Annotated in this window: 107 protein-coding genes, 1 tRNA gene and 1 riboswitch (1 of these 109 cut by a window edge); of the genes, 54 read left to right on the top strand and 54 right to left on the bottom strand. The window is 74.7% G+C overall.

Features of this window, described 5'->3' with window-relative positions; translation table 11 throughout:
- Nucleotides 1-42 precede the first annotated feature (42 nt).
- The 7 genes from BM158_RS03590 (at nt 43) to BM158_RS03560 (ending at nt 6,914) form a co-directional block, all read left to right on the top strand.
- Nucleotides 43-1,212, top strand: coding sequence for a Gfo/Idh/MocA family protein (locus BM158_RS03590; protein ID WP_091554757.1), 1,170 nt, complete (start codon nt 43-45; stop codon nt 1,210-1,212).
- A gap of 13 nt (nt 1,213-1,225) precedes the next feature.
- Nucleotides 1,226-2,230: a sugar phosphate isomerase/epimerase family protein gene (locus BM158_RS03585; protein WP_091554755.1), complete on the top strand. Its 1,005-nt coding sequence runs from the start codon at nt 1,226-1,228 to the stop codon at nt 2,228-2,230.
- Nucleotides 2,231-2,274: 44 nt separating this feature from the next.
- Complete coding sequence (locus tag BM158_RS03580; RefSeq protein ID WP_091554752.1) at nt 2,275-3,561, top strand: MFS transporter; 1,287 nt, start codon at nt 2,275-2,277, stop codon at nt 3,559-3,561.
- Nucleotides 3,562-3,636: 75 nt separating this feature from the next.
- Nucleotides 3,637-4,203, top strand: a complete 567-nt coding sequence (locus tag BM158_RS03575; protein WP_091554750.1) for a PAS domain-containing protein — start codon at nt 3,637-3,639, stop codon at nt 4,201-4,203.
- A 1-nt stretch (nt 4,204) separates the two neighbouring features.
- Nucleotides 4,205-5,158: a methyl-accepting chemotaxis protein gene (locus BM158_RS22235; RefSeq protein ID WP_229827468.1), complete on the top strand. Its 954-nt coding sequence runs from the start codon at nt 4,205-4,207 to the stop codon at nt 5,156-5,158.
- Between the two features lie 135 nt (nt 5,159-5,293).
- Nucleotides 5,294-6,478: a phosphotransferase gene (locus BM158_RS03565; protein WP_165628826.1), complete on the top strand. Its 1,185-nt coding sequence runs from the start codon at nt 5,294-5,296 to the stop codon at nt 6,476-6,478.
- A 91-nt stretch (nt 6,479-6,569) separates the two neighbouring features.
- The gene (locus BM158_RS03560) at nt 6,570-6,914 is read left to right on the top strand and encodes a hypothetical protein (RefSeq protein WP_091554745.1); all 345 of its coding nucleotides are present in this window, start codon (nt 6,570-6,572) and stop codon (nt 6,912-6,914) included.
- A gap of 108 nt (nt 6,915-7,022) precedes the next feature.
- On the opposite strand, the gene BM158_RS03555 is transcribed toward BM158_RS03560, so the two are convergent.
- Genes BM158_RS03555 through BM158_RS03545 form a run of 3 tightly spaced genes read right to left on the bottom strand, consistent with a single transcriptional unit; the run spans nt 7,023 to nt 9,500 of the window.
- Nucleotides 7,023-7,670 (bottom strand): response regulator transcription factor, encoded by a 648-nt coding sequence (locus BM158_RS03555; RefSeq protein ID WP_278247557.1) that lies wholly within the window; start codon nt 7,668-7,670, stop codon nt 7,023-7,025.
- Nucleotides 7,671-7,678: 8 nt separating this feature from the next.
- The gene (locus BM158_RS03550) at nt 7,679-9,202 is read right to left on the bottom strand and encodes a sensor histidine kinase (protein WP_229827470.1); all 1,524 of its coding nucleotides are present in this window, start codon (nt 9,200-9,202) and stop codon (nt 7,679-7,681) included.
- Nucleotides 9,192-9,500 (bottom strand): hypothetical protein, encoded by a 309-nt coding sequence (locus BM158_RS03545; protein ID WP_091554740.1) that lies wholly within the window; start codon nt 9,498-9,500, stop codon nt 9,192-9,194. Before BM158_RS03545 ends, BM158_RS03550 begins: the two co-directional genes overlap by 11 nt.
- Before the next feature lie 147 nt (nt 9,501-9,647).
- Between BM158_RS03545 and BM158_RS03540 the strand changes: the two genes are divergently transcribed.
- Nucleotides 9,648-12,308 (top strand): S8 family serine peptidase, encoded by a 2,661-nt coding sequence (locus BM158_RS03540; protein ID WP_165628825.1) that lies wholly within the window; start codon nt 9,648-9,650, stop codon nt 12,306-12,308.
- Here the strand turns inward: BM158_RS03540 and BM158_RS03535 are convergent.
- Nucleotides 12,305-12,928 carry a methyltransferase domain-containing protein gene (locus BM158_RS03535; protein WP_091554737.1) on the bottom strand — a complete coding sequence of 208 codons (624 nt, stop codon included), beginning with the start codon at nt 12,926-12,928 and terminating at the stop codon, nt 12,305-12,307. The genes BM158_RS03540 and BM158_RS03535 overlap by 4 nt on opposite strands.
- Nucleotides 12,929-13,001: 73 nt before the next feature.
- Between BM158_RS03535 and BM158_RS03530 the strand changes: the two genes are divergently transcribed.
- A tRNA-Gly gene (locus tag BM158_RS03530) sits at nt 13,002-13,075 on the top strand.
- A 1,231-nt stretch (nt 13,076-14,306) separates the two neighbouring features.
- On the opposite strand, the gene BM158_RS03525 is transcribed toward BM158_RS03530, so the two are convergent.
- The 4 genes from BM158_RS03525 to BM158_RS03510 all read right to left on the bottom strand — a co-directional run bounded on the left by BM158_RS03525 (nt 14,307) and on the right by BM158_RS03510 (nt 18,514).
- Nucleotides 14,307-16,439, bottom strand: a complete 2,133-nt coding sequence (locus BM158_RS03525; RefSeq protein WP_131801963.1) for a BbrUII/HgiDII family restriction enzyme — start codon at nt 16,437-16,439, stop codon at nt 14,307-14,309.
- The gene (locus BM158_RS03520; RefSeq protein WP_091554733.1) at nt 16,436-17,509 is read right to left on the bottom strand and encodes a DNA cytosine methyltransferase; all 1,074 of its coding nucleotides are present in this window, start codon (nt 17,507-17,509) and stop codon (nt 16,436-16,438) included. The genes BM158_RS03525 and BM158_RS03520 overlap by 4 nt, the downstream gene beginning before the upstream one ends.
- Complete coding sequence (locus BM158_RS03515) at nt 17,506-18,036, bottom strand: very short patch repair endonuclease (protein WP_091554731.1); 531 nt, start codon at nt 18,034-18,036, stop codon at nt 17,506-17,508. Before BM158_RS03515 ends, BM158_RS03520 begins: the two co-directional genes overlap by 4 nt.
- Before the next feature lie 265 nt (nt 18,037-18,301).
- The gene (locus BM158_RS03510; RefSeq protein WP_091554728.1) at nt 18,302-18,514 is read right to left on the bottom strand and encodes an Lsr2 family DNA-binding protein; all 213 of its coding nucleotides are present in this window, start codon (nt 18,512-18,514) and stop codon (nt 18,302-18,304) included.
- Between the two features lie 27 nt (nt 18,515-18,541).
- Here BM158_RS03510 and BM158_RS03505 point away from each other — a divergent pair, with 27 nt between their 5' ends.
- The gene (locus BM158_RS03505; protein WP_091554727.1) at nt 18,542-18,769 is read left to right on the top strand and encodes a hypothetical protein; all 228 of its coding nucleotides are present in this window, start codon (nt 18,542-18,544) and stop codon (nt 18,767-18,769) included.
- A gap of 194 nt (nt 18,770-18,963) precedes the next feature.
- Here the strand turns inward: BM158_RS03505 and BM158_RS03500 are convergent, their stop codons facing one another.
- Nucleotides 18,964-19,245 (bottom strand): hypothetical protein, encoded by a 282-nt coding sequence (locus tag BM158_RS03500; protein WP_091554726.1) that lies wholly within the window; start codon nt 19,243-19,245, stop codon nt 18,964-18,966.
- A gap of 1,255 nt (nt 19,246-20,500) precedes the next feature.
- Here BM158_RS03500 and BM158_RS03495 point away from each other — a divergent pair.
- Together BM158_RS03495 and BM158_RS03490 are read left to right on the top strand one after the other, a co-directional pair.
- Nucleotides 20,501-20,722: an excisionase family DNA-binding protein gene (locus tag BM158_RS03495; protein WP_207506140.1), complete on the top strand. Its 222-nt coding sequence runs from the start codon at nt 20,501-20,503 to the stop codon at nt 20,720-20,722.
- Between the two features lie 12 nt (nt 20,723-20,734).
- Nucleotides 20,735-21,895, top strand: coding sequence for a site-specific integrase (locus BM158_RS03490; RefSeq protein ID WP_091554723.1), 1,161 nt, complete (start codon nt 20,735-20,737; stop codon nt 21,893-21,895).
- Nucleotides 21,896-22,065: 170 nt separating this feature from the next.
- Here the strand turns inward: BM158_RS03490 and BM158_RS03485 are convergent, their stop codons facing one another.
- Nucleotides 22,066-22,590: an MATE family efflux transporter gene (locus tag BM158_RS03485; RefSeq protein ID WP_131801962.1), complete on the bottom strand. Its 525-nt coding sequence runs from the start codon at nt 22,588-22,590 to the stop codon at nt 22,066-22,068.
- A 521-nt stretch (nt 22,591-23,111) separates the two neighbouring features.
- On the opposite strand from BM158_RS03485, the gene BM158_RS21660 reads away from it, so the two are divergent.
- Nucleotides 23,112-23,681 (top strand): TetR/AcrR family transcriptional regulator, encoded by a 570-nt coding sequence (locus BM158_RS21660; RefSeq protein ID WP_165628824.1) that lies wholly within the window; start codon nt 23,112-23,114, stop codon nt 23,679-23,681.
- A gap of 13 nt (nt 23,682-23,694) precedes the next feature.
- Here the strand turns inward: BM158_RS21660 and BM158_RS21975 are convergent, their stop codons facing one another.
- Nucleotides 23,695-24,630: a helix-turn-helix transcriptional regulator gene (locus tag BM158_RS21975; protein WP_207506138.1), complete on the bottom strand. Its 936-nt coding sequence runs from the start codon at nt 24,628-24,630 to the stop codon at nt 23,695-23,697.
- A 158-nt stretch (nt 24,631-24,788) separates the two neighbouring features.
- Between BM158_RS21975 and BM158_RS03470 the strand changes: the two genes are divergently transcribed.
- Both BM158_RS03470 and BM158_RS03465 read left to right on the top strand, forming a co-directional pair.
- Nucleotides 24,789-25,358 carry an NADPH-dependent FMN reductase gene (locus BM158_RS03470; RefSeq protein WP_091554717.1) on the top strand — a complete coding sequence of 190 codons (570 nt, stop codon included), beginning with the start codon at nt 24,789-24,791 and terminating at the stop codon, nt 25,356-25,358.
- A 5-nt stretch (nt 25,359-25,363) separates the two neighbouring features.
- Nucleotides 25,364-25,894 (top strand): GNAT family N-acetyltransferase, encoded by a 531-nt coding sequence (locus BM158_RS03465; RefSeq protein ID WP_207506136.1) that lies wholly within the window; start codon nt 25,364-25,366, stop codon nt 25,892-25,894.
- Between the two features lie 176 nt (nt 25,895-26,070).
- Here the strand turns inward: BM158_RS03465 and BM158_RS03460 are convergent, their stop codons facing one another.
- From BM158_RS03460 to BM158_RS03450, 3 genes are read right to left on the bottom strand one after another with little or no spacing between them, the layout of a single operon-like run.
- Complete coding sequence (locus tag BM158_RS03460; protein WP_091554714.1) at nt 26,071-27,099, bottom strand: type III polyketide synthase; 1,029 nt, start codon at nt 27,097-27,099, stop codon at nt 26,071-26,073.
- Nucleotides 27,100-27,152: 53 nt separating this feature from the next.
- Nucleotides 27,153-27,851 carry a methyltransferase domain-containing protein gene (locus BM158_RS03455; protein WP_091554712.1) on the bottom strand — a complete coding sequence of 233 codons (699 nt, stop codon included), beginning with the start codon at nt 27,849-27,851 and terminating at the stop codon, nt 27,153-27,155.
- 10 nt (nt 27,852-27,861) lie between these two features.
- Complete coding sequence (locus BM158_RS03450; protein WP_229827473.1) at nt 27,862-28,203, bottom strand: DUF3140 domain-containing protein; 342 nt, start codon at nt 28,201-28,203, stop codon at nt 27,862-27,864.
- A gap of 22 nt (nt 28,204-28,225) precedes the next feature.
- Between BM158_RS03450 and BM158_RS03445 the strand changes: the two genes are divergently transcribed.
- The 3 genes from BM158_RS03445 to BM158_RS21655 all read left to right on the top strand — a co-directional run bounded on the left by BM158_RS03445 (nt 28,226) and on the right by BM158_RS21655 (nt 30,029).
- Entirely contained in the window at nt 28,226-28,744 is a 519-nt protein-coding gene (locus BM158_RS03445) for a DUF6328 family protein (protein WP_341349803.1), read from the top strand.
- Nucleotides 28,741-29,667, top strand: coding sequence for a ribokinase (locus BM158_RS03440; protein WP_091554705.1), 927 nt, complete (start codon nt 28,741-28,743; stop codon nt 29,665-29,667). The genes BM158_RS03445 and BM158_RS03440 overlap by 4 nt, the downstream gene beginning before the upstream one ends.
- Nucleotides 29,668-29,867: 200 nt before the next feature.
- Nucleotides 29,868-30,029: a hypothetical protein gene (locus BM158_RS21655; protein ID WP_165628823.1), complete on the top strand. Its 162-nt coding sequence runs from the start codon at nt 29,868-29,870 to the stop codon at nt 30,027-30,029.
- On the opposite strand, the gene BM158_RS03435 is transcribed toward BM158_RS21655, so the two are convergent.
- From BM158_RS03435 to BM158_RS03415, 5 genes are read right to left on the bottom strand one after another with little or no spacing between them, the layout of a single operon-like run.
- On the bottom strand, nt 30,026-31,207 hold the full coding sequence (locus tag BM158_RS03435) for an acyl-CoA dehydrogenase family protein (protein WP_091554703.1): 1,182 nt from the start codon (nt 31,205-31,207) through the stop codon (nt 30,026-30,028). The genes BM158_RS21655 and BM158_RS03435 overlap by 4 nt on opposite strands.
- Complete coding sequence (locus BM158_RS03430) at nt 31,204-33,144, bottom strand: ATP-binding protein (protein ID WP_091554700.1); 1,941 nt, start codon at nt 33,142-33,144, stop codon at nt 31,204-31,206. Before BM158_RS03430 ends, BM158_RS03435 begins: the two co-directional genes overlap by 4 nt.
- Nucleotides 33,141-34,754 carry an acyl-CoA carboxylase subunit beta gene (locus tag BM158_RS03425; protein ID WP_091554698.1) on the bottom strand — a complete coding sequence of 538 codons (1,614 nt, stop codon included), beginning with the start codon at nt 34,752-34,754 and terminating at the stop codon, nt 33,141-33,143. Before BM158_RS03425 ends, BM158_RS03430 begins: the two co-directional genes overlap by 4 nt.
- A complete protein-coding gene (locus BM158_RS03420) occupies nt 34,751-36,448 on the bottom strand; it encodes an acyclic terpene utilization AtuA family protein (protein WP_091554696.1) in 1,698 nt (565 codons plus the stop codon). The genes BM158_RS03425 and BM158_RS03420 overlap by 4 nt, the downstream gene beginning before the upstream one ends.
- Complete coding sequence (locus BM158_RS03415) at nt 36,445-37,197, bottom strand: TIGR03084 family metal-binding protein (protein ID WP_229827475.1); 753 nt, start codon at nt 37,195-37,197, stop codon at nt 36,445-36,447. Before BM158_RS03415 ends, BM158_RS03420 begins: the two co-directional genes overlap by 4 nt.
- A 162-nt stretch (nt 37,198-37,359) precedes the next feature.
- Here BM158_RS03415 and BM158_RS03410 point away from each other — a divergent pair, with 162 nt between their 5' ends.
- The 11 genes from BM158_RS03410 to BM158_RS21650 all read left to right on the top strand — a co-directional run bounded on the left by BM158_RS03410 (nt 37,360) and on the right by BM158_RS21650 (nt 46,626).
- Nucleotides 37,360-38,889, top strand: a complete 1,530-nt coding sequence (locus tag BM158_RS03410; RefSeq protein ID WP_091554695.1) for an acyl-CoA synthetase — start codon at nt 37,360-37,362, stop codon at nt 38,887-38,889.
- A complete protein-coding gene (locus BM158_RS03405; protein WP_091554693.1) occupies nt 38,889-39,899 on the top strand; it encodes a TIGR03617 family F420-dependent LLM class oxidoreductase in 1,011 nt (336 codons plus the stop codon). The genes BM158_RS03410 and BM158_RS03405 overlap by 1 nt, the downstream gene beginning before the upstream one ends.
- A gap of 76 nt (nt 39,900-39,975) precedes the next feature.
- The gene (locus tag BM158_RS03400; RefSeq protein WP_207506133.1) at nt 39,976-40,986 is read left to right on the top strand and encodes a metal ABC transporter solute-binding protein, Zn/Mn family; all 1,011 of its coding nucleotides are present in this window, start codon (nt 39,976-39,978) and stop codon (nt 40,984-40,986) included.
- A complete protein-coding gene (locus BM158_RS03395) occupies nt 40,983-41,768 on the top strand; it encodes a metal ABC transporter ATP-binding protein (RefSeq protein WP_091554692.1) in 786 nt (261 codons plus the stop codon). The genes BM158_RS03400 and BM158_RS03395 overlap by 4 nt, the downstream gene beginning before the upstream one ends.
- 9 nt (nt 41,769-41,777) lie before the next feature.
- A complete protein-coding gene (locus tag BM158_RS03390; protein WP_091554691.1) occupies nt 41,778-42,665 on the top strand; it encodes a metal ABC transporter permease in 888 nt (295 codons plus the stop codon).
- A 66-nt stretch (nt 42,666-42,731) separates the two neighbouring features.
- A complete protein-coding gene (locus BM158_RS22615) occupies nt 42,732-42,857 on the top strand; it encodes a hypothetical protein (RefSeq protein ID WP_268247901.1) in 126 nt (41 codons plus the stop codon).
- A 161-nt stretch (nt 42,858-43,018) separates the two neighbouring features.
- A complete protein-coding gene (locus BM158_RS03385) occupies nt 43,019-43,672 on the top strand; it encodes a TetR/AcrR family transcriptional regulator (protein WP_229827476.1) in 654 nt (217 codons plus the stop codon).
- A gap of 44 nt (nt 43,673-43,716) precedes the next feature.
- Nucleotides 43,717-44,151, top strand: a complete 435-nt coding sequence (locus BM158_RS03380; protein ID WP_091554689.1) for a hypothetical protein — start codon at nt 43,717-43,719, stop codon at nt 44,149-44,151.
- 36 nt (nt 44,152-44,187) lie between these two features.
- Nucleotides 44,188-44,475, top strand: a complete 288-nt coding sequence (locus BM158_RS03375; RefSeq protein ID WP_091554688.1) for a lipopolysaccharide assembly protein LapA domain-containing protein — start codon at nt 44,188-44,190, stop codon at nt 44,473-44,475.
- A gap of 104 nt (nt 44,476-44,579) precedes the next feature.
- Nucleotides 44,580-46,424, top strand: coding sequence for an acyl-CoA dehydrogenase (locus BM158_RS03370; protein WP_091554686.1), 1,845 nt, complete (start codon nt 44,580-44,582; stop codon nt 46,422-46,424).
- A gap of 37 nt (nt 46,425-46,461) precedes the next feature.
- Nucleotides 46,462-46,626: a hypothetical protein gene (locus BM158_RS21650; protein ID WP_165628822.1), complete on the top strand. Its 165-nt coding sequence runs from the start codon at nt 46,462-46,464 to the stop codon at nt 46,624-46,626.
- On the opposite strand, the gene BM158_RS03365 is transcribed toward BM158_RS21650, so the two are convergent.
- The 5 genes from BM158_RS03365 to BM158_RS03345 all read right to left on the bottom strand — a co-directional run bounded on the left by BM158_RS03365 (nt 46,623) and on the right by BM158_RS03345 (nt 51,664).
- Entirely contained in the window at nt 46,623-47,228 is a 606-nt protein-coding gene (locus tag BM158_RS03365; RefSeq protein ID WP_091554684.1) for a response regulator transcription factor, read from the bottom strand. The genes BM158_RS21650 and BM158_RS03365 overlap by 4 nt on opposite strands.
- Complete coding sequence (locus BM158_RS03360) at nt 47,225-48,415, bottom strand: sensor histidine kinase (protein WP_091556252.1); 1,191 nt, start codon at nt 48,413-48,415, stop codon at nt 47,225-47,227. Before BM158_RS03360 ends, BM158_RS03365 begins: the two co-directional genes overlap by 4 nt.
- A gap of 32 nt (nt 48,416-48,447) precedes the next feature.
- Nucleotides 48,448-49,257, bottom strand: coding sequence for an ABC transporter permease (locus BM158_RS03355; RefSeq protein WP_091554682.1), 810 nt, complete (start codon nt 49,255-49,257; stop codon nt 48,448-48,450).
- Entirely contained in the window at nt 49,254-50,213 is a 960-nt protein-coding gene (locus BM158_RS03350) for an ABC transporter ATP-binding protein (protein ID WP_091554680.1), read from the bottom strand. The genes BM158_RS03355 and BM158_RS03350 overlap by 4 nt, the downstream gene beginning before the upstream one ends.
- Nucleotides 50,214-50,332: 119 nt before the next feature.
- On the bottom strand, nt 50,333-51,664 hold the full coding sequence (locus BM158_RS03345) for an MFS transporter (RefSeq protein ID WP_229827477.1): 1,332 nt from the start codon (nt 51,662-51,664) through the stop codon (nt 50,333-50,335).
- A 40-nt stretch (nt 51,665-51,704) separates the two neighbouring features.
- On the opposite strand from BM158_RS03345, the gene BM158_RS03340 reads away from it, so the two are divergent.
- Nucleotides 51,705-52,526, top strand: a complete 822-nt coding sequence (locus BM158_RS03340) for a tyrosine-protein phosphatase (protein WP_091554678.1) — start codon at nt 51,705-51,707, stop codon at nt 52,524-52,526.
- A gap of 58 nt (nt 52,527-52,584) precedes the next feature.
- On the opposite strand, the gene BM158_RS21645 is transcribed toward BM158_RS03340, so the two are convergent.
- Together BM158_RS21645 and BM158_RS03330 are read right to left on the bottom strand one after the other, a co-directional pair.
- Entirely contained in the window at nt 52,585-52,737 is a 153-nt protein-coding gene (locus BM158_RS21645; protein ID WP_165628821.1) for a hypothetical protein, read from the bottom strand.
- Between the two features lie 215 nt (nt 52,738-52,952).
- A complete protein-coding gene (locus BM158_RS03330; RefSeq protein ID WP_091554674.1) occupies nt 52,953-54,662 on the bottom strand; it encodes a phosphoenolpyruvate--protein phosphotransferase in 1,710 nt (569 codons plus the stop codon).
- Between the two features lie 221 nt (nt 54,663-54,883).
- Here BM158_RS03330 and BM158_RS03325 point away from each other — a divergent pair, with 221 nt between their 5' ends.
- The 4 genes from BM158_RS03325 to BM158_RS03310 all read left to right on the top strand — a co-directional run bounded on the left by BM158_RS03325 (nt 54,884) and on the right by BM158_RS03310 (nt 59,129).
- Nucleotides 54,884-55,678 (top strand): DeoR/GlpR family DNA-binding transcription regulator, encoded by a 795-nt coding sequence (locus BM158_RS03325; protein ID WP_242657450.1) that lies wholly within the window; start codon nt 54,884-54,886, stop codon nt 55,676-55,678.
- Entirely contained in the window at nt 55,675-56,652 is a 978-nt protein-coding gene (locus BM158_RS03320; RefSeq protein ID WP_091554672.1) for a 1-phosphofructokinase family hexose kinase, read from the top strand. The genes BM158_RS03325 and BM158_RS03320 overlap by 4 nt, the downstream gene beginning before the upstream one ends.
- Before the next feature lie 29 nt (nt 56,653-56,681).
- Complete coding sequence (locus BM158_RS03315) at nt 56,682-58,781, top strand: PTS fructose transporter subunit IIABC (protein ID WP_091554671.1); 2,100 nt, start codon at nt 56,682-56,684, stop codon at nt 58,779-58,781.
- A gap of 87 nt (nt 58,782-58,868) precedes the next feature.
- A complete protein-coding gene (locus BM158_RS03310) occupies nt 58,869-59,129 on the top strand; it encodes an HPr family phosphocarrier protein (RefSeq protein ID WP_091060375.1) in 261 nt (86 codons plus the stop codon).
- A gap of 188 nt (nt 59,130-59,317) precedes the next feature.
- Here BM158_RS03310 and BM158_RS03305 read toward each other — a convergent pair whose 3' ends face one another.
- Genes BM158_RS03305 through pdhA form a run of 3 tightly spaced genes read right to left on the bottom strand, consistent with a single transcriptional unit; the run spans nt 59,318 to nt 62,896 of the window.
- Complete coding sequence (locus BM158_RS03305) at nt 59,318-60,802, bottom strand: dihydrolipoamide acetyltransferase family protein (protein ID WP_091554669.1); 1,485 nt, start codon at nt 60,800-60,802, stop codon at nt 59,318-59,320.
- Nucleotide 60,803: 1 nt separating this feature from the next.
- Nucleotides 60,804-61,778, bottom strand: coding sequence for an alpha-ketoacid dehydrogenase subunit beta (locus tag BM158_RS03300; protein WP_165628820.1), 975 nt, complete (start codon nt 61,776-61,778; stop codon nt 60,804-60,806).
- Nucleotides 61,775-62,896 carry a pyruvate dehydrogenase (acetyl-transferring) E1 component subunit alpha gene (pdhA, locus tag BM158_RS03295; protein ID WP_229827478.1) on the bottom strand — a complete coding sequence of 374 codons (1,122 nt, stop codon included), beginning with the start codon at nt 62,894-62,896 and terminating at the stop codon, nt 61,775-61,777. Before pdhA ends, BM158_RS03300 begins: the two co-directional genes overlap by 4 nt.
- Before the next feature lie 130 nt (nt 62,897-63,026).
- Here pdhA and BM158_RS03290 point away from each other — a divergent pair, with 130 nt between their 5' ends.
- Genes BM158_RS03290 through BM158_RS03280 form a run of 3 tightly spaced genes read left to right on the top strand, consistent with a single transcriptional unit; the run spans nt 63,027 to nt 65,547 of the window.
- Complete coding sequence (locus tag BM158_RS03290; protein ID WP_091554668.1) at nt 63,027-63,497, top strand: Lrp/AsnC family transcriptional regulator; 471 nt, start codon at nt 63,027-63,029, stop codon at nt 63,495-63,497.
- 28 nt (nt 63,498-63,525) lie between these two features.
- Nucleotides 63,526-64,989: an alpha/beta fold hydrolase gene (locus BM158_RS03285; RefSeq protein ID WP_109504818.1), complete on the top strand. Its 1,464-nt coding sequence runs from the start codon at nt 63,526-63,528 to the stop codon at nt 64,987-64,989.
- Between the two features lie 57 nt (nt 64,990-65,046).
- Nucleotides 65,047-65,547, top strand: a complete 501-nt coding sequence (locus BM158_RS03280) for a hypothetical protein (protein WP_229827479.1) — start codon at nt 65,047-65,049, stop codon at nt 65,545-65,547.
- Nucleotides 65,548-65,553: 6 nt separating this feature from the next.
- On the opposite strand, the gene BM158_RS03275 is transcribed toward BM158_RS03280, so the two are convergent.
- The 3 genes from BM158_RS03275 to BM158_RS03265 all read right to left on the bottom strand — a co-directional run bounded on the left by BM158_RS03275 (nt 65,554) and on the right by BM158_RS03265 (nt 68,352).
- On the bottom strand, nt 65,554-66,882 hold the full coding sequence (locus BM158_RS03275; protein ID WP_091554662.1) for a serine hydrolase domain-containing protein: 1,329 nt from the start codon (nt 66,880-66,882) through the stop codon (nt 65,554-65,556).
- Between the two features lie 10 nt (nt 66,883-66,892).
- The gene (locus BM158_RS03270) at nt 66,893-67,231 is read right to left on the bottom strand and encodes a DUF3817 domain-containing protein (protein ID WP_409359871.1); all 339 of its coding nucleotides are present in this window, start codon (nt 67,229-67,231) and stop codon (nt 66,893-66,895) included.
- 113 nt (nt 67,232-67,344) lie between these two features.
- Nucleotides 67,345-68,352: a C40 family peptidase gene (locus tag BM158_RS03265; RefSeq protein WP_229827480.1), complete on the bottom strand. Its 1,008-nt coding sequence runs from the start codon at nt 68,350-68,352 to the stop codon at nt 67,345-67,347.
- Nucleotides 68,353-68,457: 105 nt separating this feature from the next.
- A riboswitch (cyclic di-AMP (ydaO/yuaA leader) is annotated at nt 68,458-68,603 on the bottom strand.
- 216 nt (nt 68,604-68,819) lie between these two features.
- Here BM158_RS03265 and BM158_RS03260 point away from each other — a divergent pair.
- Together BM158_RS03260 and BM158_RS03255 are read left to right on the top strand one after the other, a co-directional pair.
- A complete protein-coding gene (locus BM158_RS03260; protein ID WP_091554656.1) occupies nt 68,820-70,355 on the top strand; it encodes a phytoene desaturase family protein in 1,536 nt (511 codons plus the stop codon).
- 4 nt (nt 70,356-70,359) lie between these two features.
- Complete coding sequence (locus BM158_RS03255; RefSeq protein WP_091554654.1) at nt 70,360-71,475, top strand: NDMA-dependent alcohol dehydrogenase; 1,116 nt, start codon at nt 70,360-70,362, stop codon at nt 71,473-71,475.
- Here the strand turns inward: BM158_RS03255 and BM158_RS03250 are convergent.
- From BM158_RS03250 to BM158_RS03235, 4 genes are read right to left on the bottom strand one after another with little or no spacing between them, the layout of a single operon-like run.
- Nucleotides 71,472-72,356, bottom strand: a complete 885-nt coding sequence (locus tag BM158_RS03250) for a carbohydrate ABC transporter permease (RefSeq protein WP_091554652.1) — start codon at nt 72,354-72,356, stop codon at nt 71,472-71,474. The two genes, BM158_RS03255 and BM158_RS03250, sit on opposite strands and share 4 nt — an antisense overlap.
- Nucleotides 72,357-72,363: 7 nt before the next feature.
- Nucleotides 72,364-73,512 (bottom strand): carbohydrate ABC transporter permease, encoded by a 1,149-nt coding sequence (locus tag BM158_RS03245; protein ID WP_091554651.1) that lies wholly within the window; start codon nt 73,510-73,512, stop codon nt 72,364-72,366.
- Complete coding sequence (locus BM158_RS03240; protein ID WP_091554648.1) at nt 73,509-74,747, bottom strand: extracellular solute-binding protein; 1,239 nt, start codon at nt 74,745-74,747, stop codon at nt 73,509-73,511. Before BM158_RS03240 ends, BM158_RS03245 begins: the two co-directional genes overlap by 4 nt.
- A gap of 53 nt (nt 74,748-74,800) precedes the next feature.
- Complete coding sequence (locus BM158_RS03235; RefSeq protein ID WP_091554646.1) at nt 74,801-75,871, bottom strand: LacI family DNA-binding transcriptional regulator; 1,071 nt, start codon at nt 75,869-75,871, stop codon at nt 74,801-74,803.
- A gap of 126 nt (nt 75,872-75,997) precedes the next feature.
- Between BM158_RS03235 and BM158_RS03230 the strand changes: the two genes are divergently transcribed.
- On the top strand, nt 75,998-78,028 hold the full coding sequence (locus tag BM158_RS03230) for a glycogen debranching N-terminal domain-containing protein (protein ID WP_091554645.1): 2,031 nt from the start codon (nt 75,998-76,000) through the stop codon (nt 78,026-78,028).
- 38 nt (nt 78,029-78,066) lie between these two features.
- Complete coding sequence (locus tag BM158_RS03225; RefSeq protein ID WP_091556244.1) at nt 78,067-78,945, top strand: YihY/virulence factor BrkB family protein; 879 nt, start codon at nt 78,067-78,069, stop codon at nt 78,943-78,945.
- Here BM158_RS03225 and BM158_RS03220 read toward each other — a convergent pair.
- Nucleotides 78,848-80,014 carry a GAF domain-containing protein gene (locus BM158_RS03220; RefSeq protein ID WP_229827481.1) on the bottom strand — a complete coding sequence of 389 codons (1,167 nt, stop codon included), beginning with the start codon at nt 80,012-80,014 and terminating at the stop codon, nt 78,848-78,850. The two genes, BM158_RS03225 and BM158_RS03220, sit on opposite strands and share 98 nt — an antisense overlap.
- A 125-nt stretch (nt 80,015-80,139) precedes the next feature.
- On the opposite strand from BM158_RS03220, the gene BM158_RS03215 reads away from it, so the two are divergent.
- A complete protein-coding gene (locus BM158_RS03215) occupies nt 80,140-81,954 on the top strand; it encodes an NAD(P)/FAD-dependent oxidoreductase (protein WP_091554641.1) in 1,815 nt (604 codons plus the stop codon).
- Here the strand turns inward: BM158_RS03215 and BM158_RS03210 are convergent.
- Nucleotides 81,951-84,275, bottom strand: a complete 2,325-nt coding sequence (locus tag BM158_RS03210; protein ID WP_091554639.1) for a penicillin-binding protein — start codon at nt 84,273-84,275, stop codon at nt 81,951-81,953. The two genes, BM158_RS03215 and BM158_RS03210, sit on opposite strands and share 4 nt — an antisense overlap.
- A gap of 141 nt (nt 84,276-84,416) precedes the next feature.
- Here BM158_RS03210 and BM158_RS03205 point away from each other — a divergent pair, with 141 nt between their 5' ends.
- Genes BM158_RS03205 through BM158_RS03190 form a run of 4 tightly spaced genes read left to right on the top strand, consistent with a single transcriptional unit; the run spans nt 84,417 to nt 90,278 of the window.
- The gene (locus tag BM158_RS03205) at nt 84,417-85,829 is read left to right on the top strand and encodes a xanthine dehydrogenase small subunit (protein WP_091554637.1); all 1,413 of its coding nucleotides are present in this window, start codon (nt 84,417-84,419) and stop codon (nt 85,827-85,829) included.
- A complete protein-coding gene (gene xdhB / locus BM158_RS03200) occupies nt 85,826-88,240 on the top strand; it encodes a xanthine dehydrogenase molybdopterin binding subunit (RefSeq protein WP_091554635.1) in 2,415 nt (804 codons plus the stop codon). Before BM158_RS03205 ends, xdhB begins: the two co-directional genes overlap by 4 nt.
- On the top strand, nt 88,240-89,037 hold the full coding sequence (gene xdhC / locus BM158_RS03195; protein WP_091554633.1) for a xanthine dehydrogenase accessory protein XdhC: 798 nt from the start codon (nt 88,240-88,242) through the stop codon (nt 89,035-89,037). The genes xdhB and xdhC overlap by 1 nt, the downstream gene beginning before the upstream one ends.
- Entirely contained in the window at nt 89,034-90,278 is a 1,245-nt protein-coding gene (locus tag BM158_RS03190; RefSeq protein ID WP_091554631.1) for a guanine deaminase, read from the top strand. The genes xdhC and BM158_RS03190 overlap by 4 nt, the downstream gene beginning before the upstream one ends.
- Here BM158_RS03190 and BM158_RS03185 read toward each other — a convergent pair whose 3' ends face one another.
- Nucleotides 90,279-90,851, bottom strand: coding sequence for a helix-turn-helix domain-containing protein (locus BM158_RS03185; protein ID WP_207506128.1), 573 nt, complete (start codon nt 90,849-90,851; stop codon nt 90,279-90,281).
- A 69-nt stretch (nt 90,852-90,920) separates the two neighbouring features.
- Here BM158_RS03185 and BM158_RS03180 point away from each other — a divergent pair, with 69 nt between their 5' ends.
- Nucleotides 90,921-92,162 carry an MFS transporter gene (locus BM158_RS03180; RefSeq protein ID WP_091554629.1) on the top strand — a complete coding sequence of 414 codons (1,242 nt, stop codon included), beginning with the start codon at nt 90,921-90,923 and terminating at the stop codon, nt 92,160-92,162.
- Between the two features lie 27 nt (nt 92,163-92,189).
- Here the strand turns inward: BM158_RS03180 and BM158_RS03175 are convergent, their stop codons facing one another.
- The 4 genes from BM158_RS03175 to BM158_RS03160 all read right to left on the bottom strand — a co-directional run bounded on the left by BM158_RS03175 (nt 92,190) and on the right by BM158_RS03160 (nt 97,266).
- Nucleotides 92,190-93,458: an HNH endonuclease signature motif containing protein gene (locus tag BM158_RS03175; protein WP_229827482.1), complete on the bottom strand. Its 1,269-nt coding sequence runs from the start codon at nt 93,456-93,458 to the stop codon at nt 92,190-92,192.
- A gap of 349 nt (nt 93,459-93,807) precedes the next feature.
- A complete protein-coding gene (locus BM158_RS03170) occupies nt 93,808-94,662 on the bottom strand; it encodes a PPK2 family polyphosphate kinase (RefSeq protein WP_091554627.1) in 855 nt (284 codons plus the stop codon).
- A gap of 21 nt (nt 94,663-94,683) precedes the next feature.
- Entirely contained in the window at nt 94,684-96,639 is a 1,956-nt protein-coding gene (locus BM158_RS03165; RefSeq protein WP_229827483.1) for a HelD family protein, read from the bottom strand.
- A gap of 12 nt (nt 96,640-96,651) precedes the next feature.
- Nucleotides 96,652-97,266 (bottom strand): TetR/AcrR family transcriptional regulator, encoded by a 615-nt coding sequence (locus tag BM158_RS03160; protein ID WP_091554625.1) that lies wholly within the window; start codon nt 97,264-97,266, stop codon nt 96,652-96,654.
- A 180-nt stretch (nt 97,267-97,446) separates the two neighbouring features.
- On the opposite strand from BM158_RS03160, the gene BM158_RS03155 reads away from it, so the two are divergent.
- Nucleotides 97,447-99,159 carry a chorismate-binding protein gene (locus BM158_RS03155; protein ID WP_091554623.1) on the top strand — a complete coding sequence of 571 codons (1,713 nt, stop codon included), beginning with the start codon at nt 97,447-97,449 and terminating at the stop codon, nt 99,157-99,159.
- On the opposite strand, the gene BM158_RS03150 is transcribed toward BM158_RS03155, so the two are convergent.
- Entirely contained in the window at nt 99,147-99,998 is an 852-nt protein-coding gene (locus BM158_RS03150) for a 3-hydroxybutyryl-CoA dehydrogenase (RefSeq protein ID WP_229827484.1), read from the bottom strand. The genes BM158_RS03155 and BM158_RS03150 overlap by 13 nt on opposite strands.
- Before the next feature lie 287 nt (nt 99,999-100,285).
- Here BM158_RS03150 and BM158_RS03145 point away from each other — a divergent pair, with 287 nt between their 5' ends.
- The 4 genes from BM158_RS03145 (at nt 100,286) to BM158_RS03130 (ending at nt 105,374) form a co-directional block, all read left to right on the top strand.
- Entirely contained in the window at nt 100,286-100,792 is a 507-nt protein-coding gene (locus BM158_RS03145; RefSeq protein WP_091554620.1) for an FBP domain-containing protein, read from the top strand.
- A 70-nt stretch (nt 100,793-100,862) separates the two neighbouring features.
- Entirely contained in the window at nt 100,863-104,075 is a 3,213-nt protein-coding gene (gene icmF / locus BM158_RS03140; RefSeq protein WP_091554618.1) for a fused isobutyryl-CoA mutase/GTPase IcmF, read from the top strand.
- Between the two features lies 1 nt (nt 104,076).
- Entirely contained in the window at nt 104,077-104,562 is a 486-nt protein-coding gene (locus BM158_RS03135) for a MarR family winged helix-turn-helix transcriptional regulator (protein ID WP_229827485.1), read from the top strand.
- Nucleotides 104,563-104,615: 53 nt separating this feature from the next.
- A complete protein-coding gene (locus tag BM158_RS03130) occupies nt 104,616-105,374 on the top strand; it encodes a helical backbone metal receptor (RefSeq protein WP_091554616.1) in 759 nt (252 codons plus the stop codon).
- Here BM158_RS03130 and BM158_RS03125 read toward each other — a convergent pair.
- The 5 genes from BM158_RS03125 to BM158_RS03105 form a co-directional block, all read right to left on the bottom strand.
- On the bottom strand, nt 105,350-105,976 hold the full coding sequence (locus tag BM158_RS03125) for a response regulator (RefSeq protein ID WP_268247902.1): 627 nt from the start codon (nt 105,974-105,976) through the stop codon (nt 105,350-105,352). The genes BM158_RS03130 and BM158_RS03125 overlap by 25 nt on opposite strands.
- Nucleotides 105,969-107,213 (bottom strand): sensor histidine kinase, encoded by a 1,245-nt coding sequence (locus tag BM158_RS03120; RefSeq protein ID WP_207506127.1) that lies wholly within the window; start codon nt 107,211-107,213, stop codon nt 105,969-105,971. The genes BM158_RS03125 and BM158_RS03120 overlap by 8 nt, the downstream gene beginning before the upstream one ends.
- A gap of 16 nt (nt 107,214-107,229) precedes the next feature.
- Nucleotides 107,230-107,994, bottom strand: coding sequence for an ABC transporter permease (locus BM158_RS03115; protein ID WP_091554614.1), 765 nt, complete (start codon nt 107,992-107,994; stop codon nt 107,230-107,232).
- Entirely contained in the window at nt 107,991-108,905 is a 915-nt protein-coding gene (locus BM158_RS03110; RefSeq protein ID WP_091554612.1) for an ABC transporter ATP-binding protein, read from the bottom strand. The genes BM158_RS03115 and BM158_RS03110 overlap by 4 nt, the downstream gene beginning before the upstream one ends.
- Before the next feature lie 79 nt (nt 108,906-108,984).
- Nucleotides 108,985-109,431, bottom strand: a complete 447-nt coding sequence (locus BM158_RS03105; protein ID WP_091554611.1) for a DUF4396 domain-containing protein — start codon at nt 109,429-109,431, stop codon at nt 108,985-108,987.
- 144 nt (nt 109,432-109,575) lie between these two features.
- On the opposite strand from BM158_RS03105, the gene qcrB reads away from it, so the two are divergent.
- Both qcrB and BM158_RS03095 read left to right on the top strand, forming a co-directional pair.
- The gene (qcrB, locus tag BM158_RS03100) at nt 109,576-111,219 is read left to right on the top strand and encodes a cytochrome bc1 complex cytochrome b subunit (RefSeq protein ID WP_091554609.1); all 1,644 of its coding nucleotides are present in this window, start codon (nt 109,576-109,578) and stop codon (nt 111,217-111,219) included.
- A 50-nt stretch (nt 111,220-111,269) separates the two neighbouring features.
- Nucleotides 111,270-112,412, top strand: coding sequence for a thiolase family protein (locus tag BM158_RS03095; protein WP_091554608.1), 1,143 nt, complete (start codon nt 111,270-111,272; stop codon nt 112,410-112,412).
- A gap of 16 nt (nt 112,413-112,428) precedes the next feature.
- Here the strand turns inward: BM158_RS03095 and BM158_RS03090 are convergent, their stop codons facing one another.
- From BM158_RS03090 to BM158_RS03070, 5 genes are all read right to left on the bottom strand, one after another.
- On the bottom strand, nt 112,429-113,094 hold the full coding sequence (locus tag BM158_RS03090) for an acVLRF1 family peptidyl-tRNA hydrolase (RefSeq protein ID WP_091554606.1): 666 nt from the start codon (nt 113,092-113,094) through the stop codon (nt 112,429-112,431).
- A gap of 19 nt (nt 113,095-113,113) precedes the next feature.
- Nucleotides 113,114-113,929, bottom strand: coding sequence for an EAL domain-containing protein (locus BM158_RS03085; protein WP_165628819.1), 816 nt, complete (start codon nt 113,927-113,929; stop codon nt 113,114-113,116).
- 85 nt (nt 113,930-114,014) lie between these two features.
- Complete coding sequence (locus BM158_RS03080; protein ID WP_191328567.1) at nt 114,015-114,449, bottom strand: rhodanese-like domain-containing protein; 435 nt, start codon at nt 114,447-114,449, stop codon at nt 114,015-114,017.
- Nucleotides 114,446-115,006: a cysteine dioxygenase gene (locus tag BM158_RS03075; RefSeq protein ID WP_268247903.1), complete on the bottom strand. Its 561-nt coding sequence runs from the start codon at nt 115,004-115,006 to the stop codon at nt 114,446-114,448. The genes BM158_RS03080 and BM158_RS03075 overlap by 4 nt, the downstream gene beginning before the upstream one ends.
- 225 nt (nt 115,007-115,231) lie before the next feature.
- Nucleotides 115,232-115,343, bottom strand: the 3' end of a protein-coding gene (locus BM158_RS03070) for an MFS transporter (RefSeq protein WP_091554602.1). It continues 1,103 nt past the right edge of the window; the window shows 112 of its 1,215 coding nt (coding positions 1,104-1,215); its start codon lies off the right edge, out of view; it ends in the stop codon at nt 115,232-115,234.

Genomic DNA, 115,343 nt, shown 5'->3' with positions numbered 1-115,343 from the left:
CCGCGCACGGGCGCGGCCCCGGCCCACCCCTGGAGGACCCGCATGACCACCCCGCTCCGGGTCGCGATGGTCGGGCACGCGTTCATGGGCGCCGCCCACTCGCACGCCTGGCGTACCGCACCCCGATTCTTCGACCTGCCCCTGGCCCCCGAGCTGGCCGTCGTCGTCGGCCGGGACGCCGACCGCGCCGCGGCCGCCGCCGACCGGCTCGGCTGGGCCGCCAGCGCCACCGACTGGCGCGAGGTGATCACCCGGGACGACGTCGACCTGGTCGACGTCTGCACCCCGGGCGACACCCACGCCGAGATCGCGATCGCCGCGCTCGAGGCCGGCAAGCACGTGCTGTGCGAGAAGCCGCTGGCCAACTCCGTCGCCGAGGCCGAGGCCATGGCCGACGCCGCCGCCCGCGCCGCGGAGCGCGGCGTGTTCGCCATGGTCGGGTTCACCTACCGCCGGGTGCCGGCGATCGCGCTGGCCCGCCAGCTGGTCGCCGACGGCCGCATCGGGCAGGTGCGGCACGTCCGCGCGGCCTACCTGCAGGACTGGATCGCCGACCCGCAGGCCCCCATGTCCTGGCGGCTGGAGGCCGACAAGGCCGGCTCGGGCGCGCTGGGCGACATCGGCGCGCACGTGGTCGACCTGACCCAGCACATCCTCGGCGAGCAGATCACCGGGGTCGCCGCGACCCTGGAGACCTTCGTCAAGGAGCGCCCGCTGCCCTCGGCCGCCGGGTCGCTGTCCGGCACCGCCGGCGAGGGCACCGGCACGGTCACCGTGGACGACGCCGCGCTGTTCCTGGCCCGCTTCTCCGGCGGCGCGCTGGCCACCTTCGAGGCCACCCGGTTCGCCCTCGGCCGCAAGAACGCCATCCGGATCGAGGTCAACGGCTCGGCCGGCAGCCTCGCGTTCGACTTCGAGGACATGAACACCCTGCACTTCTTCGACGGCGCCGACCCCGACGAGACCGCCGGCTTCCGGCGGATCGTGGTCACCGAGCCCGGGCACCCCTACGTCGGGCACTGGTGGCCGGCCGGGCACGGGCTGGGCTACGAGCACGGCTTCACCCACCAGGTCGTCGACCTCGTCGGCGCGCTGGCCGCGGGCGAGCAGCCCACGCCGTCCTTCGCCGACGGCCTGGCCGTGCAGCGCGTGCTGGACACCGTGCAGCGCAGCTCCGCCGCCGGCTCCGCCTGGACCCCCGTCACCCTGTAGAGAGCGAGACCCGATGCCCCGCCCCGTCACCCTGTTCACCGGCCAGTGGGCCGACCTGCCGTTCGAGGAGGTGTGCCGGCTGGCCTCCGGGTGGGGCTACGACGGCCTGGAGATCGCCTGCTGGGGCGACCACCTCGACGTCGTCCGCGCCACCGAGGACGACGGCTACGTCCGCGCCAAGAAGGACCTGCTGGAGCAGCACGGCCTGCAGGTCTGGGCCATCTCCAACCACCTCAACGGCCAGGCCGTCTGCGACGACCCGATCGACGCCCGGCACCAGAACATGGTCGACCCGCGGGTGTGGGGCGACGGCGACCCCGAGGGCGTGCGCCGCCGCGCCGCGGAGGAGATGAAGGCCACCGCGCACGCCGCGAAGGCCCTCGGCGTCTCCACCGTCGTCGGGTTCACCGGGTCCTCGATCTGGAAGACCGTGGCGATGTTCCCGCCGGTCCCCGAGTCGATGGTGGCCGCCGGCTACCAGGACTTCGCCGACCGGTGGAACCCGATCCTCGACGAGTTCGACGCCGCCGGCGCCCGGTTCGCCCACGAGGTGCACCCCTCGGAGATCGCCTACGACTACTGGACGACGGTCGCCACCCTGGAGGCGATCGGCCACCGCGAGGCCTTCGGGCTGAACTGGGACCCGTCGCACTTCGTGTGGCAGGACCTCGACCCGGTCGGGTTCCTCTGGGACTTCAAGGACCGGATCTACCACGTGGACTGCAAGGACGCGAAGAAGCAGGTCGGCAACGGCCGCAACGGCCGGATGGGCTCGCACCTGCCCTGGGCCGACCCGCGCCGCGGCTGGGACTTCGTCTCCACCGGGCACGGCGACGTCCCGTGGGAGGCCTGCTTCCGGATGCTGAACACGATCGGCTACGACGGCCCCATCTCGGTGGAGTGGGAGGACGCCGGCATGGACCGCCTGGTCGGTGCCCCCGAGGCGCTGGACTTCGTGCGGAAGCTGGCCTTCGACCCGCCGTCCGCGGCCTTCGACGCGGCCTTCTCCCGCAGCTGACCCGCCCTCCCCGGGCCGCGCGCCCGGGTGGACCATGGGTTCTCGTGACCGCCCCGCCAGCCCCCGCCGGATCCTCCCGACGGGGGCTGGCGCTCGTCGCGACCGCCGTCGTGCTCACCGGGTTCAACCTGCGGACGGCGGTCAACAGCATCGGGCCGGTGCTGCAGGAGATCGAGCAGGGCCTGGGCATCTCCTCCGGTGCGGCCGGGCTGATCACCACCATGCCGCTGCTGTGCTTCGCCGCGATCGGGTTCGCCGGCCCGCCGCTGGCCGCCCGGTTCCGCGACGGCCACGTGCTGGCCGCGGCGCTGGTCGTGATGGCGCTCGGCGTGGTCGGCCGGGCGGTCGCGCCGTCGTTCTGGGTCTTCCTGCTCGGCACCGTGGCCACGATGGTCGGCGGCGCGCTGGGCAACGTGCTGCTGCCGGGCATCGTCAAGCACTGGTTCCCCGGCCGCACCGGTCTGCTGGTCGGCGCGTACAGCACCGCGATGGCCGTCGGCGGCGCGGTGGCCAGCGTCTCCACCGCCCCGGTCGCCGCGGCCGTGGGCGCCGACGGGTGGCGGTGGGCGCTGGGCGTGTGGGCGGTGTTCGCCGTCCTCGCGGTGCTGCCCTGGCTCGCCGTCCCGAAGCGGTCGGGCGGGTCCGGCGGGCCGGCCCGGGCGGTGCGGCTGCGGGCGCTGGTGCGCAGCTCGCTGGCCTGGCAGCTCGCGGTGTTCTTCGGCCTGCAGGCGATGCAGGCCTACGTGATCGTCGGCTGGACGGCGCAGTACCTGCGCGACGAGGGCATGTCCGCCGCCGCGGCCGGCGCGCTGGTCGGCGTCAACGCGCTCATCGTGATCCCGCTCAACGCGCTGGTGCCGATGGGCACGGTCCGGCAGGCCTGGCAGCGGCCGATGCTGGTGGCCTTCATGGCCTGCTACCTGGCCGGCTGGACCGGCCTGCTGCTGGCCCCGCTGACCCTGACCTGGCTGTGGATGTCGCTGCTGGGCTGCGGCATGGGCACCTTCGCGATGGTGCTGGCGCTGCTGGGCATGCGGGCCCGCACGCCGGAGACGGTGAACGCGCTGTCGACGGTGGTGCAGGGCTGGGGCTACGCGATCTCGGCGGCCGGCCCGGTGCTGGTGGGCCTGCTGCGTGGCTGGACCGGCGGCTACACGGGCATGTTCGTGCTGGTCTACGCCGGGGTCGCCGGGCTGTTCGTCACCGGCTGGCTGGTCTGCGCGCCCCGCCAGGTGGACGACGAGGTGCCCGGGCTGACCGGCTCGGCCGACGACGGTCCCACGGTGGAGGCCGCCGGCGCCGAGCCCCCGGTGGTCGTCGACCGGGGCTGACCTCCGGTCCGGCTCAACTCGGAACCCCTCCGTCCGATGACGGAGGCGACTCCCCACCCGAGACGAGGCGGACGCATGACCACGCTGGAGGCACCGGCCCGCGGCCGGACCCCCGTACGACCCACCGGCGTCGAGCGCAGCTTCGGCGCCGACGAGCTGATCGTCTCCAAGACCGACCGCCGCGGCGTCATCACCTACGCCAACGACGTGTTCTGCCGCGTGGGCGCCTACGCCCTCGACGAGGTCATCGGCCAGCCGCACAACCTCATCCGGCACCCCGACATGCCGCGCGCGGTGTTCGCGCTGCTGTGGGACACCATCTCCGCCGGCCAGGAGCTGTTCGCCTACATCAACAACCTGGCCAAGGACGGCGCGAACTACTGGGTGCTCGCCCACGTCACGCCCTCCTTCGACGAGCGCGGCCAGATCGTGGGCTACCACTCCAACCGCCGCCGCCCCTCCCCCGGCGCGCTGGCCCAGGTGCGCCCGCTCTACACCGCACTGCTGGACGAGGAGCGCCGCCACCCCACCGCCCGCGCGGCCGTGGCCGCCTCGTCGGAGCTGCTCACCCGGCTGGTGGCCGAGCGGGCCGCCAGCTACGAGGACCTGATCTGGTCGATCATCGGCGCCGAGGAGAACTGACGTGTCCCTGCTGTCCCGCGGCGGGTCCTCCGCCGACGCCGCCGAGCTCGCCGTCTACCGCGCCTTCGTGCGCCAGCTGACCCAGGACCTGGCCGCAGCCGCCCGCGGCGACCTCGAGGCCCGCGCCGTCCCCGTGCCCGGCTCGGCCGACGTCCCCGAACTGGTCGCGCTGCGCGACGAGGTCAACCGGGTCCTCGACGTCTCCGACGCCTTCGTCCGCGAGGCCAGCGCCTCGCTGACCTCGGCCTCGGAGGGCCGCTACCACCGCAAGGTGCTCCTCACCGGCCTGCCCGGCTCCTTCCGCCGCAGCGCGGCCACCATCAACGACGCCCGCGACGCGATGAAGGCCTCCGCCGGCCGGGTCGACGCCGCCGCGGCCTCCCGCCTGGAGCTGGCCGACGAGTTCGAGTCGGTCGTGCTCTCCACGTCCGAGGGCGTGGCCACCGCCGCCACCGAGCTGTCGGCCACCGCCGCAGGCCTCACCGGCGCGGCCGGGGCCGCCAGCACCGAGGTCGACGCCGCCCGCGGCACCATCGACTCCCTCACCCGCTCCTCCCAGGAGATCGCCCAGGTCATCGCGCTCATCGAGAGCGTCGCCGGGCAGACCCGGCTGCTCGCCCTCAACGCCACCATCGAGGCCGCCCGCGCCGGAGAGGCCGGCCGCGGCTTCGCCGTGGTGGCCAGCGAGGTCAAGGACCTGGCCGACCAGACCGGCCGGGCCACCGAGAAGGTCACCGAGCAGGTCGCGGCCATCCAGGCCTCCTGCGACGACGTGGCCGCGGTGATGAGCTCGGTCGGCGACACCGTGCTGGCCATGACCGGGCTGGTCGAGGGCATCGCGGCCGCCGTCGACGGCTCCGCCTCCCTCGCCGGGGCCGACCAGACCGGCCTGTCGCGGCTGGCCGAGCAGCTCAGCTCCGAGATGACCGGCTTCCTGGCGGCCATGCGCCAGTGACCGGTGACCCCGGGTATCGGAAGCTCCACCCCGCCGATCCGGCCCGATGGGTCGGGTGAAGCTTCCGATACCTGGATGAGGGATCCCTCATCCAGCGCTCACCGGGTCGTCATCGCGCCGGCGCAGGGTCGCGCGGTGACCTCCCTGCTCGCCCCCGCCGCCGGTCCCGCCCTCGCCGAGCGCTGGCCGCCGTCCCTGCAGCTGCTGCTCGGCGAGCCCGCGGTCGACCTCTGGACGGCGGCGCTGGCGCCCTCGGGTGCCTCGTTGCGCGCGCTGCGGGCGACGTCGGTGTCGCTGCGGGCCGACGGCGCGGCCACCGTGCAGTACGCCGCGCAGCTGGTCGACGCCGCGGGCCGGCCGCTCGGGGACACCCTGGCCGCCACCACCGGCAGCCGGATCCCGGCCGGTGCGGCGGTGCTGTCCGACGGCGCCGGCACCGACGTCGGGCTGTGGCGCTGGCCGCACGACCCCGCCCTGCCGGCGCTGGCCCGGGCGACGTCGGCGGCCGCCGTCCGCTCGTGGCTGCCCTCGCTCGGCGTGCCCGCGCAGGGCGCCCGGCTGCGGCTGCGCGCCTACCGGCCCAGCCGGCGCGCGGTGGTGGAGGTGCAGGCCCCGGGCGGGCGGTGGTTCGTCAAGGTGGTCCGCCCGGCCGAGGTCGACGGGCTCGTGGGGCGGCACCGGCTGCTGGCCGGGCTGCCGGTGCCCGAGGTGCTCGCCGCGGCCGACGACGGCGTGGTGGTGCTGGCCGAGCGGCCCGGGACGCCGGTGCGCGCCGTCCTCGACGACCCGCAGGCCCGCCCGTCGGCCGCCGTCCTCACCGACCTGCTGGACCGGCTGCCGGCCGCGCTGGCCGACCGGGCGCCGGTGCGCGGCCCGCTGGAGCGGGCCGCCGGGCACGCGGCCGTGCTGGGCCTGGTGGTGCCGCACCTGCGCCCCCGGCTGACCGCGCTGGCCAACGCCCTGGCTGCGGCCGACCCGGGCGAGCACCCGCTCGTGCCGGTGCACGGCGACCTGTACGAGGCCCAGCTGCTGCTGGCCGACGGCCAGGTCAGCGGCCTGCTCGACGTCGACGGCGCCGGTGCCGGGCACCGGGTCGACGACCTGGCGAACCTGCTGGGCCACCTGGCCGTGCTGGGCGCGCACGGCTACCGGCGGGAGCTCGCCGCTGCGCTGCCCTGGCCCCCGGAGCAGCTCGCCCCGCGGGTGGCCGCCGTGGTGCTGGGCCTGGCCACCGGCCCGTTCCGGGTGCAGGGCCGGGGGTGGCCGCAGGCGACCGAGGCCCGGCTCGCGCTGGCCGAGGAGCTGCTCGCGGGCGGATGAGAGAGCGCTCACCGAGCTCTCCTCGGCACCTCACCGGGCGTGGCGATGGTGGTCCCTGTCAGCAGATGAGCCCGACCGAGGAGGACCCGAGATGAACCGCCCCGCCACCTGGAAGACCGTCACCTTCGGCATCGCCCTGACCGGCCTGGGCATCGCCGGCGCCGGTGTCGCCGCCGCGGACGACGACGTCCCCGCCGGCCAGCAGACCGCCGTCACCGACGTCGCCGGCGACGACACCCCCGACGGCACGCCCGACGACGCAACCCCCGACACCCAGACCCCCGACGACGCGACCCCGGACAACACGCCCGACGACGCCACCCCGGACGACGCGACCCCGGACGACGCGACGCCCGACACGGCGACGCCCGACACCACCCCGGACGACGCCACTCCGGACATCGCGACCCCGGACGACACCACGCCCGACGACTGATCCCTGCTCCCCGAGCGGGAGTTGATCATCGTCATCCGCAGCTGGGACGCGCCGATCGCCGGCGTGTCCCAGCTGCGCGTTCCGATGATCGACAACGGGGAGGCGGGCTCAGACCAGCCGGTAGCCCATCCCCCGCACCGTCTCGATCCGCGCCGCACCCAGCTTCTTGCGCAGGTACCGCACGTAGACGTCCACCACGTTGGAGCCGGGGTCGAAGTCGTAGCCCCACACGTGCGAGAGCAGCTGCTCGCGGGCCAGCACCTGGCCGGGGTGCCGCAGGAAGGTCTCGGCCAGGGCGAACTCCCGGGCCGAGAGGTCCACGGTGCGGCCGTCGACGTGGGCGCGGCGGGTGCGCAGGTCCAGCGACAGGTCGCCGGCGGTGAGCACGGTCAGCTCGCCGCCGGACCGGTCGGGGGCCAGCCGCAGCCGCACGCGGGCCAGCAGCTCCTCGAACCGGAAGGGCTTGGCCATGTAGTCGTCGGCGCCGCCCTCGAGCCCGGCGACGGTGTCGGTGACGGAGTCGCGCGCGGTGAGGACGACGACCGGGATGGTGCACCGCTCGGCGCGCAGGGCCCTGAGCACCGCGAACCCGTCCAGCACCGGCAGGCCGATGTCGAGCACCATCAGGTCGTGCTCGCCGCTGCGGGCGGCGTCGCGGGCGGCCAGGCCGTCGCCGACGACGGTCACGGTGAACCCGTTGGCCCTGAGGCCCTTCTCCACGAACGAGGCGATGCGCGGCTCGTCCTCGGCGACCAGGATCCGGCTCAGGGGGTGCCTCCAGCGGGGTGCGGGTCCTCGGCGGTGGCCGAGGCGTCGTCGACGGTGCCGTCTGCGGTGTCGGCGGGCGGCGCGAGGTGGGCGGGGAGCACGAGGGAGAAGGTGGCGCCGCGGCCGGGCACGGAGTCCAGCGCGACCCGGCCCCCGTGCGCGGCGGCGATGGCGCTGACGATGGCCAGGCCCAGCCCGGCGCCGTCGCTGCGCCGCTGCCCGGCCTGCCCGCGGCCGAAGCGCTCGAAGACCCGTTCCCGGTCCTCGGGGGCCACGCCGGGTCCGCTGTCGGCGACCCAGAGGCGCAGCTCGCCGTCGACGAGGCGGCTGCCCAGGCCGATGCGGTCGCCGGGGCCGGTCACGTGGACGGCGTTGTCGGCCAGCGCGACGACGGCCTGGGTGACCCGCTGCGGGTCGAGGACGGCGTCGACGTCGGCGGCGGACTCCAGCACCCACTCGCGGTCGCCGAGGCGCTGCACCTTGCGGGCGACCTCGGCGGTGAGGGCGGCGACGTCGACCGGGTGCGGGCGCACGAACGCGGGCTGCTCGGCGCGGGCGAGCAGGAGCAGGTCGCTGACGATGCGGTTCATCCGGTCGAGCTCGTCGTCGACGAGGGCCACGGTGCCGCGGACGTCGTCGGGGTCGGCCGGGTCGAGCACCTCGAGGTGGCCGCGGACGATGGTGATCGGCGTCCGCAGCTCGTGGCCGGCGTCGTCCAGGAACCGGCGCTGGGCGGCCACCCCGGACTCCACCCGGTCGAGCATCGCGTTCACCGACCGGCCGAGGTCGGCGAGCTCGTCGCCGGGGCCGTCGGCGACCTCGATCCGGCCGGACAGGTCGGTCTCGGTGATGCTGTGCGCGGTCGCCGCGACGTCGCGGACCGGCCGCAGGATCCGGCCCGCCACCACCCAGGCGCCACCGGCCGCGGCCAGCGACGTCAGGCCGCCGACCAGCAGCATCAGCCGGGCGGTGGAGTCGGCGGCCTCGCGCTCGAGGTCGGCGAAGAACGCCGCGACGACGACGCCGCTGCCCGGGGCGCCGGCCAGGGAGACCGGGACGGCGACGTAGAGCACCTCGCCGGCCCCCGAGGCGTAGCTGCCCGAGCGGGACTCCGTCACCGACCCGACCAGCGCGGTGAACCGGGCGTCGTCGGACAGCCGCACCGGCGCCTCGACCCGGCTCTGGTAGCGGTAGGCGCCGTCGACGTAGGCCAGGAACTTCTCGTTGGGCCGCGCCTGGTTGTAGGTCAGCACGGCGGAGAGGACGTCGTCGACTGAGGCGAACGCGGCGCCGGTGCGCGGGTCGATGCCGGTGTCGACCAGCTGCCGGAACTCGACGACCTCGGCCTGCAGGGAGGCCGCCATCCGCTCGTCGGTCTCGGCGACCAGCAACCGCCAGGTCACCACCACGACCGCGGCGAGGGAGAGCAGGACCAGCAGCAGGACCCAGCCGATGATCCGGGTGCGGGCAGCACGGGGCGCCCACCGTCGCCGGCCCCGGCTGCTGCGCTCAGTCCTCACCGTCGTCGTCAACGTCGTCCGGGTCGTCGGTGTCCCCGTCGTCGTCGGAGTCGTCGTCATCGTCGTCGTCCTCGGGCGGGGCCGGGGGGACGACGTCGGTGGGGCCGGGCTGCGGCGCCGGCGGCGACGGGACGGCGGACGACGGCGGCGGCACCGCGGTGGGCACCGGGACGCTGATCGGCGCCGGCACCTCCCCCACGCCGGTGGCGGCCGGGCGCAGCGCCGTCCAGCCCAGCACAACGACGGTGACCGCCACGACGGTGGCGAGCACCGCGAGCAGGGCGGACCGGGGGCGCACGGCACCAGCGTCGCGGCGCGCGGTGGCCGGCCGGTGAGACGCGGATGAGAGCTCTCTCATCCGGACGGGTGGGACCGCTCCGGTCCGGGCCCCCCGCGGTCGATGACCTGCCCGAGGTGTGCACCGGCACACCGTGGGAGGACACCCGTGGGCACCAGCTGGACCGCCGACCGCCGGCTCGTCGCGGTGGGCATGGCCGCGACCGTGGTGGTCGGGTTCGCCGCCGCGGCGGTGGCCGACACCCTCCGCCTGCCCGACGTCCCCGTCGCCGTCGCCGACGACTACGGCCCCGGGGACGGGCTGAGCCGCTGGGTGCTGGGCACCGCCGACCCCGCCGCGCTGGTCACCGCCGCGACGGCGACGCCCGGCGTGGTCAACGCCCAACCGCTGTTCGACGGCGGAGTGCTCGTCGCCACCGACACGGCCGGGCCGTCGGTGCTCGCCGCCATCCCCGGGGTGACCTCGGTGGAGCCGTCGGTGTCCGTGCCGGTGATGGCCGACCCCACCGACCCGTACTGGTCGAGCTACGGCTGGAACCTGGAGAACACGGGCAGCAACTTCTACAACCAGAGCGGTGTCCGGGACGCCGACGTCGACGCCACGGCGGGGTGGGCCGCCACGACCGGGAGCGGCACCGTCATCGCCGTCGTCGACACCGGGTTCGACTCCGACCACCCCGACCTGGTCGGGTCGCTGTGGTCCAACCCCAACGAGCCCTGCGGGTCGGTCGACACCGACGGGAACGGCAAGGCCGGCGACTGCCACGGCTGGAACTTCACGACGGGGACCGCCGACGTCGACAACGGCGCGAACGGCACCCACGGCACCAACGTGGCCGGGGTGGCCGCCGCGCGGGCCGGGAACGCCGAGGGCTCGGCCGGGGTGGCACCGGACGCCCAGATCATGCCCCTGGTCATCGGCAGCGGGCAGAACGTCGACGTCAACCTGGGCGTCCAGGCGATCCGGTACGCGGTGGACCACGGGGCGGACGTCATCAACGCGTCCTGGGGCGGCGCCTTCTCCGGTTCGGCGCTGGCCGCCCTGCAGTCGGCCATCGACTACGCCGGGGACAACGGCGTCCTCGTGGTGGCCGCGGCCGGCAACGACTCGGGCGACCGGGACAGCAACGCCCTCTACCCCGCGTCGCTCGCCGACCCGGCGCTCGTCACCGTCGGGAGCTCGACGGCGTCGGACACGCTGTCGTCCTCGTCGGCCTACGGGGCGACCTCCGTCGACCTCGTGGCACCGGGCAACCTGGTCTTCACCACGTGGAACGACGGCGGGTACCGGCTCGTGGGCGGCACCTCGATCGCCGCCCCCGAGGTGGCCGCGGCCGTGGCGATGTACCGCAGCCTCATGCCCACGGCCACTGCCGCGGAAATCAAGCAGGCGCTGCTGGACGACGTCGACCCGGTGCCGGCGCTGACCGGCCGGTCGGTGACCGGCGGCCGGCTGAGCCTGGACGGCCTCGCCGCGCTGGGCAGCCAGCAGGTGGGTTGGACCTTCACCGGCATGACCGGCGCGCCCGGCCCGCTGAGCCCGTCGCTGGCCAGCAGCACCGACCTGCCGGCCGGTGACTACACGGCCGTCCTCGGGTTGGGCATGCGGCTGGGCCAGGTGTACGCGGTGTCCGGCCAGCAGCTCGTCGTGGGCGGCAGCACGCTGACCACGGACGACACCGGCACCGTCGCCGTCCCGCTGGGCACCCGCGGGCCGGGCTCGGGGACGCTGGTCCTGGCTCCCTCGACCACGTTGACCGAGGGCCGGTACGTGCTCACCGTCCAGCTCCTGCAGGACGGCACCCCGCTCGGCCGGGCCTCGGCCGCGCCGCTGACCGTCGCTACGGCGCCGGCACCGACCCCCGCGCCCACCACGGGTGCGGGCCCGACGTCCGCCCCGACCACCGGTGCGGCACCGACCTCGGGTGCGGCCCCGACCGGCACCGGGACGGCGGCCCCCACCACGGCGGGGCCGACGGGCGCCGGGCCCACGGGTGCCGGGCCGACCGGTGCGGCGCCGACGTCCTCCGTCCCGACCGCCGGGCCGACCGGCGCGGGCCCGACCGGGTCCGGACCGACCGGCGCGGCACCCACCTCGGCCACCCCCACCACGGCCGGGCCCAGCACCGCCCCGACCGCCGGACCCACCGGGTCCGGCCCGACCGGCGCTGCCCCGACCACGGGCTCCGCGCCCACGACGGCCGCCCCGACCACCGCCCGCCCCGTGCCCACGGGTGCGGCGCCGACGACCACGACGCCCCGGGCCACCGCCTCCCCGACCGGTGCGTCACCGGTGCCGACGGTGCCGCCGGGCGGGTCCACGGTCTACCCCGGGGTCGGCGACTTCCGGGTGACCTCGGTCAGCCCCAACCGGGTCGACGCCGCCGGCGGTGCCGCGGTGACCGTGCGCGGGACGTTCACCGCGGAGCCGCGGGTGCTGGTCGGTGACTCGGGCGTGGGAACCGTCCTGTCCTGGTCGTCGACCCAGGTGGTGTTCAGCGCCCCGGCTCGGGTGCCCGGGGTCTACGACCTGGTGCTCTCCACCCCCGGTGGTGGTCTGCGCTCGGAGCTGTCCAGGGCGCTGACGTACGTGTCCTCGAGCGGCTCGGCCGGCCCGACGTCGGCGCCCAGCACCACGGCGGCGCCGTCGACCGCACCGGTGCCCAGCGGCCCTCCGGCGCCGTCCGGCCCGGTAGTCATCACCGGACCCGGCGGCCAGAAGCTGGTGGTGACGGCGTTCTTCAGCGGGCTGCCGGCGTCACTGTGGTCGGTGGACTGCTCGTCGTCCTGCGCGGGGACGCTCGTCTAGCGGCGGCGGGCGGTGACCGCCCACAGGGGGTCACCGGGCCCGGGCGGGGTGCGCAGCTCCACCCGGGGCTCGTCGAACCCGCCGGCCCGGCGCAGCAGCTCGGCCACCAGCGGCCCGTGCTGCTCGTCGGAGGTGGCCAGCCACCCGTGCACGGCCTTGGTCGGGAAGCAGCGGTTGGAGAAGGTGATCGCGACGACGCCGCCGGGGTGCAGCACCCGCGCGGCCTCGGCCAGCACCTCGATCGGCCGGGTCAGGTAGTCCACCGAGACGCAGCAGACGACCGCGTCGACGTCGGCGTCCGGCAGCGGGATCCGCGGGTCGGCGTTCAGGTCGTGCACGATGCGCTGCGTGGCGGCCGGGTTCGCGTCGAGCTCGGCGGCGTTCATGCCGAGGACGACGAGCTCGGCGGGCGGGGTCTCGAAGTGGGAGACCCACGACGACATCAGGTCCAGCGCGCGGCCGGTGATGCCCAGCTCGGTGTACAGCGCACCGACGGCGGCGATCGCCCGGTCGTCGATGTGGGTGACCAGCCGTTCAGGGGCGTAGAAGACGTCGTCCGGGCGGTCGTCGTCCCGGGCGAAGAAGCCGGGCGGGAAGCCGTCGTAGAGGTCGCTCGTCACCCGCTGATCCTGCGGTGGTGCAGGGGGCCCCGCCAGGCGTGGCGGGCGCTGCGGTAGTGTTCGGGCGCACCTCGCGGGTGTAGTTCAATGGTAGAACATCAGCTTCCCAAGCTGACAGTGCGAGTTCGATTCTCGTCACCCGCTCCATACAAAACCGCAGGTCAGAGCCTTATTCCGAAGATCATTCCGGGCTGCTGAGCATGGTCATTCATGACCTACGACCCCCTCTGTGACCTAACTTCGCTCCCACTTAGGTCATGACTAGGTCACGCCGGGCCCGTCGATGGCACCGCCGACGTCACCCCTGTCCGGTGCGGCCGGTGGGTCCTGCGCCCGTCTGCTCACCTGCGGCACCCGAGCAGCACCCGCTCCGGCGCGTCTCGTCGAAGCTTCGGCCCGACACGGGCGGGCGGCGGCGACGCCTCCAACACCCGGGCGGCCTGTCACCCCATGGAGGAGCGATCAGGTGTCGATTCCGACGTGGCCGTACGTCAGGGTGGTGGCAGCGGCCTCAACGCATGCCTCGGCGAACTATGTGACCAACGCACCGACTACGGACACGGAATCTGGCTCGTAAAGCGCCCTGTGAGCTGCGCAGATGCCGGAGGCGGAGGGGTGACAGATCCATGCGAGGCCCCGCATTGGGGACCGGACAGAGATAACAGTGTCCGTCGTCCGGCCCGTCGACGCCGGTCCGACGTCACCACATGCCAGGACGTCACCCCGACAAGCAGCCCTCAAGACAGCCAATTGCGGACGGACGCCTCTGCCGATCCCGCCGGGCCTGGTCCCCAGCTAGTCCGAGTTTATTGGGCGGTGAGCACGACGGTGTCGAGCCGTGCGCTGGCCAGGGCGGCATCGTCGTTCACCTACCAGCACGCCGCCGAGCGCCGCGACGCCGAGGTGGCTGCCCGACTCGGTCGCCTGGCAGCCACCTGGCACCGCCCGCCTGCGGCAGCCGGGCGGCCCCGCGAAGGCGTGAAGCTCAGGGCACGACCACGCTCAGTCCGTCCAGGACGCATGCAGGCTTGCTGCCGTCCTCGATCTCCACGGTCGTCCGGGCCAGCACCCGCTGCCCCACGCCGGTCGGGGTGACCGACACCAGCTCGACCCCGGCCCGTACACGACCCGATCTGCACGCAACGCCGCCCGCCAACGACGCTCACCCCGCTAGACCGGAGGAAGCCAGAGATCTGCATGGCCGCCCCGGCCGGGCCATCTATAGCAGGAGGCGTGCTTGCGCTCCCGACTCCCCTGGTCGCGGGTCGGCCGTCTAGGGCGTGCTGTCCGACGTCGGCTGAACCCCTTGTGGATTGATCGTCAACGTTGTCGAGCGGGCGGGGGTTGCCTGAGGCGTGCGGCCCGACGGGAAGGCGGTCTACTCGCTTTCGGCCTGATCGAGGCTGGCCATTAGCTTGTCGAGGTCCCGCGCTTTGTCGCTGGCTTCGAGGTATTCCTGGTACTGGTGCTCGGCGTTGTTGATGAGTGCCTCGTACAGGACGTACCGCCCGTTCATGCCCTTGAGCATGTCGTGGATGTGCTCATCAGCCGTCTGCCGGGAGGTCTTGGTCGGCGTCCTGGGTGGGGTCCCCAGGACGAAGATCACCTCGATGTCCCGGTCGGGACGCTGCCTCTGCTCGAGGATGCTGTCGAGGGCGTTGAAGTACTTCAGGCCCTGGGTCTGCAGGTCGGTCACGGTGGGGCGGGCGCTACTGCGCTTGAGTTCCACGATGACGTGTCGGCCGCTGCTGGTGGCGTACCTGATGTCGATGCGGCCGGTGATCTCGTCCCCCTGCTCGCCGCGGGCGAACAAGCCGGGATGGATGTCTCGGAGGTTCTCCTCCATCTTGCCGCCCACCGATGCCCGTTCCCAGGAGGCGTCAAGCAGCCACAGGTTGTCGAACAGGTGCTTGTGGACGACCTTCTCCTTCTCGTCGCTGCGTGTGATGGAGCGGAAGGTGGAGATGGCCTCGACCCGGGAGCGCAGGATGTCAACCCACAGGCCGGCTTCGTATGCCTCCTGGCTGCCCAATAACGGCAACAAATCAGCGGCCTGCAGCCCGCCGAGCTCTTCCAGGCGACCCAGCTGGGCGGCGGTGTCCCGCAGCCCGATCCGCTCGAACGCCAGTACACCTGACCGGAAAAGTGTGGCCCGGTCAGCGGCTTCGGTCTTCTTCTCTAGTGCCAGGGCAGCGATGGTCCCAATCATGGTCTTGGCCGCTTCCTGCTGGCCGGTGGGGCGCGCCTCGACCCAGTCCTTGAGGGCAGGGAAGCGCCCGAGGACGTCCTGGGCCTCTTTCTTGGGCCGGTGCTCGCTCCACTGGTCCGAGGCCTTCACGAAGGCTTCGCGGAGGAACTTCTGGAGGGCGATAACCCGTTCGTCGTCCTCGATGAGACGCTGCCGGTCACTGGTGGCGATGTCGCCGTAGTCGCCGTCGAGGTCAAGGAAGTCCGCCTCGACCTGACCGGTGACGTAGTTGCCGAAGATCCGACTGAAGTCCAGCTTCTCGATGATGCCTTCCTGGATGGGGCGCCCCCGGGCCAGGACGATGATGTTCTTCAGCGAGCCGGCTTCCTCGTCGTCGGTGAGGTCGGTGGGCCTGCGTGCGGTGCCGATCCAGCCGCGTACCTTCCAGCCTTCCGAGGAGGAGACGGTGTCGGGCAGATCGAACCTGGTGATGCCGGTCGGCAGCACCTCACCAGGCATCCGGTCCTCACCGAACTCCCAGACGAACTCCAGCTTCTTGAGCTCCTGCCGGTCGGCGTAGGTGATGTTCTTGGCGTCGATGGCGATGTAGAACCCCCCCTCCTCGGGCGGGGTCTGGTGCAGCACGTCGAACCTGCGTGCCAGCCGCTTGCGTAGGGCCGTTGCGGTCAGGTCGGCGCGCTTGTGCTTGAGGTCCTCGAGCACGATGACCGTCCCCCGGCGTGCGTACTCCTTGGGGACGTTGACGGGCAGTGGGTGGTAGGGCTCGCCCGCACGGATGGCCTCCTCCAGGGCCGGGACCTTGATCTGGAGGCCGTTGCTCGTCTGGTCCTTGGTCGAATAGACCGTGACGGTCTCGGCGATGGAGAAGACCGATAGCTTGCCGATGCCCTTGCGGCCCATGTAGGGGCGCTCCCACCGCGGGGAGACCAGGCCCTCGGTAAGGCGCTTCTTGTATCCGACCTTGAGGAACCTGTCGTTGAGTTCCTGCCTGGTCATGCCGGCGCCGTCGTCGGCCACGACGACCTTGCTGCCGTGGTTCTTCCAATCGATGGCCACCAGCGTGGAGTCGGCGTCGTAGGCGTTGGCCACCAGCTCGGAGAGCACTGCGGCGGCGTTGCTGTACAGGTTGATGCCCAGCGCCTCCAGGACGGAGAGGTCCACGGTCATCGAGTACAGGTGACCGTCGTCGTCCGGGAGCAGCTCCGCCGACGGGGCCGCTGCGGCGGGGGGCTCGGGGGCTGCGGATGCGGCGGGCTTCTGGCGGGCGGCGACGTTCCGGCCTCGTCCACGGCGGGGGGTCACGGGGCGTCTGCCTGGCGGCCCGCGGTGTGCAGCGCGACGTGCTCGACGATCGCGGCGCCGACGGCGGCCGCGATCGGCGGGGGGACGGCGTTGCCGATGAGCCGGCCCAGGTGATTGAACCGGGCATCGCCGCCCTCGCGGACGAACTGGTAGTCCTGCGGGAACCCCTGCAACATCGCGGCCTCCCGGAGTGTGAGGGCCCGGTCCTGGTCGGGGTGACCGAATCGTCCTGTCCCGTAGTTGTAGGCCATCGTGGTGATGGTCGGGGAGGGCTTGTCCCACTCCATGCGCGCGTACACGTTGCGGAAGGTGGACCCGCTGGCCTTGCGGTGACAGGGCGCACGCAGCTCCTCGGGCCAGTCTTGCCACGAGCCGCCGGGCTTGGACGCCTGCAGCCGGCGGATGTTCACCTCGGTGAGCGCCCGGGCCTTGTGCAGCGGGTCAGCAGCGTCGACGCCGCCGGCGACGACTGCCGGAAGCTCGCCGATGGTGTCGCGCACCGTGCGGGGTGCACGATGGCGCAGCGGCCCGTCGGGGACCTTGAGCGGGCCGAGCAGGGAGGCGAGCAGGACCAGTCGCCGCCGGCCCTGGGGCAGCCCGTAGTGCAGCCCGTTGCAGCTGCGCCAGTCCACGGAGTACCCGGCGGCCCGCAGCCCCTCGACGAACTCGGTGAACACCCCGGCGTTGCCGATCCGCGGTACGTTTTCCATCGTCACGACCTCGGGGCGAGTGTCGGCCACCAGGCGCCCGAACTCAGCCAGCAGCGGCCACTGCTCCTCGGAGGTGGTGTCGACGCCGCGGCGGTAGGGCGAGAAGGGCTGGCAAGGCGCACAGCCGGCGAGCACCCGCACCGCGCCTGGCTGCCAGATGCGGTTGAGTTGGGCTGCGGTGACGTCGCGGACATCCTGTTCGAGGAACGGGGCCTCGATGTTGACTTCGAAGGGGTAGCTGCATGCCGGGTCGACGTCAATGCCCCCGGCGACCGGGATTCCGGCCTGCCGCAGGCCCTCGGACAGTCCTCCTGCCCCGCAGAACAGGTCGATTGCTGTGATGGATTGCCCGGCGCTCACGCCGCCCCCTCGTTCGATGCCCGGTCACTCGATATTCTGTCGCCGCGCCTTGCTATGACTACTTTCCTCACGCGGTCAGCTACATCCTGGGGGTCTTCGTGCTCCCAGGCCCGCAACACCACCCAGCCGGCCTGTGTGAGGCGTTGATTAGTGTCTGCGTCCCGTCGCCGGTTGGCTTCTAGCTTGCTGTCCCACCAATCGGCGTTGCTGGCCGGCCGGGTGCCGTGCTGTGGACAGCTGTGCCAGAAGCAGCCGTCGATGTAAACCGCCACCCGAGCTGGCCCGAAGACCAGGTCAGCCCGGCGACGCATCCCCTTCAGCGGGGCCCGGTCGACGCGGTAGCGCAGCCCGACTGCGTGCAGCAGACGACGGACGGCGAGCTCGGGACCGGTGTCTCGGGCCCGCTGGGCTTGCATGCGGGAACGGACCGCCGGCGTACTCGCCGTCGAGGTGTCAGCAGTGGTCGTCCTCGGGGTCCTCCGCACGCTGCGCGGGCGTCCCGTCGCCTTCTGCCCGACGCTACCCATCTCGTCGTCAGCTTTGCAGACCCGGTAACCGCTTGGACAGCCCCTTTCCCGCCAGGCGGGCGGCGGCCGCGGTCCGCTCGGCCCTCCACCAGACCATGCGGGCGTTGTCCCGGGCCGCGAAGGCCCGCCACCACTCGGGCGCTGCAGCGTTCACTCAACTACAGCGGAACGCTGGCCTAGCTGGCGAGCTGACCGCCGAGCGTCAGACCGCCTCGGTGTCGGCGGCCCGCCTCGTGCAGTAGCCAACCCGCACCGGCCTACGAGGTCACGGGTGGGGACGGGGGGCGCGCTTGGATATCGCGCGCAGGACGTCGGGTGCCACCGCGACCGCCACGCCGCCGACGCGGCGCAGGCGGCTGATCATCTGCGCCCGGCGGTAGGCGTTGTAGAGCTCGGCGGCGATGGCGCCGCGGGAGCCGACGGGCTTACCCACCGCCCGTGCCCACGCGCGGATCGTCGCAGCGTCTGGACCTGCCATCGGGGTACTCCTGGAGGGGATGCGGGGGTGGCCTCGGCGACGCTACCGGGATTCGCGATGCAGGTGCTCGAGCGCGGTGTCGCACCGGGCGCGCAGGTCCTCGTTGACGTCGTCGAGGGCGGCCAGCCGCGCCAGGTCTCTCAGCGCCGGGTCACGCAGGTTCGGGGTGAGCAGGCAGCAGCGGCCGTGCGGGAGCCGGGCGAGGCCGGCATCGGCGGCGAGCTCGCGGGTTTGGGCACGGAGCAGCCGGCTTAGAGGTCAGCCAGCTGCTGGTGGGTGTCCATGCGGTCGGTCTCGTTGCGGATGCACGTCAGCCGCTCTTCGGTGAGGGCGATGACCTCGCGCATCTCGGGTGGTCAGCGTCGCCACCTGCATACCTGACCGCACTCCCCTACTCGACCTCGTCCGGCTGTCCAGTGTGGCCATCGGCGGGGCTGCGCTGCGCGGTCTTAAGCGCAGGGCTGGGGGGATCGGGCCTTCGACGTGCTCGACGGCGCCCTGAATACCCAGCAGCGCAGCCGCTCCTCCCCCACCTCGAGCTCGACGCCGACCGCGTCGGCGGTCCAGCGCTTGACCACCACGGTGGCGCGGATGTCGGTGTGCCCGAACTGCAGCCAGGCCAGCGCCCACATCGACCGACGCTCGGGCGTGATCGTCACCGGGCGGGTGCCCAGCTGCAGCTGCTCATCGGCCAGGGTCCGCAGCGGACCACGGCCGCGGGCCTGGGCCACCCGGCGCTCGTGGGCACGCCGCGCGCCGGCCTCTGGGCAGCGGCGATTAGTAACTCCCCCCCCCCCAGACTCGCACACGTGTTCGATGAAATGTGTTGGACTCGCACCCGCACCTGCCCGTCCTCGGTGCGGACGCCGACGATCGGGACGAGCACGCCGTGCTCGGCCACGCTGGCGACCAGGTCGGCGTCGACGGCGGCGGTATGCCGGACGTTCAGGTCGACCAGCAGCGTGCGCGGGTTGACCTCACACAGAGCTCCTGGCTGCCGATGGTCGGGGTGACGTGGGGGCGTTCGGTGGTGGTCATGACGGGCTCCTGTGGGGAGGCCAGGACGGGCTCAATCAAGATCAATTCTCTTGTGGTGGGCCCTCCGCTGGCACTCCCGGCCGCTACTTTTGGACGCTTAGGACCACACCCCCGCCTGTGGACGAGCACCTCCGCCAACGCCACTCCAGCTCATGCAAACCTCGCCGTCACCCGACCACCGATCCCGAACAGACAAAGCCGACACACCTCTTGCATCTTGGGTGTCGGCGACTTGTCGTGACACCTGCTTCTGATGCGCGACGCCTTTGCATCACATGCCAAGCCAACAAGCCCGCCGCGACCAGGAACGCCGACGTGAGCGCGAGCGCCGACGTCGAGCCGCCGTCGATCAGCATCAGGCGAGCGCAGCTGATGCCTCTGTGACGCCAGCTGGACCCGCCCCCGCAGAGGACCGCCGTCGGGCCGCCGTGAGCTGCGGATGGTGCCGTGGCCCCATCACCCCGAAGCCTCGGGGGCCGGTGCCGAAGTGGTGTTCAGCCTCCTGCCGGCAACGGGCTTGGGAGCAACGACGCGCCGCCTCGTCCGGTCTGAGCGCGGTCGAGGTCGTCGAACGCATCGTCCGCGTCCCCGCCACCCCACCCCGGCCGCAGCCACGCCGGGAGCCGAGGAACCGCGAGTGGAAAGGGCTGATCCGCGAGCTGACCCGTCAGGTCTCGGGACACCACGTCGACACCCCGTACCTGATCGGCATCGCCTACGAGCTCCGGTCCCTCATCGAGGCACTCGAGGACAGGGATGCGTGGAGCACCATCCGCTGGCGCGACCAACAGCGGCCCAGGTTCACCCGCGCCGACCCATACGACCCCGACCACCTACGTCACCCCGGCCGGGATGACACCTGGTGAACGGTCACGCCACCTGCTGAGCGCGACAGGCCACCGCACCCGCGATCCCGCACGGGTGAGCACCAGCGCCAGGAGGCAGCCCGTGACGACCGCCAGCAACCGCGCCGCCGACCGCCTGCACGACATCGACAGCGCGGCCGCCTACCTCCGGTGCGGGCGCCGCCTGGTCTACCGGCTCGTCGCTGAGCGCCGGCTCACCCACACCAAGGCCGGCCGCTCGCTGCGGTTCTGGCAGTCGGACCTCGACGCCTACCTCGACGCCGGGACCGTGCGCTCGACGGGCCCCTCCCCCACCGCGGTCTGACGGCCGGCCGCCATGGCGTCCCGGGCCTCGTTCGGGGCCATCGACAAAATGGCCTCGGGCAAGTGGCGAGCTCGCTGCACCGGACCGGACGGCAAGCGCCGGTCGGCCACCTTCCCCACCAAGGCCGATGCGCGGGTCTGGCTGGCCACCCAGCAGACCGACGCCGTCCGCCGCATGTGGCGGGCACCCGAGGGCGCCCGCCGCACGGTCGACGAGTTCGCAGCCGACTACCTGAAGCGTCAGGACCTCCGCGACTCGACCCGGGTCCTCTACGCCAACCTCTGGCGGCTGCACCTCGCTGACCGATGGACCGGTGTCGAGGTCGGCGACGTCACCCCGGCGATGGTGCGAAGCTGGCACGCCACCGCGGCCGCGACGACGGGGCCGGCGGTGCTCGCGCAGAGCTACCGCCTGCTGCGCGCCGTCCTGGGTGTTGCTGTCGCCGACGACGCCATCCCGGCCAACCCGTGCAAGCTGCGCGGGGCGTCCACCCCCAAGGCGGCCCGGCCGTCCCGGGCGCTGACCGCCACCGAGGCCACCGCCGTCGCCAATCACCTCGGACAGTCGACCCGCACCGAGCGGTACAGCGCGCTGGTCATGGTCCTCACCTTCGCCGGGCTCCGGTTCGGCGAAGCAGCCGCACTCCGCCGGTCCGACGTCCTGGACGAAGGGGAACGGCTGCGGATCGAGCGGGCCGTGCGCTACTACGACGGCCGCTGGGTAGTCGGTGAGCCCAAGACGGAGGCCGGCCACCGCACGGTCGCGCTACCCACCAGCGTCCGCATCGCGTTGCTCAAGCACATGGACCGGCACGTGCCGGACACCCCGGACGCTCTCGTGTTCGGCACCCGCAGCGGTGGCTTCCTCAGCGTCGCCAACTTCGGCAAGACCTTCCGCCGGGCGGCCGACGCCGTCGGGCTCGGTCCAGTCCGACTGCACGAGCTGCGGCACACCGGTGCCACCCTCGCCGCCGCGGCCGGGGCGAGCACGAAGGAGCTGATGCGCCGGCTCGGCCATGCCAGCCCGGACGCCGCACTGATCTACCAGCACGCCAACGACGACCGCGACGCCGAGATCGCCCGGGCCCTCGAGGCGCGGATCCGGCCACCGCAGCCACCGCCGCCGACGTCGCGTCGACCCCGCCCCACGCACCGTCCTGGGCCCAGGCGGTAGGTCATTCCTAGGTCATGAGCGGGGTGACAACGCGAAACAGGGCCTCTGAGCAGGGCTTTTGCGTGCCGCACTGGTCCTTCCCAAGCTGACACTGCGAGTTCGGTTTGCGCCACCCGCTCACGCAGCTGCGCCGCGAGCCCCATGCGGGGGCGTGAGGCCCGCTGCAGCAGTCAGAGTGCGGAGTTGCCGGTCACTCGCCGTGCCTCGTGCCAGTCGTCGTCGCCCTCGGGCTCCTTGGCCAACAGGCCGGCTCCGATCGACCACACGATCCCGCCGACCAGGCCGATCCACGGCCCGGCCTCGGCCTCGAGGTCCGCACCCCGCTCGAAGGCGCCCGGGGCGTCGAAGACGTAGCTCAGCGCGATCCCGACGGCCGCGATGCCGACCGCCATGGTGACCAGGGACAGGCCGCGGTGCTGGCGCCCCCGGGCGCGGGAGATGGCGTAGAGCAGCGCCACGGCCAGCCCGATCCCCAGGTAGGCGAGCAGCGGGATGACGGTGTCCGTCTCGTACCCGGACCCCGACGTGGGGTCCTCCGGGTCGGTGGTGGACACCCAGGACAGGAAGGTGGCGATGGTGAAGATGACGATGCCGGTGATCGCCGCATAGGCGCCCACGGGGTTGGCGCGGCGGTCCCGGTCGACGCGGGTGCTGTCACGGGGGTCGTTGATCGGGGGGTGTGGTTGCTGAGTCATGACCAGTCGCTGCCCCTGGATGGTGCCAGCCCAATCGGGCCTTCCGAGTCTCGCTGTTCCGTTGCTGATCGAATGCGCGGACGGAGCAGCGCAAATGCCGAGGTGAAAAAAGTCAGAATGGTGCCACCGATTCATTGCCGTTTCGGACGCGCAGTCACGGAATGCGCGCAAGAATTGCTGCGGGGATCAACGGACACTGGCGAATAGCACCATCTCAGCCCGACAGCTCGCCGCCGCGGTGGGCGGCGCCGGCGAGGTCCGCTCAGCCGGCCGACTGCCCGGCGACCCGGTCGATCTGGTCGTGCAGGGATCCTGACCGTCGATCTACGATCCTCATCACCGGTGCGGCCGGGCGTCGACGAGCGAGCGCCGGGCCGCGTGGAGCCGGCCCGACGACGACGTCGGGCGTCGGCGCACAGGAGCGCAGCATGGTCTCCCCCACCGCGGACCCGTCACCGAAGGGCAGGGCACCGTCCCCACGGGCGCGGCCCGAGCGCCGTCCACCGTCCGACCCCGGCCCGGTGCGCGGCGGCCGGCCGCGGGACGAGGAGCTGACGACCCGCCTGCTGGCCGTGGCGGTCGACGTCCTCGCCGAGGGTGGCCTCTCGCTGCTCACCATCGAGCGTGTCGCCTCCCGGGCCGGCGCCGGCCGGGCCGGGGTCTACCGGCGCTGGCCCGACATGCCACACCTCGCCGCCGACGCGGTCCGCACCTGCAGCCTGGTCCCGCGCGCGCCGAGCACCGCATCCCTGGCCGGCGACCTGGCCACGGTGCTGCACCCCTGGACGCGGGACCTCGACCGCGGTGAACGGGCCGCAGCCGCCCTGCTCGGCGAGGCCCGGACCAGCCTCGTGGTGCAGGGCGCCCTGGACGAGGTCGTCCGCTGGCCGCTGAGCGGCGTCCTGGCCCGCGTCGTCGGGGCCGAACGCGCTCGGGGCCGGGCCGTGCCCACCCGGCGCGAGGGGACCGCGGACCGGGTGCTGCGGGCGCTGTGGTGGTCCCGCTACGTCGACCAGCCCGACCCCCTGTCCGGGCGCGAGGTCGAGGCGCTGGTCGGGCAGGTGTTCGTCCCGCTCCTCGACGTGCGCTGACGGCGAGGAGCGGTCAGGACAGCAGCGTGGTGCTCGGGGAGCGGCCGTAGACGTCCCGGTACCGCCGCGCGAAGCGGCCCGCGTCGGCGAACCCCCACCGGGCGGCGATCGCGCCCACGGTGGCGCGGCCGGGGTCGGCGGCGAGCAGGTCGGCGTGCGCCCGCTCCAGGCGGACCCGGCGCAGGTGCGCCATCGGCGTGGTGCCCAGGTGCTTGCGGAAGGCCAGCTGCAGGGCGCGGGGCGTGACGTGCGCGGCCTCCGCGACGTCGGCGACCGTCAGGTCCCGGTCGGGGTGGCTCTCGATGAAGGCCACGGCCTGCGCCACGATGCGGGGCCGGGCGTCCCGGCGGTCCCGGGCGGCGGGCTCCACCGCGGCATCGGTCGGGAAGGCGGCCAGGGTCGCCGCCGCCATCAACCGCGCCGTCGCCCCGGCCACCAGCGGCGGGACGGCGGGCCCGGCCGCGGTCCGCTGCACGAACTCCAGGGTGTCCAGCCACTGCCGGGCGGCCGCGCCCGACACCGGCGTCCAGCCGGTGAGCGCGGGCGCCCCGCCGTCGGCGGTCTGCGCCACCGCCGCGAAGGTCGACGGGTCGATGACCACGTAGTCGGCCTCGCAGTCGTGCACCTCGGCCTCGAACACCGCGCCGGCGGGCGCGGCGAGGTACACGTCGCCGGCGGCCCACCGGTGCTGCTGCCCGGCCGACCGGTAGCCGACCGACCCGCCGCGCAGCCGGGCCACGCAGGTGCCCGCCCGCGGTTCCTGGGCGGTGATCACGGCGTCCACGCCGTACCGGATCCGCGAGACCTCGACGCCGGCGACGGTGTCCTGCACCAGCCGCAGGCCCGGGCGGGGACCGGCCGCACCGACCGCCACCCGGTACCGCTCGGCCAGGGCCGCAGCGACCTCGTCCACCCCGTCGACCTCCATCGACAGGTGCGCCACCGCCACCTCCCCACCCGACCCGGACCCCCGGCCGGGCCCGTTCCGCGCCAGCGTCCCACCCCACCGGGCGGGACGGAACGGTCCCGGACCTCGCCCCCGCTCGTCGTCGCCCGTCGACCGGCGTAGTTTGAAGGCTCAACCACTTCGACCCGAGGAGCCCCGCCGTGCCCCGTCCCGTCCTGCAGGTCATCGCCGGCAGCACCCGCCCCGGCCGCAAGGGCATCGCCGTGGCCCGCTGGGTCGCCGAGCAGGCACAGGCGCACGGCGGGTTCGACGTCGAGCTGGTCGACCTGGCCGACGCCGGGCTGCCGGTGTTCGACGAGCCCAACCACCCGCGGCTGGGCCAGTACACGAAGGACCACACCAAGGCCTGGTCGGCCACGATCTCCCGGGCCGACGCCTTCGTCTTCGTCTTCCCCGAGTACAACCACTCGATCCCCGGCGGGCTGAAGAACGCCATCGACTTCCTCTTCCACGAGTGGGCCGACAAGGCCGCCGGCCTGGTCTCCTACGGCGGCGTCTCCGCCGGCACCCGCTCGGCCGCCGCGCTCAAGCCGGTGCTCGGCGCGCTGCGCGTCGTGCCGGTCGTCGAGGCCGCCACCATCCCGTTCTTCACCCAGTTCATCGACGACGACGGCGTCTTCACCGGCAACGCCGAGCTGCAGGCCGGCGCCACCGCGATGCTCGACGAGATCGCCCGGCTGACCACGAAGCTGCGGGGACCGCGAGACTGAGCGGCGTGGAGCTGCGCACCCTGCCGACCGCGGACCTGACCCCCGCCGAGCGGCAAGAACTGCGCGCCCTGCTCGACGGCGCCTTCGCCGACGACGACGAGCACTTCTCCGACGAGGACTGGGGCCACGCCCTGGGCGGGCTGCACGTGCTCGCCCGCCGCGACGGCGAGCTGGTCGGGCACGCCGCCGTCGTCGGCCGGCAGCTGATCGCCGGGGAGCGCACGCTGCGCACCGGCTACGTCGAGGCGGTCGCGGTCGCCGCGCACGCCCGCCGCCAGGGCATCGCCGGGGCGCTCATGGCCGAGGTCGAGCGGCTGGTGCGGGGCGGGTTCGAGCTCGGCGCGCTGGCCGCCAGCGAGGACGGCGCGGCGCTCTACGACGCCCGCGGCTGGACCCGCTGGACCGGTCCGCTGCGCTGCCTCACCCCCGACGGCGTGGTGGACGGCGACGACTCCTGGGTCTACGTGCTGCCGGTGGAGCCGGTCGACCCCACCGAGGTGCTCGTGTGCGACTGGCGGCGCGGCAGTCTCTGGTGAGTCCGCGGTCGCTCAGCGTGCCGACCCGCCGCCCCGCCCGACCGGATCGCGTACCACGGGTCCCACCAGCTGCGCGGCGGTTGGCCGGGCCTCCCGGGACCCCCCAGGATCGGAGCAGCTGACCGGAACAGCTCCGTTCAGCTACCGGGCCCTGCCCCCGCCCGGTCCCCCTCTGCTCAGGCCGGCAGCAGCAGCGTGGCGTAGAGCGTCAGCCCGGGCCCGAAGGCCATCGCGACGACCGGGCCGTCGACGTCCCCGAGCTCGTCCAGCACCAGCAGCACCGTGGCCGACGAGCAGTTGCCGTGCTCGGCCAGCACCCGCCGCGAGGGCGCCATCTGCTCCTCGGTGAGGCCGAGCTGGTCGCGGGCGACGTCCAGGATCCGGGGGCCACCGGGGTGCACCGCCCAGCCGGCCACGTCGCCGACCTGCAGGCCGGCGGTGTCCAGCAGCTCCTGCACCACGTCGCCGACGTGCCGGGCCAGCACGTCGGGCACCCGCGGCGACAGGCCCATCTTGAAGCCCAGGTCGGTGACGTCCCAGGTCATGTGGTCGGCGGTCGAGGAGTCGGTGCGGGCCACCGTCGCGGCCACCCGCAGACCGCGACGGGCGCCGGGCTCGAGGACGACGGCGGACGCGGCGTCGCTGAACAGCGCGTGCGCCACCACCTGCGACAGGTCGTGCCGGGCCGGCTGCACGTGCAGGCTGGTCAGCTCGACGCACAGCATCACCGCGGGGCGGGACCGGGCCACCACGTAGTCACCGACCGCGCCCAGGCCCGGCAGCGCCGCGTAGCAGCCCATGTGGCCGACCAGCAGCCGCTGCACCCCGGCGGGCATGCCCAGGTCGCTGGCCAGCCGGATGTCCAGGCCCGGGGTGGCGTAGCCGGTGCAGGTGACCACGGAGAACAGCCCGACGTCGCCGGGCGCGAGGCCCGCGGAGTCCAGCGCGGCGGCGACCGCCTGCTTGCCCAGCGGCATGGCCTCGTCGACGTAGCGGGCCATCCGGGCGCCGGTGCCCCACTGCGAGATGTCCTCGTGCACCGGGTTGACCACCGCGTGCCGGGTGCTGACCCCCGACGCGGAGAACACCCGCCGCGCCGAGCGCAGCCCGGCGTAGTGCTCGGCGAAGAAGCCCTCCCACACGTCGTCCTGCGTGTAGGTGGCCGGCAGCGCCCGGCCGGAGCCGGTGATCACGGCGGCGGTCATCGGGACCGGCCCGGGAGAAGCGTCACTTCTCCGACGGTACGGGCGGTCGGGGCTCAGCGCTTGCGGCCGTAGCCGGCGAAGAGGATGCCGCTCCACCGCATCGGCCGCATGCGGACGCCGTCCCGCCGTCCCCGCCTCCACGCGACCACGTCGCGGACCGAGGGCCGCAGGCCGACCAGCCGCAGCTCCAGGCCCAGCCGGTCGGCGGCGGCCAGCAGCCGGCGGCGGTCGACGAACAGCGCGGGGTCGTGGATGCCCGGCGGGGGCCCGCCCGGGATCCGCTCGGCCAGGGTGACCGCGACCGGGCCGGCCAGCCGGGAGTCCGCGATCGCGTCGACGACCAGCGCCCCGCCGGGCCTCAGCAGCCGCGCGCACTCGGCGAGCACGGCGACGTCGTCCTCGACGTGCTCGAGCACCTCGCCGCAGACCACGACGTCGGCGCACCCGTCGGCCAGCGGGACGGCGAGCACCGACCCGCGGACCGCGCCCACCCCGTGCTCGCGGGCCACCGCCAGCCCCGCCGCGCCGAGGTCGACCCCGACGTGGCGGTAGCCCAGCCGCTGCACGTGCGGCGCCATGAGCCCGCCGCCGCAGGCCAGGTCGACCAGGACGGCGTCCGGCGAGGCGGCGGGCGGGATGTGCTCGGCGCGGGAGGCCGCCAGCCAGTGCAGCATCGCGAACCCGCCCGAGGGCTGCCACCACTGGTCGGCGAGCTCGTCGTACTGGGCGGGGTCGTTGCGGGCCAGCGGCACGCCCGCGACGCTACTTGTCCTTGAGCGGGTCGTGGCCCCAGTTCATCAGGGAGTACCGCCACTTGGAGTCCTCGACGTCGTTCTTGGACGGGCCCTGCGCCAGGTGCCGCTTCACGTAGCCGGTCACCTTCTTCATGTGCTGGTGGTCGTCGTCGGTGAGGTCGGCGACCTTGGTGCCCAGCAGCTCGACGATCCGGCGGCCGGACTCGTGGCCGGTGGACTCCCCCGACCCGCCGGACTTCTGCCCCACCTCCTTCGACTCGTCGGTCTCCAGGAACTTCTCCAGCTCCTTCGCGGTCATGTTCACCGCGTCGTGGAAGTCGTCCCGGATCTGCTTGTCGTCGTCGGCCACGTCGGTCCTCCAGGTTCGTCGGGTGTCCGCGTCGGGGTACCGCTGCGCCGTGGGCGGGAAACCGGGACCGGAGCGGGCAGCACGCGCGCGGGACGAGACACCCGACGAGGTGCTCGACCGCAACACCGGGGAGCTGCTGCAGGAGCTTCGGGTCACCATCACCGGCGTCCAGGTGCTCTTCGGGTTCCTGCTGACGCTGCCGTTCAGCTCCCGCTTCGGCGACCTCGACGCCTTCGCGACCACGCTCTACGTCATCACCCTGATGGCCACCGCGTTGTCGGCGGTGCTGCTCATCGCGCCGGTCTCCTACCACCGCGTGGTGTTCCGCCACCGGGCCCGGGAGGCGCTGGTGCGCGACGGCAACCGGCTGCTGGTGGTGGGCCTGGCGCTGCTGCTGCTCGCCGTGGTCAGCGCCGTCCTGCTGGTGCTGCACGTGGTGCTCGGCACCGGCGCGGCGGTCGCGGGCGGCGCGGTCGTCGGCGTGGTGGGCCTGACGACCTGGTACCTGCTGCCCCGGCGCGCCCTAGGCTCCCGCGGGTGAGCGTGGTGGTGGCCGGCAGCCTCAACGAGGACCTCGTGGTCACGGTCGGGCGGCTGCCCGGCCGTGGCGAGACGGTGATCGGGTCGGCGGTGGAGCTGCTGCCCGGCGGGAAGGGCGCCAACCAGGCCGCCGCCGCGGGCCGGCTCGGCGACGGCGTCGCGATGGTGGGCCGGGTCGGGGACGACGACGCCGGCGCCCGCCAGCTGGCCGCCCTGCGCGAGGCGGGCGTGGACACCGCGCTGGTGCAGGCCACCCCGGGCGTGCCCACCGGCAGCGCCACCATCCCGGTCGAGGCCGAGGGCGGGGAGAACCTCATCGTCGTGGTGCCCGGGGCGAACGGCGAGGTCACCCCGGCCGACGTCGACGTGCCCGCCGTGCGCGGGGCCGGCGTCCTGCTGCTGCAGCTGGAGACCCCGGTGCCCACGGTGGTCGCCGCCGCCCGCGCGTGCACCGGCACCGTCGTCCTCAACCCCGCCCCCGCGCAGCCGCTGCCCGCCGAGCTGCTGGCCGAGGTCGACGTCCTGGTGCCCAACGAGCACGAGCTGGCCGACCTGGCCGGTGCCGGTGCCGACGACCTCGCCGGGCTCGCCGGGCTGGCCCGCGGGCTGGCCGCGCGGTCGGTGGTGGTCACCCTGGGCGGCAACGGGGTGCTGGTCGTCCCGGCCGAGGGCCCGGCGCTGCACCAGCCGCCGCTGCCGGTGTCGCCGGTGGACACCACCGGGGCCGGCGACTGCTTCTGCGGGGCGCTGTGCACGGCGCTGGACCGGGGTTCCGCGCTGGCGGAGGCCGTCCGCTACGCCGCGGTGGCCGCCGCGCTGTCCACCACCGGCCCGGGCGCCCGCGGCGGCCTGCCCGACGACGCCGCCGTCCGCGCCGCCCTCGCCGACCTCCCCCGGGCCCGCAGCGTCGATCAGGGGGGTTGATCGATGTCCGTCCCCCCTCGCCAGATCTGGTGCAGGAGGACGGACTTCCGTGCAGGAAGACGACGACGCGGCCGTGTGGTTCCGGCGGGGCGTCGACCACCACCCGGGCGCCCGGGCGCCCGGCATCCGGGATGCCCTGCGGGCACACGAGCTCACCCCACGACGGTTGGTGCGCGCACCGAGCGGGCAGGCCAGGGGGCATGACGACACCGACCCACTCCGAGGACCCCGCCGAGGGCGCCGACACCGCCACCACCGACGACGCCGGCCGCACCCCGCACCCCGACCAGCCCGCCGAGGGCGCGGACACCGCCGACGCCGAGACCGGCCTCGACCCGGAGAACCGGATCACCGGGGCCTAGTAGGAGCGCGGCAGCTGCAGGTCGTGCTGGGCGACGAAGTTCAGCACCATCTCGCGGCTGACCGGCGCGATCCGGGAGAACCGGGACGCCGTCACCAGCGCCCCGATGCCGTTCTCCTGGGACAGGCCCGACCCGCCGTGGGTCTGCACCGCGGCGTCCACGGCGTGCACCACGGCCTCCGCGGCGGCGTACTTCGCGCTGTTGGCGGCGGTACCGGCGTCCAGGCCGTGGTCGATCAGCCAGGCCGCCTTGAGCATCATCAGCCGGGCCAGTTCCACCTCGACCTGGGCGGCGGCCAGCGGGTGCGAGACGCCTTGGTGCGCGCCGATCGGGGTGCCCCAGACCCGGCGGTCGCGGGCGTAGGCCGCGGCGCGGTCCAGCGCCAGCCGGGCGGTGCCCAGCGAGTACGCCGCGCCCATGACCCGCTCCGGGTTGAGCCCGGCGAACAGCTGCGCGATGCCGGCGTCGGGCGAGCCCACCAGCGCGTCGGCGGGCAGCCGGACGTCGTCGAGGAACAGCTGGAACTGGTTGTCCGGGCTGACCAGCTCCATGGGGATCTGCGTCCGCGACAGGCCCGGGGCGCCGGTGGGGACGACGAACAGCGCCGGCCGCAGCGTCCGCCTGCCGGACCCGGGCAGAGTGCTGTCGCCCGCGTCGGCGAGCTTGGCGACCACCAGGACGGCGTCGGCGACGTCCACCCCGCTGATCCAGATCTTCTGCCCCGACAGCACCCACTCGTCGCCGTCGCGGCGGGCGGTGGTGGTGATCTCGTGGCTGTTGGACCCGGCGTCGGGCTCGGTGATGGCGAAGGCCATGGTCAGCGTGCCGTCGGCGATGCCGGGGATCCACCGGTCGCGCTGCTCCGGGGTGCCGTAGCGGGCGATGACCGTGCCGCAGATGGCCGGGCTGACCACCATCATCAGCAGCGGGCAGCCGGCCGCGCCGAGCTCCTCGAGCACCACCGCGAGCTCGACCATGCCGCCGCCCCCGCCGCCGTGCTCCTCGGGCAGGTTGACGCCGAGGAACCCGGCCTTGCCGGCCTCGGCCCACAGCTCCTGCACGGTGCCGCCGGTGCGGGCCTGCTCCAGGAACCAGCGGTGGCCGTAGCGGCCGGCCAGGTCGGCGACCGCGGCGCGCAGGTCGCGCAGCTCGTCGCCCTCGTCGAAGTCCAGCGTCATGCGGGGTCCCCCTCCAGGACGGTGAGGACCGCGCCGGCCTCCACCTGGTCGCCGACGGCCACGTCCACGCTGGTCACGACGCCGTCGGCGGGTGCCGTGACCGGGTGCTGCATCTTCATCGCCTCGAGCACCAGCAGCCGCTGGCCGGCGCCGACCCGCTCCCCGGGGGCCACGTGGACCGCGACGACGGACCCCGGCATCGGGGCGACCAGCGAGCCCGCGGCGACGGCGGCCGACGGGTCGGGGAACCGGGGCAGCAGCCGCAGCGCCACCGACCAGCCGTCGCCGTCCACCCGCACGTCGTCGTCGTAGGCGGCGACCCGCAGCCGGCGCTCGACGCCGTCGACGGCCAGCACCACCGCCTTCGGGGTCGCGGAGACCAGCGCGGTGCCGGGGACGCCGGCCAGGCCGTCGCGGGTGAGCCGGTAGCCGACCTCGACGGTCTCCTCGCCGTGCGCGAAGGCGGCGCGCTGCAGCTGCGAGGGCACGTTGCGCCACCCGCTCGGCAGGTCGCCGAGCACCGCGGACCGCCGCCGCCCGGCGGCCAGCGCGAGCGCGGCGGCGACGGCGGCGAGCCGGACGTCGTCCGGGCCGGCCAGCGGTGCGGCCAGGGTGTCCAGGCCGTGCCGGTCGAAGAAGGCGGTGTCGGTGTCCCCGGCCAGGAAGGCGGGGTGGCGCAGGGTGCGGACCAGCAGGTCGCGGTTGGTGGTGGGCCCGTGCAGCCGGGCGCCGGCGAGGGCGGCGGCGAGCCGGGCGGCGGCCTCGTCGCGGGTCGGCGCCCAGGCCACCACCTTGGCCAGCATCGGGTCGTAGTGCGTGGAGACCACGCTGCCGTCGACCACGCCGGCGTCCACCCGGGTGCCGGGGGCCGGCGGCACGGCGAACGCCGTCCCCGGGACGTCGAACCGGTGCACCGGGCCGCTGACCGGTCGCCAGTCGTGCGCGGGGTCCTCGGCGTAGAGCCGCACCTCGATCGCGTGGCCGGTGGGCGCCGGGGGCTCCGCGGGCAGCCGCTCGCCGGCGGCGATGCGCAGCTGCCAGGCGACCAGGTCCAGGCCGGTGACGCACTCGGTGACCGGGTGCTCCACCTGCAGCCGGGTGTTGGTCTCCAGGAAGGAGAACGCGCCGTCGGGGCGCACCAGGAACTCCACGGTCCCCGCACCCACGTAGTCGATGGCCCGGGCCGCGGTCACCGCGGCCGCCGACAGCCGCTCCCGCAGCTCGCCGTCCACGAACGGGGACGGCGTCTCCTCGACCACCTTCTGGTGCCGGCGCTGCAGCGAGCACTCCCGCTCGCCGAGGGACCACACCGTGCCGTGGGCGTCGGCGAGCACCTGCACCTCGACGTGCCGGCCGGCCTCGACGTAGGGCTCGACGAAGACCGTCGGGTCGCCGAACGCCGACGCCGCCTCGGCGCGGGCGGCCGCCAGCTCGCCGTCCAGGTCCTCGAGCCGGCGGACGACGCGCATGCCTCGGCCACCACCGCCGGCCGAGGCCTTGACCAGCACCGGGAGGTCGGCCGCGGTGACCTCGTCGAGCTGCAGCACCGGCACCCCGGCGGCGGCCATCAGCGCCTTGGCATCGACCTTGGAGCCCATCGCGTCGATCGAGGACGGCGGCGGGCCGATCCAGGTCAGACCCGCGGCGACGACCGCCCGGGCGAAGTCGGCGTTCTCGGACAGGAAGCCGTAGCCCGGGTGCACCGCGTCGGCCCCGGCGGCCAGCGCCGCGGCGACCAGCAGGTCGGCCCGCAGGTAGGTCTGCGCCGGGGTCGCCCCGGGCAGCCGGACGGCGCGGTCGGCCTCGGCGCGGTGCGGGCTGCCGGCGTCCGGGTCGCTGTACACCGCCACGGTGCCGACGCCCAGGTCGCGGCAGGTGCGGAACACCCGGCGGGCGATCTCGCCGCGGTTGGCCACGAGCACGCGGGTGAGGCTCACGGGCGGAACACCCCGTAGGCCGGGGTGCCGTGGCCGGCGCCGGTGCCGGCCACCTCGCCGCTGGCGATCGCGCTCAGGCACAGGCCGAGCACGGTGCGGGTGTCGCGCGGGTCGATGATGCCGTCGTCGTACACCCGGCCCGACAGGAACCGGGGCATCGACTCCGCCTCGATCTGGGCCTCGACGGCGGCGCGCATCGCGGCGTCGCCGTCCTCGTCGAACGGGGTGCCGCGGGACTCGGCCGACGCACGGGCGACGATCGAGAGCACCCCGGCGAGCTGGGCCGGGCCCATGACGGCGGACTTCGCCGTCGGCCAGGCGAACAGGAACCGCGGGTCGTAGGCCCGCCCGCACATGCCGTAGTGCCCGGCGCCGTAGGAGGCGCCCAGCAGCACCGACAGGTGCGGCACCCGGCTGTTGGAGACGGCGTTGATCATCATCGCGCCGTGCTTGATGATCCCGCCCTGCTCGTACTCCTTGCCCACCATGTAGCCGGTGGTGTTGTGCAGGAACAGCAGCGGGGTGTCGGCGGCGTTGGCCAGCTGGATGAACTGGGTGGCCTTCTGCGCCTCGGCGCTGAACAGGACCCCCTGCGCGTTGGCCAGCACGCCGACCGGGTGGCCGTGGATGCGCGCCCAGGCGGTGACCAGCGACGGGCCGTAGCGCGGCTTGACCTCGTCGACGTCGCTGTCGTCGACGACCCGGGCGAGCACCTCGCGGGGGTCGAAGGGCTGGGAGAGGTCGGGGCCGACGACGCCGAGCAGGTCGTCCTCGGCGTACCGCGGGGGGACGACGGCCGCCGGCGCCGGTCCGCGCTTGCGCCAGTTGAGCCGGGCCACCACCCGCCGGCCGATGCGCAGCGCGTCGACCTCGTCGACGGCGACGTGGTCGGCCAGCCCGGAGACCCGCCCGTGCATGGCGGCGCCGCCCAGGGACTCCTCGTCGGAGACCTCGCCGGTGGCCATCCGCACCAGCGGCGGGCCGCCCAGGAACACCTTCGCACCGCCGTCGACCATCACCACGTGGTCGCTCGTGCCGGGCACGTAGGCCCCGCCGGCGGTGGAGTTGCCGAACACGATCGCGATGGTCGGGATGCCCGCGGCCGACAGGCGGGTGAGGTCGCGGAACAGCTGTCCGCCGGGGATGAAGATGTCCTTCTGGGTGGGCAGGTCGGCGCCGCCGGACTCGACCAGGGTGATCAGCGGCAGCCGGTTCTCCCGGGCGACCTGCATGGCGCGCAGCGTCTTCTTCAGCGTCCACGGGTTGCTCGCCCCGCCGCGCACGGTCGGGTCGTGGGCGACGACGACGCACTCGACGTCCTCGACGACGCCGACGCCGGTGACCACGCTGGCGCCGACGGCGAACTCCGTGCCCCAGGCCGCCAGCGGCGAGAGCTCCAGGAACGGGCTGTCCGGGTCGACCAGCAGCTCGACGCGCTCCCGGGCGGTCAGCTTGCCGCGGGCCCGGTGCCGGGCGACGGCCTTCTCCCCGCCGCCGGCGACGGCACGGGCGTGGTCGTCGTCCAGGTCGCGCAGCGCGGCGAGCACCGCGTCGCGGTTGGCGGCGAACGCGGCGCCGGCGGTGTCCAGCGTCGAGCGGAGGACGGTCACAGGAGGGACTCCGGGATCTGCAGGGTGCGGCCGCGCAGCCACTCGCCGACGGCCTTGCCCTGCGGGTCGAAGCGGGTGCTGGCGGCCACGCCCTGGCCGAGCAGGCCCTCGACCACGACGTCGACGGCGCGCAGGGCGGGCAGCGGGTGCACGGTCACCGGCAGGCCGGCGGCCTCGGGCAGCAGCTCGCGCACGACGTCGGGGGTGATCGCGGCGGCCAGCCACCCGGCGCCCTCGTCGGTGGTGGCCCACAGGCCGATGTTCGCCGTCCCGCCCTTGTCGCCGCTGCGGGCCCGGGCGACCGCGCCCAGCGGTGCCCGCCGGGTCGGGCCGGGCACCACCGGCGGTGCCGGGGGCGCGGGCAGGTCGGCGAGCGGGGCGGTGACCGACGGCGGGGGGACGTCGACGCGCCGCCCGTCGGGCAGGACGGCGACGTGCGGGACGGCGCCCTGCGGGACGAAGGCCGGCGTGCAGACCCCGTACGCCGAGCCGGTACCGGGCGGGGCGGTGAGGTGGAAGCCGGGGTAGGAGGCCAGCGCCAGCTCGACCGCGGCGCCGGAGAAGGCCCGGCCCACCACCTCGGCGCGGGGGTCGGTGGCCTGGGCGCGCAGCAGCACGCTGGCGCCGGCCTCGGTGTCGGCGTCCGGGTTCTCCGCCCCGACGGTCGACCAGACGAGCTCGGCCGGGCGGGGGTCCAGCGCGGCCTCGAACTGGGCCCGGGCCAGCGCGGCCTTGGCCTGGACCCGGTCGCCGGTGAGCACGAAGGTGACCTCGTTGCGGTGCCCGCCCAGGGCGTTCAGGCAGACCTTCACCTCCGGCGGCGGCGCCTCGCCGCGCGTCCCCGAGAGCAGCACCCGGTCGGGGCCGTCGGGCGTGAGCTGCACGGTGTCGAACCGGGCGACCGCGTCGGGCCCGGCGTAGCGGGCGCCGGTGATCTCGTAGAGCAGCTGGGCGGTGACGGTGTCGACGTCGACCACGCCGCCGGTGCCCGGGTGCTTGGTGATGACCGCCGACCCGTCGGCGCGCAGCTCGGCCAGCGGGAAGCCGGGGTGCAGCAGCTGCTCGAGCGGGTGCTCGTCGAAGCTGGACAGGTTGCCGCCGGTGGCCTGGGTGCCGCACTCCAGCACGTGGCCCACGGCCATCGCCCCGGCGATCGCGTCGAGGTCGTCGCGGCCCCAGCCGAAGTGCGCGATGCCCGGCCCGACGACCAGCGAGGCGTCGGTGACCCGGCCGGTGACCACGACGTCGGCGCCGGCCCGCACGCACTCGGCGATGCCGAAGGCGCCCAGGTAGGCGTTGGCGGTGATCGGCTCGCCGAACCCCAGCTCGGCGGCGCGGGGCAGCAGGTCGTCGCCCTCGACGTGGGCGACCGCGGTGGGCACGCCCAGCCGGTCGGCCAGCGCGCGCACCGCGTCGGCCAGCCCGGCCGGGTTGGTGCCGCCGGCGTTGACCACGAACCGCACCCCGCGGTCGCGGGCCAGGCCCAGGCACTCCTCGAGCTGGGCCAGGAAGGTGCGGGCGTACCCGCGGGCGGGGTCCTTCGCCCGGTCCCGGCCGAGGATGAGCATGGTCAGCTCGGCCAGGTAGTCCCCGGTCAGGACGTCGAGCGGCCCGCCCTCGAGCATCTCCCGGACGGCGGCCCGCCGGTCGCCGTAGAAGCCCGACGCGTTGCCGATCCGCAGCGGGAACGTCACCCGTGGCTCCCGGCGCCGGGCGCCCCGGCGAAGGCCTGGGCGACGTCCAGCCAGCGGTCGGCGACCGGCCCGGTCGCGGTGAGCGCGAGCGCGGAGCGGGGGCGGCGCTGGGTGGCCCGCAGGCAGAAGTCCAGCGCCGGGCCGGTGACCCGGTCGGCCGCGGAGGCCTCGCCCCACGTCCACACCGCGCCCGACGGCGCGACCAGCTCGACCCGGACGTCCTCGACGGGGGCGGGCAGGCCGTGCTGGCCGAAGGCGAACCCGCGGGTCACCACACCGAGGTGGGCGACGGCCCGCAACCGGTCCGTCGCCGAGACCGGCAGGCCCAGCGCGTCGGTGACGTCGACGCCGTGCGCCCAGGTCTCCATCAACCGGGCGGTGGCCATCGAGGCCGCGCCCATCGGCGGGCCGTACCAGGGCAGCTTGGCCCCGGCCCGGACGGCGGCCAGCGCCTGCGCGAGCGCCGCGCGGGAGGCCCGCCACCGGGCGAGCAGCTCCGCCGGGGGGCCGGCGGCGCCGGCCGCGGCGGCCGCGTCCACGGACTCGTCGGGCAGCACCGGGGCGGGCACGGTCGCGGCGAGCACGGACGCCTCGTCGGTCCAGGCCAGGTGGGCGACCTGGTGGGCGACGGTCCAGCCGGCCGCGGGGGTGGGGGTGGCCCATCCGGCGTCGTCGAGACCGGCGACCACGGCGTCCAGCGCGGCTCCCTCGGCCTCGAGGTCGGCCAGCAGGCCGTCCAGCAGTGCCACGCGACCTCCTCGTCGGCGAGCAGTCAGCCCTGACCGCTCCCGGTCAGCCTGCGGGGCGGGGGTCCCGGCGTCAAGGGTCCGCGCCGTGACAGTCAGGGTTGACCGTGCGCCAGGTCACGCCACAGGATCCCGGGGACGCCCCGCCGACCCCTGGGAGCAGCCGTGTACCCCGGCACCTACGCCGACCGCACCCCCGACAAGCCGGCCGTCGTCGTCGCCGAGACCGGCCGGGTGCTGACCTACGCCCAGCTCGACGAGCGCTCCACCCGGCTGGCCGACGTGCTCCGCCGGCAGGGCCTGGGCCCCGGCGACCACGTCGCGTTCGTCGCGGACAACACCCCGGAGGTGTTCGAGGTCTACTGGGCCGCGCTGCGCTCGGGCCTCTACGTCACCGGGGTGAACAACCACCTCACCGCCGACGAGGCGGCCTACATCGTGCGCGACTGCGGCGCCCGGGTGCTGGTCGCCTCCGCCGGGGCCGCCGCGCTCGCCCGGGAGACCGCGCAGCGCTGCCCCGACCTGGCGCTGCGGCTGGCCTGGGGCGGCCCGGTGGAGGGCTACGAGGACTACGAGGCCGCCCTGGCCGCCGCCAGCCCCGAGCGCCCGGCCGTGCAGCCGGCCGGCACCGACATGCTCTACAGCTCGGGCACCACCGGCCGGCCCAAGGGCGTGCTGCCGAAGCTGCCCACGCACCTCATCGACCAGCCCGGCGACGTGTTCACCGCGGTCTTCGGCCCGCTGTACGGCTTCGACACCGAGACCGTCTACTACTCCGCCGCCCCGCTCTACCACGCCGCGCCGCTGCGCTTCGGCGGCATGCAGCACCGCTCCGGCGGCACCGTCGTCATGGCGGCGAGGTTCGACGCCGAGACCGCCCTGGCGCACATCGAGCGGTACGGCATCACGCACAGCCAGTGGGTGCCGACGATGTTCGTCCGGATGCTCAAGCTGCCCGCCGAGGTCCGCGAGCGTTACGACGTGTCCAGCCAGCGGGTGGTCATCCACGCCGCCGCGCCGTGCCCGGTCGAGGTCAAGCAGCAGATGATGGAGTGGTGGGGGCCGATCCTGCACGAGTACTACTCCTCCACCGAGGGCAACGGCGTCACGATCGTCGGCCCGCAGGACTGGCTGGCCCACCCCGGCACCGTCGGCAAGGCCGCCCTCGGCGTGCTGCACATCTGCGACGAGGAGGGCCGGGAGCTGCCCGCCGGCGAGGTCGGCACGGTCTGGGTCGAGCGCGACGCGATGCCCTTCAGCTACCACGGCGACCCGGAGAAGACCGCCGCCGCGCAGCACCCCGAGCACCCGACCTGGTCGGCGATCGGCGACGTCGGCCGGGTCGACGACGAGGGCTACCTCTACCTCACCGACCGCAAGGCGTTCATGATCATCTCCGGCGGGGTGAACGTGTACCCGCAGGAGGCCGAGGACGTGCTGGTCATGCACCCGGCCGTCGCCGACGTCGCCGTCATCGGGGTGCCCGACGAGGACCTCGGCGAGGCCGTGCTCGGCGTGGTGCAGCCGGTCGAGGGCGTGGAGCCCTCCGCCGACCTCGCCGCCGACCTCATCGGCTTCGCCCGCGAACGGCTGGCCGGCTACAAGGTGCCCCGGCGGATCGAGTTCCAGGCCGAGCTGCCGCGCAGCGCCGCGGGCAAGCTGGTCAAGCGGCGACTCACCGAGATGTACCGCTGATGCTGCTCGACGCCTCGCTGACCAGCGCCGACGACCCCTCCGCCACCGCGCGCGAGCTGGAGGACCGCGGCTACGCCGGGGTCTGGGCCTCCGAGGTCGCCCAGGACCCGTTCCTCGTGCTGCACGCAGCAGCGCTGGGGACGTCGCGGGTGTCGGTCGGGTCGGCCATCGCGGTCGCCTTCGCCCGCTCCCCCATGACGGTGGCCTACACCGCCTACGACCTGCAGCGCTACAGCCGGGGCCGGTTCGTCCTCGGCCTGGGCACCCAGATCCAGGCGCACGTCGAGCGCCGGTTCTCCATGCCGTGGTCCGCCCCGGCCGCCCGGATGCGCGAGTACCTGGGCGCGCTGCGCGCGATCTGGGCCAGCTGGACCGACGGCGCCCCGCTGCGCTTCCGCGGCGAGCACTACCGGCACACCCTGATGACGCCGATGTTCACCCCCGCGGTCCACGAGTGGGGCCCGCCCCCGGTGCACCTGGCCGCGGTCGGCCCGCTGATGACCCGGCTGGCCGGCGAGGCCGCCGACGGCCTGCTCGCGCACTCCTTCACCACCGCCCGCTACCTGCGCGAGCGCACCCTGCCCGCGCTGCAGGAGGGCCTGGACGCCGCCGGCCGCGACCGCTCCGCGGTCCAGGTCAGCCTGCCGGGTTTCGTGGTCACCGGCCGGGACGACGCCGAGCGGGCCCGGGCCGCGGACGCCGTGCGGGCGCAGATCGCCTTCTACGGGTCGACGCCGGCCTACCGCCCGGTGCTGGAGCTGCACGGCTGGGGCGGGCTGGGCGAGGAGCTGCACGCGCTGTCCACCGGCCGCGACCCCGACCGCTGGCGGGCCATGGCCCGCCTGGTGGACGACGAGGTGCTGGGCACCTTCGCCGTCGTCGCCGAGCCCGACGCGGTGGGCCCGGCCCTGCTCGAGCGGTACGGCGGGCTGGTCGACCGGTTCAGCGTCTACCCCGGCACCGGGGTCGGCCTGGACGTGCTGGACCCGGTGGTGCGCGCGCTGGCCTGACCCCCGGGTGGACGGCGGCCACCGCGGTGTGGTGACATTGGTTCCGGGAATCATTGTCAACAAGCTGGAGCGTGCTGTGCCCCGCCGTCCGATCGTCCTGGCCGCGCTGGCCGTCTCCGCCCTCGGCCTGGCCGCCTGCGGGGGCGGCGGGGACCAGAACCAGACCCTGACCAACCAGGCCGACGCCGCCAACTGCCCGGCCGACGTGCTCGACGTCGTGGTCTCGGTCAACCAGTGGGGCGACATCGTGCAGCAGCTGGCCGGCGACTGCGCGAACGTCACCACGGTCATCAACTCCACCGCGCTCGACCCGCACGACTACGAGCCCACCACCGGCGACATCGCCGCCTTCGAGGACGCCGACCTCGTCGTGGTCAACGGCGCCGACTACGACCACTGGGCCTCCGACGCGGTGGCCAACCTCGACCCGGCCCCGGCCGTGGTCGACGCCGCGGAGGTCGTCGGCGTCGAGGGCGGCCACTCCGAGGAGGAGGGCCACTCCGACGAGGAGGCGCACTCCGAGGAGGAGGGCCACTCCGAGGAGGTCCACGGCTCGGTGAACCCGCACCTCTGGTACTCCCCGGAGTACGTGCAGGAGACCGCGCGGGCGATCACCGCCGAGCTCTCGCAGCTCGCGCCGGACGCCGCCGACTACTTCACCGAGCAGGCCCAGGCGTTCACCGAGGCGCTGCAGCCCTACGACGAGGAGCTGACCACGCTGCAGGGCCTGGCCACGGGCAAGACCTACGCGGCCACCGAGACCGTCTTCGACTACACCGCCACCGCGGTCGGCCTCACCGACGCCACCCCCGAGGGCTACCGGGACGCCGCCAGCAACGAGAGCGACCCGTCGCCGTCCGACGTCGCCGCGTTCGAGGCCGCGCTGGCCGACGGCAGCATCGACGTGCTGGTCTACAACACCCAGACCGAGGGCAGCGTGCCCGAGCAGCTGCGCGCCGCGGCCGAGTCCGCCGGGGTGCCGGTGGTCGACGTCACGGAATCGGTGCCGGACGGGGATGATTCCTTCGTGGCGTGGCAGCTGGGCCAGCTGCAGCAGCTCGCGGACGCACTCGGTGGGGGGCAGTGACACCAGGCTCTGACTCGGAGACCCCGCCGGCCCTCGTGCTGGACGGGGTCTCCGTCGTCCGCGGGGGCCGGGTGGTCTGGGACGAGGGCGACCTCGCCGTCCCCGCCGGCGCCGTGGTCGGCGTCATCGGCCCCAACGGCGCGGGCAAGACCACCCTCTTCCAGCTGGCCCTGGGCCTGCTGCCGGCCGCGACCGGCCGGGTCGAGGTGCTCGGCGCCCCGCCGCGGCGCGGCAACCGGCGCATCGGCTACGTGCCGCAGAACTACACCGCCGCCCTCGGCCAGGCCGTGCGGGCCCGCGACCTGGTCGGCCTCGGGCTCACCGGCACCCGGTTCGGCCTGCACCGCAGCACGCCCGACGAGCGGGCCCGGGTGGACGACGCGCTGCGCCGGGTCGGCGCAGCCGGCTACGCCGACCGGCGGATGAGCGAGCTCTCCGGCGGCCAGCAGCAGCGGGTCGCCATCGCCCAGGCCATCGTCGACGACGCCGACCTGCTGCTGCTCGACGAGCCGCTGGCCAACCTCGACCTGCGCAACTCCCAGGAGATCGTCACCCTGCTCGGCGAGCTGCGCCGCGAGCGGGCGGTGACGATCATGGTCGTCGCGCACGACCTCAACCCGCTGCTGCCGGTGCTCACCGACGCCGTCTACCTGCTCGACGGGCACCCGCACCACGACGTCATCGGCGAGGTCGTGACCGAGGACCTGCTCACCCACCTCTACGGCACCCGCGTGCGCGTCGTCCGCACCGCACAGGGCGACCTGTTCACCCGCAGCGGCTGAGAGGCCCCCATGCGCTTCCAGGACAACTGGTTCCAGATCCTGCAGACCACGTTCATGCAGCACGCCCTGGTCGGGGGCAGCCTCGTCGCGCTGACCGCCGGCCTGATGGGCTACTTCGTCATCACCCGGCAGAACGCCTTCGCCGCGCACGCGCTGGCCCACATCGGGTTCCCCGGCGCCACCGGCGCGATCCTCGTCGGCGCCCCGGTCACCCTGGGCCTGGCGGTGTTCTGCGTCGGCGGCGGGCTGCTCATCGGCCTGTTCGGCAAGCGGGTGGCCGAGCGCGAGATCGCCACCGGCACGATCCTGGCCTTCGCCACCGGCCTGGGCGTGCTGTTCGCCTCGCTGGCCACCGCCAACGCCTCGACCACGACCAACGTGCTCTTCGGCAACCTGCTGGCGATCAGCCGCGACCAGCTGTTCATCTTCGGCGGGTTCACCCTGCTCGTGGTGGCCGCCCTGGCCGTGATCGCCCGGCCGCTGGTGTTCGCCTCGGTGGACCCCGCCGTCGCCGAGGCCCGGGGCGTGCCGGTGCGCGCGCTGGGCGTGGCCTTCGTCGTCCTGCTGGCGCTGACGATCACGATGGCGGTGCAGGTGGTGGGCACGCTGCTGCTGTTCGCCCTGGTCGTCACCCCGGCCGCCGCGGCGCTGCGGCTGACCGCCCGGCCCGGGATGGTCGCGGCGCTGTCGGTGGCCTTCGCGCTGGCCTCGGTCTGGGTGGGCCTGGTGCTCTCGGCGATGATCGACCTGCCGCCGAGCTTCTTCGTCGTCGCCGTCGCCGTCCTGGTCTGGGGCGTGGTGCTCGTGGCGACCCGCGAGCGCCGCTCGGCGCGGCCCGCGGCGCCCGCGGTGGGCGGGCACGACGCCGTGCACGCGGTGCCCGAGCGCGCGCACTGACCCCTCCCAGGGAGCTCGCAGCGCGACGACTGGTCAGCGGGCAGTGACCGGGTGCACAGTACGGGGATGACGGACCACGAGCCGCAGCGCAGCGGCAGCACCGCACCCGACCAGCACCCCGACCCCGAGCAGACCCCGGCCGCGCCGGTGGTCCGGCTGCTGGCCAACCCGCGCCGGGTACGCCGCACCTGACCCTCGGCAGATCTGCCGCGACCGTGACCGCGCAGTCACATCGGTCCCAGTCGCCACCTCGCTCACGGGCGGCTCACCAGTACGTTTCACGCTGAGTTGCGAGCCCGACACACCGGCGTGCCGTGAACCGCTCCGTCACGACGGCGTGCACCATCGCTGACGTGACCGCCGCCATCTCCTACCCCACCGACGCCGACGCCCTCGCGGCCGTCGACCCGCTGGGCGCCCCGATCCCCGTCCGTCGCAGCCGCGCCGAGCGGCAGGCCATCGTGCTGGACACCGCCGAGCGCCTGTTCTCCGGCCGCAGCTCGCGCAGCGTCGGCATGGACGAGCTGGTGCGCGAGACCGGCCTGGGCAAGATGACCGTCTACCGGCTCTTCAAGAGCAAGGACGACCTGGTCGGCGCCTACCTCTCCCGCAAGGCCGCCACCCTGCTGGGCTTCATCGACGCCGAGCTCGGCCGCTTCGCCGACGACCCGCGCGGCGCGCTGCTGGCCATCGTCGACGTCGTCGAGAAGGACGTCACCCGCACCGGGTTCCGCGGCTGCCCGTTCACCAACGTGAGCAGCGAGTACGACGACCCTCAGCACCCCGCCCGCTCCGCCGCGGCCGACTACAAGTACGAGCTGCACATGCGGCTGGTGCACCTGGCCGAGGAGCTCGTGCCCGGCGCCGGCGACGACCTCGCCGCCCAGCTGCACCTGATCATCGACGGCATGCAGCTCTCCGGTGGCCTGCTGGGCCCCGACGGCCCGGCCAGCCACGGCCGCAAGCTCGCCGAGCGGCTGGTCGACGCCGCGGTCGCCGCCCGCTGAATCCGGACGGTTCGGATCCGTCGCCGCGGGGCAGGCCCCGCGGCGTGACCGACCGATCCCGCCCCGACCTCGACGACACGACCGTGGAGGCCCTGGGCAAGCTGTCCGAGGCCCTGGAGACCGTGGAGCAGGCCCGCGGCTTCCTCTACGCGTTCCACCAGCTCTCCGGCAAGGCGGACATCCTGCTCGGGGAGGCCGTCGACGGGCTGCGCGAGGCCGGGGCCACCGAGCTGGCCGACGACCTGGAGCGCGAGCTGGTCGGGCGCAACGTGGTCGCCGACCGGTGGACCTTCCAGGTCGTGGAGGACTACGACGCCGGTTACTGGTCGACCTTCCGCGCCTTCGACGCCCGCGCGCGCGAGGAGCTCGCCGGCGGCGACCGGCACGTGCTGGAGGCCCGGATGAAGCAGCGCGAGCGCACCCCCGGCGCGCCCCGCCAGGAGGCCGGGCCGGCGCTGGACGAGCAGCCGCCGTCCTGACGCGCGGGGAGACCGGTTGCGCCCTACCGTTCCGGGATGACCACCTCGTACCCGGCCGGTGACCCGACTCCCCCGCCCACGACACCCCCGTCGGCCGGCAGGCGCCGCAGCGGCAGCCTGGGCAGGACGCTGTCCAGCGTCCTGCTCGTCGTCGTCACGGTCGTCCTCGTGCTGTTCGTGCTGTTCAACACGCAGACCGTGCGCGTCTCGCTGGTCTTCGGCGTCGTCGACCTGCCGCTGGTCGTGGCCCTGCTCGCCGCGGCCGTGCTGGGTGCGCTGATCGTGGCGCTGCTGTCGATCCGGGCCCGCCGCCGGGAGCGCTGACCCGCCCGGGCGAGTCGTCCTTGCCGCTTGTTACCCGCCAGTAATAGGGTCGCCGTTACCGGCGGGTAACAAGCGACCCGCCCGGATCGACAGCGGGAGCACGCATGGGCCACTACACCGCCGACCTGCGGGACCTGGAGTTCAACCTCTTCGAGTTCCAGTCGACCAAGGACCGCTTCGGCACCGGCCCGTTCGCCCAGATGGACGCCGAGACCGCCCGCGGCGTGCTCGACGAGGTCCGCCGGCTGGCCGAGGGGCCGCTGGCCGACAGCTTCGTCGACGCCGACCGCAACCCGCCGGTCTTCGACCCGGCCACCCACACGGTCACCATGCCGGAGTCGTTCAAGAAGTCGATCAAGGCGATCGACGACGGCGAGTGGTTCCGGCTCGACCTGCCCGAGGAGCTCGGCGGGTTCGGCGCTCCCCCGAGCATGCGCTGGGCCGCCTACGAGATGATCCTCGGCGCCAACCCGGCCGTGTTCATGTACGGCTCGGGTCCGTCGTTCGCCACCGTGCTGCACGAGGTCGGCACCCCCGACCAGAAGAAGCTCGCCGAGCTGATGATCGACAAGGGCTGGGGCGCCACCATGGTGCTCACCGAGCCCGACGCCGGCTCCGACGTCGGCGCCGGCCGCACCCGCGCGGTGCAGCAGGCCGACGGCACCTGGCACATCCACGGCGTGAAGCGGTTCATCACCTCCGCCGAGCACGACATGGCCGACAACATCGTGCACCTGGTGCTGGCCCGGCCCGAGGGCCACGGGCCCGGCACCAAGGGCCTGTCGCTGTTCGTCGTCCCCAAGTTCCACGTCGACCTCGAGACCGGTGAGCTGGGCGAGCGCAACGGCGCCTACGTCACCGGCGTCGAGAAGAAGATGGGCCTGAAGGTCTCCACCACCTGCGAGCTGACGTTCGGCGACGGCCCGGTGCCCGCGGTCGGCACGCTGGTCGGCGAGGTGCACGAGGGCATCGCCCAGATGTTCAGGATCATCGAGCACGCCCGGATGTTCGTCGGCACCAAGGCCATCGGCACGCTCTCGGCCGGCTACCGGGTGGCGTTGGACTACGCGAAGTCGCGGGTGCAGGGCGCGGACATGACCGCCACGTCGAAGGACGCCCCGCGGGTGACCATCACCCACCACCCCGACGTCCGCCGCTCGCTCATGCTGCAGAAGGCGCACGTGGAGGGCATGCGCGCGCTGTACCTCTACACCGCCACCTTCCGCGACGAGGTCATGGAGGCCGAGGCCGCCGGCACCGCGGACTCCGAGCAGGCGAAGCTGGCCGCCAAGGTCAACGACCTGCTGCTGCCGATCGTGAAGGGCTACGGCTCGGAGCGGGCCTCCCAGCTGCTGGCCGCGGAGTCGCTGCAGACCCTGGGCGGGTCGGGCTTCCTGCAGGACTACCCGATCGAGCAGTACGTCCGCGACGCCAAGATCGACACCCTCTACGAGGGCACCACCGCGATCCAGGGCCAGGACTTCTTCTTCCGCAAGATCGTCAAGGACGGCGGGGTCGCGATCGGGTGGCTGGCCTCGCAGATCCAGCAGACCTTGGACGCGCAGGCCGGCAACGGGCGGCTCAAGGAGGAGCGGGCCCTGCTGGCCACCGCGCTGGACGACGTCCAGGGCATGCTCACCACGATGTTCGGCCACCTGGGTGCGGCCGCGCAGGACATGCGCAACGCCTACCTGGTCGGCCAGAACACCTCCCGGCTCCTGCTGGCCGCCGGCGACCTGGTCACCGCGTGGCTGCTGGTCCGGCAGTCGGAGGTGGCGCTGGCGGCGCTGGCCGGCGAGGTCAGCGAGCGCGACCGGCACTTCTACGAGGGCAAGCTCGCCGCCACCCGCTTCTTCTGCACCCAGGTGCTGCCGAAGCTCACCGCCGAGCGGGCGATCGTGGACGCGACCGACAACTCCCTGATGGACGTCGACGAAGCCGCCTTCTGACGGGTGAGGCCGGCCGGGCCGGGGAAGGGTGGGGTGCATGACCGACCCGATCACCGACCCGGCCGACTCCCCCTCCGACGACAACCTGGTCGACGGCCGACCGGGTGACGACCGCCCGGACGCCGGCGCGGAGGACACCACCCTGACCACCGATGGCGACGCCCAGCGCACCGACGACGTGGCCGACCCCGAGAACTCCTAGATCCAGCCGTGGCGGCGGGCGGCGTCGACGGCGGCGTGCCGGTTCGGGGCGCCGAGCTTGCCCGCCGCCGAGGACAGGTGGTTGCGCACGGTGCCCACCGACAGGTGCGCCCGGGCCGCGATCTCCTCGACCGGCGCGCCCCCGGCGGCCAGCTCCAGGACGTCGGCCTCGCGCGGGGTCAGCGGTGAGTCGCCGGCGCTGATCGCCTCGGCGGCCAGCTCGGGGTCCACGTAGCGCCCGCCGCCGTGCACGGTGCGGACGACGTCGGCCAGCACCGTGGCGTGCACCGTCTTGGGCAGGAACCCGCGCACGCCCGCCGACAGGGCGCGCTTGAGGTGCCCGGCGCGGCCGTGGCCGGTCACGATCACGACCCCGCAGCCGGGCAGCGCCTCGGCCAGGTCCCCGGCGACGGAGATGCCGTCGCGGTCGGGCATCTGCAGGTCCAGCACGGCGACGTCGGGCCGGTGCGCCCGGGCCATCGCCAGCGCCTCCGAGCCCGACGCGGCCTGGGCGACCACCTCGAGGTCGTCCTCCAGGCCCAGCAGGGTGGCCAGCGCCGTCCGGATGAGGTTCTCGTCGTCGGCGAGCAGCAGCCGGATCACGCCGGCACCTCCCCCACCAGCACGAAGTCGCCGTCCCGCCGTCCGGCCGACAGCCGACCCCCGGCGGCCGCCAGCCGCTCGGACAGCCCGGTGAGCCCGGAGCCCCACGCGCCGACGTCCCCGGCCACGGTGTTGGTCACCGTCAACGACACCTCCCGGTCCCCTGCGTCCACCGCGATCGTGCACGTGCCGCCCGAGCCGTGCCGCAGCACGTTGGTGACCGCCTCGCGGACCACCCAGCCGAGCACCACCTGCGCCTCCTCCGAGAGCTGCGCGTCCTCGCCGGTCACCGTGCAGTCGATGCCGGCCGCGCGCAGCACCGACCGGGCGCCGGCCAGCTCCGAGCGCAGGTCGACGGCCCGGTAGCCGCGCACCACCTCGCGCACCTCGGCCAGCGACGACCCGGCCAGCGCGCCGATGGCGGCGACCTCGTCGGCCGCCTCGGGCCGGCCGCGACGGACCAGCTGCTCGGCGAGCTGGGACTTCACCGCGATCGCCGAGAGGTTGCGGCCCATGACGTCGTGCAGGTCGCGGGCGAAGCGCAGCCGCTCCTCGGCGACGGCGAGCTGGGCCTGCACGCCGCGGGCCCGCTCCTGCTCCCGGACGACGTCGAGCAGCCACACGCTGAACCGGAACGCCCCGACGAAGAAGACCAGCGCCACCAGGATGGACAGCCCGACGATGCCCGCCGCGAGCACCGGCACGCCGCGCAGCGCGGACACGACGGCGGCCAGCACCGCCGCGACCGCGGACAGCGCGGCCAGCGGCCGGTAGGGCACGACCACCGAGAGCGCGACCAGCACGGCCGCCGCGACGACGCCCACCAGCCACGGACCGGCCGGGTTCGGCACGCCGTCCTCGCCGCGGGCCTCGGTCACCGCCACCCCCGCGGCCACGGTCAGCACGCCGGCGGCCACCGCCGCGGCCACCGGGCCGGGGGGCACGGTCCCGCGCCGGAAGCCGGTCTCGGCCACCACCACGCACGCCGCGGTGGTGGTCAGCGCCGCGGCGGCGAGCAGGAGGTCCCAGGCCGTCCCGCGCGAGCGGTAGGCCGACACGGTGACCAGCAGGACCAGGAAGGGCAGCCCGGCGAGGGTGAGGTGGAAGGACCAGCGGGTGTAGATCTCGATGCGGTCGGTGTCGGAGCGGCTGCTCCACCACCGCGACAGGCCCGGCACGGCAGCCATGCTGCCGTGCCGGGCCCGGATCGGGCGAACCGTCACCGGCGGGGCGCCCAGGCGAACCCGCGGCGGGCGGCCAGGGTGCCCAGCACCAGCCAGCCGGCCAGGATCGCCAGCGGCACCCCGGCGGCGGCCCAGACCGAGCCGTCCACGGCGTCGCCCTGCCAGGTCTGGCCGGCCAGGCCCAGCTGCAGCAGCTCGACGACCGGGGTCAGCGGCAGGAAGCGGGCGACCTCGCCGAGGGTCTCGGGCAGCACCGACAGCGGGTAGAACAGCCCGGACAGGCCGGTGGAGACGATGATGAACGGCAGGCCGGTGATCTGCGCGGACTCCGCGGTGCGGGTGAACCCGGTGGTGGCCGCGGCGAGCAGCACCATCAGCACGATGCCGCCGACGAGGGCGACCAGCGGCAGCACGACGTCCACCGGCGCGGTCCACTCCCCGATCGCCACGACGCCGACGGCGATCAGCGCGACCTGCCCGACGGTGACCAGCACGGTCGGGGCCGCGGTGGCGACCTGCACCTCGACGCCGGTCAGCTCGCCGGTGCGCATCCGCTGCAGCACCAGCTCCTCGCGGCGGGCGACGTAGGTGGTGACCAGGTTGTAGTAGGTGAGCATCACCAGGCTGATGCCGACGGCGATGACCAGCAGCCGGCCGCCGAAGGGCAGGTCGCCCCCGTCCAGGCCCAGGGCGGGCACCGCCAGCACGAACAGCACCGGGACGACGACGGAGTTGACCAGCGCCGTCCGGTTGCGGACGAACAGCCGGGTCTCGGCCGAGGCCAGGGACCACACCCGGGACAGGCGCGAGGGGCCGGCGGGGCGGGACAGGGTCGCGGTGGTCATCGGTTCTCCTCCATCAGGCTCGGGTGGGTGCCGTCGGCGACGGCGAGGAAGGCCTGCTCCAGGGAGCCGGCCCGGGCGGCGAGGGTGCGCAGCACGACGCCGTGCTCGGCGGCCCAGGCCAGCAGCTGGGCGAGCACCGGCTGCAGTGCGCGGGTGCGCCACTCGACGCGGTGGCCGTCCTCGACGACCTGGACCTCGGCGGGCACCGGCGGGCGGGGGTCGCCGGCGTCGAGGGCGAAGCGGACGGTGGCCGGCTGGGTCTCGGCGATCTCGGCCTGGGTGCCCGAGAGCACGACCTGGCCGGCCCGCATGACGGCGACCCGGTCGGCCAGCTCCTCGGCCTCCTCCAGGTGGTGGGTGGTCAGCAGGACGGCGGCGCCGTCGGCGACCAGGCCCTGGACCAGCTCCCACACCTGGCGGCGGGACTCGGGGTCCAGGCCGGTGGTGGGCTCGTCCAGCACGACCACGCTCGGCCGGCCGAGCAGGGCCATGGCCAGGTCCAGCCGGCGCCGCTCGCCACCGGACAGCGCCCGCACCCGGACGTCGGCCCGGCCGGTGAGCGACACCTGCGCCAGCGCCTCCTCGACCGGCCGGGGGTCCGACAGCGTGCCGGCCCAGGCCCGCAGGGTCTCGGCGACGGTGAGGTCGCCGGGCAGGCCGCTGGTCTGCAGCAGCACGCCGAGCTCGCGGCGCACCCGGGCGCGGTCGCGGACCGGGTCCAGGCCCAGCACCCGCACGGTGCCGCCGCCGGCCGGGGCCAGGCCCTCGAGCACCTCGAGGGCGGAGGTCTTGCCGGCGCCGTTCACGCCGAGCAGGGCGAGGACCTCGCCGCGGCGGACCTCGAAGGAGATGCCGCGCACGGCCTCGAAGTCGCCGTAGCTGCGGCGCAGGTCGTGGACCTCGACGGCGGGGGTGGTCGCGGTGTCGGTGGATGGGGCCGCGGTGGCGGGTTGCATCGTCGTCCTCCAGGGGCTCGTTCTCGGTCACCCCTGACGTTGCCCGCCGCCCCGCCCCCGGGCAGGTGCCATCCCTCACGACCTCACCGGCCCCCCGCACGGGTCACCCGTGAGGTTCGTCAGGGGTGCGCCGTGGCCCGGTCGGCGTCCGCGGCGCGCAGCCGGCCGCGCAGGGCCAGCACGGTGAGCGCGGCGACGAGCATGACCGCACCGACCACCCACAGTCCGGCGCGCGAGCTGCCGGTGGCGTCCAGCAGGAACCCGGTCACGTAGGGCGCCCCGAACCCGGAGGCGTTGCCGAGGGTGTTGACCAGCGCGATGCCCGCGGCCGCACCGGCGCCGGCCAGGAAGGTCGAGGGCAGGTACCAGAACACCGGCAGCGCGCAGAAGACGCCGACGGCCGTCACGGTGATGACCGCCATCGTGGCCAGCGGGGACTCCATGTACAGCGCGACCGGGATGCTCACCGCGCCCAGCAGCGCCGGCAGCGCGACGTGCCAGACCCGCTCGCCGGTGCGGTCGGAGTGCCGGGACCAGAACACCATCGCCACCGCGCCCACGGCGAAGGGCACCGCGACGACGAGCCCGTTCTCCAGGATGGAGAAGCTGGTGTCGAAGCTCTCCGCGAACCCGGCGACGATGGTCGGCAGGAAGAAGCTCAGCGCGTACAGGCCGTAGGTGACGCCGAAGTAGACCAGGCCCAGCGCCCACACCCGGGGGTCGCGCAGCGAGTCGCGGACCCGGTGCCTCCCCGTCGCCTCGGTGGCCTGCTGCTCGGCGGCCATGGTGTCGTCCAGCCAGCGCCGTTCGTCGGGCGCCAGCCAGTCGGCGTCCCCCGGCCGGTCGGTCAGGTAGAACCAGGCGGCGACGCCCAGCACCACGGCGGGCAGGCCGAGCACCAGGAACATGACCCGCCAGCCGGCCAGGCCGAACAGGCCGTCCCAGTACTGCAGGATGGCCCCGGCGATCGGCGCGCCCAGGGCGCTGGAGGCCGGCAGCGCGATCATGAACATGCCGGTCAGCCGGACCCGGACCGAGCGCGGGAACCAGAAGGTCAGGTACAGCATGATCCCGGGGAAGAACCCGGCCTCGGCGATGCCCAGCAGGATGCGCAGCACGTAGAGCGTCGTCGCGTTCGGCACGAAGGCCATGGCCGCGGCGATCAGGCCCCAGGTGACCAGGATGCGGGCGATCCACCGGCGGGCGCCGAACCGGTGCAGCGCGATGTTGCTGGGCACCTCGAAGAGCAGGTAGCCGATGAAGAACAGGCCGCTGGCCAGGCCGAACATCGTCTCGGTCAGGCCGAGGTCCGCGCTCATCGTGAGCTTGGCGAAGCCGATGTTCGTGCGGTCGACGTAGTTGAGGAAGTAGGCCAGCCCCAGGAACGGGATCAGCCGCACCGCGACCTTGCGGACGACGCGGGCCTGCATCTGGTCCGTGCTCTCGGTCACCACCGGGCCACCCTAGGGCGGCACCGGTTAGGTTCGCCGGGTGCCCGACACCCGCTGGCTGGACCTGACCGGCACCACCAACACCCGCGACCTGGGCGGCCTGCCGCTGTCCGGCGGGGGGACGACGGTGCCCGGGCGGGTGCTGCGCAGCGACGACCTGCAGGAGCTCGACGCCGCCGACGTCGCCCGCCTCGGCGAGCTGGGCCTGACCGACGTGGTGGACCTGCGCACCAGCGCCGAGGTCCGGATGGAGGGCCGCGGCCCGCTGCGCGACGTCCCCGAGGTCGCCCACCGGCACTTCACGCTCATCCCCGAGGTGGGCGAGTACACCGACGTCTTCGCCGACGACGCCGACGCCGCGGACGTCGAGCCGCCGGCCGACTGGGTGGAGACCCTGCTGCCGCGCACCGCGGCGCCCGGCGACGAGGACGAGGCGCCGTCGGTCAAGGCCTACCTGGGCTACCTGTCCGACGGCGCGGACAACGTGGTCGGCGCGCTGCGGGCGATCACCGCCGCCCCGGGTGCCGCGGTCGTGCACTGCGCGGCCGGCAAGGACCGCACCGGCGTGGTCTGCGCGCTGGCGCTGTCGGTGGCCGGCGTCCGGCGGGAGGCGGTGGTGGCCGACTACGCGCTGACCGCCGAGCGGATCGAGGACGTGGTGGCCAAGCTCGCCGCCCGGCCCACCTACGCCGAGGACATGACCCGGCGCGACGTCGCCAGCCACACACCGCGGGCCGAGACGATGGAGCGGGTGCTGGACCTGCTCGACGAGCGGCACGGCGGCCCGCTGGGCTGGCTGACCGACCACGGGTTCGGCGTCGACGAGCAGGCGGCGCTGCGGGAGAAGCTCACCCGCCCCTGAGACGGGTCGAGCCCGTCTCCGCGGAGGAGACGGGCTCGGGTGCGGCGGTGCGCCGCCGTCAGCGCAGGACGCTGGAGAACTGGCTGTTGGCCAGGGTCAGCAGGTCGTCGCGCATCGCGGGGCTGCTGGTGCGGGCGAGCGCCTTGTCCAGAGCCCGACGGGTCCGCGACGCCTCCCGACGCTGACGCCAGGTGCTGGTCACGCTGCTCATGGTGCTGTCCTTCTTCCGTTGCTCGTTCGTGGTGTGCACCTGTAGTAAAGCAGGCGCGTCGCCGATTGTTCCCGCGATTCGTAGGTGATCTCGTCCACTCGACTACGGATGTTCACCCGAAAACAGCATTTGATCTACGAACGTGGTGCACGCCACAACGCCACGGGCCCCCGACGACCAGGTGGTCACCGGGGGCCCGTGGTACGAGCAGCGCGTCAGGCGGCGTCCAGCACCTCGCGGACGGCGGCGCGGGCCGACTGGGGGTCGTCGGCGGCCAGCGCGGCCTCCGCGGCCTGCCGGCAGGTGTCCAGGGTGACGGTGCCGAGCTTGGCGCCGACCCCGGCGACCGAGGACGCCGCACACGACAGCGAGGTGATGCCCAGGCCGACGAGCACGCAGGCCAGCAGCGGGTCGGCGGCGGCCTCGCCGCAGACCCCGACCGGCTTGCCCGTCCGCCGGCCGGCCTCGGCGGTCAGCTGCACCATGCGCAGCAGCGCGGGCTGCCAGGGGTCGGTCAGGTCGGCCAGGTCACCGGAGAGCCGGTCGGCGGCCAGCGTGTACTGGGACAGGTCGTTGGTGCCGATGGACAGGAAGTCCAGGTGCTGCAGGAACCGGTCGGCCAGCAGGGCCACCGAGGGCACCTCGACCATGACGCCGGGGACCATCCCCCGCTCGCGGACGGCGGCGGCGAACTCGGCGGCCTCGGCGACGGTGGACACCATCGGCGCCATCACCCACGGCGTGGCGCCGGTGGCCTCGGCGGCCTGCTTCACCGCGTCGAGCTGGCGGGTCAGGATGCCCGGGTTGAGCCGGGTGGTGCGCAGCCCGCGGACACCCAGCGCGGGGTTGGCCTCGTCGGCCGGGGTGGCGAAGGCCAGCGGCTTGTCCGACCCGGCGTCCAGGGTGCGGACGACGACCTTGCCGCCGGGGAAGGCCTCGAACACCCCGGCGTAGCCCTGGGCCTGCTCCTCGACGGAGGGCTCCTCGCTGTGCCCGAGGAAGGCCAGCTCGGTGCGCAGCAGGCCGACACCCTCGGCGTGCGCGGCCGCGGCGGCCTGCGCCCCGGCGCCGTCCTGCACGTTGGCCAGCACCTGCACGGCGTGCCCGTCGGCGGTGCGCGCCGGGCCCTCGTAGCCGGCCAGCGCCGCCGCGGCGGCCTGCGCGGCCTCGACCCGGGCCTGCGCGTCGGTCGGGTCGGGGTCGACGGTGACCGTGCCCTCCTCGCCGTCGACCAGCACGAGCGCGCCCTCGGGGACGTCGGCCAGCCCGCCGACGGCGACCACGCAGGGCAGGCCGAGCTGGCGGGCGATGATCGCGGTGTGGCTGGTGGACCCGCCCAGCCGGGTGGCCAGCGCGATGACCCGGGCGGGGTCGAGGCCGGCGGTGTCGGCCGGGGCCAGGTCGTCGGCCAGCAGCACCGACGGGGTGTCGGGGTTGGTGACGCCGGGCTCGTTCTGCCCGGTCAGCTCGGCGACGATGCGGTCGCGGACGTCGTTGACGTCGGTGACCCGCTCGGCCATCAGGCCGCCCAGGCTGGCGAACAGCTCGGCGAACTGCTGCGCGGCACCCACCGTGGCCACCGGCGCGGAGGCGCCGGCGTCGATGCGCTGCTCGACGGTCGAGAGCAGGCCCCGGTCGCGGGCCAGGCCCGCCGTCGTCTGCAGCACCGCGGCGCTGACCCCGCTGGCGGCGGCGGCCCGCTCGGTCAGCCGGCCGGCGACCACCTCGGCCGCGGCGGTGAACCGCGCCTTCTCGGCCGCGCGGTCGGCCTCGGCGACCGGCTCGGCGTCGTCGGTGGGCAGCTGGACCGCGCCGTGCGGGCGGATCACCGGGCCGAGCGCCACCCCGGGCACGACGGGGGTGCCGGTGAGCACCACGGGGCCGTCGGCGCCGGTGCTGGTGACGTCGGGGTGGGTGGTCGACATCGGGACCTCTTCCTGGGTCTGGAGGCGACGCGACGACGGTGGCGCGGACGGGTGTGGGGTGAATGGTGACCACCCGGGCCGCGGCCGTCGACAGCGGGGTGACCGGCGTCGCAGGGGCGTGGTGACCACAGTCACCGAGGTGTCTTGACTTGTCAACGTAACCAACGTAGAACAACACCAACACAGACCAGAAACAACAGAACCGGGCATGCGTCGGTGATGTGCGCAACAATGGGACGGGGGTGGAGATGTACGCCGAGGAGCGCCAGCAGGCCATCGCGGGTCTCGTCGCCCAGCGCGGCCGCGTCGCGGTGACCGCCGTCGCCGAGCGGTTCGGCGTCACCACCGAGACGGTGCGCCGCGACCTCGCCGTCCTCGAGCGCTCGGGGATGCTGCGCCGGGTGCACGGCGGCGCGGTCCCGGCCGGCAGCCTCACCGTCCTCGAGCCCGGCCTCGGCGAGCGGCGCAGCACCCGCACCGAGCAGAAGCGGCGCATCGCGTCGGCGGCGCTGGCCTTCGTGCCCGAGGCCGACGGCAGCCTGATCCTCGACGGCGGCAGCACCACCGCGGCGCTGGCCGAGGTGCTGCCCGCCGGGCGCCGGCTGCTCGCGGTCACGAACTCGGTGCCCATCTCCCACCGGCTCTCGGCCGCGCCCGGCATCAGCCTGCACGTCCTGGGCGGGCGGGTCCGCGGCATCACCCAGACCGCGGTGGGCGAGTCCACCGTCGCGGCGCTGGCCGACCTCAAGGCCGACGTGGTGTTCCTCGGCGCCAACGGGGTCACCGGCGCGCACGGCTTCACCACCCCCGACGAGACCGAGGCCGCCTCCAAGCGCGCCATGGTCAAGGCCGCCCAGCGGGTGGTCGTGCTCGCCGACAGCAGCAAGCTCGGCCGCGAGCACCTGGTCCGCTTCGCCGCCGTCGACGACGTCGACGTGCTGGTCACCGACGACGAGGCCGACCCGGACGTCGTCTCCGAGATCGAATCGCACGGGATCGAGGTCCTCACCGCATGAGCATCGTGACCCTGACGGCCAACCCCAGCCTGGACCGGACGCTGGAGCTGCCCGGCCCGCTGGAGCGCGGCAGCGTCGCCCGGCTGGCCCCCAGCCGCACCGAGCCCGGCGGCAAGGGCGTGAACGTCTCCCGCGCGGTCGCCGCCGCCGGCGCCGACGTCGTCTCCGTGCTGCCCGCCGCCGCCGACGACCCGATCGTCCGCGCGCTGCGCGGGCTGGGCCTGCAGCTGGCCACCGTGCCGATCGGCCAGCCGGTGCGCACCAACTACACCCTCACCGAGCCCGACGGCACCACCACCAAGCTCAACGAGCCCGGCGCCGCCCTCGACGCCGCCGCCCGCGACGCGCTGGCCGGCGCCGTCGCCGAGCACGCCGCCGGCGCGCGCTGGGTGGCGCTGTGCGGGTCGCTGCCCCCGGGCACCCCGCTGGACTGGTACGCCGACCTGGTCCGCGCCGTGCGCCCCACCGGCGCCCGCATCGCCGTCGACACCTCCGAGGCGCCGCTGCTGGCCCTGCTGGCCGCCGGCCCCGACGCCGCGCCCGACCTGCTCAAGCCCAACACCGAGGAGCTGGCCCAGCTGGCTGGCACCACCGAGGCCGAGGTCGTCGCCGACCCGCAGGCCGCGCTCGCCGCCGTCGCCGTCCTGCACGAGCGCGGCGTGCGCGAGGTGCTCCTCACCCTCGGGGCCGACGGGGCCCTGCTCTCGACCGCGGACGGCGAGCTGTTCTCCGCCCGCCCGCCGGCCATCACCGTGCGCAGCACGGTGGGCGCCGGTGACTGCAGCCTGGCCGGCTACCTGCTGGCCGACCTCGACGGGGGGTCCGCCGCCGACCGGCTGCGGTCCGCCGTCGCCTACGGCGCGGCCTCGGCATCGTTGCCCGGCTCCGCCGTGCCCACCCCGGCCCAGGTGGACGGTGCCGCCGTCCGGGTCACCCCCGGCTTCGCCGGTTCTGCACCGTCCCTGTCCCACTGACTCCCCCCTTCGAGACCAGGAGCACGTCCGTGTCCGCACTCATCACCACCGACCTGGTGGCGCTCGACGTCAGCCCCGGCGTCGACAAGACCGCCGTCATCAGGCAGCTCTCCGAGCTGGTCGCGCGCAGCGGCCGGGCCACCTCGGCCGAGGGCCTCTACTCCGACGCGATGGACCGCGAGGCCAAGGTCGCCACCGGCCTGCCCGGCGGCATCGCGATCCCGCACTGCCGCTCGGCCGCGGTCACCGAGGCCTCGCTGGCCTTCGCCCGGCTGCGCCCCGGCGCCGACTTCGGCGCCGCCGACGGCCCGGCCGACCTGGTCTTCCTCATCGCCGCCCCCGAGGCCGGCGACGCCGACCACCTGACCCTGCTCTCCTCGCTGGCCCGCGCCCTGGTGCGGCCGGAGTTCGTCGCCTCGCTGCGCAGCGCCTCCTCCGCCGACGAGGTCGTCGCCCTCGTGCAGGACGTCGTCTCCCCCGCCCCGGCCACCGCCGCGGCCACCCCGGCCGCGGCCCCCGCCGCCGCCCCGGCCGCCGCGCCCGCCACCGGTGGCCCGACCCTCGTCGCGATCAGCGCCTGCCCGACCGGCATCGCGCACACCTACATGGCCGCCGACAAGCTGGCCGCCGCCGCCCGCGAGATGGGCGTCGAGCTGCACGTGGAGACCCAGGGCTCCTCGGGCTCCACCCCGCTGGACCCCTCGGTCGTCAGCAAGGCCGCCGCGGTCATCTTCGCCGTCGACGTGGGCGTCCGGGACCGCGAGCGGTTCGCCGGCAAGCCGGTCATCCAGTCGGGCACCAAGCGGGCCATCCAGGAGCCCGAGGTCATGATCCGCGAGGCGCTCGCCGCCGCGCAGGACCCGAACGCCCGCCGGGTGCCCGGCGGCTCCGGCGCCGAGGCGGCCGCGTCCACCGGCAGCGGCCAGGGCGTCGGCTCGGAGATCCGCCGCTGGCTGCTCACCGGCGTCAGCTACATGATCCCGTTCGTCGCCGCGGGCGGTCTGCTCATCGCCCTGGGCTTCCTGTTCGGCGGCTACCAGATCGTCAACGGCAACCCCGACTTCGAGGGCCAGAGCTACGGCCTGAGCTGGCTGCTCAACAACAACATCTTCGACCTGCCGGTCGCCCCGGGCATCGAGGGCCTCAACGACGGCCTGCCCGGCTACCTCGGCGCCCTGTTCGTCGTCCTCGGCCAGGCCGCCTTCGGCTTCCTGGTGCCCGCGCTGGCCGGCTACATCGCCTTCGCCATCGCCGACCGCCCGGGCATCGTGCCCGGCTTCGTCGTCGGCGCGGTCTCGCTGACCGTCGGCGCCGGCTTCCTCGGCGGCCTGGTGGGCGGTGTCATCGCCGGGTTCGCGGCCAAGTGGATCGCCGGCTGGAAGCTGCCCGCCGGCGTGCGCGGCCTGCAGCCGGTCGTGATCATCCCGCTGCTGGCCACCGTCATCTCCAGCGGCATCATGGCCCTGGTCCTCGGCCGCCCGCTGGCCATCGCGCTCGAGGGGCTCGGCAACTTCCTGACCGGGCTGTCCGGGTCCTCGGCGATCCTGCTCGGGGTCATCCTCGGCCTGATGATGTGCTTCGACCTCGGTGGTCCGGTCAACAAGGCCGCCTACGTGTTCGCCACCACCGGCATCGGCGTGGCCGACCCCAGCCCGGCGTCCCTCCGCATCATGGCGATCGTCATGGGTGCCGGCATGGTCCCGCCCATCGCGATGGCCATCTCCACCACGATCCGCAAGCGGCTCTACACCCAGGCCGAGCGGGAGAACGGCAAGGCGGCCTGGCTGCTGGGCGCCTCGTTCATCTCCGAGGGCGCCATCCCGTTCGCCGCGGCCGACCCGCTGCGCGTCATCCCCTCGATGATGCTGGGTGGGGCCACGGCCGGTGCCCTCATCGCCGCCTTCGACGTCGAGCTGCGGGCCCCCCACGGTGGCGTGTTCGTCTTCTTCGCGATGACGAACTTCGTCCTCTTCCTGGTCGCGGTCCTCGTCGGCGCCGCGGTCGGCGGCATCGCGGTGACCATCGCCAAGAGCGTCGGCCGCACCCCGGAGGGCGCGCCGCCGGCCGCCACCGAGGAGGCCATGGTCGGTTCCGCGTCCACCACGGGTGCCGCTGCCGCGCGTAGCTGACAGGATCTACCCGACCCCGGGGCGCGGGCGCGGGCGGCCACCCCGCCCGCGCCCCGCACCTCACTCGACGCAGAGGAGACCCCCTCGATGCCCAGCAAGACCGTGACCGTCGGTTCCGCCGTCGGCCTGCACGCCCGCCCCGCCGCCCTCATCGCCGAGGCGGTGAGCAAGTCCGGCAAGCCGGTCACCCTCGCCACCCCCGGCGGCAACCCGGTCGACGCCGGCTCACCGCTGATGATCATGACCCTGGGTGCCAAGAAGGGCGCCGAGGTCGAGGTCAGCAGCGAGGACGAGGCCGTCCTCGCCGAGATCGCCGGCATGGTCGAGCGCGACCTCGACGCCGAGTAACCAGCACCACGACGAAGGCCCCCTCCCGCAGCTGCGGGAGGGGGCCTTCGTCGTCCGCGCCCCCGAGATCGGGGTTCCCGGGGCCATCGACGTCCCCCTGACCCCGCGAACCCCGGACTCTGCGCCGCACTGCGGGGTTCCCGCCCCCTCGGCAGGTCCCCAGAGGGCCAGAACCGCGCAGCCGGCAGTCAGAGCGCCAGCGCGACACCCGGGTCGTGCAGGACGGCGCCGACGTCGGCGAGGAAGCGGCTGCCCAGCTCGCCGTCGATGATGCGGTGGTCGAAGGACAGCGCCAGCTGCGTCACCTGGCGCACCCGGACCTTGCCCTTGTGCACCCACGGCATCTCGCGCACGGCGCCGAAGGCCAGGATCGCCGACTCGCCGGGGTTGAGGATCGGCGTCCCGGTGTCCACCCCGAACACGCCCACGTTGGTGATCGTGATCGTGCCGCCGGACATGTCGGCCGGCGAGGTCTTCCCGGCCCGCGCGGTGGCGGTCAGGTCGGCCAGCGCCCCGGCCAGCTCGGCCAGCGACAGCCGCCCGGCGTCCTTGATGTTCGGGACGACGAGGCCGCGGGGGGTGGCCGCCGCGATGCCCAGGTTCACGTAGTCCTTGACCACGATCTCCTGCGCCGCCTCGTCCCACGAGCTGTTCACCATCGGGTGCTTGCGCGCGGCCAGCAGCAGCGCCTTGGCGACGAACAGCAGCGGGCTGACCTTGAGCCCGGCCAGCTCCGGCCGCGCGGCCAGCCGACCGCGCAGCGCCATCATCCGGGTGACGTCGACGGTCAGGAACTCCGTCACGTGCGGGGCGGTGAAGGCGCTGGACACCATCGCCGCGGCCGTGTGCTTGCGCACGCCCTTGATCGGGATGCGCTGCTCGCGGCCGGCGGTGCCGCCGTCGCCGACCGGGAACCGGACGACGGTCTCGGCCGCCGCCGGCTCGACCACGGCTGAGCGGGCGGCCTCGACGTCGGCCCGGGTGATGACCCCGCCGGCGCCCGTGCCGGTGACGGTGGTCAGGTCGATGCCGAGGTCCTTGGCGTACTTGCGCACCGGCGGCTTGGCCAGCGGGCGCGGGGCGCGGCGGCCGGGGGCGACCGCGGTGCCCGAGGCGGCCTCGGTGTCGGCGGCGTGCCGCTCGGCGGCCCGGCCGATCTCCAGCCCGCCGTGCCGCACCGGCTTGCTGGTCGCGTCGGGCGCGGTGGCCAGCAGGGGCGGCCGGTCGGTGCCCGACCCGTAGTCCGCCTCGGGCAGCACGGCCGGCGCGGTGGCCCGCTCGGCGACCGCGGCCCCCGACCGGCGCGGCCGGCGCACGGCCTCGGTGTTCTTGGGGCCGTAGCCGACCAGCACCGACGTCCGGCCGCCCGGCGCCGGGCCGCCGATCAGCCCGGCGGCCGGGGTGTCGTCCTCGGTCGCCGGGGCGTCCCCGCCGATGTCGATGGTGATGATCGGGGCGCCGACGTCGACCGTCGTCCCCGGCTCGTGCAGCAGCTCGACCACGGTGCCGGCGTACGGGCTGGGCAGCTCGACGGCGGCCTTGGCGGTCTCCACCTCGCACAGCGGCTGATTGGTGGTCACCGTGTCGCCGACGGCGACGAGCCACTGCAGGATCTCGCCCTCGGTCAGGCCCTCGCCGACGTCGGGCAGCTTGAACTGGCGCAGGTCCGGCATGTCAGAACTCCAGCGAGCGGTCGACGGCCTCGAGCACCCGGTCCAGGTCGGGGAGGTACTCCTCCTCGAGCTTGGACGGCGGGTAGGTGACGTCGTAGCCACCCACCCGCAGCACCGGGGCCTCCAGGGAGTGGAAGCAGCTCTCGCTGACCCGGGCGGCGATCTCCGCGCCCAGGCCCAGCGTGGTCTGCGCCTCGTGCACCACGACGCAGCGGCCGGTGCGGCGCACCGACTCCTCGACGGGGGCGAGGTCCAGCGGCGAGAGCGTGCGCAGGTCGATGACCTCCAGCGAGCGGCCCTCGCCCTGCGCGGCCTCGGCGGCCTGCAGCGCGGTCTTCACCATGGGTCCGTAGGCCAGCAGCGTGACGTCGTCGCCGGCCCGCACCACCCGGGAGCTGAACAGCGGCGGCGGCGCCGTGTCGAGGTCGACCTCGGCCTTGTCCCAGTACCGGCGCTTCGGCTCGAAGAACACGACCGGGTCGGGGTGGGCGATGGCCTGCTGCAGCATCCAGTAGGCGTCGGCGGGGTTGGACACCGCGACGACCTTCAGGCCGGTGGTGTGCGCGAAGTAGGCCTCGGGGCTCTCGCTGTGGTGCTCGACCGCGCCGATGCCGCCGCCGAACGGGATCCGGATGGTGATCGGCATGGGCAGCTTGCCGCGCGAGCGGGCGTGGATCTTGGCGACCTGGGTGACGATCTGGTTGTAGGCGGGGAAGACGAACCCGTCGAACTGGATCTCCACCACCGGCTTGTAGCCGCGCATGGCCAGGCCGACCGCGGTGCCCACGATGCCGGCCTCGGCCAGCGGGGTGTCGACGACGCGGGCCTCGCCGAAGTCCTTCTGCAGGCCGTCGGTGATCCGGAAGACGCCGCCCAGCTTGCCGATGTCCTCGCCCATGAGCACGACCTTCGGGTCGTCCTCCATCGCCTTGCGCAGGCCGGTGTTGAGCGCCTTGCCCAACGTCAGGGTGCTCACTTCTCGAACCCCTCCTGGTAGGCGAGGAACGCCGCGCGCTGGGCGGCGATCTCCTCGGTCTGCTCGGCGTAGACGTGGTCGAACATCTCGGTGCCGGCCGGGTCGGGCATCTCCAGCGTGCCCGTGCGGATGCGGGCGGCGAGCTCGTCGCCCTCGGCGTCGACGCCGGCGAAGAACTCCGCGTCGGCCTTGCCGGAGCGCGACAGGTACGCCTTGACCCGCGCGATCGGGTCGCGCAGCTTCCACTCCTCGAGCTCGTCGGCCAGCCGGTAGCGGGTGGGGTCGTCGGAGGTGGTGTGCGCGCCCATGCGGTAGGTGAAGGCCTCGATGAACGTGGGCCCGGAGCCCTCGCGCGCCCGGGCGAGCGCCGCGCGGGTGACGGCCAGGACGGCGAGGACGTCGTTGCCGTCGACCCGGACGCCGGGGAAGCCGAAGCCGGCCGCGCGCTGGAACAGCGGCACCTTGGACTGGCGCTCGATCGGCACCGAGATGGCGTACTGGTTGTTCTGGCAGAAGAACACGACCGGGGAGTCGAACGTGGCCGCCCAGATGAAGGCCTCGTTGACCTCGCCCTGGCTGGTCGCGCCGTCGCCGAGGAAGGCGATGGCCGCGGCGTCGGCCGTGTCGCGCTGGATGCCCATCGCGTAGCCCGTGGCGTGCAGGCACTGCGCGCCGATGACGACGGTGTAGAGGTTGAACCGGGTGGCGACCGGGTCCCAGCCGCCGAGGTCGTTGCCGCGGAACAGGCTGATGACGTCGAGCGGGTCGACCCCGCGGGTCCAGGCCACGCCGTGCTCGCGGTAGGTCGGGAAGGCCATGTCCGCTTCGCCGAGCGCGCGGCCGGCGCCGATCTGCGCGGCCTCCTGGCCCTGCAGCGAGGCCCAGATGCCGAGCTCGCCCTGCCGCTGCAGCGCGGTGGCCTCGACGTCCCACCGGCGGACCAGCGCGAGGTCGCGGTAGAGGGAGCGCAGCTCCTCGTCGGTGACGTCCAGGGAGTAGTCGGGGTGCTCGACCCGCTCGCCCTCGGGCGTCAGCAGCTGCACCAGATCGGGCTGGGCCGGCAGGTGGGGCGCAGCGGCCCCCGGTACCGGGTCGACCATCTCTCGCACGGCGGTCACCGTCGTCCTCCTCACGTCGCAGAACTGCTTGTGCAGCACATCACTCCCGCAGCGGGATGCGCAAGGCACTCGACCGGAACCGATCAGATTGTTCAGCCAGGACCAGGTGTGGCGTGGCACACTGAGCAGCGTGCCCGGGATCGACGCCACCGACGCCCGGTTGCTGCTCGCCCTGTCCGAGGACCCGCGCGCCACGGTGATGGCGCTCTCGCAGACCCTCGGCCTGGCCCGCAACACCGTGCAGGCGCGGCTGGCCCGGCTGGAGTCCGGCGGCGCGCTGGACCCCTTCGAGCGCCGGCTGCGCCCCGAGGCGCTGGGCTACCGGCTCACCGCCTACATCACGGTCACCGTGGTGCAGACCTCGCTGGCCGAGGTCAGCACCGGCCTGGCCGACATCCCCGAGGTGCTCGAGGTGATCGGCCTGTCCGGCGTGGCCGACCTGCTGGTGCAGGTGGTCGCGGTCGACGCCGACGACCTGTGGCGGATCAGCGAGCAGGTGCTGGCCATCCCCGGTGTGCAGCGCACCGACACCAACCTGGCGCTGCGGCGGTTCGTCGACCACCGCATGGCCCCGCTGCTCAAGCGCGCCGCGGAGGCCTGACCGGCCCGTACCCCGGTTAGGGTGCGCCGTGCGGTCCCGGTCCCTGCTCGTGCTCGCCGCCCTGGTGCTCACCGGCTGCCGCATCGACGGGACGGCGTCCCCCGCCCCCGACGGCTGGGCCTTCGTCGACGAGCAGCCCTGCGCGCCGTCCACCGGCGCGGGCGACTTCTCCTGCGTGACCCTGTCGGTGCCGGTGGACCACGCCCGCCCGGCCGGCGAGCACTGGGACGTCACCTTCGCCGTCCTGCGGGCCACGGGCGAGCGCCGCGGCGTGTTCGTCACCGCCACCGGCGGCCCCGGCTCCAGCGGGCTGGCCGCCGCCGACGCCTACACGCAGTCCTTCCCCGACGAGGTGCGCGAGGGCTTCGACGTGGTGTTCCTCGACCAGCGCGGGATCGGGCTGTCCCAGGAGTTCCGCTGCGACGACGCCTACGCGGAGTGGACGGCGGCGGTGGACACCTCGTTGACGCCGGCCGAGCGGGAGGACTACGCGGCGGCCACCACCCGGTTCGGCGAGGACTGCTTCGCCGAGGCCGGCGTCGACCCGGCCACCGCGCCCCGCTACGCCACCGCGCAGGCGGTCGAGGACCTCGAGGACCTCCGGCAGTGGCTGGACGCCCCGCAGCTGACCCTCTACGGCGAGAGCTACGGCACCCAGTACGTGCAGACCTACGCCGCCGCGCACCCCGAGCGGGTGGCCGGCCTGGTGGTCGACGGCGTGGTCGACCTGACCACCGACCAGCCGGGGTTCGCCGTCCAGGCCGCCCGCGCCTACTCCGAGGTCCTGGAGCTCACCCTCGGCGACGACGCCGCCGGGTACGACGGGCTGCTGGACGAGCTGGCCGCCTCGCCGCGGACGGGCCCGAGCGGCGACCCGGTCGACGACCTGACCCTGCGGTCGGCGGCGATCTCCTCGATGAGCGACCCCTACGCCCGGGAGGAGTTCGCCGACGCGCTGGGCGACGCCCTCGCCGGCGACGTGTCCGGCCTGGACCAGCTCGGCAACGGGGTGTTCGTCCCCGACCCGACCTACTCCGACGCGCTGTTCTACGCCGTCGAGTGCCAGGACTACGACTTCGTGCCCGACGGCGGCGACCCCCGGGCCGTGCTGGACGAGTGGCTCGACGTCGCCGAGGAGCAGGGCATCGACCAGCTGCGGCTGGGCGGCACCTACTACGGGGACACCGCCTGCCTGTTCTGGCCGGGTGCGGCCAGCGAGCCGGACTTCGCCCGCCCGGCCCCGGTCACCGACCCGCCGTACCCGGTGCTGGTGCTGGGGGCCGACACCGACCCGAACACGCCGTTCGTCGGGGCGCAGGACGTCTTCCGCGACCTCGTCCCCGGCGCCGGGCCGGACGACGGCGCGGTGGTGCAGCTCGGCGGCCCGCACGTGGTCTACGGGCGGGGTGACCCGTGCGTGGACGACCCGGTGAACACCTTCATCGCCACCGGCGAGGTCCCCGACCGGCGGATCACCGTCTGCCGCTGGTGACGGTTTCTCGCCCGTCACCCCCGGGGTAACGGGCGCTCCATGGCTTCGAGGACCCCCGTGGGTGCATTCGGCAAGGGCAGGCGCGGCATCTCCACCGGCGGGTGGGTGCTGCGCGGCGCGGCTGCCGGCGCCGCCGGCACGACCGTGCTGAACACCGTCACCTACCTGGACATGGCGGTGCGCGGGCGCGGCACCAGCAACACCCCCCAGCAGACCGTCGAGGCACTGGCCGACAAGGCGCACGTCGACATCCCGGGCGAGGGCGACACCCGCGACAACCGGGTGGCGGGGCTGGGGCCGCTGACCGGCATCGCGGCCGGGGTGGGCGTCGGCGTGCTCGCCGGCCTCGCCCGGGCCGCCGGGTTCCGGCCGAACGCCGTGGTCGGGGGGCTGGTCGCCACCGTCGGGGCGCTGGTCGGCGCGAACGGCCCGATGGCGGCCCTGGGCATCAGCGACCCCCGGACCTGGTCGGCCACCGACTGGGCCAGCGACGTGGTGCCGCACCTGGCCTACGGCTTCGCCACCCACGCCACCCTGGCTGCGCTCGACCGAGCCTGAGGCGGCTCAGCGCCAGCCCGCGGGGTCGACGCCGCCGGGCACCGGGGCGGCAGGGTCGTAGGGCTGCCGGGTGAACACGAAGGTCGCCAGGTCCAGGTGGTCGTCGGCGATGCGCAGCGTCTCGCCGGCGTAGTAGCCGTCCAGGCCCACCCATCGGCCGTCGGGCCGCCGGAGGAACCGGCTGGCCCGCCCGGCACGGCCGGGCAGCGGACCCAGGTGCAACAGGCCACCGGCCTGGGCGCGCAGCACGTAGGGCGCCGGGCCCCAGAACCAGACGCCGAGCACGTCCAGCGGCACCGGCGCCGGGGACGGCGACCACGCCGGCCCCACCCACGGCTCGGCGGCGCGCAGGTCGGCCAGCAGCCCCGGCACGAGCGGGTCCAGCCCGCTGGTGGTGTTGGCCAGCATCACCGCGCCGGCCATCTCGGCCCGGTCGACGAAGACCCCGGCGAGGAACCCGGGCATCGAGCCGCCGTGCCCGACCAGGGTGGCGCCGTCGACCCGGAGCACCTGCACGCCCAGGCCGTAGGCCGACCAGCCGGCCACCGAGGAGTCCACGCCGGCCGGCACGGTCATCTCGGCCAGCGTCGTCGGGTCGAGCACGTCGCCGGTGTCGCCGAGCAGGAACGCGGCGAACCGGCCCAGGTCGGTCAGCGTGGCCCACAGCTGGCCGGCGGCGTCCATGACCCCGGCGTCGTGCTCGGGCTCGGGCAGCACGACGTCGGCCCAGGGGTGGACGGCGGTGCCGCGCGCCGCGGCACCGGAGGGCCGCGGGGTGGTGCGGGTCATCCCGAGCGGGCGGAGCACCTCGTCGGTGACGACGTCGGCCCACGACCGGCCGCGCTGGCGGGCCACCAGCTCGCCCAGCAGGCCGAAGCCGAGGTTGGAGTAGTGGAAGCGGCGGGCCGCGCCGAGCACGACGTGCTCGGGGCCCAGCTGCAGCTCCTCGAGGGTGCCGCCGGGCACCCGCTCCCACCAGCCGCCCGGGCTCTCGCTGGAGGCCCCGGCCAGGTGGGAGAGCAGCTGTCCGACGGTGCGGTCGCCCAGCGGGGTGCCGGGCAGGTGCCGGTCCAGCGGGTCGTCCAGCCGCAGCCTGCCCTCGTCGCGCAGCCGCATGACCGCGACCGCGGTGATGGTCTTGCTGATCGAGCCCAGCCGGAACTGGACGTCGGCGTGCGGCTCGGGGACGTCGCCGCGGCCGGTCGACCAGGCCAGCCCGCCGTCACGCACCACGCCGGCGACCAGGCCGGGCGCGCGGCCCTCGCGCTGCACGCGGGCGGTGCGGGCGAGCAGCGTGCGGGCCGTGGTGGGGGCGACGGGAGCGGGGTCGGGCATGCCCCGCAGGCTAGGGGGTGGTCACCGGGCGTTCGACCGGCAGCCGACCGGTGCGGACCGCCCACCGCTCGAACCACACGGTGGCGAACGGCGGGATCGAGGCCACCAGGGCGAGGAACGCGGTGCGCAGGTCCCAGCGCAGCACCCGCCAGGCCAGGACGGCGAGCACCACGTAGACGACGAAGACGCCGCCGTGGATCGGCCCGGCGACCTGCACGCCGAGCTCGGAGGTGCGCAGCACCCACTTCACGAACATCCCGGCCAGCAGGAGCGCCCAGCTCACCGCCTCGGCGAGGGCGACGACGCGGAAGGCGCGGGCGACGGTGCGGGGCTCGAGCAGGGTGGCCACGACCGGCATGAACGACCGGCGCGCGGCCGGTGTCCCCGGGTGTGACCGACCCCGCACAGCGCGGAGCCCCGGTCACCGCGAGGGTGACCGGGGCTCCGGGGGTGCTGGCTGCGTCAGCCCGCGAGGCGGCGGTAGGCCGTGGGCGAGGAGCCCATCGCGTCGATGCTGGCGACCTTGACCACGTCGCCCGACGTCGGCGCGTGGACCATCTGGCCGTTGCCGATGTAGATGCCGATGTGGCTGACCGGGGAGTAGTAGGCCACCAGGTCACCGGGCTGCAGGTCGGCGCGGGAGACGGCCTGCCCCATGGAGGCCTGCGCCCGGCTGGAGTGCGGCAGCGAGATGCCGGCGGCGGCGTAGGCGTACTGCACCAGGCCCGAGCAGTCGAAGCTGTTCGGCCCGGAGGCGGCCCACACGTACGGGTCGCCGCGCTGGGCGAGGGCGGTGTCGACGGCGGTCTGCGCGGCGGCGGAGTTGGCCACCACCGAGGTGGACGGCGCGGCCGCGGCGCTGCTGCCCGACCCACCCGAGGAGCCCGACGGCGCGGCCGCAGCGGTGTCGCCGCCGCCGTGGCTGGCCAGGATGGCGGCCTGCTCGGCCGCGCTGAGCCGGTCGTACTGGGCCTGGTAGTCGGCGATCTCGGCGTTGAGCTCGTCCTGCTGGGCGCTGACGGCGTCGAGCTGGGCCTGCGCCTCGGTGGTGGCCTGCTCGGCCTGCTGCTGGGCGGCCGCGGCGGCGTCGTTGGCCTGCTGGGCCTCGCTCAGCACCTCGGTGGTGTGCTCCGAGAGCAGGTCGAGGGTGGCCGCCTGCTCCACGAACTCGCCGGCCGAGCTGGCCGAGAGCAGGGTCTGCAGGCCGGTGAGCTGGCTGCCGCCCTGGTAGGCGGTGCGGGCGACGTCGGTGACCGAGCCGCGGGCGGCGTCGAAGGCGGCCTGGGCGGCCTGCGCGTCGGCGGCGGCCTGGGTGGCGGCGGCCTGGTCGGTCTCCAGCGCGACGCGGGCGTCGTTGAACTGCTCGGTGAGGACCTCGAGCTGGTGGCCGCGCTCGGCGACCAGCTGGGCGGCCTCGGCGGCGGTGGTGGGCTCGGCGCCCGGTGCGGCCTGCGCGGGGGCGGTGGTCACCAGGACCCCGGCGGCGGCGAGGAGGGTGATCGCTGCGCGTCGCCCCCGGAGGAGGGCAGGGCGGCGCGCGGCAGTGCTGGTACTCGCCATGTGCGGCGGGTGGTCCTTTCTTCCCACAGGCCGCCTACCGGGTTAGCTGACGGATTCGGGCGGGAAGTTCGCCCGGCACGTTGGCCCTCGCGGGCCGTCGGTGCTTCACCCCAGTGCTTCGGTGGGTCCCCGGTCCATGCACGCCCCGGTGCTGCTGGGACGGCTGTGGTTCGGCGGCGCCCGGTCGGCTGCCACCCAGGGGAGGTGGCGGAACGATCCGTCCGGACGGCCCGACGGTAGGTGCGTAACCCAGTCGTGACAACCCACCCCCCTCCGTTTGTGGACTTCCGCACGGTCGGCCCAGGGACACGCCATGAGCACGCTCACAACGCGTGACCGTCTCGTTGCACCTGTTGCGGGTGGGACAGGATGCCGGGATGCGACCTGGTGCGGCGGTGGACGTGGTGGTGGTCGGCGGCGGGCACAACGGTCTCGTCGCCGCGGCGTACCTGGCCCGCGCGGGCCGGTCGGTGCTGGTCCTCGAGCGCCGGGCGGGCCTCGGCGGCGCGGCGGTCAGCGAGCAGGTGTTCCCCAGCGTCGGCGTCCGGCTCTCGGCCTACTCCTACCTGGTCAGCCTGCTGCCCGACCGGCTGGTGGCCGACCTGGACCTCGGCCTCGAGCTGCGCGACCGGGCGGTCAGCTCGGCGACCCTGCTCGGTGACCGCGCGCTGCTGGTCGAGCGCGACCCCGGGCCGGCGACCGAGGCCTCGTTCCGGGCGCTGACCGGGTCGGACGCCGAGTGGGCCGGCTGGCAGCGCTTCTACGGCCGGCTGAGCACGCTGGCCGAGGACCTCTCCCCCACCCTGGTCGAGCCGCTGCTGGACCGGGGCGAGCTGGAGGGCCGGCTGCGCGACCCGCAGCTGTACCGCGACCTGGTGGAGCGGCCGCTGGCCGACGTGGTCGCCGACCACCTGCACTCCGACGTCGCCCGCGGCGTGGCCCTGACCGACGGCCTGATCGGCACCTTCGCCGACGTGCACGCCGCCGACGGCCTGGCCGGCCGCTGCTTCCTCTACCACCTGGTCGGCAACGGCACCGGTCTGTGGCGGGTGCCGGTGGGCGGCATGGGCGTGGTCAGCGGCGCGATCGCCGACGCCGCCCGCCGGGCCGGGGCCGACCTGCGCACCCGGGCCACCGTGACCGCCGTCGAGACCCGGGCCGAGGGGGTGACCGTGCACTGGACCGACGACGAGGGGGCGGTGCACGCGGTGGACGCCGGGCACGTGGTGGCCGGCTGCGCCCCCGCCGTCCTCGACGAGCTGACCGGCGCCGCGCCCGGGCCACGGCCGGAGGGCGCCCAGCTGAAGGTCAACATGGTGCTCACCCGGCTGCCCCGGACCCGGTCGGGCCTGGACCCCGCGGTGGCCTTCGGCGGCACCTGCCACGTCGACGAGGCCGCCTCGCAGATCGACGCGGCCTACGCGCAGGCCGCGGCCGGGACGTTGCCGGGCACCATCCCGTTCGAGGTGTACTGCCACTCGCTGACCGACCCCTCGATCACCGGCGGCACCGGCCTGCACACCCTCACCCTCTTCGGCCTGCACACCCCGGCCGGGCTGTTCGCCGCCGACCCGGTGGGCACCCGCGAGGAGGCCGTGCGCCGGGTGGTCGCCAAGCTCGACGCGCAGCTGGAGGAGCCGCTGGCCGACTGCCTGGCCACCGACGCCGAGGGCCGGCCGTGCCTGCAGGCGGCGTCCCCGCTGGACGTCGAGGCGTCGCTGGCCATGCCGGGCGGGCACATCTTCCACGGCGACCTGGCCTGGCCGGTCGCCGACGAGGCGCACCCCGCCGGCACCTGGGGCGCGGCCACCGCCCACCCGCGGGTGGTGTCGGCGTCCTCGGGCGGGACGGTGCGCGGCGGCGCGGTCAGCGGGCTCGGCGGGTACGCCGCGGCCCGGCATCTGCTGGGATGAGCCGGTGGAGACGACCGGCGCAGTGCTGCGCAGCCAGGGTGGTCAGTACGAGCTCGTGACGCTGGAGGTGGGCGACCCCGGCCCCGGCGAGGTGCTGGTGGAGATGGCCTACGCGGGCCTGTGCCACTCCGACGAGCACCTGCGGCAGTCCAACGCCGGCGGGCGCTACCCGATCGTCGGCGGCCACGAGGGCTCCGGCCGGGTGCTGGCGGTCGGGCCGGGGGTCAGCCGGGTGGCCCCCGGCGACCACGTCGTCGCCAGCTTCCTGCCCGCCTGCGGCACCTGCCGCTGGTGCGCCTCGGGCCGGTCCAACCTGTGCAACCTGGGCGCCACCATCGCCACCGGGCAGCTGCCCACCGGCACCTGGCCCTTCCGGCTGGACGGCGAGGAGCTCGGCGCGTTCTGCATGGTCGGCGCCTTCGCCCGGCACTCGCTGCTGCACGAGGCCTCGGTCATCAAGATCCACCCCTGGCTGCCGCTGGACACCGCGGCGCTCATGGCCTGCAGCGTGCCGACCGGCTGGGGGTCGGCGGTCTACGCCGGCGGCACCCGGCCCGGGGACACCGTGGTGGTCGTCGGCTGCGGCGGGGTGGGCGCCAACGCGGTGCAGGGCGCGGCGCACGCCGGGGCCTCGCACGTCGTCGCCGTCGACCCGGTCGCCTTCCGCCGGGAGTTCGCGCTCACCGTCGGCGCCACCCACGCGGTGGGGACGTCGAAGGAGGCGGCGGCGCTGGCCCGCGAGCTGACCTGGGGCAACGGCGCCGACGTCGTCGTCCTCGCACTGGGGTCGACCGACCCCGAGAGCACCCGGCTGGCCGCCCGCTGCCTGGGCAAGGGCGGCACGCTGGTGCTCACCGCGCTGGCCGACGTCGCCTCCGACGTCACCGTGTCCCTGCAGGGCAACGGGGTGACCGCCTACGAGCACCGCATCCAGGGTGCGCTGTTCGGCAGCTGCAACGCCCACCGCGACGTCCCGATGCTGCTGCGCCTGGCCGAGGAGGGGAAGCTCGAGCTCGACCGGCTGGTCACCCGCCGCTACTCCCTGGACCAGCTGCACCAGGGCTTCGCCGACCAGGCCGCCGGCGAGACGATCCGCGGCCTGCTGGTGCACGCGGACTAGCCCTTCACCGCCCCCTCGTTGGCCCCGGCCACGAAGTAACGCTGGAAGACGAAGAACACGATCGCCACCGGCAGGGTCATCAGCAGTGCCGCGCCCAGGGTGAGCGGGAACTGGTTGCCCGACCCGAGCTGGCCGGTGGTCAGCGTGGCCACGCCCTTGGTGAGCGTGTACAGGTCGCGGTCCTGGCTGGCCACGATGAAGTGCGGCAGCTCGTTCCACGACGCCTGGAAGCTGAGGATGGTCAGCGTGATCAGCGCCGGGCGGGCCATCGGCAGCACCACCGACCAGAAGACCCGGAAGGTGCCGGCGCCGTCGATGCGGGCGGCCTCCTCGATCGAGGCCGGCACGCTCTCGAAGAACTGCTTCATGATGAACACGCCCGCGGCGTCGGCGACCAGCGGCAGGAACAGCGCGACCGGGGTGTCGTAGATGCCGAGCTGGTTGAGCACCAGGAACTTCGGGATGAGCAGCACGACGCCGGGCACGGCCATCACCGCCAGGACGGCGGTGAACAACGCCGACCGGCCGCGGAAGCGCAGCCGGGCCAGCGCGTAGCCGGCCAGCGAGCAGAGGAGGACCCGGCCGAGGGTGACCAGCACCGACACCCACACGGAGTTGAAGCCCCAGAGGGCGAAGTCGGTGTCGAACAGCCGGCCGAACGCCGCCGTCGTCACCGGGTCGGGCAGCAGCGACAGCGGGGAGTTCGTCGCGTCGCTGTCGGTCTTGAACGACGTGACGACCTGGATGAGGAACGGGTAGAGGTAGACGATCGAGAAGAAGACCAGCACCACGTAGGCCAGGAACCGGCCCACCGGGAACCGGCGGCGGGCCGGCGCGGGGGCGGGGGTCTCGACGGGGGGTGCCTCGAGGGTGGTGGTCATGGCTGCCTCACCGGTCCGCGTGGAAGAAGGTCGTGGACGTCCGCCGCCGGGCGACCGCGCGGGCCGCCCTCCTCTCGGCGATGGCGTCCTTGTCGCGCATGAGGAACCGCTGCAGCGTGGTCAGCACGACGATGATCGCGAAGAGCACGAACGACATCGCCGCGGCGCGGCCCCACTGCCCGGTCTCGAAGGCCGACGTGTAGCTCAGGTAGGCCGGCGTCAGCGTGGTCTTGGCCGGGTTGCCCTGGCTGATCAGGTACACCTGGTCGAACACCTGCCAGGTGCCGATCAGGCCCAGCGTCGTGACCAGGAACAGGGTCGGGCGCAGCGCCGGCAACGTCACGGCACGGAACCGCTGCCACCGGTTGGCGCCGTCCATGACCGCGGCCTCGCGGACGTCGGCGGGCACGTCCTGCAGCGCGGCCAGGAACATGAGCATGTAGCCGCCGGCCGACGTCCAGACCACCAGCAGGATCAGCGCGGCCAGCGCGATCGAGGGGCCGCTGAGCCAGTCCCACCAGGTCAGGCCCAGGGGCCCGCCGTCGGTGAGCGCGGCCGGCGGGTTCGCCGAGTCCCACAGCCCGAGGCCGTCGCCGGCCAGGTGCAGCAGGCCGCGGCTGTCGCTGAACCAGTTGGGCCCGTCGATGCCGAACACCCCGAGCAGCGCGTTGACCGCGCCCCCGCCGGTGAACAGGAAGATGAAGACCAGGCTGATGGCCACCGAGCTGGTGACGGTCGGGAAGTAGAACGCCGTCCGGAAGAAGCCCTTGGCCCGGATCCTGGAGTTGAGCACCAGCGCCAGGCCCAGCGCGATCGCGGTCTGCAGCGGCACGACCAGCAGCACGTACCAGGCGTTGTTGCGCAGCGAGGTCATGAAGTCCTGCCGGGCCAGGCCCGGCTCGGTGAGGATCGCCGCGTAGTTGTCGAACCCGACGAAGCCCACCGACCCGCTGAACGGCGACCCGCGGCCGCGCCAGTCGGTCAGGCTCACCCAGAACGCCATGAGGATCGGGATGAGCACGAACAGCCCGATGAGCACGGCCTGCGGGGTGGCGAAGGCCCACCCCGCCCGGCCCTGCCCCGCGCGCGAGGCGCCCCCCGACCCCCGCAGGGGCCGCGTCTGCAGACCCCCCGCGGGGGCCGGGGCGGCGGTCATCCGCCGACCAGCGGCTCGAGGTTGGTCTGCGTGGACTGCAGGATGGCCTCCGGGTCACCGGTGGCCAGGCCACCGAGCTGGCTGTCGAAGTCCAGCAGCACCTGCTCGGCACCCGGGGCGTTGACCGGGCCCTGCGCGTACTCCGCGCCGTCGATGTAGGCCTGCCGCTCCGGGAACTGCTCCAGGTAGGCGTCGGCCAGCGACTGGCGGGAGGGCAGCACGCCGGTGTCCTGGGTGAGCGCGGTCATCGCGTCCGCGCCGGTCAGGTAGGTGGCGAGGTCGACCGCGGCGTCCTGGGCGTCGCTGTCGGCGGCCACGGCCAGGCAGTTGGTGAAGGACAGGGTGCCGGGGCCGTCCGGGCCCTCGGGCAGCGGGACGACGGTGTAGCCGACCTCGGGGTAGTCGGACTCCATCGCGCCGACGATCCAGTTGCCCTCGATGGTCATCGCGGCCTTGCCGGTGCCGAAGGCCTCGCCGCCCCAGCCCGCGTCGACGGCGCTCGGGTAGGCGAAGGAGCCGGCGGCGAGGTTGGTCTGCAGGTACTGCAGCGCCTCGAGGTTCTGCGGGGTGTCCACGGTGGCCTCGGTGCCGTCGCCGTTGAGGAACCAGCCGCCGGCCTCGACCATGAACGCGCCCACCCGGTCGCGGGTGTCGCCGATGACCAGGCCGGTCTGGGTGCCGGTGGTCAGCCGCTGCGCCACCGACGCCAGCTGGTCCCAGGTGGTCGGGTAGTCGGCCTCGGTCAGGCCCGCGGCCGACCAGGCGGCGTCGTTGATCTCCAGCGCGAGGGTGGAGAAGTCCTTGGGCAGGCAGTACTGGGTGTCCTGGTAGGTGAAGGCGTCGACCAGGTTCGGGTAGAAGTCGTCGACGTCGTCGACCTGGTCCACGTAGGGGAACAGGTTGCCCGCGTCGGCCTGGTCGGCCAGCCGGCTGGCGTCGAGGTAGAACACGTCGGGCGGGTTGCCGCCGGCGAAGCCCTGCGCGAGCTCCTGCGACAGGTCCGCGGCCACCTGGACCTCGACGGTGTTGCCCGACTCCTGCTCGTAGGCGTCGACCTGCGCCTGCACGGCCTCGGTCTCGGCGTCGCCGGAGCTGGCGATGAGCATGGTCAGCGACGCGCTGCCGGACTCCTGCTGCTCGGCGGTGTCGTCGAACCCGCCGCCGCAGGCGGCGGCCAGGGACAGCGCGGCGACGGCGACCGCCGCCTGCGCGGACCGTCGGATCGGGGATCTCACGGGGTTCCTCCTCGTCGAGGTGGCCGGCGGCGCGGTGCCGCCGGTCGGGTGGGTCAGGGGGTGGCCAGGACCGGGGGGACGACGGCCGGGGGGCCGCCGCGCTCGGACGACGCCCGCACCACCAGCCGGGGGGCGAGCAGCACGGGCTCGTCGGCGGTGGCGCCGGGGCCGGGGTCCAGCTGGGCGCGCAGCAGGTCGATGCAGGCCGCGGCCGCGGCGGCGACCGGCTGGGCGACCGAGGACAGCCCGATCGCGGCGGCCACCGGGCTGTCGTCGAACCCGACGACGCCGACGTCGGCCCCGGGACGGCGGCCCAGCTCCTGCACCGCGCCCAGCGCACCCAGGGCCAGGGAGTCCGAGGCGCAGACCAGCGCGGTCACCCCGCGGGCGGCCAGCAGGCCCAGCGCCGCGGCCTGGGCGACCGCGGGGTCGTCGGGGAGGCCGGCGTCCAGGCCGGCGACGGGCAGGCCGGCCGAGGACATCGCGTCCACCCAGCCGGCCCGCCGGTCGTCGCCGGTGCCCGAGCCCACCGGCCAGCCGAGGAAGGCGACCCGGGTGTGGCCCTGTGCGACCAGGTGCTCGACGGCCGCGCGGGTCCCCGCGGCGCCGTCGGTGTCGACCCAGCTGCGCCCGGCGGGGTCGTCCCAGGGCCGGCCGAAGCTGGCCACCGGCAGCCGGCGGCGGCGCAGCCACGCGGTGCGGGGGTCGCCGTGCGAGGTGCCGGTGAGCACGAAGGCGTCCACGGCGAAGCCGGCGACCAGCTCGTCGTAGGCCTCGACCTCGCCCTCGGCGTCGTCGGCGGTGAACAGCACCATCCGGTGGCCGGACTCCTCGGCGCTGCGGGTGAGGGCGTGCAGGAACTGGTCGAGGACGATGCCGCCCAGGCCCTCGCGGACCGGGTCGATGCGGATGCCGATCAGCTGGGAGCGGTGGCTGCGCATCTGCTGCGCGGCCCGCAGCGGTCGGTAGCCGACCTCGTCGATGACGGCGCGGACCCGGTCGAGGGTGGTCTCGCTGACCAGGTGCGGCGCGTTGAGCACGTTGCTGACGGTCTGCTTGGAGACCTGCGCGAGGGCCGCCACGCTGGCCAGGGTCGGGCGCTCGACGCCGTCGTCGGGGTCCACCGCGCACCTCCTAGATTTGACCGATCCAAAGTGATGGCTGGCACAGTGCGCCGCTGACAGGCCCGTGTCAAGTCGACCTCGGACCCAGCTTGTGCGTCGGCCCCGGGATCGGGTTGGATCGGTCGAATGACGAGCGACCCAGGTCTGCAGCCGACCGTGCACGAGCTCGACGTGTGCCTGCGGGCGCCGGTGAGCGTGCTGTCGGCCCACGACGGCACGGTCCGCGGCCAGGGCGCCGAGGGCGTCTACTGCGGCGACGTCCGGGTGCTGTCGGTGGTCGGGGTGACCGTGGCCGGCCGGGCACCCGACGGCATCGGCGGCGGCAGCACCGGGACCGGCACCAGCCGGCACGTCGCCGTCCTGCGCGGGCTCGGCGACCCCGGCCCCGACCCGACGATCCGCCTGGAGACCGTGCGCGAGCTGGCCGACGACGGGCTCACCGAGACCCTCCGCCTGGTCTCCGGCGCAGCGCAGCCGCTGCACGCCGAGGTGGTGCTGACCCTGGCCACCGACCTGGCCACCGTCGAGGAGGTCAAGAGCGGGCAGCCCCGCCCGCTGGTCGCCCCCGACGGCGAGGGCTGGGCCGGACGCGGCGTCGTCGTCGCCGTCCCCGGGCTGGAGGCGGACGGCGACCACGGCCGGCTCACCTGGACCGTCGAGGTCCCGCCGCGCGGCGAGGTGGCGCTGGACTGGTCGGTGCGGGTGGTCGACCCCGGCGGGGTCACCGCCGCCGCGCCCACGCCGTCCACCTGGTCGACCCCGCGGGTGACCTGCGACGACTCCCGCCTGGCCCCGCTGCTGACCCAGTCGCTGGAGGACCTGGCCGGGCTGCGGATGGTGACCACCACCGAGCCCGACGACGTCTTCGCCGCCGCCGGTGCGCCCTGGTACCTGACCCTGTTCGGCCGGGACAGCCTCTGGACGGCGCGGCTGCTGCTGCCGCTGGGCACCGAGCTGGCCGGCGGCACGCTGCGCACGCTGGCCGCCCGGCAGGGCACCCGCCGGGACGACGCGACGGGCGAGGAGCCGGGCAAGGTCCTGCACGAGATCCGCCGTCCGCCCGTGGCCGAGGAGGGGACCACCCCGTTCCTGCCGCCGGTGTACTTCGGGACCGTCGACGCCACCCCGCTGTGGGTCTGCCTGCTGCACGACGCCTGGCGGTGGGGCCTGCCCGCGGACGAGGTCGAGGCACTGCTGGACCCGCTGGAGCGGGCGCTGGGGTGGCTGGCCACCGATGCCGACCCCGACGGCGACGGCTTCCTGGAGTACCTCGACCGCACCGGCACGGGCCTGGCCAACCAGGGGTGGAAGGACAGCCACGACTCGGTCCGGTTCGTCGACGGCCGGATCGCCGACGGCCCGATCGCGCTGGCCGAGGCGCAGGCCTACGCGCACGAGGCGATGCTCGGCGGCGCCGCGCTGCTGGAGGCGTTCGGCCGGCCCGGCGCGCAGCGGTGGCGGGACCGGGCCGCCGACCTGCGCGCCCGGTTCCGGGACGCGTTCTGGGTCGGCGACGCCGAGGGCCGCTACCCCGCCATCGCGCTGGACGGCGACAAGGTCCCGGTCGACGCGCCCGCCTCGAACATGGGTCACCTGCTGGGCACCGGCCTGCTCGACGCCGAGGAGTCCGCGCAGGTCGCCGCCCGGCTCGGCTCCCCGGCGATGGACTCCGGCTTCGGGCTGCGCACCATGGCCACCACCGCCGGCGGCTACGGCCCGCTGACCTACCACTGCGGCTCGGTGTGGCCGCACGACACGGCGATCGCGCTGACCGGCCTGGCCCGCGACGGCCACCGGGCGCCGGCGGCCTCGCTGGCCCGCGGGGTCCTGGCCGCCGGGGAGTCCTTCGGCCAGCGGCTGCCCGAGCTGTTCGCCGGCGACCCGGCCACCGAGGTCCGGCGGGCCCTGGCCTACCCGGCGTCCTGCCGTCCGCAGGCGTGGTCGGCCGCCGCACCCGTCGCGGTCCTCACCGCGGTGCTGGGGCTGCGGCCCGACGTGCCGGCCGGCCGGCTGGAGGTGGCACCGCTGCGGCCGGCGCCGCTGGGCGCGCTGCGGGTCGAGGGCCTGCGCATCGGGTCCGACGACGTCACCGTGGCGGTGAGCGCCGCGGGAGAGGTCGAGGTCACCGGCTTCTCCGGGGAGGTCGTGCTCGGCTGACCGGGCGGCGGCGCCCGCGGGGTGGTGGAGTGGGCCGGGTGACCCGATGGCGTTCCGAGACCCGCGGGCTGCTGCGCTCCGTGCGCCGCGGGCTGCGCGGCCGGGACCTGTCGCTGATCGCCGCCGGGTTGACCTTCTACGCGGGCATCTCCGTCGTCCCGCTGCTGCTGCTCGCGCTGGGGCTGACCAGCCTGCTCACCTCCCGGGGGACGGTGCGCGGCTACCTCGACACCCTCGGCGAGGTGCTGCCCGACCAGCTCGGCGCCCCCGACGCGCTCGCGGCGCTCGCCGAGGCGGGCACCACGCTGACCTGGCTGGGCGGCCTGCTGGCGCTGCTGCCGATGACGTTCTGGGGCGAGGGCCTGCGCCGGGCCCTGCTGCGGTTCACCGGCCAGGAGGACAGCTTCACCGGCTGGCGGGGCCGGCTGGCCGTCGTCCCCCTGCTGGTCGTCGCGCCGTTCCTGCTGCTGGCCGTGCTCATGGTCGTGCCCGTGCTCGCCGACCTGCAGGAGCACGGGTTCTGGGGCCGGGTGGGGTCGATCGCGGTCGGCTTCTACACGGTGCTGTTCGCCCTCGCCGTCCCGCTGGTGTGGGGGTTCCGGGTGGTGGCGCCGGGGATGCTGCGCTGGCGGGCCATCGTGGTCGGCGCGTTCTTCACCGCGGCGTCGCTGTCGGGGTTCCTCCAGGGGTTCGTGCTGTTCCTGCGCCTGCCGTTCGCCCTGGGTGCCCCGTTCGGCGGGCTGGACGTGGTCGGCGGGGTGATCGCGATCGGGCTGTGGCTGTGGGTGCTGCACCTGGTGGTGGTCGCGGGCTGGCTGCTCACGCAGGCACTGGACGAGCGGCTCGCGCGCGGAGCACCACCGGCGCCACCGACCCCGGCAGCAGCCGACCGGCCGGCCGGCGCACCTGCACCGTGACGCCCTCAGCGAACCGGTAGGGCCGGGTCGCCAGCAGCGGCCCGACCGCACGGCGCAGCCGGGACACCTCGGCCCGCACGGTGACCGTGCGGGTGGGGTCGGCGAACAGGTCGTCGGCCAGCTCCCCCGCGCTGCGGCCGCCGGGCGCCTCGGCCAGGGCCAGCAGGATCTCCGCGTGCCGCAGCCCGAGGACGTCGGTCCACGAGCCGGTCGGCGCAGCCACCCGCAGCACCGGCCGGTCACCGGACAGGTCCAGCAGCACGTCGGTCGCACCGCCGGGCTCGGCGTCGTCCAGCCGCACCAGCCAGCCGCCGGGCAGCGGCTCGACCCGGCAGGCTCCCAGCCCCGGCAGCACCGCGGGGCCGCCGTCCAGGCCGGCGGGCAGCACCACCCGGGCCGGGCCGGCGAACCCGGTGGCCGCCGCGGTCGCGCCGTCCGGGGCCAGCACCAGGGCGCGGCCCTCGACCCGGGCCAGCAGCGGGCCGGCCACCCGGCGCAGCTGCTCCAGCACCCGGTCGTGCGCGGCGCGCACCTCGTGCTCGGCCAGTGCCGCCACCGCCGACACCAGCGCCAGCGCACCGGGGTGCGCGGTGCGGGCCGGCCCGGACAGGTCGACGACGCCGAGCAGACCGCCGCCGACCGGGTCCCGCAGCGGGGCGGCGGCGCAGGTCCACTGCTGGTGGCCGTCGACGTAGTGCTCGCCGCCGTGCACGCCGACCGGAGTGCCCACCACCAGGCAGGTGCCGATGGCGTTGGTGCCCACGGTCGGCTCGTCCCAGGCCGCGCCGGGCACGAAGCCCAGGCCGTCGGCCCGCCGCCGCACCTCCGGCGCCCCGCCCTGCCAGAGCACCCGGCCGTCGGTGCCGGTGACCACGACCAGCTGGCCGCAGGCCCGCGCCACGGGCTCGAGCCGGTCGCGCAGCACGGGGAGCATCGGGGCCAGCGGGCCGCTGACCACCCGCCGGGACACCTCGGCGTCGGTCAGCACCGCCTGCCCGGGGCCGCCGCCCGGGTCGACCCCGGCGGCGGCCACCCGGCGCCAGGACGCGTCGATCAGCTGCCGGGGCACCCGTCCAGCGTGTGACCTGGACCACCGATCGCGCAACCCTCTGCAACCCTGCCGCGACGCCCGCGCCAGGTGTGCGATGGGCGCGCGGACGGCGACGAGGCCGGCCGCGACGAGGAGGGACCCGCATGACCCAGACCCTGGAACGGCCCACCGACACCCCCGCGGGCCGCGTCGAGTCCTGGCTGGCCGACTTCCAGGCCGCGCTCACCGCCCGCGACGTGGACGCGGCCGTCGAGCTGTTCGCGCCCACCTGCTTCTGGCGCGACCTGATCGCCTTCACCTGGAACATCACCACCGCGGAGGGCCAGGACGCCGTCCGCGCCCGGCTGACCGAGGTGCTGGACCGGGTCGACCCGACCGGGTTCCGGGTGACCGAGGGCGAGGAGCCCACCGGTGCCGACGGCGTCGACGAGGCGTGGATCCACTTCGAGACCGCCGTCGGTCGCGGCCGCGGCCACCTGCGGCTCCAGGACGGCAAGGCGTGGACCTTGCTGACCACCCTCTTCGAGCTGACGGGCCACGAGGAGAAGGCCGGCCGGGAGCGGCCGATGGGCGCCGAGCACGGGGCCAACAAGGACCGGCAGACCTGGCTGGAGCGTCGTGACGCCGAGGCCGTCGAGCTCGGCTACACCCGTCAGCCCTACGTGCTGGTCATCGGCGGCGGCCAGGGCGGCATCGCGCTGGGTGCCCGGCTGCGCCAGCTCGACGTCCCCACGATCGTGGTGGACCGGCACGCCCGGCCCGGGGACCAGTGGCGGTCCCGCTACAAGTCCCTGTGCCTGCACGACCCGGTCTGGTACGACCACCTGCCCTACCTGCCGTTCCCGGAGAACTGGCCGGTGTTCGCGCCGAAGGACAAGATCGGTGACTGGCTGGAGATGTACGTCAAGGTCATGGAGCTGAACTACTGGAGCTCCACCACGGTCGAGTCCGCCTCCTTCGACGAGGCCGCCGGCACCTGGACCGTCCAGCTCACCCGCGACGGCGAGCGGCTGACGCTGCACCCGACCCAGCTGGTCTTCGCCACCGGCATGTCCGGCAAGGCCCGGATGCCGCACTTCCCGGGCATGGACCGCTTCCGCGGGGAGCAGCAGCACAGCTCGCAGCACCCCGGCCCCGAGGAGTACCGGGGCAAGGAGGTGGTCGTCGTCGGCTCCAACAACTCCGCCCACGACATCTGCGCCGCCCTGTGGGAGCACGGCGCCGACGTCACGATGGTGCAGCGCAGCTCGACGCACATCGTCACCAGCGCCTCGCTGATGGGCACGATGGAGGGCCTGTACTCCGAGAGCGCCGTGGCCAACGGGGTGACCACGGAGAAGGCCGACCTGACCTTCGCCTCGCTGCCCTACCGGATCATGGGCGAGTTCCAGAAGCCGCTCTACGACCAGATCCGCATCGACGACGCCGAGTTCTACTCCCGGCTGGAGAAGGCCGGGTTCCAGCTCGACTTCGGCGACGACGACTCCGGGCTGTTCCTCAAGTACCTGCGGCGGGGCTCGGGCTACTACATCGACGTGGGGGCCTCCGAGCTCATCGCGAACGGGTCGGTGAAGCTGGTCGGCGGCCAAGTGCGCGAGCTCACCGAGGACGCCGTCGTGCTGGAGGACGGCACGGAGCTGCCGGCCGACCTGGTGGTCTACGCGACCGGCTACGACTCGATGAACGGCTGGATCGCCGACCTCGTCGACGCGGAGACCGCCGACCGGGTGGGCAAGGTCTGGGGGCTGGGCTCGGACACCACCAAGGACCCGGGCCCGTGGGAGGGCGAGCAGCGCGGCATGTGGAAGCCCACCGCCGTCCCGCAGCTGTGGATGCACGGCGGGAACCTGCACCAGTCGCGGCACTACTCGCTGTACCTGGCCCTGCAGCTCAAGGCCCGGTACGAGGGCATCCCGACGCCGGTCAGCGAGCCGGCCGCCGTGCACCACACGAGCTAGTCCGTCGGCAGCCCCGGGACCACCGGCGGCCCCGGGACCGGCAGCCCCGGTGGGGGCGCCGGTCCCGGGGCGGGCGCCGGCGCCGGTGCGGGTGCCGGGGCGGGCGGCACGTAGGAGGCGCCGTTGCTGACCCGGATGGTGACCACCTGGCCGACGACGGCGCGGCCCCCGGCCGGCGGGCTGGTGCCCAGCAGGGACCCCGACGGGCTGCTGCCGTTGACCGTCACGGTCTGCGGCACGAACCCGGCCGACGTCAGCGCCGAACGGCAGGCCGACACCGAGCCGCAGCCGGGCACCGGGCGGGTGTTGCCGTTGACGACGGAGGGGTCGGCGGGCGGGAACTCCCCGCTGCCGCGGGCCTCGAGGATCGGCGCCATCGCCGCCCGCCAGATGGTGGCCGGCTTGTTGCCGCCGAAGCCGCCGACGTCCTGGTTCTGCTTGGGGTTGAGCACCATGACGCTGGCGGTGATCTCGGGGGTGTAGCCGACGAAGGCGGCGGAGAAGTTGTCCTGCGAGGTGCCGGTCTTGCCGGCGATCTGGTGGCCGGCGACGTAGGCGCGCGAGCCGGTCTGGCCGGGGTTCCCGGGCTCGACGTCGCGTCGCAGGATCTGGTTCATCGTGGTGGCCACGCCCGGGTTGATCGCCCCGGGGGTGCACTGGTCGCCGCGGACGACGGGGGCGCCGTCGGCGTCGGTGAGCGGGGCGCCGGTGCGGTCGAGGACGGCGGTCACCGGCGTGACCAGGCAGCGGGTGCCGCTGGCCGCGAAGGTCGAGTACGCGCTGGCCAGGGCGAGCGGGCTGGTGGCCTCGGCGCCGAAGGTGAACGACCCCCGGTTCTCGTCGATGATCTGCTGCGGCAGGCCCGGGTCGCTGAACTGGAACAGCCCCGCCGCCTCGGCCATCCGCACCGGTTCCTCGACGCTGCCCAGCGCGTCCTCCAGCGCCAGGAAGTAGGTGTTGGAGGACTGGTACAGCGCGGTGGAGAGGTCCAGCGTCGGGGAGTAGCGGCCGGCGTTGCGCACGTCGTAGGGCTCGCTGCCGTCGCGGTAGACCCGGGACACGTAGGGGTCCGAGGTGGTCAGCGTGTAGTACTGCGAGTACTGCCGGGCCAGCGCCGCGGCGGCGGTGAACACCTTGTACGTCGACCCCGAGCCCTGGCTGGCGGCGACGTTGAGGTTGTAGGACTCCTGCGCCGGGTCGGCCGGGTCGTAGCCGAAGACCCGGTTCACGCTCATCGCCAGCAGGTGGCCGGTGCCGGGCTGGACGGCGGTGAACATGCCGGCCAGGGAGTCGCCCATCGGCAGGGTCTGCAGCACCGCGGCGTCCCCGGCCCGCTGCAGGTCGGGGTCCAGCGTGGTCTGGATGGTCAGCCCGTCGTGCTCGAGCTGCTCCTGGCTGATGCCCAGCGTCTGGGTCAGGTAGCGCTGCACGTAGTCGCAGACGAAGGCGCCGACCGAGGCCTGCACGCACCCGCGCGGCGGGGCCGCGCCGAGGGCCAGGCCCAGCGGGGCGGCCTGGGCGGCCTGCGCGTCGACGGTGCTGACCATCCCCTGGGCGGCCATCCGGTCCAGCACCTGGTTGCGCCGGGTCGTCGCGGCGTCCGGGTTGACCGTGGGGTCGTCGTTGGTGGGGCTCTGCGCCAGCCCGGCGAGCATCGCCGCCTGCGGCAGGGTCAGGTCGGCCGCGTCGACGGAGAAGTAGATGCGGGCGGCGGCCTGCACCCCGTAGGCGTTCTGCCCGAAGTACACGATGTTCAGGTAGCGGGTGAGGATCTCGTCCTTGGAGTAGGTCTCCTCCAGCGCCAGGGCGAGCCGGGCCTCGCGCAGCTTGCGCTCCAGCGTCTGCTCGGTGGCCGCGGCGGCCTCCTGCGGCGTCTCGGCGGTCTGCAGCAGGGTCTGCTTGACCAGCTGCTGGGTCAGCGTCGAGCCGCCCTCCTGCACGTCGCCGGCGACCAGGTTGGTCACCGCGGCGCGCAGCGTGCCCTGCACGTCCAGGCCGTTGTGGGAGAAGAAGCGGGCGTCCTCGATGGCGACCATCGCCTGCTTCATGACCTCGGCGATGGCGTCGGGGGCGACCGGGGCGCGGTTCTCGTCGTAGAACCCGGTGATCACCTCGCCGTTGGCTGCCAGCACCACGGTGTTGCCCGGCGGCGTGCGGTCGGTGAGCTCGACCGGCAGCGCGTCCAACAGCGACGCGGAGTTGCGCGCGGTCACGCCGATCCCGCCGACCACCGGGAACAGGGCGGCGGCCACCAGCACCCCGGCCAGCACGACGGCGCCCAGCAGCTGGGCGAGCGTGCCGATCCGGCGCGCGGCGCTCATCGACGTGCCTCCCTGCAGGTCGGAGCCCCCATAGAACCTGGGACGGAGACGTTCCACAACGGTCGGCGGGCCCGTCGAGACCTGCTCGCAATCTCGGGGGTGCACCCTGGAGCCCCGCACCGACCCCGAGGAGTCCGTCCCATGACGTCCCCGAGCCTGACCGTGAACGGGCGCACCGTCCCCCTGGACGGCGTCCCCGCGCACACCACAGCGCTGGACTGGCTGCGGGAGTCGGGCCTGGTCGGGGCCAAGGAGGGCTGCGCCGAGGGCGAGTGCGGCGCCTGCTCGGTGCTGGTCGCCCGCCCCGGGACGACGACCCCCACCCGCTGGACGGCGCTGAACGCCTGCCTGGTCCCGGTGCTGGCGCTCGACGGCCAGGAGGTGGTCACCGCCGAGGGCCTGGGCACCCCCGCCAACCTGCACCCCGTGCAGCACGAGATGGCGGTGCGCGGCGGCTCGCAGTGCGGCTACTGCACCCCGGGCTTCGTCTGCTCGATGGCCGCGGAGTTCTACCGGCCCGACCGGGTCCCGATCGAGGCGCCCGGCGAGCCCACGCCCGAGCACGGCCCGAACGGCTTCGACCTGCACGCCCTGTCGGGCAACCTCTGCCGCTGCACCGGCTACCGGCCGATCCGCGACGCCGCCTACGCCCTGGCCTCCCCCGCCGCCGACGACGCGCTGGCCGGCCGGCAGGCCCGTCCCGCCCCCGAGGCGGCCCCGACCGACGTCCCCGGGTTCACCCGCCCCGCCGACCTGCCCGCCGCGCTGGCGTTGCTCGCCGAGCACCCCGACGCGGTGGTCGTCGCCGGCTCCACCGACCACGGCGTCGAGGTCAACCTGCGCGGCCTGCGGGCGGCCCAGGTGGTCGCCATCGACCGGCTGCCCGAGCTCCGCGGGGTCTCGGTCACCGACGAGGTCGTCGAGATCGGCGCCGCGGTCACCCTCAGCGAGGTGGCCGCCCGGCTGGACGGCGCGGTCCCGCTGCTGGACCTGCTGCTCCCCCAGTTCGCCTCCGTGCTGATCCGCAACGGCGCGACGCTGGGCGGCAACCTGGGCACCGGCTCCCCCATCGGCGACACCGCCCCCGGCCTGCTCGCCCTGGACGCCTCGCTGGTGCTGGTCTCGGCGGCCGGCGAGCGCGAGGTGGCCCTGGCCGACTACTTCACCGGCTACCGGCGCAGCGTGCGGACGGCGGGCGAGCTCATCCGCGCCGTCCGCATCCCGCAGCCGCAACCCGGGCTGGTCGCTTTCACCAAGATCGCCAAGCGGCGGTTCGACGACATCTCCAGCGTCGCCGTCGCGATCGGCCTGGACGTGGTGGACGGCGAGGTCACCCGGGCCCGGATCGGGCTGGGCGGGGTCGCCGCGACCCCGATCCGGGCCCGCGCCACCGAGGAGGCCCTGGTCGGGGCGCGGTGGCCCGACGTCGCCGCGGCCGCCGACGTGCTGGCCACCGAGGGCACCCCGCTCGACGACCACCGGGCCAGCGCCGCCTACCGCCGGGCGATGCTGCGCCAGGCCCTGCTCAAGACCGCCGCGGAGGTGCCGGCATGAGTGCCCTGTCCGAACGCCCGCTCGGCGCCGTGGTCGGCGCGTCCGTGCCGCACGAGGCCGCCGCGCTGCACGTCACCGGGCAGGCGCTCTACACCGACGACCTGGTCGGCCGCACCAAGGGCGTGCTGCACGCGTGGCCGGTGCAGGTGCTCGCCGCGCACGCGCGGGTCACCGCCGTCCGCACCGACGCCGCGACCGCCGTCCCCGGGGTGGTGCGGGTGCTCACCGCGGCCGACGTCCCCGGCGTGAACGACGCCGGGGTCAAGCACGACGAGCCGCTGTTCCCCGACGAGGTCATGTTCTTCGGCCACGCGGTGGCCTGGGTGCTCGGCGAGACGCTGGAGGCCGCCCGGCTCGGCGCGGTCGCCGTCGAGGTGGACGTCGAGGAGCTGCCCGCGCTGGTCACCGTGCGCGACGCGGTGGCCGCGGAGTCCTTCCAGGGCGGCCGGCCGACCCTGCTGCGCGGCCCGGACGTCGAGGAGGCCCTCGCCGGGTCGGCGCACGTGTTCAGCGGCGAGTTCGAGTTCGCCGGCCAGGAGCACTTCTACCTGGAGACCCACTGCGCGCTGGCCCAGGTCGACGAGAACGGCCAGGTGTTCGTGCAGTCGAGCACCCAGCACCCCACCGAGACGCAGGAGATCGTCGCGCACGTGCTGGGCCTGGCCAGCAGCGAGGTCACCGTGCAGTGCCTGCGGATGGGCGGCGGGTTCGGCGGCAAGGAGATGCAGCCGCACGGCCTCGCGGCCGTCGCCGCGCTCGGCGCCCGGCTCACCGGCCGGCCCGTGCGGCTGCGGCTCAACCGCGCGCAGGACATCACCATGACCGGCAAGCGGCACGGCTTCCTGGCCCAGTGGCGGGTCGGGTTCGACGACGACGGCCGGCTGACCGCGCTGGACGCGACGCTGACCTCGGACGGCGGCTGGAGCCTGGACCTCTCCGAGCCGGTGCTGGCCCGGGCCCTGTGCCACATCGACAACGCGTACTGGATCCCCGCGGTGCGGGTGAACGGCCGGATCGCGAAGACCAACAAGACCTCGCAGACGGCGTTCCGCGGCTTCGGCGGGCCGCAGGGCATGCTGGTGATCGAGGACGTGCTGGGCCGCTGCGCCCCGGCGCTGGGCTTCACGGCCGAGGAGCTGCGCCGGCGGAACTTCTACGCGCCGGGCCAGGACACCCCCTACGGCCAGCCCGTGCGGCACGCCGACCGGCTCGCGACGGCGTGGCAGCAGGTGCTGGACTCCTCGGACTTCCACGCCCGCACCGCCGGCATCGAGGCGTTCAACGCCGGGTCGCCGCACCTCAAGCGCGGGCTGGCCATCACCCCGGTCAAGTTCGGCATCTCGTTCAACTTCACCGCCTTCAACCAGGGCGGGGCGCTGGTGCACGTCTATAAGGACGGCTCGGTGCTCATCACGCACGGCGGCACCGAGATGGGCCAGGGCCTGCACACCAAGATGCTGCAGGTCGCGGCCACCGCCCTCGGCGTCCCGCTGTCCCGGGTGCGGCTGGCCCCCACCCGCACCGACAAGGTGCCCAACACCTCGGCCACCGCGGCGAGCTCGGGCGCGGACCTCAACGGCGGCGCGGTGAAGAACGCCTGCGAGCAGATCCTGGCCCGGCTGTCCCAGGTCGCCGCCGAGGAGCTGCACGTGCCCGCGGCCGACGTGCGGTTCGTCGGGGGCCGGGTGCGCGGCCTGGACGCCGACGGGGCCTCGCTGCCGTGGGAGGACGTCGTCCGGCTGGCCTACTTCTCGCGGGTGCAGCTGTGGGCGGCCGGCTTCTACCGGACCGAGGGCCTGCACTGGGACTCCGCGGCGATGCGCGGCGAGCCGTTCAAGTACTTCGCCTACGGGGTGGCCGCCGCCGAGGTCGAGGTCGACGGGTTCACCGGCGCCTACCGGGTGCGGCGGGTGGACATCGTGCACGACGTCGGCGACTCGCTGTCCCCGCTGGTCGACCTCGGCCAGGTCGAGGGCGGGTTCGTGCAGGGCGTGGGCTGGCTGACCCTGGAGGACCTGCGCTGGGACGAGCGCACCGGCAAGATCACCACGTCCTCGGCGTCGACGTACAAGCTGCCGAGCTTCTCCGAGATGCCCGAGGACTTCCGGGTCTCGCTGCTGGACGCCGCGCACGAGGACGGCGCGGTCTACGGCTCCAAGGCGGTCGGCGAGCCCCCGCTGATGCTGGCGTTCTCGGTCCGGGAGGCCCTGCGCCAGGCCGCCGCCGCGTTCGGGCCAGCGAGGGTCTCCGTGGACCTCGCGTCGCCGGCCACCCCGGAGGCGGTGTTCTGGGCGGTCGAGGCGGCCCGCGCCGCCGAGGGCGCGCACGTGCGCGACGGGGGCTCCGCGCCGCCCCAACCCGACGGCCCGCCGATCCGGCCGGAGTCCGAGCGCGTGCTGGGCCAGACCTGATGCGCTGGGACCGCGCCGTGCAGGCGCTGCGCGAGCGCCGGGAGGCCGGCGTGCTGGTCACCGTGGCGACCGTGCGCGGCCACTCCCCGCGGGAGGCCGGCGCCAAGATGGTCGTCACGGCGTCGGAGCTGCACGGCACCGTGGGCGGCGGCAACCTCGAGGCGGTCGCCGTCGAGCGGGCCCGCGAGCTGCTGGCCGCCGGCGGGGCGACCGAGCTGGTCGAGGTCGCGCTGTCGGACAAGGCGCCCTACCGGCACGGCGTGCAGTGCTGCGGCGGCGAGGTCGGGCTGCTGCTGGAGCCGCTGCCCGTCGTCCCCGCCGTGGCGGTGTTCGGCATCGGGCACGTCGGGCTGGAGCTGGCCCGCATCCTGGCCCGGCACGACCTGGACCTGCACCTGGTCGACAGCCGGCCCGGTCAGCTGACCCCGGAGCGGCTCGCCGTGCTGGACGACGCCGTCGCCGCGGTGCGCGTGCACCAGGTGCCGGTGCTGCCCGAGCTGGTGCTGGCCGAGCTGCCCGCGGGCAGCCACGTGCTGGTGATGACGCACGACCACGCCGAGGACGCCGCGCTGTGCGACGCCGCGCTGCGGACGCCGGGCCTGGCGTCGATCGGGCTGATCGGCTCGGCCGGCAAGTGGGCGCGGTTCCGCCGCACCCTGGTCGCCGACGGCGCCCCGGACCCCGACCGGATCACCTGCCCGATCGGGTTGCCGGAGCTGGCCGGCAAGGACCCCGCGGTCATCGCGGTCAGCGTGGCGGCGGCGCTGCTCGGCGCCCTCGCCCGCGTGCCGTCGTGACCCTGGTCCGCGGCACGTTCCTCGACACCCCGGTCGCCGGGGAGCTGCGCACGCTCGACGGGGTGCTGCAGGTCGAGGACGGCGTCGTCACGGCCCGGGGACCGGCCGAGGACTTCCCCGCGGCGGACGTCGACCTGCGCGGCGGCGTGGTGCTGCCCGGGCTGGTGGACACCCACGTGCACTACCCGCAGGTCCGGGCGATCGGCGGGCTGGGCATGCCGCTGCTGGACTGGCTGGACCGCTGCGCCCTGCCCGAGGAGTGCAAGCTGGCCGCGCCCGCCTACGCGTCGGCGGTGGCGACGGAGTTCGTCGACGGCCTGGTCCGGGCGGGGACGACGACCGCGCTGGTCTTCGGCTCGCACTTCGCCACGGCGGTGGACGCGCTGTTCACCGAGGCCGCGCGGGTCGGGCTGCGGGTGACCTCGGGGCTGGTGGTCAGCGACCGCCTGCTGCCGGAGGACCTGCTGACGACGCCGGACCGCTCGGTGGAGGAGGGCGCGGCGCTGGCCGCCCGCTGGCACGGGGTGGGCCGGTCGCGGTACGCGGTGACGCCGCGCTTCTCGCTGTCCTGCTCACCCGGGCTGCTGGAGGCCGGCGCCGACCTGCTCGGTTCGCTCGACGACGCGTTCTTCACCTCGCACGTGAACGAGAACCCCGCCGAGGTGGCCGCGGTGGCCGACCTGCACGGCGGCTACGTGGACAGCTACGACCGGTACGGCCTGCTGGGGCCCGCGGCGGTGCTGGCGCACGACGTGCACCCCACCGACGCCGAGCTCGGGGTGCTGGCCGCGCGCGGGACGGCGGTGGCCCACTGCCCGACGTCCAACGCGGCGCTGGGCAGCGGCCTGTTCCCGCTGCGCCGGCACCGGGAGGCCGGCGTCCGGGTGGCGCTGGGCTCGGACGTCGGCGCCGGCACCGGGTTCTCGCTGCTCAAGGAGGGCCTGCAGGCCTACTTCGCCCAGCAGCTCCTCGGTCCCGAGGGCGTGCCGCTGACCCCGGCGGACCTGCTGCACCTGGCCACGGTGGCCGGCGCCGAGGCCCTGGGCCTGGCCGACGTCGGGCACCTGTCGGTCGGCATGCGCTTCGACGCGGTCTGGCTGCGCCCGCCGGAGGGCTCGACCCTGGACGTCGTCCTCCGCTCAGCCGCCGGCCCCGACGACGCGCTGGCGAAGGTGTTCGCCCTCGGCGGGCCCGCGGACGTCGCTGGCGTCTGGGTGGACGGCGACCGCGTCCGCGGCTGATCAGCCCTCGGGGTAGGGCTGCAGGACGCTGAACAGGGCGTAGGTGGAGCGGTCGCCGTCCCGCCCCCGGGTCCGGTCGGCCCACGCCTGGACGACGTCGTCCAGCTCGGCCGCCATCCGCGCGGCCTCGTCCTTCGTCAACCGCACGGTCGAGGCGCTGATGTGCACGGTGACCGCGTCGTCGGGCTCGCGGCGGTAGGCGCTGTCGACCACCCCGTGCGCCCAGGCGCTGGCCTGCTGCCGCCAGAGGTCGACCGCTGCCCGACCGCCGGGGACGGTGGCCAGGTCGCCGACGTCGATGCTCAGCCCGGTCCGCGCGGTCAGCTGCCAGACCCGGTCACGGCGGTCGCGGCCGGCGTCCGGGGCCTCCTCCACCAGGCCGTACTTCGCGAGCTGGCGCAGGTGGAAGCTGGCCTGGTTGGCCGGGATGCCGAGGTCGCGGGCGATGTCGGCCGCCCGGACCGGGCCCGTCGCGTACATCTCGTCGACGATCCGCGACCGCACCGGGTGGGCCAGGCCGCGCAGGACCGTGGGGTCGCGGACCGGCTGGGCGGGTGCCCGCTCCTCGCTCACGGCCGCAGCCTAACCGGGTCCCGCACGCCTCATTGCGCACGTTTTGTTGCGCAAGCTACCGTGCGGAACATGCCCGGCTACCGCTCGCTCGCCCGCAACCGCGACTTCACCGTGCTGTGGGTCGGCGAGACGATCAGCACCCTGGGCAGCCGGATGAGCCTGTTCGTCTTCCCGCTGCTGACCTACTCGCTCACCGGGTCGGCGGTGCTCGCCGCCACCGTGGAGGCCGCCTACCTGGTCGGGACCGTCGCCGCACTGCTGCCGGCAGGCGTGCTGGCCGACCGGCTGCACCGCCGCCGGCTGATGCTGGGGGCGTCCGCGACGGGTGCGGTGAGCTACGCGTCGCTGGCCGTGGCGGGTGCGGCAGGGCACCTGACGCCTGTGCACCTGGCCGCCGTGGCGCTGGTCGTGGGGGTGGCCTCGGGGGTGTTCGGGCCGGCGCAGGTCTCGGCGATCCGCTCCGTCGTCAGCACCGAGGACCTGCCGACGGCGCTGAGCCAGAACGAGGCCCGGGAGCACCTCGCCGGGTTGCTCGGCGGCCCGCTGGGCGGCGTGCTGTTCGCGGTGACCCGGTGGCTGCCCTTTGCCGTGAACGCCCTGACGTTCGCCGTGTCGTGCCTGACCCTCAGCCGGATCCGCACCGACCTGTCGGCACCTGCGCATCCCGGTCCCCGGCCACGGATGGTCGCCGAGCTGGGTGAGGGACTGCGGTTCGTGCTGGCCCGGCCGTTCTTCCGGGTGCTGCTGAGCTGGTCGGCGCTGGTCAACCTGGTGCTGAACGCACTGCTGTTCGTCGTGGTGCTGCGGCTGGTGGACGAGGGCGCGCACCCGGCGGAGATCGGCCTGGTCAACGCGGCCGCCGGGGTGGGCGGCGTCCTCGGTGCCGTCGCAGCCCCGTGGCTGATCGCCCGGGTGGCCACCGGACGGCTGACGGTGGCCCTGGCCTGGACGGCGGGCCTCCCCCTGGTCCCGCTCGCGTTCTGGGCACACCCGGCCGTGGCGGCGGCGGCCCTGTTCACGGTGCTCCTGCTGCTCCCGGCCAGCAACGCCGGCATCGCCGCCTACCGCATCGCGGTCACCCCGGCGTCGCTGCAGGGCCGGGTCGACGCGAGCTCGACATTCCTGTCGATGGCGGTCATGCCACTGGCCCCGCTGCTGGGCGGCCTGGCCCTGGCGCACCTCGGCGGCCGCGCTGCGACCGTCGTCCTCCTGGTCGCGCTGCTGGGGACGGCGATGGTGGTCACGCTCAGCCGGGAGGTGCGGTCGGTACCGGTCCCCCGGCTGTGGCCGGCCGCGGCCGCGCAGCACTGAGGCAGGGTGGCGCCTCGCCCAGGGCCGTCAGCCGCGGTCGAACAAGGGTGGGTCGGGTTGCCGTTCGTGGTCGATCGGCCGGCCGGCGGTGTCGGTGAGGACCCCGGTGATGACCTCCCGGCCGTCGGGGCGGAACGTGCGCCAGCACCCGTCGTCGGGGTCCCACTCCAGGCGGTAGCCGTGGTGGACCTGGGTGTGGTGGCGTTCGCACAGCAGCGCGGTGTTGGCCAGCGACGTCTCGCCGCCGTCGATCCAATGGATGAGGTGGTGGGCGTCGCACCACCACGCGGGGGCGTGGCAGCCGGCGAACACGCACCCGCCGTCCCGCACCTCGGCAGCCCGGCGGATGTGCGCCGGGACGAGCCGGTGGGCGCGGCCGACGTCCAGGGGCAGGCCGTCGGTGCCGAGGAGGATGCGGGCGACATCGCCGTCGCAGGCCGCCTGCCGGGCCACCATGTTCGACGCCGTTGCACCGGACCCGAGCCGGGTGGCGGCGGGCCGGGTGTCGGGGTCGGCGAGGTCCTCCAGCTGGATGAGCGCCGTGACCTGGGGCTTGGTCTTGCGCAGCATCGGCAGGTCACCGGCGACCAGGTGCAACGCCGCCAACTGCACCAGCGCATCGGCGGCCCGCTGGTCGCGGGACCGCAGGTCGCCCTCGCAGCGGCCGGCCGCGGCGATGGCCTCCAGTGCGGCCTCCACCTGCTCGCCACCGGCGGCGTCCAGCTGCCCGCGGATGGCCCGGGACCCGTCTGCGCGCCTGGAGATGCGCAGCCCACGGCCCTCGGTGGGGTCGGTCGGGGCAGGTCCATCTGGGTCGATGGCGTCGGCGATCCGCCGGCAGACATCGGCCAGGGTGCGGGGTGCGTGCACTGCGGTGTGCGCGACCAGCGCATCCAACGCGGGCAGGTCGGCACCGACGGCATCACCAGTGGCCCAGACGTCCTCGGTCAGGATCCGCCCGATCACCGCCACCTGCCCGGCGCTGATCCCACCCGCGGCGGCGCCGGCGCCGACCTCAGGCATCCGTCGCGTCAGTCGCCCGGCGTCCAGAACAGCGGCCGCCTCGGGTCCGGTGGCTGCGGTGTGCCCGCGCAGCCAGGGCTTCATCCCGGTCAACCCGTCGGCGTGGGCCGCATCCACCGAATCCGCGTACACGACTGTGCGCGCCAGCTCGGCGGCCACCAGGTTCCGCAACCGCGCCAGGCCCCGGGCCCGGTCCAGCAGCTGCGCCGTCGACGTCCCGCTGTTCAGGTCCATCGCCGCGACGGCCAGCACCGCCTCGATCGCCGCGCACACCTCCGCGGGCGGCGGGTCTGGCTGCCGCGCAGCCGCTGCCATCGGCGAGGGCGCCGCCGGCCGGTCGGCACCCAGAGCCCCGGGAGCGAGAGGTTCCGGCGTCCACTTCGGGGCAGCGGCGTCGTCGAGTCCCACCGTGGACACCTCCTCCCACCTGTTCGATCAGGTGTTCGAAGTCTACCGCAGCACGGAGCCCCCGGCGAGGCGAATCTCCAGGTCAGACGCGAGGTGGCACCAGCCGGCCACCGCGCGGCACGAGCCGGACGTCGATCATGCAGAACGGCACCGCCGTCACGCCGATGGACGGCGCATCACCGTTGCGGTTCTGCATGATCAACAGCGGAACGGGTCAGTCGGCCTCGTCGATCAGGCGGTCGCGCTGGGCGGCGACGTCGTAGTCGGCCGGCGGGAAGCGCGGGTCGAGGTCCTGCACGGTCTCCAGCAGCAGCCGCCCGATGGCCCAGTTGCGGTACCACTTGCGGTCCGAGGGCACGACGTACCAGGGGTTGGTCTGCGTCGAGGTCCGCTCGATCGCGATCTCGTAAGCGCGCTGGTACTCGTCCCACAGCGCGCGCTCGTCGATGTCGCCGGGGTTGAACTTCCACCGCTTGGTCGAGTCGTCCAGGCGGGCCAGCAGCCGCTGCTTCTGCTCCCACTTCGAGACGTGCAGCATGCACTTCAGGATCGTCACGCCGGCCTCGGCGAGCTGGTCCTCGAACCGGACGATCTCCTTGTACCGCCGCTCGATGACCGCGGGCGTGGCGAGCTCGCGGACCCGGCCGACGAGCACGTCCTCGTACTGCGAGCGGTCGAAGACGCCGATCAGCCCGGGCGCGGGGACGGCCCGGCGGACCCGCCACAGGAAACCGTGCCGGAGCTCCTCCGGCGTCGGCTTCTTGAAGCTGGTGATGGCCAGGCCCTGCGGGTTCACCGCGCCGGCGACGTGCTCGATGACGCCGCCCTTGCCGCTGGTGTCCATGCCCTGGAGCACCAGCAGCACCCGCCGGGTGCCGCCGGTCGCGCCCTCGGCGTAGAGCTTCTCCTGCAGGACGGCGAGCTCGGCGCCGTCGGTGGCCAGCTGCGCCTTGGTGGCGTCCTTGTCGCCGGGGGCCGACGGGGTGTCGCGCGGGTCGAGGTCGGCCAACGACACCGGCCCGGACGGAGCTCGCAGGACCTCGCGCATCGACACCGTCTTCTTGGCCATGATCGTGACCCTAGTGAGGCATCACCCGGCCAGCAGGTCCGGCAGCTCGCCGCGGTGCAGCACGACCAGGCTGCTCACCGCCCGGGTCAGCGCCACGTACAGCCGGTGCAGCCCGCGCGGCTCGGCCGCAACGATCGCCGCGGGCTCGACGACGACCACGCGGTCGAACTCCAGGCCCTTGACCAGGGTCGCCGGGACGACGGCGACCGGCGCCGGTTCGCTGCCGTCGTCGGCCAGCGCAGCGGCCTCGACCCCCTCGGCGTCCAGCGCTGCCACCAGCTCCGCCACGGAGGCGTCCGCGCAGACGATCCCCACCGACCCGGCACCGGCCGACCGCACCACCTCGGCGAGCACCGGGGCGAGCGCTGGCACCGGCCTGACCTGCAGCGACCCCGGCTCGGACCGGACGGCGGTGGCCGGCGCGAGCCCGGGCACCAGCACCGGCAGCAGCCGGTTGGCGAACTCCAGCACCTCGGCCGGCACCCGGTAGCCGGTGGTCAGCGGGCGGACCGAGGTGCCCGGCCGGCCCAGCGCGGCCAGCGTCGCCGACCAGTCGGCGACCGACCACGGGCTGGTGGCCTGCGCCAGGTCGCCGAGCACGGTCAGGGACCCCGAGGCCAGCCGGCGGGCGACGGCCCGGCACTGCATCGGCGAGAGGTCCTGTGCCTCGTCCACCACCACGTGCCCGTAGCCCGGCGTGCGCTCGAGCATCCCGGCCACCTCGTCGACCAGCACCGCGTCGGCCGCCGTCCAGCGGGTGGCCCGGACCGAGCGGGCCGGGGCCCGGCGCAGCAGGTCCTGCTCGGCGTCGGTGAGCACGCCTCGGCCCACCGACGGGTCGGCGAGCACCTCGGCGACCAGCGCCGCGGCGTCCACGGCCGGCCAGTGCTCGTCGCAGAACGCGCGGACCTCGGCCGAGCGGGCGCACCGCCGCGTCTCGGCGTCCGTGGGGCTGCCGCCGACCTCCTCCTTCTGCCGGCGGGCGTCCTCGGCCAGCGACAGGGCCAGCCGCTCCCGGCCGGCGCCGTAGGAGATGCCGGCCCGGCGCAGGTCGTCGACGTAGCGCTTGAGCCGCTCCTCCGGGATCCGGTACCTCCGGGCGCTGAGCGGCACCTGCACCGAGTCGCGCGGCTTGGCCACCCGGCGCCACAGCGCGCGGTGCAGCACCTCGGCCAGCCGGGCGTCGCCCTTGAGCACGGCGACGTCGTCGGGGTCCTCGGCGCGCACCGGCACCCGGCCGGTCAGGTCGGCGACGGTGGCCTGGTCGACCTCCACCTCGCCGAGGGCCGGCAGCACCTGCTCGATGTAGCGCAGGAACGCCCGGTTGGGCCCGACCACCAGCACGCCGGTGCGGGAGAGCTGCTCGCCGTGGGTGTAGAGCAGGTAGGCCGCGCGGTGCAGCCCGACGGCGGTCTTGCCGGTGCCGGGCGCACCCTGCACGCAGATCGACTCGGCCAGCGGCGCGCGCACGATGTCGTCCTGGTCGGGCTGGATGGTGGCCACGATGTCGCGCATCGGGCCGGAGCGCGGGCGCTCGATCTCCTCCCGCAGCAGCGCCGACGGCCGGTCGTCGGCCGACAGCGACTCGTCCTCGTAGGAGGTGAGCGCCCCGTCGGCGAACCCGAACCGGCGGCGGCGGGTCAGGCCCTGGGGGTCGGTGGGGCTGGCCTGGTAGAACGGCCGGCTCATCGGCGCCCGCCAGTCGATGACCACCGGGTCGCCGGCGGCGTCGCGCACGTGCCGGCGGCCGATGTGGAAGGTCTCGGCGGGGGTGTCGGTGCGGCCGAAGAACGGCGGGGCGCCGGGGTCGGCGGCCAGGCTGCGCAGGCGCTCGGCGCGGGCCGCGCCCAGGCGCTCGGAGGCCCAGGCGTCGCCACCGGCGTCGGCGGTGGCCACGGTGGCCGCGCGCATGTCGGTCAGGCAGGCGGCGGCGAGGTCGAGGTGTGCACGTTCGGCGGCGAGGACGGCATGGGACACGGTCGGAGGACGTTACGCCGGTCCGGCCCCCGAGCCCAGGCCGTTCAGCAGCACCGCGACCGTCTGCTCGACGAGCCCGTCCCCCGCGACCGCGGCGGCCGACCCCGCCTGCTGCATGCCGATCCCGCGCAGCGCCCCCAGCAGCAGGACGGCGACGGCCTCGGGGTCGGCGTCGGCGCGGACGGACCCGTCCGCCACACCGGCCCGCACCACCGCGGCCAGGTCGGCGCGGAAGGCCCGGTCGCGCTCGGCGAACAGCGGGCCGAGCACGGGGTCCGACGCCCGCGACTCGGCCCACATGAGCAGGAACGCCCCGATCGCCGGCCGCCGCAGCGCCACGTTCTGCAGGTACGCCCGGACCAGCGCGGTCAGCCGGTCCAGCCCGGAGCCGGCGACCTCGGGGACGTCGAAGCGCTGCGCGTCGCGCACCACCGCGGCCAGCAGCTGCTCCCGGCTGCCGAAGTGCGCGTGCACGATCCCGCGGCTGTAGCCGGCGGCCTCCCCCACCTCGGCGAGGGTGACCGCCCGCGACCCGCGTTCGGCGATCAGCGCGACCGCCGCGTCGAGCACCCGGCGTTCGGTCTCCGCGCGGCGCTGCTGCTGCGTCCGGCGCACCTGCTCGACCACCCGCGCAGTGTCGCACCGGTTTTACTTGCATGCGAACAAACAAGTGTGAGACCGTGGGGCATGACCACACCCCGTCGCCCCGTCCCGCCGGTGCCGGCACGCCCGGGCACCCCGCCCTTCCGCTGGCCGCTGCGCCGCCCCCGCCCCCAGCTCTAGGCCCCCGTCGGCGACGATGGCGAGGTGGAGCAGGGCACCTGGGCGCGGTTCGACGACCTCGTCGCCGGCACCGCCCTGGCCTTCGACCCACCGGTCGCCGTCGTCACCGCCGGCACCCCCGCGGAGGTGCCCGGCGCGCTGCGCGAGGTCGAGGCGCACACCGCCGCCGGCCGCTGGGCCGCCGGGTTCCTCGCCTACGAGGCCGCCCCGGGCCTGGACCCGGTGCTCACCACGCACGAACCGGACGGCGACCTGGTCTGGTTCGGCATCACCGACCACCCACCCCGGCCCGTCCCGGTCGTCGCCACCGGCGCTCCCCCGCCCGGCCCGTGGGTCCCCGACTGGACGCCGGAGCAGCACACCGCCGCGGTGGCCGCCGTCCGGGAGCGGATCGCCGCCGGGGACACCTACCAGGTCAACCTGACCACCCGGCTGCGCGGACCGGCCCCGGTCGACCCGCTCGCCGCCTACGGCTGCCTCGCGCTCGCCCAGCGCGGGGCCTGGAACGGCTACCTGGACACCGGCCGCACCGTGGTCGCGAGCGCCAGCCCCGAGCTGTTCCTGCACCGCACCGGCGACTCCGTGCTCGTGCGGCCGATGAAGGGGACCGCGGCCCGCGGACGCACCACCGCCGAGGACGACGCCGCCCGCACCGCGCTGCTGGCCAGCACCAAGGACCGCGCCGAGAACGTGATGATCGTCGACCTGGTGCGCAACGACCTGGCCCGCGTCGCGGTCACCGGCAGCGTCGAGGTCACCCGGTTGCTGGCCGCCGAGCGCTACCCGACGGTGCACCAGCTGACCAGCGACGTCGGGGCCACCCTGCGGCCGGGCACCGGGCTGGTCGACCTGCTCACCGCGCTGTTCCCGTGCGGGTCGGTCACCGGCGCACCCAAGGCGTCGTCCATGGCGGTCATCCGCGAGCTGGAGACCTCACCGCGGGGGGTCTACTGCGGCGCGGTGGGGTTCGTCGGCCCCGGGGAGGCCCGCTTCTCCGTCGCCATCCGCACCCTCGTCGTCGACCGGGAGGCCGGCACGGCGGCCTACGGCGCCGGTGGCGGCATCACCTGGGCCTCCGACCCCGCCGCCGAGCACGCCGAGCTGCTGGCCAAGACCCGGGTGCTCACCGCCGGGCCGCCGGGGTTCGCACTGCTGGAGACGATGCGGCACACCGCCGACGGGCTGCGGAACTGGCCCGGCCACCGCGCCCGGCTGCTGGACTCCGCCGCGTACTTCGGGTTCACCGTCGACGTCGACGAGGTCGAGCGGGCCCTGGCCGGCCTGGACGGCGACCTGCGGGTCCGGCTGACCGTCGCCCGCGACGGCACGCCCACCGTCGAGACCTTCCCCCCGCCGGCGCCGTTACCCGGCCCGGTGCGCCTCGCCCTGGACGACGAGCCCGTCGACGAGCAGGCACCGTGGCCGCACCACAAGACCACCCTGCGGGCGCCCTACGACACCCGGCTGGCCCGCCACCCCGGCGCCGACGACGTCCTGCTGGTCAACACCGCCGGCGAGGTCACCGAGAGCTGCCGCGCCACCGTCGCCGTCCGGCTGGGCGGTGCATGGGTCACCCCACCGCTGGGCAGCGGCTGCCTGCCCGGCGTCGAGCGGGCCCGGCTGGTCGCCGACGGCACCCTCGTCGAGGGCCGGATCACCCCCGCGGACCTGCCCGGCGCCGAGATCGCGCTGGTCAGCTCGCTGCGCGGCTGGCTGCCGGCGGTCTACCGCTCGTAGGGGAAGAACCCGCGGCCGGTCTTGCGGCCCAGCAGGCCGGCGTCGACCATGCGCAGCAGCAGCGGCGGCGGGGCGTAGAGGGGCTCCTTGAACTCCTCGTACATCGACTGCGCGACCGCGGCGGTGGTGTCCAGGCCGATCAGGTCCGCCAGGGCCAGCGGGCCCTGCGGGTGGGCGCAGCCCTGCACCATGCCGGCGTCGATGTCCTCGGCGGAGGCGAAGCCGCTCTCCATCATCCGGATCGCGCTCAGCAGGTACGGGATGAGCAGCGCGTTGACGATGAACCCGGCCCGGTCCTTGGACCGGATGGTGGTCTTGCCCAGCTGGTCCTCGGCGAAGGCGGTCACCGCGGCCAGGGTCTCGTCGCTGGTCAGCAGGCTGGCCACGACCTCCACCAGCGGCAGCACGGGCGCGGGGTTGAAGAAGTGGACGCCGACGACCTTGTCCGGCCGCTTGGTGACGCTGGCCATCTTCACCAGCGGGATCGACGAGGTGTTCGACGCCAGGACCGCCTCCGGCGGCAGGATCTGGTCGAGCCTGCGGAACAGGTCCAGCTTCAGCGCCTCGACCTCGGGCGCGGCCTCGATCACCAGCTCGGCGTGCGCGGCCCCCTCGAGCGAGGTGGCGACGTCGACCCGGGCGAACGCGGCGTCGGCGTCCTCGGTGCTCAGCCGACCGGACTTCGCCGCGCGCTGCAGCGACTTCTCCAGCCGCGCGCGGAACCGCTCGGCACCGGCCTCGTCGGCCTCCACCACGACGACGTCGCACCCCGCCCGGGCGCTGACCTCGGCGATGCCGGCCCCCATCTGCCCGCCACCGATGACTGCGATCCGCTGCACTGCCACTCCTCGCTCGAACGTGTGCCCCCACCGTGCCACGCCCGGCGCAATCCGCGTGCACCGGACCGCGGGCCGGGCGTAGCGTCGGGGTGGTCCGGGGAAGGCACGTGTGCGGGGGGACCCGCGGGGAGGCAGGTGGCCGCGATGGCCTGGTCGACCCCGAGCCGGACCCGCGTCCGGCTCCGCTGACCCGCACGACCGACGACCCCTGGGCGGGGCCGGTCGCGGCAGCGTGCCCGGGGCGGGACGACGCATCCCCCACCCCTCCTCCCGCACCGGAGACAGCTGTGCACGCCCTCACCGAGAAGCAGATCCGCGCGTCCTTCGTCAACGCCTCCCGCAAGGAGGCCGCGCAGGCCGCCCTCCCCGACCTGGCCACCCGGCCCTGGGCAGACCTGGACTACCTGGGCTGGACCGACCGGAAGGCCCCGCTGCTGGCCTACGTCGTCCTCGAGCTGGACGGCGCCCTGACCGGCGTCCGGTTCCGCACCCCGACCGCCGAGCGCGGCCGGCGCCGGCACGGCGCGCTGTGCACCTGGTGCCAGGACGTCCGCACCACCGAGGCCGTGCTGGTCGTCGCCCGCCGGGCCGGCGCGGCGGGCCGCAACGGCAACACCATCGGCACGCTGGTCTGCGAGGGCTTCGACTGCTCCGCGCACGCCCGGTGGACCCCGCCGCGGCGCGACCCCGACGAGGCCACCGTCGCCGCCGACCTGGTCGCCGTCGCCGAGCGGGTGGCCGGGCTGCGGGAACGCGCCGCGGCGTTCGTCGCCCAGGTGGCCGCGACCGCCTGATCCGTGGACGTCCAAGCAATCCGTGCGTAGATTGCTTGGACGTCCACACATCGCCCTGCCTGGAGGACCCGTGGCCGACCTGCACGTGCCCGTGAACCCCGTCCGGTTCGTCACCGCCGCGAGCCTGTTCGACGGGCACGACGCCGCGATCAACGTGATGCGGCGGCTGCTGCAGAGCCAGGGCGCGGAGGTCGTCCACCTCGGCCACGACCGCAGCGTGGCCACCGTCGTCCGCGCCGCACTGGAGGAGGACGCGCAGGGCATCGCGCTGAGCTCCTACCAGGGCGGGCACGTGGAGTACTTCAGCTACCTCAAGGAGGAGCTGGAGCGGCACGGCGCCGGCCACGTGCAGGTGTTCGGCGGGGGCGGCGGCGTGATCGTCCCCGAGGAGATCGCGCTGCTGCGGTCCCGCGGCGTGCGCATCTTCGCCCCCGAGGACGGCCAGCGGCTCGGCCTCCCGGGCATGATCAACGAGCTGATCGCGGCCTGCGACGTCGACCTGACGACGCAGGTGCCCGACGCGGACGCACTCCTGACGCGCCTGCTCACCGGCGACCCCGCCGCCCTGGCCCGCGCCATCACGGTGCTCGAGGCCGGCGCCGACGCCGAGCTCGCCGAGCGGGTCACCCGCGAGGCCGCCCAGCGGCACGTCCCGGTCCTGGGCATCACCGGGACCGGCGGGTCGGGCAAGTCCTCGCTCACCGACGAGCTGCTCCGCCGGCTGCGGCTGGACCAGGAGGACAAGCTGCGCGTCGCCGTCCTCGCGGTCGACCCGTCGCGGCGCCGCGGGGGCGGCGCGCTGCTCGGCGACCGGATCCGGATGAACGCGCTGGAGACCGGCGACCGCGGCTCGACGTTCTTCCGCTCGCTGGCCACCCGCACCGCCGGCGCGCAGGTGCCCGAGCACCTCGACGCCGTCATCGCCGCGACCAAGGCCGCGGGCTTCGACCTCGTCGTCGTCGAGACCCCGGGCATCGGGCAGGGGGACGCGGCGATCCTGCCGTTCTCCGACGTCTCGCTGTACGTGATGACGCCGGAGTTCGGCGCCGCGTCGCAGCTGGAGAAGATCGACATGCTCGACTTCGCCGACGTCGTCGCGGTCAACAAGTACGAGCGCCGCGGCGCGGAGGACGCCCGCCGCGACGTCGCCCGCCAGCTGGTGCGCAACCGCGAGGCGTTCGGGCAGAGCTGGGAGACCATGCCGGTCTTCGGCACCTCGGCCGCCCGGTTCAACGACGACGGCGTCACCGCGCTGTTCCAGGAGCTGAAGAAGCTGCTGGCGGCGAAGGGCCTCGACCTGGCCCAGGGCGTGCTGCCGACCGTCGACGTCCAGGCCTCCACCGGGCTGACCAGCGTCGTCCCGTCGTCGCGGGCCCGGTACCTGGCCGACGTCGCGGACACCGTGCGCGGCTACCACCGGACGACGGCCGAGCAGGCCGCCCTCGCCCGCGACCGCCAGCACCTGGGGACGGCGGCGCAGCTGCTCGACGGCGACGCGGCGGACGCCGCCCGGGCCCGTGCGGAGCGGATCGACCTGCTGCCCGGCACCGTGCACCTGCTCGAGGGCTGGCCCCAGCTGGTGGAGGACTACTCCGGCGACGAGTACACCTACACCGTCCGCGGCCGCGAGATCGCCGTCCCGCTGACCCGGGAGACCCTGTCGGGCAACCAGGTGCGGCGGGTGTCGCTGCCGCGCACCGACGACCACGGCCAGCTCGTCGGCTGGCTGCGCTCGGAGAACGTGCCCGGCCGGTTCCCCTACACCGCCGGCGTCTTCCCGTTCAAGCGCGACGGCGAGGCCCCGGCCCGCATGTTCGCCGGCGAGGGCGACGCGTTCCGCACCAACCGGCGCTTCCAGCTGCTGTCCGAGGGCCAGCCGGCCACCCGGCTGTCCACCGCGTTCGACTCGGTCACCCTCTACGGCCGCGACCCCGACCCGCGCCCGGACGTCTACGGCAAGGTCGGCACCTCCGGCGTCTCCATCGCGACGCTCGAGGACATGAAGGCCCTCTACGACGGGTTCGACCTGTGCTCGCCGACCACGTCGGTGTCGATGACCATCAACGGCCCCGCGCCGGCGATCCTCGCCATGTTCCTCAACACCGCGATCGACCAGCGGCTGGCCACCCACCCCGACGAGGACCCGGCCGAGGTCCGCGCGTGGGTGCTGGCCAACGTCCGCGGCACGGTGCAGGCCGACATCCTCAAGGAGGACCAGGGCCAGAACACCTGCATCTTCTCCACCGAGTTCGCGCTGCGCTGCATGGCCGACATCCAGGAGTGGTTCATCGCCGAGAAGGTGCGGAACTTCTACTCGGTCTCGATCTCCGGCTACCACATCGCCGAGGCCGGGGCGAACCCCATCAGCCAGCTCGCCTTCACCCTCGCCAACGGGTTCACCTACGTCGAGGCCTACCTGGCGCGCGGCATGTCCATCGACGACTTCGCGCCCAACCTGAGCTTCTTCTTCTCCAACGGCATGGACGCCGAGTACACCGTCATCGGCCGGGTCGCCCGCCGGATCTGGGCGGTGGCGATGAAGGAGCGCTACGGCGCCAACCCCCGCGCCCAGCAGCTGAAGTACCACGTGCAGACCTCGGGCCGGTCGCTGCACGCGCAGGAGATGGACTTCAACGACATCCGCACCTCCCTGCAGGCGCTGTGCGCGATCTACGACAACGCCAACTCGCTGCACACCAACGCCTACGACGAGGCCGTCACCACCCCCTCGGCGCACTCGGTCCGCCGGGCCCTGGCGATCCAGATGATCATCGACCAGGAGTGGGGCCTGGCGATGAACGAGAACCCGCTGCAGGGCTCCTTCGTCGTCGACGAGCTCACCGACCTGGTCGAGGAGGCCGTGCTCGCCGAGTTCGACCGGATCGCCGAGCGCGGCGGCGTGCTGGGCGCCATGGAGACCGGCTACCAGCGCGGCCGGATCCAGGACGAGTCGATGCTCTACGAGCACCGCAAGCACGACGGCTCGCTGCCCATCGTCGGCGTCAACACCTTCCTCGACCCGCACGCCGCCGAGGAGGCGCCGCAGACCGTCGAGCTGGCCCGGGCCACGGAGGACGAGAAGCAGTCCCAGCTGGCACGGCTGGCCGACTTCCACGCCCGGCACGCCGCCGAGGCCCCGGCCGCGCTCTCGGCGCTGCAGGACGCCGCCATGCACGGCGGCAACGTCTTCGCCGCGCTGATGAACGCCGTCCGGGTGTGCTCGCTGGGCCAGGTCAGCGACGCGTTCTTCGAGGTCGGCGGCCAGTACCGCCGCAACGTCTGACGTGGACCCGATCGAGGAGGCCGGGAGGCAGTGGACCGCCCGCGGGTGGGGCGACGCCACCCCCGGCATGCTCGCGGTCACCTCGATCATGCGGGCGCAGGCGATCGTGCAGGCCCGGGTGGACGCCGTGCTGCGCCCGCTCGGGCTGACCTTCGCCCGCTACGAGCTGCTGCAGCTGCTGTCCTTCACCCGGGAGGGCTCGCTGCCCATGACCCGCGCCGGCGCACTGCTGCAGGTGCACCCGGCGTCGGTCACCAACGCGGCGCAGCGGCTGGAGGCGGCCGAGCTGGTGGCGCGCCGGCCGTCGCCGTCCGACGGCCGGGTGGTGGTCGTCTCGATCACCGACGAGGGACGGCGGCTGGCCGCCAAGGCGACCGACGCCCTGAACGCCGAGGTGTTCACCCGCCCCGGCCTGGCCCCCGACCGGGTGCGCGACCTGGTCGACGTCCTCCGCGAGCTCCGCGCCGACGCCGGGGACCTCGGGTGACCCCGTCGACTGGCACCGCAGCGGGCGACCCAAGTACCCGCACGCCCGCTGACGTGCCACTCGACGACCTGGGGCACCCCGTCCCCCTCCCGCGCCCGCCGCGCAGGGTGGTCTCCCTCGTCCCGTCGCTGACCGAGGCGCTGGCGGTCAGCGTCCCGGACCGGCTCGTGGGGGCGACCGACTGGTGCACCCACCCGGCCGGCCTCGACGTCCCCCGGGTGCGGGGCACGAAGAACCCCTCCCGGGCCGCCATCGGGGACCTGGCGCCGGACCTGGTGGTGGCCAACCAGGAGGAGAACCGCGAGCTCGACGTGCGCCGACTCCGGGAGGCCGGGATCCCGGTCTGGGTGACCCGGATCGAGACCCTGGACGACGCCTTCGCCTCGATGCGGCGGCTGTTCGGCGACGTCCTGCAGGTCAGCACCCCGGACTGGCTGGCCGACGCCGAGCAGGCCTGGGCCGAGCCGCCCGAGCCCGGCCCGCGGGTGGCCGTGGCGATCTGGCGCGACCCGTGGATGTGGGTGGGCGCCCGCACCTTCACCGGCGACCTGCTCGCCCGGCTGGGCTGCACCAACGCCGTCACCGCCGAGCGCTACCCGGTGGCCGACCCCGCCGAGGTCGACGCCGAGCTGGTGCTGCTCCCCGACGAGCCCTACGTCTTCACCGCCCACGACGGCCCCGAGGCCTTCCCCGGCCGGGCCACCGCGCTGGTCAGCGGCCGGCAGCTCACCTGGTACGGCCCCTCCCTGACCACCGCCCGCGCCGACCTCCTGGCCGCCGTCGCGGGTCAGGGCAGGATGCCGCGCTCGTAGGCGGTGGCCACGGCCGCGGCGCGGTCGGCGGCGCCGAGCTTGCCGAACACGTGCCCGAGGTGGGTCTTCACGGTCGCCTCGCTGACGAACAGCGACGCCGCGATCGCCCGGTTCGGGGTGCCCTGGGCCACCAGCCGCAGCACCGCCAGCTCCCGGTCGGTCAGCCCGCCGTCGGCGTCCCCGCGCAGCCGGGACACCACCTGGGTGGCCACCGCCGGGGAGAGCACCGACTCCCCCGCCGCCGCGGCCCGCAGCGCCGCGACCAGCTGCTCGGCCGGGGTGTCCTTGAGGACGTAGCCGGTGGCGCCGGCCTCCAGCGCGGCGGCGACGTCCCGGCCGGTGGCGAAGGTCGAGAGCACCAGCACGCGCACCGGGTCCCCGCGCAGCGCGGCGATCGCGTCCAGGCCGTCGCCGCCGGGCATCCGCAGGTCCAGCAGCAGCACGTCGGGCCGGGTCGCCCGCACCACGGCCAGCGCCTCGACCCCGTCGGCGGCCTCCCCGACCACCTCGACCCCCGGGACGGCGGCGAGCATGCCGCGCAGCCCGTCCCGCACGACGGGGTGGTCGTCGGCGAGCACCACCCGCACCGGCGCGTCAGCCACGGGGCACCGGTACCCGCAGCGAGACCGCCGTGCCCGCGCCGGGCTCGGACTCCAGCACCAGCTCCCCGCCCACCCGGTCGGCCCGCTGCCGCATGCCGCGCAGCCCGAACCGGGCGCCGTCGGCGACCGGGCCGGCGAAGCCCACGCCGTCGTCGCGGACGTCGAGCACCACCTCGTCGGGCATGAAGGACAGCGTCAGGCCCACCCGCCGGGCCCGGGCGTGCCGGTCGACGTTGGCCAGCGCCTCCCCCGCCACCCGCAGCAGGGTGGCCTCGACCTCGGCCGGCACCGCCCGCGGCTCGCCGGTCACCACGACCTCCAGCGGCGACCCGGTGCGCGCGGTCCACTCCGCGGCCAGCCGCTCGATCGCCGCGGGCGCCTGCGCGCCGTCCAGCTCGGCGGGCAGCAGGCCCGCCACGGACCGCCGCGCCTCGACCAGCGCCCCGCGGGCCAGCTCGGTGGCCCGGCCGACCCGCTCCCGGACGGCGGCCGGGGCGTCGTCGGGCCCGACGGCCTGCAGCTGGGTGACCACCCCGACCAGGCTCTGCGCGATGGTGTCGTGGATCTCCAGCGCCAGCCGCTCCCGCTCCTCGTGCACCCCGGCGTCGCGGGCCCGCTGCACCAGCTCGGTCTGCAGGTCGGCGTTCTCCGCCAGCGCCTCGGCCAGCCGGGCGTTGGTGCGCTCCAGCTCGGTGATGGTGGCCAGCCGCTGCGCGGTCAGCTGGTTCTCGTCGAGCTCCATGCGGACGAAGAACCCGGCCAGGCCGCCGTTGAGGGCGAGCAGGCCGGCGAAGACGAACGCCTGGGTGAGGGTCTGCGGCGGCAGCCCGCCGGACTGCGAGCCGGCCATGGTGACCGCGGTGACCAGCACGACCGGGGTGACCCAGGGGCGGCGCACGTGCTCGAAGGCGTCGAAGTAGCCGACGAAGGCGAACAGCGCGAAGAACGGGTTCACCCAGGTCAGCACGAAGGCCAGCGCCGTCCGGCCGGTCACGTAGGCCGCGCTGACGCGGTCGGGCCCCGGGCTGGTCGCCCCCCACCGCCGGTCGACGGCGAACCGGTGGGCCAGCGCGATGACCGCGGCGCCGGCCAGCAGCAGCGTCCAGGCCACCGGTCCGGCGCCGAACAGCGGCATGGTGCCCGCCGAGACCACGGTGGCCAGCGCCAGCAGCAGGTAGGGCCCGCGGCGGAGCAGGGCACGCCAGCGCAGCTCGATGCTGCTGCCGAGGTCGGTCACCGGGCCTCCCTGCGCGTCACTGCCACCGGAAGCATCGCACCGCCAGGGCGGTCAGCCCCACCGCCCAGGCGGCCACCACCAGCAGGTGCACCGCGTCCGGCCACACCCCGGCCTGGGCCTGCTCGAGCGCCAGCGCCGCCGCGCCGAGCGGGGTGGCCGCCACGACGTCGCGCAGCGCACCGCCCATGCCGCTGACCGGGAACCAGACCCCGGCGGTGAACATCAGCGGGAAGAACACCGCCGTCCCCAGCGCCGCGGCGATCCGCACCGACGGCGCGGTGCCGGCCACCAGGCCGCCGACGGCGAGCACCGCGACGAGCGCGAGCAGGTAGGCCAGTGCCCAGCCGGCGAGCTGGGCCGGCAGCGGGACGCCGAGCACCAGCCGGCCGTAGGCCAGCACGAGCACCACCGACACCGCGACCGCCGTGCCGTGCAGCACCAGCTGGGCGCCGAGCACGTGCCCGGCGCGCGCCGGGGTGGTCGCGGTGCGGCGCAGGATCCGCTGCTCGCGGTAGGTGGCGACCACCGTCGGCAGCGCCATCGCCCCGGCCATGATCGCGGCCAGCAGGCAGGACACCGGCACGTACAGCTCGACGAAGCTGCGCCCGCCGAGGTCGTCGGTGGACCCGGTCATCCCCGGCACCAGACCGAGGACGACCAGCAGCAGGGTGGGGAACGCGAGCACCCAGAACAGCGAGCCCGGCTCGCGCAGGAACAGCCGGGTCTCCGCGGTCAGCACGGCGCGGCCCGGCCGGGCGCGGCGGACGGCGGGGGCGCTCACGCGGTCGCCTCCGCGGCGGACCGGACGAGCTCCAGGTACGCCTCGTCCAGGGTGCTGGCCGCGACCCGCAGGCCCGCCGGCTCGGCACCGTGCGCGGTGAGCGCCCGCAGCACCGCGCGCACGCCGTCGTCGGACCCGGTCACCTCGACCCGGTCGCCGGCGCGGCGCACCGAGGCCACGCCCGGCAGCCCGTCCAGCGCACCCGGCGGCAACGCGGCGGTGGGGACGAAGGTCATCGTGGTGGCGGCGGACCGCCCGGCCACGACCTCGTCCGGGGTGCCCTCGGCGACCACCCGGCCACCGGCCACCACCGTGATCCGGTCGCACAGCTGCTGTGCCTCCTCCATCAGGTGGGTGACCAGCACGACCGTCGTCCCCCGGTCCCGGACGTCGCGGACCAGGTCCCAGGTCTGCCGGCGGGCCTCGGGGTCCAGGCCGGTGGTCAGCTCGTCGAGCACCACGGCGCGGGGCCGGCCGACCAGCGCGGTCGCGATGGCCAGCCGTTGCTGCTGGCCGCCGGACAGCTTCGCGTAGCGGGTGCCGGCGACCGGTCCCAGACCGAGCCGGTCGACCAGCTCGTCGGGGTCGTCCGGGTCGTCGTGGCAGGCGGCCACCAGCTGCACCGCCTCGCGGGCGGTGAGCTTGGCCGGCAGCCCCGAGCTCTGCAGCTGCACGCCCAGCAGCCGGGTCACCGCGACGCGGTCCCGCCAGGGCACGTGCCCGGCCAGGGTCACGGTGCCGGCGTCGGGGCGGGTCAGGCCGGCCACGCACTCGACGGTGGTGGTCTTGCCCGCCCCGTTGGGGCCCAGGACGCCGACCACCTGACCCTCGTCGACGTCCAGGTCCAGCGAGTCCACCGCGACCGTGCGGCCGTAGGTCTTGCGCAGTCCGCGCACCTCGATCAACGCCATGGCCCGACCCTGGCGGGGCGGGCCCGCCGGCGGCATCCACCGACCGGCTGCACCTGCCTCCACCGATCGGTGCGGCGGCTCAGCCCTGGTGGATCGCGTGCACCACCGCGTGGCCCTTGCCGCGGGAGATCAGCCACCGGTTGACCGGCCAGGCCACCAGGAACGCGATGCCCAGGGACAGGGCGAGGGTCCACCAGAAGAGGGACGTGGTCAGCCCGGCGGCCAGCGCGCCCGGGATGAGCGCGATGAACCCGTTGTCCACGACCTCCATGGTGGCGATGGAGACGGTGTCGGAGGCGAAGGCCACCCGCACCGCCCGGTCGAACGGCAGCCCGGCGCGCAGCACCCCGCGCACGGTGAGGGCGTAGCCGAACAGGAAGGCCAGCAGCAGGCTGACCACGATCGTCGTCCCGTTGCCCCAGCCGAAGGCGGCGGCGAGCACCATCCCCGCGACCTCTCCCGCGGCGCAGCCGGTCAGGCAGTGCCGGGTGGCCTGGGCGGCGGTGCGCCAGCTCGTCGGTTGCACGGGTCAACACTGCCCTGCGGGCCGGGCACCCGCACCCGCTCGTGTGGCGACATCGCGGAACGGGGTCGTACGGTTCTCCCAGCCGACGTCGAGACGATGGTGAGCCGGCCCGCACGCGGTGGACCTCCACCGCCAGGAGCCCCGATGCCCGCCCACACCCCTGCCGCCGACCGCTCCGCGCCGCGTACCCGGATCGGCCGCGCCGCCGCCGAGGTCGACGACCGGCTGCTGGTCGCCGGCCCGCTGCGCCGCACCCTGAACAAGGTCTTCCCCGACCACTGGTCGTTCCTGCTGGGCGAGATCGCGCTCTACGCGTTCGTCGTCCTGCTGCTGTCGGGGGTGTTCCTGACGTTCTTCTACGAGCCGTCGCTGATGGAGACCACCTACCAGGGCATCTACGCCCCGCTGCGCGGGGTCGAGATGTCCCGGGCCTACGAGTCCTCGCTGGACCTCAGCTTCGACGTCCGGGGCGGGTTGTTCATCCGCCAGCTGCACCACTGGGCCGCCCTGCTGTTCGTGGCCGCGATCGTGGTCCACCTGCTGCGGATCTTCTTCACCGGCGCGTTCCGGCGGCCGCGGGAGACGAACTGGTACATCGGGGTGGCACTGCTGCTGCTCGCCCTGGTCATGGGGTTCACCGGCTACTCGCTGCCCGACGACCTGCTCTCGGGCACCGGCCTGCGGATCGCGTCGGCGATCATCCTGAGCATCCCGGTCATCGGGACGTGGGCGCACTGGGCGGTCTTCGACGGCGACTTCCCCGGCGACCAGATCATGGGACGGCTCTACGTCGTCCACGTGCTGCTCGTGCCCGCGATCCTGCTGGCCCTCATCGCACTGCACCTGCTGATCCTGGTCAAGCAGAAGCACACCCAGTTCCCGGGCCCGGGCCGGACCGAGCACGACGTGGTGGGCAACCGGCTGTTCCCGGCCTTCGCCGGCAAGGCCACCGCCCTGTTCTTCCTGGTCTTCGGGCTCTGCGCCGCGCTCGGCGGGCTGGTGCAGATCAACCCGGTCTGGCTGTGGGGCCCCTACGACCCGGCGAAGGTCTCGGCCGGGTCGCAGCCGGACTGGTACATCGGCTGGCTGGACGGCGCGACCCGGCTGTTCCCCTCGTGGGACCTGGTCCTGCCCGGCGACTACCAGGTGCCCGCGCTGTTCTGGCCCAGCGTCGGGCTGGCCGGGCTGGTGTTCGCCGTGCTGGCGCTCTACCCCGTCATCGAGCGGCGGATGACCGGCGACACGGCTTCCGACCACCTCCTGCAGCGCCCCCGCGACGTGCCGGTGCGCACGTCGGTCGGGGCGATGGCGCTCGCCTTCTACCTGGTGCTGCTGGTCTCCGGCGGCAACGACCTGATCGCGGACAAGTTCGACATCAGCCTCAACGCGATGACCTGGGCCGGCCGGATCGGCCTGGTGGTCGTCCCGCCGATCGCCTACGCCGTGGCCTACCGGGTCTGCCTGGGCCTGCAGGACCACGACCGCGAGGTCCTCGAGCACGGCATCGAGACCGGCGTGCTGCGCCGGCTGCCCGGCGGCGAGTACCTGGAGGTGCACCAGCCGCTGGGCCCGGTCGACGCGCACGGCCACGGGGAGCTCACCTACGGCGGCGCGCCGGTGCCGCGGCGGATGAACCAGGTCGGCGGCGCCCGGCGGGCGGTGAAGGGCTTCTTCCGGCCGATCGAGGAGCCCGTGCGGGTGCAGCGGGAGGCCGAGCAGGGGGCGCGCGGGGACCAGGCGGTCACCAGCGCCCCGGAGGCCCGCGAACAGCGCTACAGTCAGAGCTGACCGTTCCAGCGCCGGCAGTGGGGCCGGCGCTCCACGAGAGGAGTCGCCGGATGCGCGACGCAGTCATCGTCGAGGCCGTGCGCACCCCGGTCGGGAAGCGCAACGGCGGCCTGTCCGGCGTCCACCCGGCCGACCTGTCCGCGCACGTGCTGCAGAGCCTGGTGGGCCGCGCGGGCCTGGACCCCGCGCTGGTCGACGACGTGGTCTGGGGCTGCGTCTCGCAGAGCGGCGAGCAGACGTTCGACATCGCCCGCACCGCGGTGCTGGCCGCCGGCTGGCCCGAGTCGGTCCCCGGCACCACCGTCGACCGGCAGTGCGGCTCCTCCCAGCAGGCGGTGCACTTCGCCGCCGCCGGCCTGGTCGCCGGGCACTACGACGTCGTCGTCGCCGGCGGCATCGAGTCGATGTCGCGGGTGCCGATGGGCTCCTCCCGCGGCAGCCAGGACCCGATGGGCCCGCAGTTCATGGCCCGCTACGACGGCGTGAGCCCCAACCAGGGCATCGGCGCGGAGATGATCGCCCAGCGCTGGGGCCTGTCGCGCACCCAGCTCGACGAGTTCGCGCTGCGCTCGCACGAGCGCGCCGCAGCCGCCCAGGACGAGGGCCGCTTCGACGCCCAGATCGCCCCGGTCGACGCCCCGGAGGGGCGGGTCACCGCCGACGAGGGCGTCCGCCGCGGCGGCACCGTCGAGGCGCTGGCCGGGCTGAAGACCCCGTTCCAGGCCGACGGCGTGGTCAGCGCCGGCAACGCCAGCCAGATCTCCGACGGCTCGGCCGCGCTGCTCATGATGACCGGCGAGAAGGCCACCGAGCTGGGCATGACGCCGATCGCCCGGGTGCACAGCGTGGCGCTGGCCGCCGACGACCCGGTCATCATGCTCACCGCGCCCATCCCGGCCACCAAGAAGGTGCTCGACCGCTCCGGCCTGCGGCTGGACGAGATCGGCGTGTTCGAGGTCAACGAGGCCTTCGCCTCGGTGCCGCTGGCGTGGCTGGCCGACATCGGCGCCGACGAGAAGGCGCTCAACCCGGTCGGCGGGGCCATCGCCCTGGGTCACCCGCTGGGCGCCTCGGGCGCCCGCATCATGACCACGATGGTCCACCACATGCGCGACAACGGGATCCGCTACGGCCTGCAGACCATGTGCGAGGGCGGCGGCCAGGCCAACGCCACCATCCTCGAGCTGCTGTGACCACGCGTCCTCGGCCCTAGCCCACGCCGGGGTCGAGGACGCGCACCCGGACGGCGCGGAACCGGTCCGGCGTGGCGAGCAGCTCCTGCTTGGTGGGGTCGCCGACGTCGACGGGCTCCAGCCGGCGCAGCGCGGTCAGCGGGGCGAGCCGGCGGTCGGCCAGGACGTCGTCCACGAGCCCGCGGTCGCCGCCGGTGACCAGCGCCGCGCAGGACCCGGCGTGCGGGAGCAGCACCCGGACGGCGGTCTCCACCGCGTGGTCGACGACGGCGCCGGTCTGGTTGCCCCGGCGGCGGGCGAAGCGCTGCTGCGACCAGCCGCCGGCGGCGGTGCGGCCCTGCACCTGCCGGGCGTCGACCTTGGAGACCACCAGGTCGCCGCCGTCGAACACGCCGACCGCCCAGCGGCCCCGGCGCACCAGCAGGACCGCGACCCGGTGCGCCGAGCGGGCCGCGGCGCCCAGCCGGGTCAGCGCGGCGGGGCCGGGGCCGTCCCAGCCGAAGGGCGGCACCAGGCGCAGCACCGCGCCGTCGGCGCAGGTCACGGTCACGCCCTCGTCGTCGGCGGCCACGTCGGCGAAGGACCCGTGCCGCGTGGCGGCGTTGTCCAGCCAGCGCTCGACCCGGGCGGGGGGCACCAGCACCAGCCGGCCGCCCCCGGCGGCGGGTCGGGACCGGGTCACCGGGCCCACCCTGCCAGGGTCAGGCGGCGAGCGCGGAGACCCGCTGCCGCCACCAGGCGGCGAACGCCGGTGCGGGCAGCGCGCGGGAGTACAGCCAGCCCTGGGCGTGCGGGACGCCGAGGTCGGCGACCAGCTCGCGGTGCGCGGGGGTCTCGATGCCCTCGGCGGTGACCTCCACCCCGACCGCGGCGGCCAGTGCGACCACCCCGGCGAGCACCCGGCGGGCGTCGGGGGCGCGCAGGGCGGCCGTGCGGTGCGGGCCGGGCAGCAGGGACCGGTCGGCCTTGAGCACGCCGAAGGGCAGCCGGCCGAGCAGGCCGACGCCGGCGTGGCCGGCGCCGAAGTCGTCGAGGGCCAGGGTGATGTCGGCGTCGGCGAGCGCCTGCACCGCGGTGAGCCGTTCCGGGGTCAGGGTCAGCTCGTCGTGCTCCACGACCTCGAGCATCAACCGGCCGGGCAGCACCCCGGCGTGCTCGCAGGCGCGCTGCACGGTGGTCAGCAGCTCGGGCGAGTGCAGGCTGGTGCGGCCCAGGTTGACGCCCACCCGGTGCACCCGGACGCCCGCGGCGTCCCAGGTGGCCAGCTGGCGCAGCGCCAGGTCGAGGACGGCGGCGTCCAGGCGCAGGCCCAGGCCGGCGCGCTCGGCCACCGGGACGAAGGTGTCCGGGGACAGCAGGCCCAGCCGGGGGTGGCACCAGCGCACCAGCGCCTCGGCCCCGAGCGGGTCGCCGTCGGCGATGCTCACGACCGGCTGGAAGTGGACCTCGAGCAGCCCGGTACCGGGCACGCCCGCGAGGGCACCGCGCAGCTCACCCGCCAGGTTCGAGGTCGTCACGGACGCATTGTCGAACGGTGCCGTCCGGAACTGCAGCCTGAACCCGGGAACTCCCCCGCACGAGGGGGCAGGAGGTCACTGTGGGTCAGGACACTCCGTGACCCGGCACGTGCGGCAGGCCAGCGGCCACCCAGGCGTGGAACCCGCCCACCACGTCGGTGGCGGTGGACAGCCCGATCGAGCGCAGGGCGTCGGCGGCCAGGCTGGAGGTGTAGCCCTCCGAGCAGAGCACCACGACGTCGACGTCGTAGCCGGTGGCCTCGGGCAGCCGGGCGTCGCTGGTGGGGTCGAACCGCCACTCCAGCACGTTGCGCTCGACGACCAGCGCGCCGGCCACCCAGCCCTCCCGGTACCGCTGGGCGGCGGGGCGGATGTCGACCAGCAGCGCACCGGCGGCGATGCGCGCGGCGGCCTGCAGCGGCGCGACGCGCTGGATGCGGGCCCGGGCGGCGGCGAGCAGGTCGTCGACCGACACCGCCCCGGCCGGGCGGCTGCGGGCGGGCTCGAGGAGGGCGGTCACCAGTCCACCCCGGCGCGCTCGGTGCCGGTGCGGACCAGCCGGCCGCCCTCGATCCGGTAGGTGTTCATCAGCGTCAGCCGCGGGGCGTACACGTGCACGCTCACCGCCGGCTCGTGGAGCGTGTTGACCACCTGGTGCACGTAGTGCGAGCCGAAGAAGCGCACCCGGCCCGCGGCCAGGTCCGCGGTGCTCTGCCGCGCGGCCGTGCCGGTGCCACGGGCGACCACGCGCTCGGTCAGCGTGCCGCGGGCGACGGCGAAGGCGCCGGCGGAGGCGCCGTGGTCGTGCAGCGGGGTGCCCTGGCCGGGCAGCCAGGACAGCAGCCAGATCTGGGCGTCGCGCAGCTCGGCGTGCAGCGAGGGGTCCAGGGCGGGGACGACGTCGGCGGGGTCGAGCAGCGCGGTCCAGCGGGACTGCTCGCGGTACTCGACGCGGTCGGCCCACAGGTCGGTGCGGATGGCGAGGGCCACGGCGAGGGCGGCGGCCCCGGCGGGGGCGTCGGCCGGGGTCTGCGGCGCGGGGGTGGTCAGGGCGGTGGGCAGCACGGTGCTGGTCACAGAGGTGTCTCCGGGTGGGGGCGCAGCGGGGCACGACGGTCCGCGCGGCGGGGTGACGGGGGTCGGGGCTGGGGTGCGGTCAGCTGCCCGGACACAGCGCGCTGGCGACACGCAGCAGGTCCACGGCGGACCTCCGGTGCAGCTCGAGCGAGTACGTCACGCGGAAGAGGACACCACACCGGGGACGCCGGTGCAAGCATCCGCACCGGTTTGGTGCACTTTGTCTCAGCGGGCGAGCGCGGGGTCGCCGGCGTGCTCGGCGGGGACGACCAGCAGCCGCTGGAAGACCGCCACGACCAGCCCGGCCGCCGCGGCGGCGACGGTGGCCACCGAGAAG

It is taken from the genome of Klenkia taihuensis (assembly GCF_900112525.1).
Classification (GTDB): Bacteria; Actinomycetota; Actinomycetes; order Mycobacteriales; family Geodermatophilaceae; genus Klenkia; species Klenkia taihuensis.
Note: the sequence above shows the minus strand (reverse complement) of the source record. Positions and strands in the feature narration are given on the sequence as shown.

Coding starts and splice junctions, on each gene's coding strand:
- BM158_RS03490 (WP_091554723.1), top strand. CDS start 20,735: ATGGCGTCCCGGGCCTCGTTCGGGGCCATCGACAAAATGGCCTCGGGC.
- BM158_RS03585 (WP_091554755.1), top strand. CDS start 1,226: ATGCCCCGCCCCGTCACCCTGTTCACCGGCCAGTGGGCCGACCTGCCG.
- BM158_RS03435 (WP_091554703.1), bottom strand. CDS start 31,207: ATGACGCTGGACTTCGACGAGGGCGACGAGCTGCGCGACCTGCGCGCC.
- BM158_RS03320 (WP_091554672.1), top strand. CDS start 55,675: ATGAGCATCGTGACCCTGACGGCCAACCCCAGCCTGGACCGGACGCTG.
- BM158_RS03275 (WP_091554662.1), bottom strand. CDS start 66,882: ATGCCCGACCCCGCTCCCGTCGCCCCCACCACGGCCCGCACGCTGCTC.
- xdhB (WP_091554635.1), top strand. CDS start 85,826: ATGAGTGCCCTGTCCGAACGCCCGCTCGGCGCCGTGGTCGGCGCGTCC.
- BM158_RS03230 (WP_091554645.1), top strand. CDS start 75,998: ATGACGAGCGACCCAGGTCTGCAGCCGACCGTGCACGAGCTCGACGTG.
- BM158_RS21650 (WP_165628822.1), top strand. CDS start 46,462: ATGACCGACCCGATCACCGACCCGGCCGACTCCCCCTCCGACGACAAC.
- xdhC (WP_091554633.1), top strand. CDS start 88,240: ATGCGCTGGGACCGCGCCGTGCAGGCGCTGCGCGAGCGCCGGGAGGCC.
- BM158_RS03575 (WP_091554750.1), top strand. CDS start 3,637: ATGACCACGCTGGAGGCACCGGCCCGCGGCCGGACCCCCGTACGACCC.
- BM158_RS03485 (WP_131801962.1), bottom strand. CDS start 22,590: ATGACTCAGCAACCACACCCCCCGATCAACGACCCCCGTGACAGCACC.
- BM158_RS03330 (WP_091554674.1), bottom strand. CDS start 54,662: ATGTCGACCACCCACCCCGACGTCACCAGCACCGGCGCCGACGGCCCC.
- BM158_RS21655 (WP_165628823.1), top strand. CDS start 29,868: ATGACGACACCGACCCACTCCGAGGACCCCGCCGAGGGCGCCGACACC.
- BM158_RS03180 (WP_091554629.1), top strand. CDS start 90,921: ATGCCCGGCTACCGCTCGCTCGCCCGCAACCGCGACTTCACCGTGCTG.
- BM158_RS03215 (WP_091554641.1), top strand. CDS start 80,140: ATGACCCAGACCCTGGAACGGCCCACCGACACCCCCGCGGGCCGCGTC.
- BM158_RS03170 (WP_091554627.1), bottom strand. CDS start 94,662: ATGGCCAAGAAGACGGTGTCGATGCGCGAGGTCCTGCGAGCTCCGTCC.
- BM158_RS03210 (WP_091554639.1), bottom strand. CDS start 84,275: ATGAGCGCCGCGCGCCGGATCGGCACGCTCGCCCAGCTGCTGGGCGCC.
- BM158_RS03360 (WP_091556252.1), bottom strand. CDS start 48,415: ATGGCTGCCGTGCCGGGCCTGTCGCGGTGGTGGAGCAGCCGCTCCGAC.
- BM158_RS03375 (WP_091554688.1), top strand. CDS start 44,188: ATGACCACCTCGTACCCGGCCGGTGACCCGACTCCCCCGCCCACGACA.
- BM158_RS03095 (WP_091554608.1), top strand. CDS start 111,270: ATGCGCGACGCAGTCATCGTCGAGGCCGTGCGCACCCCGGTCGGGAAG.
- BM158_RS03390 (WP_091554691.1), top strand. CDS start 41,778: ATGCGCTTCCAGGACAACTGGTTCCAGATCCTGCAGACCACGTTCATG.
- BM158_RS03510 (WP_091554728.1), bottom strand. CDS start 18,514: ATGGCAGGTCCAGACGCTGCGACGATCCGCGCGTGGGCACGGGCGGTG.
- BM158_RS03355 (WP_091554682.1), bottom strand. CDS start 49,257: ATGACCACCGCGACCCTGTCCCGCCCCGCCGGCCCCTCGCGCCTGTCC.
- BM158_RS03250 (WP_091554652.1), bottom strand. CDS start 72,356: ATGACCACCACCCTCGAGGCACCCCCCGTCGAGACCCCCGCCCCCGCG.
- BM158_RS03460 (WP_091554714.1), bottom strand. CDS start 27,099: ATGACCGCCGCCGTGATCACCGGCTCCGGCCGGGCGCTGCCGGCCACC.
- BM158_RS03305 (WP_091554669.1), bottom strand. CDS start 60,802: ATGCCGGACCTGCGCCAGTTCAAGCTGCCCGACGTCGGCGAGGGCCTG.
- BM158_RS03590 (WP_091554757.1), top strand. CDS start 43: ATGACCACCCCGCTCCGGGTCGCGATGGTCGGGCACGCGTTCATGGGC.
- BM158_RS03245 (WP_091554651.1), bottom strand. CDS start 73,512: ATGACCGCCGCCCCGGCCCCCGCGGGGGGTCTGCAGACGCGGCCCCTG.
- BM158_RS03310 (WP_091060375.1), top strand. CDS start 58,869: ATGCCCAGCAAGACCGTGACCGTCGGTTCCGCCGTCGGCCTGCACGCC.
- BM158_RS03370 (WP_091554686.1), top strand. CDS start 44,580: ATGGGCCACTACACCGCCGACCTGCGGGACCTGGAGTTCAACCTCTTC.
- BM158_RS03515 (WP_091554731.1), bottom strand. CDS start 18,036: ATGGGTAGCGTCGGGCAGAAGGCGACGGGACGCCCGCGCAGCGTGCGG.
- BM158_RS22615 (WP_268247901.1), top strand. CDS start 42,732: ATGACGGACCACGAGCCGCAGCGCAGCGGCAGCACCGCACCCGACCAG.
- BM158_RS21645 (WP_165628821.1), bottom strand. CDS start 52,737: ATGAGCAGCGTGACCAGCACCTGGCGTCAGCGTCGGGAGGCGTCGCGG.
- qcrB (WP_091554609.1), top strand. CDS start 109,576: ATGCCCGCCCACACCCCTGCCGCCGACCGCTCCGCGCCGCGTACCCGG.
- BM158_RS03110 (WP_091554612.1), bottom strand. CDS start 108,905: ATGGCGTTGATCGAGGTGCGCGGACTGCGCAAGACCTACGGCCGCACG.
- BM158_RS03560 (WP_091554745.1), top strand. CDS start 6,570: ATGAACCGCCCCGCCACCTGGAAGACCGTCACCTTCGGCATCGCCCTG.
- BM158_RS03260 (WP_091554656.1), top strand. CDS start 68,820: ATGCGACCTGGTGCGGCGGTGGACGTGGTGGTGGTCGGCGGCGGGCAC.
- BM158_RS03350 (WP_091554680.1), bottom strand. CDS start 50,213: ATGCAACCCGCCACCGCGGCCCCATCCACCGACACCGCGACCACCCCC.
- BM158_RS03205 (WP_091554637.1), top strand. CDS start 84,417: ATGACGTCCCCGAGCCTGACCGTGAACGGGCGCACCGTCCCCCTGGAC.
- BM158_RS03405 (WP_091554693.1), top strand. CDS start 38,889: ATGCTGCTCGACGCCTCGCTGACCAGCGCCGACGACCCCTCCGCCACC.